The 115,343-nt window shown below is 61.3% G+C and carries 92 protein-coding genes and 5 pseudogenes (2 of these 97 cut by a window edge); 48 read left to right on the forward strand and 49 right to left on the reverse strand.

The window, feature by feature from the left end; translation table 11 throughout:
• Together KGB20_RS00180 and KGB20_RS00185 are read left to right on the forward strand one after the other, a co-directional pair.
• A protein-coding gene (locus KGB20_RS00180) for a non-ribosomal peptide synthetase (protein ID WP_223531638.1) crosses the window boundary here: on the forward strand, positions 1-5,132 show its 3' portion. Its footprint begins 6,673 nt before the window's first position; only the last 5,132 of its 11,805 coding nucleotides appear in the window; its start codon lies beyond the left edge, outside the window; the stop codon is at positions 5,130-5,132.
• A gap of 273 nt (positions 5,133-5,405) precedes the next feature.
• Positions 5,406-6,371: an alpha/beta hydrolase gene (locus KGB20_RS00185; RefSeq protein ID WP_223531640.1), complete on the forward strand. Its 966-nt coding sequence runs from the start codon at positions 5,406-5,408 to the stop codon at positions 6,369-6,371.
• A 148-nt stretch (positions 6,372-6,519) separates the two neighbouring features.
• Here KGB20_RS00185 and KGB20_RS00190 read toward each other — a convergent pair whose 3' ends face one another.
• Complete coding sequence (locus tag KGB20_RS00190; protein ID WP_223531642.1) at positions 6,520-6,840, reverse strand: DUF6124 family protein; 321 nt, start codon at positions 6,838-6,840, stop codon at positions 6,520-6,522.
• 536 nt (positions 6,841-7,376) lie between these two features.
• On the opposite strand from KGB20_RS00190, the pseudogene KGB20_RS00195 reads away from it, so the two are divergent.
• The 4 genes and pseudogenes from KGB20_RS00195 to KGB20_RS00210 form a co-directional block, all read left to right on the forward strand.
• Positions 7,377-7,565 (forward strand): annotated as a pseudogene (locus KGB20_RS00195) (antitoxin); the annotation flags it as partial.
• Between the two features lie 55 nt (positions 7,566-7,620).
• Complete coding sequence (locus tag KGB20_RS00200) at positions 7,621-8,070, forward strand: hypothetical protein (protein WP_223531643.1); 450 nt, start codon at positions 7,621-7,623, stop codon at positions 8,068-8,070.
• A gap of 206 nt (positions 8,071-8,276) precedes the next feature.
• On the forward strand, positions 8,277-8,813 hold the full coding sequence (locus tag KGB20_RS00205; protein ID WP_223531645.1) for a glyoxalase superfamily protein: 537 nt from the start codon (positions 8,277-8,279) through the stop codon (positions 8,811-8,813).
• Positions 8,814-8,879: 66 nt separating this feature from the next.
• Complete coding sequence (locus tag KGB20_RS00210) at positions 8,880-9,392, forward strand: PaaI family thioesterase (protein ID WP_102671086.1); 513 nt, start codon at positions 8,880-8,882, stop codon at positions 9,390-9,392.
• 427 nt (positions 9,393-9,819) lie between these two features.
• Here the strand turns inward: KGB20_RS00210 and KGB20_RS00215 are convergent, their stop codons facing one another.
• The 5 genes from KGB20_RS00215 to pvdM form a co-directional block, all read right to left on the reverse strand.
• Complete coding sequence (locus tag KGB20_RS00215) at positions 9,820-12,237, reverse strand: TonB-dependent siderophore receptor (protein WP_223531647.1); 2,418 nt, start codon at positions 12,235-12,237, stop codon at positions 9,820-9,822.
• Positions 12,238-12,363: 126 nt separating this feature from the next.
• Entirely contained in the window at positions 12,364-14,013 is a 1,650-nt protein-coding gene (locus tag KGB20_RS00220; RefSeq protein ID WP_223531649.1) for a cyclic peptide export ABC transporter, read from the reverse strand.
• Positions 14,014-14,223: 210 nt separating this feature from the next.
• On the reverse strand, positions 14,224-15,123 hold the full coding sequence (locus KGB20_RS00225) for a formylglycine-generating enzyme family protein (RefSeq protein ID WP_223531650.1): 900 nt from the start codon (positions 15,121-15,123) through the stop codon (positions 14,224-14,226).
• Positions 15,124-15,152: 29 nt separating this feature from the next.
• Positions 15,153-16,433, reverse strand: coding sequence for an aminotransferase class V-fold PLP-dependent enzyme (locus KGB20_RS00230; protein WP_223531652.1), 1,281 nt, complete (start codon positions 16,431-16,433; stop codon positions 15,153-15,155).
• A gap of 30 nt (positions 16,434-16,463) precedes the next feature.
• The gene (pvdM, locus tag KGB20_RS00235; RefSeq protein ID WP_223531654.1) at positions 16,464-17,813 is read right to left on the reverse strand and encodes a pyoverdine-tailoring dipeptidase-like protein PvdM; all 1,350 of its coding nucleotides are present in this window, start codon (positions 17,811-17,813) and stop codon (positions 16,464-16,466) included.
• Between the two features lie 243 nt (positions 17,814-18,056).
• On the opposite strand from pvdM, the gene KGB20_RS00240 reads away from it, so the two are divergent.
• Positions 18,057-19,676 (forward strand): PvdJ/PvdD/PvdP-like protein, encoded by a 1,620-nt coding sequence (locus tag KGB20_RS00240; RefSeq protein WP_223531656.1) that lies wholly within the window; start codon positions 18,057-18,059, stop codon positions 19,674-19,676.
• A 191-nt stretch (positions 19,677-19,867) separates the two neighbouring features.
• Here KGB20_RS00240 and KGB20_RS00245 read toward each other — a convergent pair whose 3' ends face one another.
• The 3 genes from KGB20_RS00245 to KGB20_RS00255 are packed head-to-tail and all read right to left on the reverse strand — an operon-like array spanning position 19,868 to position 24,416.
• Positions 19,868-21,262, reverse strand: a complete 1,395-nt coding sequence (locus KGB20_RS00245) for an efflux transporter outer membrane subunit (RefSeq protein ID WP_223531658.1) — start codon at positions 21,260-21,262, stop codon at positions 19,868-19,870.
• A 7-nt stretch (positions 21,263-21,269) separates the two neighbouring features.
• Complete coding sequence (locus KGB20_RS00250) at positions 21,270-23,243, reverse strand: MacB family efflux pump subunit (RefSeq protein ID WP_223531660.1); 1,974 nt, start codon at positions 23,241-23,243, stop codon at positions 21,270-21,272.
• Complete coding sequence (locus KGB20_RS00255) at positions 23,244-24,416, reverse strand: efflux RND transporter periplasmic adaptor subunit (protein WP_223531662.1); 1,173 nt, start codon at positions 24,414-24,416, stop codon at positions 23,244-23,246. It lies immediately after the preceding gene.
• Between the two features lie 406 nt (positions 24,417-24,822).
• Here KGB20_RS00255 and KGB20_RS00260 point away from each other — a divergent pair, with 406 nt between their 5' ends.
• The 7 genes from KGB20_RS00260 to KGB20_RS00290 all read left to right on the forward strand — a co-directional run bounded on the left by KGB20_RS00260 (position 24,823) and on the right by KGB20_RS00290 (position 35,453).
• Positions 24,823-25,305 (forward strand): sigma-70 family RNA polymerase sigma factor, encoded by a 483-nt coding sequence (locus KGB20_RS00260; RefSeq protein ID WP_317850877.1) that lies wholly within the window; start codon positions 24,823-24,825, stop codon positions 25,303-25,305.
• A gap of 133 nt (positions 25,306-25,438) precedes the next feature.
• Entirely contained in the window at positions 25,439-26,776 is a 1,338-nt protein-coding gene (locus KGB20_RS00265) for a lysine N(6)-hydroxylase/L-ornithine N(5)-oxygenase family protein (RefSeq protein WP_223531664.1), read from the forward strand.
• A gap of 560 nt (positions 26,777-27,336) precedes the next feature.
• Complete coding sequence (mgtA, locus tag KGB20_RS00270; protein ID WP_223531666.1) at positions 27,337-30,051, forward strand: magnesium-translocating P-type ATPase; 2,715 nt, start codon at positions 27,337-27,339, stop codon at positions 30,049-30,051.
• 194 nt (positions 30,052-30,245) lie between these two features.
• A complete protein-coding gene (locus KGB20_RS00275) occupies positions 30,246-30,962 on the forward strand; it encodes an MgtC/SapB family protein (protein ID WP_057713955.1) in 717 nt (238 codons plus the stop codon).
• Between the two features lie 126 nt (positions 30,963-31,088).
• Entirely contained in the window at positions 31,089-31,490 is a 402-nt protein-coding gene (locus KGB20_RS00280) for a chemotaxis protein CheY (protein WP_223531668.1), read from the forward strand.
• A gap of 108 nt (positions 31,491-31,598) precedes the next feature.
• On the forward strand, positions 31,599-32,225 hold the full coding sequence (locus KGB20_RS00285; RefSeq protein ID WP_154947200.1) for a response regulator transcription factor: 627 nt from the start codon (positions 31,599-31,601) through the stop codon (positions 32,223-32,225).
• Positions 32,226-35,453, forward strand: coding sequence for a transporter substrate-binding domain-containing protein (locus KGB20_RS00290; protein WP_223531670.1), 3,228 nt, complete (start codon positions 32,226-32,228; stop codon positions 35,451-35,453).
• A 3-nt stretch (positions 35,454-35,456) separates the two neighbouring features.
• On the opposite strand, the gene dkgB is transcribed toward KGB20_RS00290, so the two are convergent.
• Positions 35,457-36,260 (reverse strand): 2,5-didehydrogluconate reductase DkgB, encoded by an 804-nt coding sequence (gene dkgB, locus KGB20_RS00295; RefSeq protein ID WP_223531672.1) that lies wholly within the window; start codon positions 36,258-36,260, stop codon positions 35,457-35,459.
• 245 nt (positions 36,261-36,505) lie between these two features.
• A complete protein-coding gene (locus KGB20_RS00300) occupies positions 36,506-37,414 on the reverse strand; it encodes a LysR family transcriptional regulator (protein ID WP_223531675.1) in 909 nt (302 codons plus the stop codon).
• A 104-nt stretch (positions 37,415-37,518) separates the two neighbouring features.
• Between KGB20_RS00300 and KGB20_RS00305 the strand changes: the two genes are divergently transcribed.
• From KGB20_RS00305 to KGB20_RS00325, 5 genes are all read left to right on the forward strand, one after another.
• On the forward strand, positions 37,519-38,385 hold the full coding sequence (locus KGB20_RS00305) for a pirin family protein (RefSeq protein WP_223531676.1): 867 nt from the start codon (positions 37,519-37,521) through the stop codon (positions 38,383-38,385).
• A 93-nt stretch (positions 38,386-38,478) separates the two neighbouring features.
• Positions 38,479-39,162, forward strand: coding sequence for an isochorismatase family protein (locus KGB20_RS00310; protein ID WP_090456879.1), 684 nt, complete (start codon positions 38,479-38,481; stop codon positions 39,160-39,162).
• A gap of 56 nt (positions 39,163-39,218) precedes the next feature.
• Positions 39,219-39,845: an isochorismate family cysteine hydrolase YcaC gene (gene ycaC, locus KGB20_RS00315; protein ID WP_223531679.1), complete on the forward strand. Its 627-nt coding sequence runs from the start codon at positions 39,219-39,221 to the stop codon at positions 39,843-39,845.
• A gap of 212 nt (positions 39,846-40,057) precedes the next feature.
• Positions 40,058-41,500 (forward strand): mechanosensitive ion channel domain-containing protein, encoded by a 1,443-nt coding sequence (locus KGB20_RS00320; protein WP_223531681.1) that lies wholly within the window; start codon positions 40,058-40,060, stop codon positions 41,498-41,500.
• Positions 41,501-41,710: 210 nt separating this feature from the next.
• On the forward strand, positions 41,711-44,311 hold the full coding sequence (locus tag KGB20_RS00325; RefSeq protein ID WP_223531683.1) for a putative mucin/carbohydrate-binding domain-containing protein: 2,601 nt from the start codon (positions 41,711-41,713) through the stop codon (positions 44,309-44,311).
• 231 nt (positions 44,312-44,542) lie between these two features.
• Here the strand turns inward: KGB20_RS00325 and KGB20_RS00330 are convergent.
• A pseudogene (locus KGB20_RS00330) lies at positions 44,543-44,650 on the reverse strand (iron dicitrate transport regulator FecR); the annotation flags it as partial.
• Between the two features lie 277 nt (positions 44,651-44,927).
• Between KGB20_RS00330 and KGB20_RS00335 the strand changes: the two are divergent.
• Entirely contained in the window at positions 44,928-45,368 is a 441-nt protein-coding gene (locus tag KGB20_RS00335; protein ID WP_218498085.1) for a carboxymuconolactone decarboxylase family protein, read from the forward strand.
• 12 nt (positions 45,369-45,380) lie between these two features.
• Here KGB20_RS00335 and KGB20_RS00340 read toward each other — a convergent pair whose 3' ends face one another.
• The 4 genes from KGB20_RS00340 to KGB20_RS00355 all read right to left on the reverse strand — a co-directional run bounded on the left by KGB20_RS00340 (position 45,381) and on the right by KGB20_RS00355 (position 50,359).
• A complete protein-coding gene (locus KGB20_RS00340; RefSeq protein WP_223531685.1) occupies positions 45,381-46,973 on the reverse strand; it encodes a DHA2 family efflux MFS transporter permease subunit in 1,593 nt (530 codons plus the stop codon).
• On the reverse strand, positions 46,970-48,091 hold the full coding sequence (locus tag KGB20_RS00345) for an HlyD family secretion protein (RefSeq protein ID WP_223531687.1): 1,122 nt from the start codon (positions 48,089-48,091) through the stop codon (positions 46,970-46,972). Before KGB20_RS00345 ends, KGB20_RS00340 begins: the two co-directional genes overlap by 4 nt.
• Positions 48,092-48,398: 307 nt before the next feature.
• Positions 48,399-49,580, reverse strand: a complete 1,182-nt coding sequence (locus KGB20_RS00350) for an acetyl-CoA C-acyltransferase family protein (protein ID WP_223531689.1) — start codon at positions 49,578-49,580, stop codon at positions 48,399-48,401.
• Positions 49,577-50,359 (reverse strand): enoyl-CoA hydratase-related protein, encoded by a 783-nt coding sequence (locus tag KGB20_RS00355; protein WP_223503661.1) that lies wholly within the window; start codon positions 50,357-50,359, stop codon positions 49,577-49,579. The genes KGB20_RS00350 and KGB20_RS00355 overlap by 4 nt, the downstream gene beginning before the upstream one ends.
• Positions 50,360-50,577: 218 nt before the next feature.
• On the opposite strand from KGB20_RS00355, the gene KGB20_RS00360 reads away from it, so the two are divergent.
• The 3 genes from KGB20_RS00360 to KGB20_RS00370 are packed head-to-tail and all read left to right on the forward strand — an operon-like array spanning position 50,578 to position 54,047.
• Positions 50,578-51,684 carry a polyamine ABC transporter substrate-binding protein gene (locus KGB20_RS00360; protein ID WP_223531691.1) on the forward strand — a complete coding sequence of 369 codons (1,107 nt, stop codon included), beginning with the start codon at positions 50,578-50,580 and terminating at the stop codon, positions 51,682-51,684.
• 39 nt (positions 51,685-51,723) lie between these two features.
• Positions 51,724-53,142, forward strand: a complete 1,419-nt coding sequence (locus KGB20_RS00365; protein ID WP_223531693.1) for an aminotransferase — start codon at positions 51,724-51,726, stop codon at positions 53,140-53,142.
• Entirely contained in the window at positions 53,139-54,047 is a 909-nt protein-coding gene (locus tag KGB20_RS00370; RefSeq protein WP_057713971.1) for a LuxR C-terminal-related transcriptional regulator, read from the forward strand. Before KGB20_RS00365 ends, KGB20_RS00370 begins: the two co-directional genes overlap by 4 nt.
• 134 nt (positions 54,048-54,181) lie before the next feature.
• Here KGB20_RS00370 and KGB20_RS00375 read toward each other — a convergent pair whose 3' ends face one another.
• From KGB20_RS00375 to paaF, 16 genes are all read right to left on the reverse strand, one after another.
• A complete protein-coding gene (locus KGB20_RS00375; protein WP_223531695.1) occupies positions 54,182-54,496 on the reverse strand; it encodes a hypothetical protein in 315 nt (104 codons plus the stop codon).
• Between the two features lie 615 nt (positions 54,497-55,111).
• Entirely contained in the window at positions 55,112-57,181 is a 2,070-nt protein-coding gene (gene paaZ, locus KGB20_RS00380; protein ID WP_223531697.1) for a phenylacetic acid degradation bifunctional protein PaaZ, read from the reverse strand.
• Positions 57,182-57,238: 57 nt separating this feature from the next.
• Positions 57,239-58,492: an OprD family porin gene (locus tag KGB20_RS00385; RefSeq protein ID WP_223531699.1), complete on the reverse strand. Its 1,254-nt coding sequence runs from the start codon at positions 58,490-58,492 to the stop codon at positions 57,239-57,241.
• A gap of 34 nt (positions 58,493-58,526) precedes the next feature.
• A complete protein-coding gene (locus tag KGB20_RS00390; RefSeq protein WP_223531701.1) occupies positions 58,527-60,173 on the reverse strand; it encodes a cation acetate symporter in 1,647 nt (548 codons plus the stop codon).
• Positions 60,170-60,478, reverse strand: coding sequence for a DUF485 domain-containing protein (locus tag KGB20_RS00395; RefSeq protein WP_218498093.1), 309 nt, complete (start codon positions 60,476-60,478; stop codon positions 60,170-60,172). Before KGB20_RS00395 ends, KGB20_RS00390 begins: the two co-directional genes overlap by 4 nt.
• A 173-nt stretch (positions 60,479-60,651) precedes the next feature.
• The gene (gene paaE / locus KGB20_RS00400; RefSeq protein WP_223531702.1) at positions 60,652-61,728 is read right to left on the reverse strand and encodes a 1,2-phenylacetyl-CoA epoxidase subunit PaaE; all 1,077 of its coding nucleotides are present in this window, start codon (positions 61,726-61,728) and stop codon (positions 60,652-60,654) included.
• A 34-nt stretch (positions 61,729-61,762) separates the two neighbouring features.
• On the reverse strand, positions 61,763-62,296 hold the full coding sequence (gene paaD, locus KGB20_RS00405; RefSeq protein ID WP_057713978.1) for a 1,2-phenylacetyl-CoA epoxidase subunit PaaD: 534 nt from the start codon (positions 62,294-62,296) through the stop codon (positions 61,763-61,765).
• Entirely contained in the window at positions 62,283-63,044 is a 762-nt protein-coding gene (paaC, locus tag KGB20_RS00410) for a 1,2-phenylacetyl-CoA epoxidase subunit PaaC (protein ID WP_223531704.1), read from the reverse strand. Before paaC ends, paaD begins: the two co-directional genes overlap by 14 nt.
• Before the next feature lie 8 nt (positions 63,045-63,052).
• Positions 63,053-63,334 (reverse strand): 1,2-phenylacetyl-CoA epoxidase subunit PaaB, encoded by a 282-nt coding sequence (paaB, locus tag KGB20_RS00415; protein ID WP_007943393.1) that lies wholly within the window; start codon positions 63,332-63,334, stop codon positions 63,053-63,055.
• 28 nt (positions 63,335-63,362) lie between these two features.
• Positions 63,363-64,352: a 1,2-phenylacetyl-CoA epoxidase subunit PaaA gene (gene paaA / locus KGB20_RS00420; RefSeq protein WP_223531706.1), complete on the reverse strand. Its 990-nt coding sequence runs from the start codon at positions 64,350-64,352 to the stop codon at positions 63,363-63,365.
• Between the two features lie 750 nt (positions 64,353-65,102).
• Positions 65,103-66,428, reverse strand: a complete 1,326-nt coding sequence (gene paaK / locus KGB20_RS00425) for a phenylacetate--CoA ligase PaaK (RefSeq protein WP_057713982.1) — start codon at positions 66,426-66,428, stop codon at positions 65,103-65,105.
• 99 nt (positions 66,429-66,527) lie between these two features.
• A complete protein-coding gene (gene pcaF, locus KGB20_RS00430; protein WP_223531708.1) occupies positions 66,528-67,739 on the reverse strand; it encodes a 3-oxoadipyl-CoA thiolase in 1,212 nt (403 codons plus the stop codon).
• Positions 67,732-68,181, reverse strand: coding sequence for a hydroxyphenylacetyl-CoA thioesterase PaaI (gene paaI, locus KGB20_RS00435; protein ID WP_223531710.1), 450 nt, complete (start codon positions 68,179-68,181; stop codon positions 67,732-67,734). The genes pcaF and paaI overlap by 8 nt, the downstream gene beginning before the upstream one ends.
• The gene (paaH, locus tag KGB20_RS00440; RefSeq protein ID WP_223531712.1) at positions 68,174-69,691 is read right to left on the reverse strand and encodes a 3-hydroxyacyl-CoA dehydrogenase PaaH; all 1,518 of its coding nucleotides are present in this window, start codon (positions 69,689-69,691) and stop codon (positions 68,174-68,176) included. The genes paaI and paaH overlap by 8 nt, the downstream gene beginning before the upstream one ends.
• Before the next feature lie 3 nt (positions 69,692-69,694).
• Positions 69,695-70,486, reverse strand: a complete 792-nt coding sequence (paaG, locus tag KGB20_RS00445) for a 2-(1,2-epoxy-1,2-dihydrophenyl)acetyl-CoA isomerase PaaG (protein ID WP_223531714.1) — start codon at positions 70,484-70,486, stop codon at positions 69,695-69,697.
• A 51-nt stretch (positions 70,487-70,537) separates the two neighbouring features.
• The gene (gene paaF, locus KGB20_RS00450; protein ID WP_223531716.1) at positions 70,538-71,311 is read right to left on the reverse strand and encodes a 2,3-dehydroadipyl-CoA hydratase PaaF; all 774 of its coding nucleotides are present in this window, start codon (positions 71,309-71,311) and stop codon (positions 70,538-70,540) included.
• Positions 71,312-71,659: 348 nt separating this feature from the next.
• Here paaF and paaY point away from each other — a divergent pair, with 348 nt between their 5' ends.
• From paaY to feaR, 3 genes are all read left to right on the forward strand, one after another.
• On the forward strand, positions 71,660-72,256 hold the full coding sequence (gene paaY, locus KGB20_RS00455; protein WP_223531718.1) for a phenylacetic acid degradation protein PaaY: 597 nt from the start codon (positions 71,660-71,662) through the stop codon (positions 72,254-72,256).
• A gap of 218 nt (positions 72,257-72,474) precedes the next feature.
• Complete coding sequence (paaX, locus tag KGB20_RS00460; RefSeq protein WP_007972019.1) at positions 72,475-73,398, forward strand: phenylacetic acid degradation operon negative regulatory protein PaaX; 924 nt, start codon at positions 72,475-72,477, stop codon at positions 73,396-73,398.
• Positions 73,399-73,493: 95 nt separating this feature from the next.
• The gene (gene feaR / locus KGB20_RS00465; RefSeq protein ID WP_223531720.1) at positions 73,494-74,408 is read left to right on the forward strand and encodes a transcriptional regulator FeaR; all 915 of its coding nucleotides are present in this window, start codon (positions 73,494-73,496) and stop codon (positions 74,406-74,408) included.
• A gap of 141 nt (positions 74,409-74,549) precedes the next feature.
• On the opposite strand, the gene tynA is transcribed toward feaR, so the two are convergent.
• On the reverse strand, positions 74,550-76,838 hold the full coding sequence (tynA, locus tag KGB20_RS00470) for a primary-amine oxidase (RefSeq protein WP_223531722.1): 2,289 nt from the start codon (positions 76,836-76,838) through the stop codon (positions 74,550-74,552).
• A 233-nt stretch (positions 76,839-77,071) separates the two neighbouring features.
• On the opposite strand from tynA, the gene KGB20_RS00475 reads away from it, so the two are divergent.
• The 3 genes from KGB20_RS00475 to KGB20_RS00485 all read left to right on the forward strand — a co-directional run bounded on the left by KGB20_RS00475 (position 77,072) and on the right by KGB20_RS00485 (position 81,118).
• Positions 77,072-77,572 (forward strand): sigma-70 family RNA polymerase sigma factor, encoded by a 501-nt coding sequence (locus KGB20_RS00475; RefSeq protein WP_057713991.1) that lies wholly within the window; start codon positions 77,072-77,074, stop codon positions 77,570-77,572.
• Between the two features lie 40 nt (positions 77,573-77,612).
• Positions 77,613-78,596, forward strand: coding sequence for a FecR family protein (locus KGB20_RS00480; protein WP_223531724.1), 984 nt, complete (start codon positions 77,613-77,615; stop codon positions 78,594-78,596).
• A 98-nt stretch (positions 78,597-78,694) separates the two neighbouring features.
• Entirely contained in the window at positions 78,695-81,118 is a 2,424-nt protein-coding gene (locus KGB20_RS00485) for a TonB-dependent siderophore receptor (protein ID WP_223531725.1), read from the forward strand.
• 100 nt (positions 81,119-81,218) lie between these two features.
• Here KGB20_RS00485 and KGB20_RS00490 read toward each other — a convergent pair whose 3' ends face one another.
• Positions 81,219-82,370, reverse strand: coding sequence for an MFS transporter (locus KGB20_RS00490; RefSeq protein ID WP_223531727.1), 1,152 nt, complete (start codon positions 82,368-82,370; stop codon positions 81,219-81,221).
• Between the two features lie 165 nt (positions 82,371-82,535).
• On the opposite strand from KGB20_RS00490, the gene KGB20_RS00495 reads away from it, so the two are divergent.
• Positions 82,536-83,528: a diaminopimelate epimerase gene (locus tag KGB20_RS00495; RefSeq protein WP_223531729.1), complete on the forward strand. Its 993-nt coding sequence runs from the start codon at positions 82,536-82,538 to the stop codon at positions 83,526-83,528.
• A 111-nt stretch (positions 83,529-83,639) separates the two neighbouring features.
• Here the strand turns inward: KGB20_RS00495 and codA are convergent, their stop codons facing one another.
• The 4 genes from codA to KGB20_RS00515 form a co-directional block, all read right to left on the reverse strand.
• Positions 83,640-84,884 (reverse strand): cytosine deaminase, encoded by a 1,245-nt coding sequence (codA, locus tag KGB20_RS00500; protein ID WP_223531730.1) that lies wholly within the window; start codon positions 84,882-84,884, stop codon positions 83,640-83,642.
• Positions 84,885-85,066: 182 nt separating this feature from the next.
• Positions 85,067-85,897, reverse strand: coding sequence for an alpha/beta fold hydrolase (locus tag KGB20_RS00505; RefSeq protein ID WP_223531732.1), 831 nt, complete (start codon positions 85,895-85,897; stop codon positions 85,067-85,069).
• A gap of 194 nt (positions 85,898-86,091) precedes the next feature.
• The gene (gene queD / locus KGB20_RS00510; RefSeq protein ID WP_008021670.1) at positions 86,092-86,448 is read right to left on the reverse strand and encodes a 6-carboxytetrahydropterin synthase QueD; all 357 of its coding nucleotides are present in this window, start codon (positions 86,446-86,448) and stop codon (positions 86,092-86,094) included.
• 75 nt (positions 86,449-86,523) lie between these two features.
• Positions 86,524-87,603, reverse strand: coding sequence for a patatin-like phospholipase family protein (locus KGB20_RS00515; RefSeq protein ID WP_223531734.1), 1,080 nt, complete (start codon positions 87,601-87,603; stop codon positions 86,524-86,526).
• A gap of 234 nt (positions 87,604-87,837) precedes the next feature.
• Here KGB20_RS00515 and KGB20_RS00520 point away from each other — a divergent pair, with 234 nt between their 5' ends.
• The 4 genes from KGB20_RS00520 to KGB20_RS00535 are packed head-to-tail and all read left to right on the forward strand — an operon-like array spanning position 87,838 to position 90,451.
• The gene (locus tag KGB20_RS00520; RefSeq protein WP_090456824.1) at positions 87,838-88,146 is read left to right on the forward strand and encodes a PepSY domain-containing protein; all 309 of its coding nucleotides are present in this window, start codon (positions 87,838-87,840) and stop codon (positions 88,144-88,146) included.
• Complete coding sequence (locus KGB20_RS00525) at positions 88,146-88,466, forward strand: PepSY domain-containing protein (protein WP_090456822.1); 321 nt, start codon at positions 88,146-88,148, stop codon at positions 88,464-88,466. The genes KGB20_RS00520 and KGB20_RS00525 overlap by 1 nt, the downstream gene beginning before the upstream one ends.
• A gap of 3 nt (positions 88,467-88,469) precedes the next feature.
• The gene (locus KGB20_RS00530; protein WP_223531737.1) at positions 88,470-89,138 is read left to right on the forward strand and encodes a response regulator transcription factor; all 669 of its coding nucleotides are present in this window, start codon (positions 88,470-88,472) and stop codon (positions 89,136-89,138) included.
• Positions 89,135-90,451 carry a sensor histidine kinase gene (locus KGB20_RS00535; RefSeq protein WP_223531739.1) on the forward strand — a complete coding sequence of 439 codons (1,317 nt, stop codon included), beginning with the start codon at positions 89,135-89,137 and terminating at the stop codon, positions 90,449-90,451. Before KGB20_RS00530 ends, KGB20_RS00535 begins: the two co-directional genes overlap by 4 nt.
• 121 nt (positions 90,452-90,572) lie before the next feature.
• Here KGB20_RS00535 and KGB20_RS00540 read toward each other — a convergent pair whose 3' ends face one another.
• The 3 genes and pseudogenes from KGB20_RS00540 to KGB20_RS29175 all read right to left on the reverse strand — a co-directional run.
• Positions 90,573-92,249: an MFS transporter gene (locus tag KGB20_RS00540; RefSeq protein WP_223531741.1), complete on the reverse strand. Its 1,677-nt coding sequence runs from the start codon at positions 92,247-92,249 to the stop codon at positions 90,573-90,575.
• Positions 92,250-92,548: 299 nt separating this feature from the next.
• On the reverse strand, positions 92,549-93,304 hold the full coding sequence (locus KGB20_RS29170; protein WP_371319477.1) for a methyl-accepting chemotaxis protein: 756 nt from the start codon (positions 93,302-93,304) through the stop codon (positions 92,549-92,551).
• 102 nt (positions 93,305-93,406) lie between these two features.
• Positions 93,407-94,873: pseudogene (locus KGB20_RS29175) on the reverse strand (HAMP domain-containing protein); the annotation flags it as partial.
• 184 nt (positions 94,874-95,057) lie between these two features.
• Here KGB20_RS29175 and KGB20_RS00550 point away from each other — a divergent pair.
• The 4 genes and pseudogenes from KGB20_RS00550 (at position 95,058) to KGB20_RS00560 (ending at position 98,533) form a co-directional block, all read left to right on the forward strand.
• Entirely contained in the window at positions 95,058-96,374 is a 1,317-nt protein-coding gene (locus KGB20_RS00550; RefSeq protein WP_056722503.1) for a Na+/H+ antiporter family protein, read from the forward strand.
• 213 nt (positions 96,375-96,587) lie between these two features.
• Positions 96,588-97,358 (forward strand): annotated as a pseudogene (locus tag KGB20_RS29180) (cache domain-containing protein); the annotation flags it as partial.
• 315 nt (positions 97,359-97,673) lie between these two features.
• Positions 97,674-98,264, forward strand: a pseudogene (locus KGB20_RS29185) (methyl-accepting chemotaxis protein); the annotation flags it as partial.
• 107 nt (positions 98,265-98,371) lie between these two features.
• On the forward strand, positions 98,372-98,533 hold the full coding sequence (locus KGB20_RS00560; protein ID WP_081015030.1) for a metallothionein: 162 nt from the start codon (positions 98,372-98,374) through the stop codon (positions 98,531-98,533).
• 27 nt (positions 98,534-98,560) lie between these two features.
• Here KGB20_RS00560 and KGB20_RS00565 read toward each other — a convergent pair whose 3' ends face one another.
• A complete protein-coding gene (locus KGB20_RS00565; RefSeq protein ID WP_223531745.1) occupies positions 98,561-98,839 on the reverse strand; it encodes a hypothetical protein in 279 nt (92 codons plus the stop codon).
• A 33-nt stretch (positions 98,840-98,872) separates the two neighbouring features.
• Positions 98,873-99,100 (reverse strand): DUF6555 family protein, encoded by a 228-nt coding sequence (locus KGB20_RS00570; protein ID WP_057714008.1) that lies wholly within the window; start codon positions 99,098-99,100, stop codon positions 98,873-98,875.
• A 146-nt stretch (positions 99,101-99,246) separates the two neighbouring features.
• On the opposite strand from KGB20_RS00570, the gene KGB20_RS00575 reads away from it, so the two are divergent.
• The 5 genes from KGB20_RS00575 (at position 99,247) to mnmH (ending at position 103,602) form a co-directional block, all read left to right on the forward strand.
• Positions 99,247-100,026, forward strand: a complete 780-nt coding sequence (locus tag KGB20_RS00575) for an AraC family transcriptional regulator (RefSeq protein WP_223531747.1) — start codon at positions 99,247-99,249, stop codon at positions 100,024-100,026.
• Positions 100,027-100,131: 105 nt separating this feature from the next.
• Positions 100,132-100,305 (forward strand): DUF1427 family protein, encoded by a 174-nt coding sequence (locus tag KGB20_RS00580; protein ID WP_079246732.1) that lies wholly within the window; start codon positions 100,132-100,134, stop codon positions 100,303-100,305.
• A gap of 27 nt (positions 100,306-100,332) precedes the next feature.
• Positions 100,333-101,289 (forward strand): zinc-binding alcohol dehydrogenase family protein, encoded by a 957-nt coding sequence (locus KGB20_RS00585; protein ID WP_223531750.1) that lies wholly within the window; start codon positions 100,333-100,335, stop codon positions 101,287-101,289.
• A gap of 175 nt (positions 101,290-101,464) precedes the next feature.
• Positions 101,465-102,499 carry a selenide, water dikinase SelD gene (gene selD / locus KGB20_RS00590; protein WP_057714011.1) on the forward strand — a complete coding sequence of 345 codons (1,035 nt, stop codon included), beginning with the start codon at positions 101,465-101,467 and terminating at the stop codon, positions 102,497-102,499.
• On the forward strand, positions 102,499-103,602 hold the full coding sequence (mnmH, locus tag KGB20_RS00595; protein WP_223531752.1) for a tRNA 2-selenouridine(34) synthase MnmH: 1,104 nt from the start codon (positions 102,499-102,501) through the stop codon (positions 103,600-103,602). The genes selD and mnmH overlap by 1 nt, the downstream gene beginning before the upstream one ends.
• Positions 103,603-103,740: 138 nt before the next feature.
• Here mnmH and KGB20_RS00600 read toward each other — a convergent pair whose 3' ends face one another.
• Positions 103,741-104,412 carry a histidine phosphatase family protein gene (locus KGB20_RS00600; RefSeq protein WP_223531754.1) on the reverse strand — a complete coding sequence of 224 codons (672 nt, stop codon included), beginning with the start codon at positions 104,410-104,412 and terminating at the stop codon, positions 103,741-103,743.
• A gap of 367 nt (positions 104,413-104,779) precedes the next feature.
• Between KGB20_RS00600 and KGB20_RS00605 the strand changes: the two genes are divergently transcribed.
• Both KGB20_RS00605 and hemB read left to right on the forward strand, forming a co-directional pair.
• Entirely contained in the window at positions 104,780-105,490 is a 711-nt protein-coding gene (locus tag KGB20_RS00605) for a glutathione S-transferase family protein (protein ID WP_223531756.1), read from the forward strand.
• Positions 105,491-105,642: 152 nt separating this feature from the next.
• On the forward strand, positions 105,643-106,617 hold the full coding sequence (gene hemB / locus KGB20_RS00610) for a porphobilinogen synthase (RefSeq protein WP_090456805.1): 975 nt from the start codon (positions 105,643-105,645) through the stop codon (positions 106,615-106,617).
• A gap of 136 nt (positions 106,618-106,753) precedes the next feature.
• Here hemB and KGB20_RS00615 read toward each other — a convergent pair whose 3' ends face one another.
• Positions 106,754-108,289, reverse strand: a complete 1,536-nt coding sequence (locus KGB20_RS00615; protein ID WP_223531758.1) for an FAD-dependent oxidoreductase — start codon at positions 108,287-108,289, stop codon at positions 106,754-106,756.
• A gap of 137 nt (positions 108,290-108,426) precedes the next feature.
• On the opposite strand from KGB20_RS00615, the gene KGB20_RS00620 reads away from it, so the two are divergent.
• Positions 108,427-109,518 carry a DUF1615 domain-containing protein gene (locus tag KGB20_RS00620; RefSeq protein WP_223531760.1) on the forward strand — a complete coding sequence of 364 codons (1,092 nt, stop codon included), beginning with the start codon at positions 108,427-108,429 and terminating at the stop codon, positions 109,516-109,518.
• 77 nt (positions 109,519-109,595) lie between these two features.
• On the opposite strand, the gene KGB20_RS00625 is transcribed toward KGB20_RS00620, so the two are convergent.
• Entirely contained in the window at positions 109,596-109,997 is a 402-nt protein-coding gene (locus tag KGB20_RS00625; RefSeq protein ID WP_223531762.1) for a hypothetical protein, read from the reverse strand.
• A 261-nt stretch (positions 109,998-110,258) separates the two neighbouring features.
• On the opposite strand from KGB20_RS00625, the gene KGB20_RS00630 reads away from it, so the two are divergent.
• Positions 110,259-110,882, forward strand: coding sequence for a glutathione S-transferase family protein (locus KGB20_RS00630; RefSeq protein ID WP_057714019.1), 624 nt, complete (start codon positions 110,259-110,261; stop codon positions 110,880-110,882).
• Positions 110,883-111,056: 174 nt separating this feature from the next.
• On the opposite strand, the gene KGB20_RS00635 is transcribed toward KGB20_RS00630, so the two are convergent.
• Complete coding sequence (locus KGB20_RS00635) at positions 111,057-111,497, reverse strand: CBS domain-containing protein (RefSeq protein ID WP_007976812.1); 441 nt, start codon at positions 111,495-111,497, stop codon at positions 111,057-111,059.
• 328 nt (positions 111,498-111,825) lie between these two features.
• Here KGB20_RS00635 and KGB20_RS00640 point away from each other — a divergent pair, with 328 nt between their 5' ends.
• Positions 111,826-114,186, forward strand: a complete 2,361-nt coding sequence (locus KGB20_RS00640; RefSeq protein ID WP_223531764.1) for a DNA polymerase II — start codon at positions 111,826-111,828, stop codon at positions 114,184-114,186.
• Here KGB20_RS00640 and KGB20_RS00645 read toward each other — a convergent pair.
• Positions 114,151-114,621 (reverse strand): DUF1810 domain-containing protein, encoded by a 471-nt coding sequence (locus KGB20_RS00645; RefSeq protein WP_223531766.1) that lies wholly within the window; start codon positions 114,619-114,621, stop codon positions 114,151-114,153. The genes KGB20_RS00640 and KGB20_RS00645 overlap by 36 nt on opposite strands.
• Positions 114,622-114,650: 29 nt before the next feature.
• Positions 114,651-115,343, reverse strand: the 3' portion of a protein-coding gene (locus KGB20_RS00650) for an aldo/keto reductase (RefSeq protein ID WP_223531768.1). The gene runs 129 nt beyond the window's last position; 693 of the gene's 822 nt are visible here — the last part of the coding sequence; its start codon lies beyond the right edge, outside the window; its stop codon occupies positions 114,651-114,653.

Consider the following 115,343-nt stretch of genomic DNA (forward strand, 5'->3'; position numbering starts at 1 on the left):
CCGGCGCACGCCTGGCCGTGGCCGAGCCGGGTGCCCATCGCGATCCGGCGCAACTGGTCAGCTTGATCGAGCAGTACCAGGTCAGCACCCTGCATTTCGTGCCGTCGATGCTGCAGGCGTTCGTTCAGAGCGAAGGCTTCGAGCGTTGCGCCAGCCTGCGGCAGGTCATGTGCAGCGGCGAAGCCCTGTCGGCGGACTTGCAACACAGCCTGTTCCGCGTGCTGCCCAACGTTGGCCTGTACAACCTGTACGGCCCGACCGAAGCGGCCATCGACGTGACCCACTGGACTTGTGTCGACGACGGCGGCTTCAGCGTGCCGATCGGTCAGCCGATTGCCAACCTGGTGACCTACATCCTCGACGACAGCCTGCAACCGCAAGTGGCGGGCTGCGTTGGTGAGCTGTACCTGGGCGGCATCGGCCTGGCCCGTGGTTATCACAACCGCCCGGAGCTGACCGCCGAACGCTTTGTCACCAGCCCGTTCAGTGAGCAGGGCGAGCGCCTGTACCGCACCGGCGACCTGGCGCGTTACCGCGAGGACGGCGTGATCGAATACGTCGGGCGCATCGACCATCAAGTGAAGATCCGCGGCTTGCGCATCGAGCTGGGGGAAATCGAAGCCTGCCTGCTGGAGCATCTATCGGTGCGCGAGGCCGTGGTGATCGCCCTCGACGTTGGCAAATCCAAGCAACTGGTGGCTTACGTCACAGGTGATGCTGCCGTTGATCCACTCAAGCAACACCTGCGCAACGCGCTGCCCGAGCACATGCAGCCGAGCCACGTGCTGCTGCTCGATCAGTTGCCGGTGACGCCCAACGGCAAGCTCGACCGCCGCGCATTGCCGCAACCGGACCTGCAAGTGCGCGAATACGTTGCGCCGCGCAGTGCCGTGGAATCGACCTTGCAAGCGGTGTGGCAAGAATTGTTCGAAGTGCCGCAGGTGGGCATGCACGACAACTTCTTCGAACTGGGCGGCGACTCCATCGTCTCGATCCAGGTCGTCAGCCGGGCGCGCAAGGCCGGTTTGAGCATTTCACCCAAGGACGTGTTCAGCCATCCGACCCTGGCCGGGCTGGCGACGGTGGCCCAACCGGTCGTGGCGGATGAAGCCGTGCCGGCGCTGGTTGCACCGGCAGCGAAAATCGAGCTGAGTGACGTGCAGTATCAAGCGCTGGAATTGACGGCGGACGAAGTCGAGGACGTCTATCCGCTGTCGCCGATGCAGCAAGGCATGTTGTTCCACTCGGTGCAGGACGGCGATTCGGGGCTGTACGTCAACCAGATCGAAGTAGGCGTGCGCGGCGTTGACGGTACGCGTTTCCGCGAAGCCTGGGCCGATGCCGCCCGGCGTCACGCAATTCTGCGCACTGCATTCCTCTGGGAAGGCGACAAGGAGCCGCTGCAAGTGGTGCGGCGCGATGCGCCTTCGCTGTTGACCGAACTGGACTGGCGCGGGCTCGATGATCAGCCTGAGCGCGTCCGCCAACTGGCCCTCGAGGAGCGCGAACGCGGCTTCTCGTTGAACCGCGCACCGCTGTTGCGCCTGTTGCTGGTGCGCCTGGAAGACGACCGCTATCGCCTGATCTGGACCTACCACCACATCCTCATGGATGGCTGGAGCGTGTCGCGCCTGATCGGTGAAGTGCTGCGCCATTACAGCGGCGAGGAGCACGAGCCGGTGGCCGCCTATCGCGACTACATCGACTGGCTCGGCCAGCAAGTCGCCGAGGCCAGCGAAGCGTTCTGGAAAGAAAAACTCAGTAACCTCGAAGGCGCCACGCACCTGGCCCGCGCACTGCCGGTCAAGGCGCCGCAAACCGGTTATCACGCGATCTATACGCACCTGAGCGCCGGGCAGACCGCGGGTTTGCAGGCCTTTGCCCAGCAACAGCAAGTGACCCTCAACACCCTGGTGCAAGCCGCGTGGTTGCTGCTGTTGCAGCGCTACACCGGCCAGCGCACGGTGACCTTCGGCGCCACGGTGTCCGGGCGCCCGGAAACACTCAACGGCTCGGAGAACATGCTCGGGCTGTTCATCAACACCTTGCCGGTGGTCAACACGGTGCCGACCGAAGCCAGCGTCGGCGACTGGCTGCGGGAGATCCAGGCCTGCAACCTCGACATCCGCGACTTCCAGCAAACCCCGCTCAGTGATATTCAGCGCTGGGCTGGGCAGAGCGGGCAGTCGTTGTTCGACAGCATCATCGTGTTCGAAAACCAGCCGGTGGACCGTACCCTTCGCGAGTGGAACGGCGATTCCCTGCGCTTCGAGGACGTTTCCGATTTCGGCCTGACCAGCTTCGCCATGGACCTGATGGTCAGCCTCGACGAGGGGCTGCGCATCGAGTACATGCACCAGCGCGATCAGTTCGATCTGGCCACCGTGGAAATCCTGCGCAGCCACATGGAAAGCCTGATGCAGCGCTTGTGCGACGACGCCGGGCGCGCCGTCGGTGAGCTGGGCCTGCTGACCCTGGACGAAGGGCGGGCGCTGGACGGCGAACTGCCGGTGGTGGCCGAGGGGGACGAGACGCCCGTGCACGAACTGATCCGTCAGCGTGCGCGACTGCAACCGGATCACACGGCGCTGGTGCTCAGCTATGCCGATCGCGACGCCGAGCAGTTGAGTTATGCCGAGCTGGACCGTCGCTCCGATGCCCTGGCAGTGCATCTGCTGGAGCAAGGCGTGCAGGCCGAAGACGTGATCGGTGTGTTCATGGAGCGCTCGCTGGAGCTGGTGGTGTCGCTGCTGGCGGTGATGAAGTGCGGTGCGGCCTACGTGCCGCTGGACCCGCAATACCCGCAGGAACGCCTGCGCTACATGATGGCCGACAGCGACATGCGCTTGCTGCTGACCCAGGAGCGTCTGTGCGATAGCGCGCAACTCAATCCGGGCACGGCGATGGTCGCAGTGGATCGCTTGAACCTCGACGTCGATGTGGCGGTGCCATCGAGTTCCGTGCACGCCGAGCAACTGGCCTACCTGATCTACACCTCGGGCTCCACCGGCAAGCCGAAAAGCGTCGCCGTCGCCCACGGGCCTTTGAGCATGCACGTGCAAGCCATCGCCGAACTGTACGAGATGGACCCGGACAATCGCGAGCTGCATTTCATGTCGTTCGCCTTCGACGGCGCCCATGAACGCTGGATCACCGCGCTGATCAGCGGCTCGACCCTGGTGATCCGCGACAACAATCTGTGGACCGCCGAGCAGACCCTGGCGGTACTGCACCGCCAGCGCATCAGCGTCGCCTGCTTCCCGCCGGCCTATCTGCTGCAACTGGCCGAACACGCCGAATTGCAGGGCGGCAACCCGCCGCCGGTGCGCATCTATTGCTTCGGTGGCGACGCGGTGCCGGACGCCACGTTCGAGCGGGTCAAGCACACACTCAAGCCGCAGTTCCTGGTCAACGGCTATGGGCCGACGGAAACCGTGGTCACGCCGCTGCTGTGGAAAATCGCCGCCGACGGCCACTGCCAGGCGATGTATGCGCCGATTGGCCAACGCGTCGGCAGCCGCACCCTGCACGTGCTGGACATGGACCTCAACCCGCTGCCGGTGGGCATGGTCGGCGAGCTGTACATCGGCGGACGGGGTGTCGCGCGTGGCTACCATCGTCACCCGTGGCAGAGCGCCGAGCGCTTCGTTGCCGATCCGTTCAGCACCGAAGGCGGGCGCCTGTACCGCACCGGCGACCTGGTGCGCCGTCGCGAGGATGGCGTGTTCGATTACGTCGGGCGTATCGATCACCAGGTCAAGGTGCGCGGCTTCCGCATCGAACTGGGTGAAATCGAAGCCCGCCTGCGGGAGCAGGCCGGGGTCAACGATGCGCTGGTGGTGGTGCGTGACAACGGTCAGGGGCCGCAACTGGTGGGCTATGTGGTAGCGGCGCAAGATGATGGCCTCGGCCCGCGTTGCCAGGCGGCATTGCGCGAGAGCTTGCCCGACTATATGGTGCCGACCCAGGTCGTGGTGCTGCCGCGCTTCCCGTTGACCCCTAACGGCAAGCTCGATCGCAAGGCCTTGCCGGACCCGGCCTTCACCGGCCGTGACTACGTGGCGCCGCGCACGCCGCTGGAATGGGCACTGGCAGACATCTGGCAGCAGGTGCTGGGCATCGAGAAGGTCGGCATTACCGACAACTTCTTCGAGTTGGGTGGCGATTCGCTGCGTACCCTCAAGGTGATCTCGAAAGTGCGCGCGCTGAATGAGCCGGGCTTCCAGCTGAAACTGCGGGACATGATGGCCAAGCCGACGATTGCCGGGTTGTCCGGTGTCGATGAACAGCCGCTGCGACACAGTCCGCAACCGCTGTTGCTGCTTAATCAGGTGGTGAATGATCAGCCGCCGCTGTTCTGCCTGCACGCCGGTTTCGGCACGGTGTTCGACTACGAGCCGTTGGCCCGACGCCTGGATGGCGAGCGCACGGTGTACGGCGTGCAATGCCGGATGCTGCTCGACCGGCAGTGGCACGACAGCTCGCTTTCGCAGATGGCCCAAGATTACGTAGAGGCTATCCGCGCCCGGCAACCCCTGGGGCCGTACCACGTGCTGGGCTGGTCGCTGGGCGGGGCGTTGGCGTTGATGGTGAGTGACTTGTTCGAACAGCAGGGCCAGCGAGTGGCGTTTGTCGGCCTGGTGGACAGCTTTGTGCCAACCCGGGTCAATGCCGTCGCCAGCCCGGATGAGTGGCGCACGGATCTGGCCGAGTTCCTCGGTGCAACCTTGGGCATGGATGGCGAGGTGATTGCCCGGGTGTTGAGTACCGAGTCGACGGGGGACCACGAGGCAGTGGCGCGGATCATTCGTGCGGTGATCGACAGCGAAAGCGATCAGGCCAGCGGGTACGCGCTGCTCGGTGCTGATGAGTTGGCCCAGACGTTCATGGTCAGCACGCGGTTGAAGGCGCTGTCGCGGCAGGTCGAGACCTTGCCGATTCCGCAGGCCGAGCTGCATTGCTGGTGGGCCGATGGCAACCCGACGGCCGAACGCGCGACCCTGGAGCGTCAGCAACCACGGCTGCGCAAGGTGCAAACGGTAACGGCCGGCCACTTCGATATCCTGCAGCAGGAGGAGTGTCTGGACGCCGTGGTGGCGGCGCTTGGCCGGGAGGTGGTGCCGCTGGTCTAAACCGTTCATTCGTGGTCAGGCCCACTTACCAGTGGCGAGGGGGCTTGCCCCCGTTCGGCTGCGAAGCAGTCGCAAACCCGAACAACGCGGTATGTCTGACTAATCTCAAACGCTGGTTCTGGGGCCGCTTCGCGACCCAACGGGGGCAAGCCCCCTCGCCACAGGTTTCTTGTTCGGCCTGGGAGATTCTTCATTGAACAGGATGACGCCCTAATGAACGGTCCTCACGGTTCGTTTACTGGGCGAGCTTTTTATTTTTGGAGACTACCGCCCATGGCACTGCACCCGGACATCGAAGGGTTTCTAGAGCTGGCCGAGTTCGGCCGCCTCAGCGGCAAAAGCCAACCCATGCATGAGCTGAACCCTAGCGAAGCGCGGCAGCAATTCGAACAGACTTCGCAGTTGCTCGATGCGGCGCCAACGGGGGCGTTGACGGTGACGGAGGTCAGCATTGCTGCACGGGATGGGCATTTGCTCAATGCGCGGCTGTACGCCAAACCGCAATCGGACGGCGAGCCGCGCCCGGTGTTGCTGTACTTCCATGGCGGCGGTTACGTGGTGGGCAGCCTCGATTCCCACGACACCCTGTGCCGGCGCCTGGCGCTGGCGGGGGAGTTTGCCGTGTTGTCGGCGGACTATCGCCTGGCGCCGGAACACCGTTTCCCCGCCGCTTACAACGATGCCGAAGACATCACGCGTTGGCTGGCCATCACCGGAGCCAAGGCGCTGGGGCTGGACGCCAGGCGCATTGCGCTGGCGGGGGACAGCGTCGGCGGCAGCCTGGTGGCCTCGCTGTGCATCGCCATCGCCCAGGACCCGTTGGGATGGCCGCTTGTGCCTCGTCTGCAAGTGCTGCTGTACCCGGTGATCGACGCGGTAAAAAAACGCCCGTCCCTCGAGCGATTCGCCGAAGGCTATCTGCTGGAAGCCACCACGCTGGAATGGTTCTACCAGCAATACCAACGCAGTGAAGCGGATCGTGCCGACTGGCGTTTTTCACCGTTGTACGCCGAGTGCGTGCAACGGCTGACGCCGACGGTGTTGTGGTTGGCCGAATACGACCCGTTGCTCGATGAAGGCTTGGCCTGGGCCGAGAAACTGCGTACTGCGGGGCAACCCCTGGTGCTGGAGGTCAAGGCCGGCATGACCCACGACTTTGCGCGCATGGGCGAGATGGTCCAGGAAGTGCCGGGGATGCTGGGGCAACTGGCGGCGCAGATCAGCGAGAGTTTGGCCTGACGCATGGCGTAGTGATCAGCGACGCAATCCCCCCTGTAGGAGCGAGCCTGCTCGCGATAGCGGCAGCACATTCAACATCGATGTGTCTGACACACCGCCATCGCGAGCAGGCTCGCTCCTACAGTTTGTTTTGCGCTGACTCAGATAACTAAGGCGGATCAAGCCGATCCAGCGCCCGATTCACCGCCAGTTCCCCCAACATGATCACCTGCGCAATCCCCAACAGCGCATTGCGGCTTGTCCCTTCCAGATGATCCACCAGATCGTTGGCCATGACATTGGCCGACGCCAGCGACTCACAGGCATGCACCAGCAGGGTTTCGGTACTGAGTTCGGGATTGACGATGAACATCGTGCTGGGTGTGCGCGGGGTGGCCATGATGTTGGGGCCCGGGTTGAGGTGGTGATCGAGGCTTTCGTGCGGGGAGGCCGGGTCGGAGTCCGGCGGATTCGGAGTTACTTTGAACATAGGTGGATTTCCTAATGGGGCCACGACCATTTCGCTACTAAACGAAAGGGTGGCGGCTGTGCGCAAGTTAGTAGACCGGAGAACCCACCAAATCCGGCGCGTCCGAGGACGCCATGCGCACAGCCACCATTGAGTGCAGGCGAGCCTGACTAAATGACGCTTATGCAACCGAGAGTGGGGAGTGCGGGCTACTAAACCCGATCACTGACAATCAGTGACCCGAATCAAGTTACCGATGACCCCCAAGGCGCACAAGCCGGCGGATTCTGGCGTACCTGTAGGCAACGACGCAAGGCGTTGTGGCTTTCACGAAGTAACCTGTAGGCCGATTAAACAAACACTGTCGAGTGGCATTTAACCCGCTGTTTTGCCTTGTCAGAGAGCGTTGAAAACTTCGGAATCGGCCGGAAGAATCCTACGAAAGTTTGCGGTTGGCCGTCGGAAGTCTGGTGTTTACGATCTATCGCGCAATGAACAGCTGGACCGGCAAATGACAGACCACCTTGCCAGCGACGACAGCGATCCCGGAGGTCAATGTGAGCACCGAGCTTTCCACCACCACCCCAAAGTTCGAAACTGACGAACATGCCGCCAGCTATGACTGCTGGTTCCGCTCCAAGGTGCAGGCTTCGCTTAAAAGCCCGTACCCGAACGTCCCGCATGATCAGGTAATGGTTGATATGCGAGCTCTTCTCGAATCAAAGTCTAATGGACGCGGTAGCGGACCACGCAGAATCAAGCCCATCGGCCTTCTGAAAAAAAACCAAGGACGACTCATTGATGGAACTTAAAAAAAACCTCATCAGTTGCCTGATATTCCCTATCGCCCCTGTGGCCGTCATTTTCCTGACCTCCGCCCTGTGCAGGGAAATCTGGACAGAAAACTTCTACACACCCGGTGAGGACGGTGGAGAAGTCGAGCCCACGCTGGCGCTCTTTATCATTCCACTCCTGCTGGTGATTGCCGCGCCGTTGCTGGCTGGGCTGACAACGTTGACTCGATGGGTGGCGCGGCGTTTTGAACCCGGGGCCTGGTGGCGGTGGTTGATGGCGATTCCACGCGTCGTCCTGGCAGCCATTGCGTTGTTTCTGTTTCTGCTTTCGACCGGTTTCCTGATGGGAGATGTGCTCGGTCCTTTCAGATATTGGCAGGTGGCTTGCGCATGGGCAGCCAGCGCGGTGACCGTCGGGGCATTTGTGGTTCAGCAACTTTCACGTCTAAAGGAGTAGTCCTCAGGCCTCGGACAGGGTTCTGCCGAGCCATCTTCCGCATTCCGTATCGGCTATGTATTATCGACCTCGGCCCGATGCTGCCCGCCGCTCGCTCCCGTTGGGAAAGGTGAAAGCGTCTCCTCCTTCTACAAACCCTGTCGCCTCTCTTGACGGTCGAGGTTTGGCAACGCGAGCACCAAAGCATCTCGGCTACAGGAGCAGTCATGTTTTCAATCGAGCAAGCCAAGCAAATGGCCAGGCAGTTGCGCGCCTCGCTGGAGGAACGCAATCAAGTGGTGACCCATTCCACTGCACTGGAACTGGTCGCCCAGCAACTGGGCTACAAGGACTGGAACACCGCGTCAGCGATGCTTGCCCAGGCAAGCACCCCGTCCACGCCTGCTGCAACGTTCGACAAACCCATTCCAATCTTGCGGATGTTCGACGAAGCCAAGGCGCGTGAGTTCTATCTGGATTTCCTGGGCTTTAGCGTCGAGTTCGAGCATCGTTTCGAGGCGGATTTGCCGCTGTACCTGGGCATCAGTCGCGACGGGCTGCAACTGCATCTTTCCGAGCACCACGGCGATGCCAGCCCGGGCTCGACGGTGTTCGTGCCCATGCACAACATCGAACTGCTCAGGGACGAATTGCAGGGCAAGCGCTACGGATACGGACGCCCGGATATTGTTCAGCAGGGCTGGGGCAAGGAGCTGCAAGTCTACGACCCGTTCGGCAACCGGATTCGCTTCTGCCAGTATTGATCAGACGGTGCGGACCAGGGCGACCCGGTCCGTTTTGAACCACCCGGTATTAAGGATGGACACGGTATGACCACGCAGGACATTTCGCTTCAAGACATCGCCGCGCCTGAAGGCGTTTGTTATGGCTGCGGCAGCCAAAACCCGCACGGGCTGCACATCAAGAGCTTCTGGCATGAAGACGGGGTGCATGTCATGGCGCAGCACATGCCGGATGACAAGTACTGCGGCTGGCCGGGTCTGGTTTACGGCGGTTTGATCGCGATGCTGGTCGATTGCCACTCCAACTGGGCAGCGATGGCATATCACTACCGGGCAGAACAGCGCGAGGTGGGCAGCTTGCCCCACATCACCTGCGTCACCGGTAACCTGGGCATCAAGTACATCAAGCCCACCCCGATGGGTGTCCCCCTGACACTGCGTGCAAAAGTCGAAGGCGAGGTCGGGCGCAAAAGTCGGGTTATTTGCGAGGTCTTCGCCGGGGATGTCCTGACCGCTGTCGGGGACTCCACGTTTGTCCGCGTCGATACCGAGCAACTCAGGGCCGCTGCGCAAGCAGAAAACGGAACCGGGCCACTGTAGGAGCGAGCTTGCTCGCGATGGACTCATAGGCGCAGCGTTTAACCAGTAAACACGCGTAATCGTTAACGACCATCGCGAGCAAGCTCGCTCCTACAAGTGGTCGCAGTCAGCCATCAGGACCGCCGCGCAAGCAGCAAACAAAACCGGGTCACTGTAGGAGCGAGCTCGCTCGCGATGGACTCAAGAGCGCAGCGTTTAGCCAGTAAACACGCGTTATTGTTAACGACCATCGCGAGCAAGCTCGCTCCTACAGGTGGAAGCAGTCAGCCATCAGGGGCGCCGCGCAAGCAGAAAACGGAACTGGGCCACTGTAGGAGCGAGCTTGCTCGCGATGGACTCACAGGCGCAGCGTTCAACCAGTAAACACGCGCTATCGTTAACGACCATCGCGAGCGAGCTCGCTCCTACAAGTGAGAGCACTCAGCCATCAGTACTGCGCGCGCAGGCTCAGGGTCACGGTGCGCGGGTCGCCGTAGAAGTTGGTGCCCCAGGAGGCATCGACGCGGTCGTAGTACTTGCGGTCGAACAGGTTGTTGGCGGTCAGTGTCGACGACAGGTGTTCGTTGAACTTGTAGCCGACTTGCGCCGAGGTAACGGCATAGCCGCCTTGTTGGAACTTCACGTCACGCTGGTAGTAGGTGTCGCTGACCACACGCACGCCACCGCCGACGCTGAAGTCCTTGAGCGGGCCGTCGGTGAACTCGTACTTGGTCCACAGGTTGAAGTTGTGCTTGGGCGTGATGGTGCTGAAGGTCTTGCCTTTGTTGGCTTGGTCGCCGTCCAGGAACTTGGTGGAGGTGTAGGCGTAACCGGTGACGATGCTCCAGTTGTCGGTCAGGTTGCCGCTCAACTCGGTTTCCCAACCCTGGCTGCGTGCCTTGCCTTCGGTCATGTAGGCACCGGAGGTGTTGTCGTATTCGGCGCGGTTTTCATCGTAGATGCGAAAGGCGGCGATGCTGGCGTTCAGGCGACCGTCGTAGAATTCGCGCTTGAGGCCGATTTCGTATTGCTTGCCTTCGCGCGGGCCGACCGGCTCGCCGTTTGTGCCGATTTCGCTTTGCGGTTTGAACACGCCGGTGTAGCTGAAGTAGGTCGACAGTTCAGGGGTGATCTTGCCGATGATGGCGCCGTACGGCACGACCTTGCGGTTGATGCTGGTGTGGGCTTCGCCGAAGTTGTTGAAGAAGGCGTTGGCGTTCTTCGCATCGCTTTCGTACCAGGTGACGCGGCTGCCGCCGATGACATCGAGCCAGTCGGTGACGTTGAACTTGGCGCGGGTGTAGACGCCGTACTGATCGGACTTGGACCAGTTGCCGTTGACGTGCGCATAGTCATTGCGGGGAATGTCGATGCTGCCCGGATTCCACACGTTGATCGGGAAGTACTCGCCGCCGCCGTAGGTGAAATCCTTGTCCAGGTGCTGGTACTCGGCCCCCACGGTGAACTCGTGTCGGCGATCGGCGAACTCGAACGGCGTGGTGACAAAGCTGTCGACGCCGACGGTCTTGATGTGGGTGTAGTAGTCGTAGGCCACGGCCCAGCTGTCACCGGTGGCCGGGTCGACCGCGCCGTCGGCCCAGGTGAAGTTACGCTCCGGGGTTTCGGCATCGCGGTAGGTCAGGGTGGTCTTGAACTGACCGCCGTTGTCCAGTTCGTGGTCGAGCTCGGCGAAGGATTCCCAGACTTTTTCGTTGAGGGTGTTCCACTTGGCATCGACGAAGGTCGAGCGCGGCACGTCGAGCAATGAGCCGTCGGCGTAGGCCGGCAGGCCGAAGGCCGGGGTGGAGTTGTTCTTCTGGTAAGCGCCGCCGACCGACAGGGTGGTGGCCGGGTCGAGGTCGAATTCCAGGCGACCGTAGACCATCGGGCGTTCGTTCTGCGCGTAGTCGACGAAAGACTGGTTGTTCTCGTAGGCGGTGATGAAACGACCGCGCACGGTGCCCTGTTCGTTCAACGGGCCGGTGACATCCACCGAAGAACGGTAGCGATCGTAAGAGCCGGCGGCCAGTTCGCCACCGAGGGCGAATTTGCTCAGGGCGCGCTTGCGCACCACGTTGATCGTACCGCCGGGTTCGCCCGCGCCCTGGTACAGGCCCGACGGGCCGCGCAGCACTTCGATGCGGTCGTACATCGCCAGGTCGAAACTGGTGGCCATGTCGCCCTGGCCGGTGGGCTGCGAGACGCCGTCGACCTGCACCTGGTCGACGAGGAAGCCACGCATGTAGACGTCATTGAGGCTGGAGCCGGAGTTGTAGGTCTTGATGGTCACGCCGGTGACCTGACGCATGGCGTCCTGCAGGCTGTTCAGGTTCTGGTCGTCCATGCGCTGGCGCGTGACGACGGACACCGACTGCGGGATGTCCTTGAGCTTGATGTTGCCTTTGCCGATGGTGACTTCATTGGTGGTGTAGGAGTGCGAGCCTTCGGTGGTTGGCCCCAGCGCCACGTCGGTGATGGACGTCGCACCCAGTTGCAATGCACTGGAGTCACCGGCCGATGGCACCAGCGACACGGTGTTGCCATTCAACTGAAAATTGATGCCGCTCCCCAGCAGCAAGGTTTTCAGTGCCTGTTCCGGTTCCATGTTGCCGGACACCGCCGTGGACTTGATGCCGTTGACCATGTCCTGGCTGTAGAGAATCTGCAGGTTGGTCTGCTGGCCCAGTTGGCGCAATGCGCTGGCCAGCGACTGAGCCGGTACATTGACGTTCACCGGGGCTGCCTCGACCTGGGACGTACCCAGCAGCAACAGGGTCAGCAGCGCGCCCGGCACGACCGTTCGGAATTTCTTTTGCCGTTCGATGGCTAACGCCAAGGGTGCGCGGGACAGAGTAAGGCTTTGCATTGCTCGAATCGCTCCAGAATGGTGTGTGCAGTTTTTTAGTTAATGATAATTATTATTAGACGGGCCACTTTGGCTAAACCGGAAAACAAACTTCAAAAAACAATGATTTGCGTGCGGCCACGGCGCTCAGGCGGTTGCGCGCTCGGTGACGACCCGGCCCGATTCCATGCGCACCAGTTGATCGGCCATATCGAAATAACGGTCGTCGTGGGAGATGACGATGATGGTTTTGCCCAGGCGTTTGAGGTCCGGCAGCAGCTCGGTGTAGAAGATGCGGCGGAAGGTCGGGTCCTGGTCGGCGGCCCATTCGTCGAACACCAGCACCGGGCGTTCTTCCAGCCAGGCATTGACCAGCGCCAGGCGCTTGCGCTGGCCGGTGGACAGGTCGGTGGTGGTGAAGCTGCCGTCCCTGACGCTGACCTTGTGCGCGATCTCCAGCCGTTGCAGGTAGGCGTTGGCATCTTCGGGGATGTGCTGGTCGCCCTGGACCACGTCATCGAACAGGTAGTAATCGGCAAAAATCGTAGTGAACAATTGGCGATAGTCGTCGCGATTGTGCGCATCGATGCCTTGGCCGTTGAGCTGGATCGAACCCTGTTGCGGCGCGTAGAGGCCCAGCAGCAACTTGATCAGGGTGGTCTTGCCGCAGCCGTTTTCGCCGACGATGAAAATGATGTCGCCTTGCTCGATGGTCAGGTTCACCGGGCCCAGGCGAAACGCGTCACTGCCCGGTGCGGCGGGGAAGGCGTAGCTGACGTTGTCCAGTTGCAGGCGGTCGAGCACGGTTGGCCGGATGCCGTTGTCGTTGAGCAGCAGGTGCGGCTCGGGCGAGGAAAACTGGCTCGCCAGCTCGGCGATACGGCGGAAGGCAATCCGCGCCCGGCTCACGATAGGCAAGGTGCTGACCAGATGCTCGATCGGGCCTTTCATGTACAGCAGCACCAGCACGAAACCGCTCATCACCGCTTGGTCGGCGCTCGGCCAGAACGATTGCAGGGCCAGTGCCAGGCCGATGACCACGAAGAACAGCATCGAGCCCAAGGTCTTGGCGATCACGAAGGTGTTGATCGAACGCACCTGGGTGTTACAGATGAAATCGGCGGTGCCCTGGATGCCCTTGACGAACATGCGCTGGCGGCGCGGGCGGTGGATGCGCAATTCCTTGGCACCGCCGGCAATGGCGTTGTAGTGCTTTTGCAAATCGTCTTCGGCATCGCGGGCGGCCATGAAACCCTGGATGCCCTTGCCCTGCGCATAGAACTGGATGGCGGTACCGATGGCAATTGCCAGCACCATCATCAGGAACATCGGCCACGACAACATTGCCAGGTAACCCATGCAGCCAAGGGTCACGGTCAGGGAAATCGCCAGCGGCGCGAAGGCGAAGGCGAAGTCGCTGATGGTGTCGACGTCGTGGGTCAGCACTGGGATCAGCCGGTGGCTGCGATAGCGCTCGATCTGCTCGATGGGCGCCGAAAGGACTTTCTCCCCCAGTGTTTTGCGCAGCCTGGCAATGATGTGCTGGCCAACATAGTTGGTGCCGATGTCGGAGCAGATCGAACTGCCCAGAGCCAGCAGGCACAGGCCGCCGAACAGCGCGACCACGCCTTGGGTCAGGCCGTGCGGCGAATGCAGCGCGTTATTGATGGTGGCCAGCAACACCGTCACGCTCAGGCCACCCACCATGCCCAGGAAAATGGACGCGGCGACGATCAGTCGAAACGGTTTCAACAGGGCCAGTAATTCGCCGATGGCGCCTCGGGTAGGCTGGGTCATGGCAGACAGTTCCTTGGGTCGTAAGGCAGATACCCAGTAGAACGTCTGATGGAGGGCTTAATTTAAACGGTGGGAGACAGGTGGCGGGGCTCGGTTCGCTGACAGGTAGGAGCGAGCCTGCTCGCGATGGCGGACTATCAATCAACTTCTATTGCGACAGGCAGACCGCTTTCGCGAGCAGGCTCGCTCCTACAAGGGGTGCGGGGGATGTCAGAGATTAGGCGTCAAGTCGCGTACGACGCGAAAACCGATCCAGTCGCCACGGGTTTGCGGGTCGATGTCATTGCGGTTGCCCGAGCGGGAAAACACCGGTGCTTCGCCCCAGTCGTTGCCACGGATGCGCAGGGTGTCGCAGTTCGGTTCGGTCCAGGCGCTGCCATCGGTGGGAGCGCCGACGTAGTCCGGGTGGTAGCAGTCGGCGATCCACTCGTAGACGTTACCGTGCATGTCGTACATGCCGAAGGCGTTGGGCGGGTAGCTGCCGACCGGCGAACTGTAGCTGTAGCCATCGGTGGGGCCGTAGGTGTTGGCGTGGGTGGCGATGCTGTACTCGGTGCCGGGGTCGAACGGGAAGGGGAAGGGACCCGTTGACCCTGCGCGGGCGGCGTATTCGCGCTGGGCCTCGCTGACGATGTGGTAGTGCTGGCCGGTCTTCATCGACAGCCAGGCGACGTAGGCACTGACCTCGGCGAAGTTCATGCACACCGCCGGCTGACGCGGGCTCTGTGGATAACGCGGCTTGCTGTTGATGCACTCGCGGCCGGGGCGGGTGTCGCCATCGGGCAGGGTGATTCCGGTTTCCTTGAGGTACTGGTCCCATTCGCCAGCGGTGATCTGGTAGCGGCTCATGGCGAACGGCTTGTCGAACGTCACCTCATGCATCGGGCCTTCATCAGGCTCACGGCCGACTTCGTCTTCCGGGGTGCCCATGGTGAACGTGCCGGCGGGCAGCACGACCATTTCCGGGCAGTTACGGCAATCCTTGAAGACCTTGCCCGGCAGCGGCGCCGTATACGCCTGGGCGAGGCCGGGCATGGCACTGCCGAGCAACGCCAGCAGTATCAGGGCGCCCAGGCCTTTGGAACGCCCCCTGTTCAGGATGTTTTTCATAAGGGTTCTCGCTAAAGGGAATCGGCGGTTCAGAGCTTGCTGGCCATCAGTTCCATCAACTTGTCGATGTGCGCATGGGTATTGAGCAGCCCCGGCGACACACGAATGATCGGCCCGACATCACGGTCCACGGCGTCACACACCACGCGCTGATCCATCAGGAAGTTGGCGACTTCGTCGCAGTCCTGGTTCTTGATGCGGAAGAAGGTGAAGCCGGCGGAATACTCCGGCGACAGCGGCGTGACCAGCTCCACCGACGGGTGTGCCTGCAAACGTTTCTTCAGGTAGCTGTTGATGTCGTGAATGCGCGTCGCGACCTCGGCCTTGCCCAGCTCCAGGTGCAATTTGAAAGCTTCGGTCAGTGCCCAGCGGTGTTCGAACGAGTGGTAGCCGCCGTAGGTCATCACGGTGGAAAACCGGGTGGCTTCAGAGAAGGTCGGGATGGTCGGGGTCACGTCCTTGAGCTCGTCGGAGCGGGCGCAGATGATCCCGGTGCCCCGTGGGCCGAACATCCATTTGTGGGTGCCGGCAATGAAGAAATCGCAGTGCATGTCCGGGAAGTCGACGTTCTCCACGCCGAAGCCGTGTACGCCATCGATCACGTAGAGGATGCGGTCCTTGTCGGCGCGGCCACGGTTTTTCTCCTCCACCAGTTTGCCGATCTCGCCGATGGGCAGCTTCACGCCGCTGCCGGAATGCACCCAGGTCATGCCCAGTACACGGGTTTCGGGGCGAATGTTGCGTTCAATCGCGGCCAGCACTTCGGCGGTCGAGACCTTGTACGGGTCTTCGAACAATTTGATTTTGCGAACCTGGGTGCCGTCCTTTTGGGTGCGGTATTCGAACACGCTGTTGGCGGCGTAGTGCTCGTGTTCGCTGGTGAGGATCTCCTGGTCCGGGCGCACGTGGATACCGGCGTAGATCATCGCCAGGCCTTCGGTGGTGCTGCCGGTCAGGGCGATCTGCGACGGCTTGGCCTTCAAGTAGCGACCGGCCCACACGCGCACCTCTTCTTCGCGGCGTTCGGTTTCGCCGCGATGCCAGTCCATGGCCAGGCCCGGGTTGCGATCGAGATTGGCGCGATGCATCTCGATGGCTTCACGCACGGGAAGCGGGTGCGAGGTCACCAGGAAGTTGGCGAAGTGCAGGTAGTTCGGGTCCTGCGTGAACAGTTGGCGTAACTGGTCCCATTTGTCCTTGGGCAACGGCGCGGGGCTGGCGGCCCGTGCTGGCAGGCTCACGGCGGAGGCCAGAGGGATGCCGGCCGCCAGGATGCCGGCCTGCTTGAGGAATGAACGACGGTTGGTCATGGATTCGGTTCGCTTTGGCAAAAGGAAAAATCAGTTTTTTACGACAGGCCGGGAAGACTTCTGCACCTGGTCCCAGACCCGCAGGAAGTTGCCGCCCCAGAGCTTGGCGATGTCGGCGTCGCTGTAGCCGCGGCTGATCAGTTCGGCGGTCACGTTGCGGGCCTCGCTGACGTCTTTCCAACCGTCCAGGCCGCCGCCGTCGTTGAAGTCGGAACTGATGCCGACGTGGTCGATGCCGATTTTTTTCACTGTGTAGTCGATTGCATCGCCGTAATCCTTGAGGGTGGCCTTGGGTTCTTCATCGAGGATCGAATAGAGCTGGCTGGCGTACTCGCCGAAACGCTGCTCGGGCCAGACGGTGATCACCGGGTCGCCGGGCATCAATGCCATCTCCAGACCTTGCAGCGGTTGCAGGTCGAAACGGGCGCGCAGGGCGTTGAGTTTTTCCTGGGTGGCCTGGCTCAGCGGGCGGATATAGGTGGGGAAGCCGACGATCTGCACCACGCCGCCGCTGTGCTTGATCAATTGCATTTCCGTGTCGCTGAGATTGCGCGGAATGTCCACCAGGGCGCGCGGTGCCGAGTGGGAGGCGACCATCGGCGTGCGGCTCAGTTGCGCCACTTGCTCCAGGGCCTTGGTCGACATCTGCGACACATCGATGATCACGCCCAGGTCGTTGAGGCGATGCACCGCTTGCTTGCCGATGTCCGACAGCCCGCCCAAGGCATCCCGGGAGTCGTTGAAGAACGGCAGCGGCCGCGACGAATCGGCCCAGGCGTTGTTGCCCACGTAGCTGAAGCCGAACATGCGCATGCCGCGCGCAGCCCACTTGTCCAGGGCATTGAGGTCATTGCCCAGCGGGTAGGCGTTGAGCATGCTGATGAACACCGCGAACTTGCCTTCGCCGTGCAGGCGGCGCAAGTCGTCGGGGGTGTAGGCGATGGCCACTTGATTGGGGAAGTCACGCACCATCGCGCTGATGATCTTGTAGCGGGTTTCCTGCTCAAAGCGGGCTTCGTCGACGAAGCCGGCGGTAGGGCGATGGGGCGCGTTGGGACCGTTCCAGATTTCCGGCCAGCCGAAAATCGTCAGCGCCGCCCCGGACAGACGTCCGCGACCGGTCTTGACCAGGTCGAACTGGCCTTCACCGTCTTTGTCGACTTCGTTGCCGGCGGTGCCGAAATCCATGGGCACGGTGATGTGGCTGTCGAACGAGAGGATGCGTTCCTGCAGTTGCTCGGCCTGTTTCATCACCTTGACCGGGTAGCCGGGGTTGTCCCTGAACCAGTGATCCCAGGCCGCGAAGCCTGCACCCGCGCTGATCGCCAGGGCCAGCGGCAGGCCGATGAAAAGAGCCTTTTTCGAACGTGGTTTTGTCATTGCCGTCTCAGTCAGGTTCGCCGCCCCGGATCAGGCGCAGGGGCCTTTGCTATCTGGGGGGAACGAGTGGCTGATCCAATAATTTAGGTGTTTTTGCCGGCCTCATCGCGAGCAGGCTCGCTCCTACATTGGAATGGGTTCTCCTGTAGGAGTGAGCCCTGCTCGCGATGCTTTTAAATTTATGCGGGTAACAAACGTTCTAGCTTGGATAAAGCCTGCTCCATGGCTGACACAGGTAGGGCAATGACGATTTCTCGACGATGGTTCCTCGCGGGTCTGGCGCTGACCGGTGCCGCCGTGCCGGCGGTGTATTACGGGCATCGCGAACTGACCAGGCCGGACCCGACGATCACCCCCGGCGAAGCCTCGTTCGAGGTGGCGGATGTTGCCGGCCAACGCTTGGCGGATACCTTGCGCGGGGTCTGGCAGATTCGTTTCGAAGGTCGTGACGCCGGTATCGAAGGCTTGCCCCTCGAAGGCCTGGAAGTGTTCCTCGACATCGGCCACAAGGGGCGCGGTGTCTGTGGTTATCTGGACACCGCCGAGCGTTTGCGCTCCACCGAAGCGCCCCGTTACCGGGTGCTCGGCGATCTGTCCGGGACCAACCCGAAGCAACTGGGTTGGCGTCTGCTGGGCGCCAGCGGCTGTTGCGATTACGAGTTCGACATGACCCTGGACGAGGTCTGGGCCGGTTTCGGTAATGCTGGCAGCGGCAGTCTCAGTGGACGTGTGCTGGACCTGAATCGGCCACTGATGCTGACCGCCCAGGACAATCGCTTCATCGCCGTCAAACGGGTATTCCCTGAAGCTCGCGAGCGCGCCGGCCTCAATCCGACCCTGCTCGCCTGGCTGGTATCGCCGGAGCACCGGTTGTTCCACCAGCTCTGGCATGCCTCCCGGGACAAGTGGCACAAGCTGTCCGAAGACCAACGCGGCGCCTTGCGCGGGCTCGGCTGGCAACCCGGACCGCGGGACCAGGAGCGCGATGCCCGCGGTGTGCGCAAGGATCGCAACGGTTCTGGCGTGGACTTTTTCTTCATGCACCGGCACATGCTCGGCACCGCGCGTTCGATGCAGGACCTGCCGTCCTGGACGCACTTCCCGTTGCCGCAACCGGAGCTGGCGCGGGACCGGCTCGGCTTTGCGCGTTACTTCGACAATCACGACGGCACCGCGCTGCCGCCGACCTGGCTGGCCGAGGACGATGACGAGTACACGCAATGGGTCAGCGACATCAAGACCGGCGAGACGTATCACAGCAATTTCCAGGTCTGGGAATCCCGCTACCGCGATCCGCGTTACCTGTCGACGCTGACCCTCGGCCAGTTCGGCTCGGAGGTCGAACTGGGCCTGCACGACTGGCTGCACATGCGCTGGGCTTCGGTGCCGCGTGATCCGTCCAACGGTCAGCCGGTGCCGTTCGCCCGTGATCCGGCGGACTTTTCCGCACGCTGGTTTGCACCGGAAAACGATTTTCTCGGCGACCCGTTTTCTTCCCATGTGAGCCCGGTGTTCTGGCATTTCCATGGCTGGATCGACGATCGCCTGGAAGACTGGTTTCGCGCCCACGAGCGTTTTCATCCGGGGCAGGTCAGTCGGCTGCAGGTCAACGGCGTGCAATGGTTCGCGCCGGGACGCTGGGTCGAGATCGACGACCCGTGGCTCGGCCCGAGCACCCACGGTTGCAGCACCACACCGGGGTTGCAGGCCGGCAAGTCAGTGGAAATGGACCCGGAAACCATGAAGCTGGCGTTGCGCATTACCTTTGGCGAGGACGAGACGAAACTGAAGGATTTGTTCCGCAAAGTGCCGCAGCGGCCGTGGTATGCGCGCAATCTGAAGGCTAAGCAAAGCCAGGCTTGATACCCGCGAGGGGGCATTGATGTTGAGTGTTCCTGCCCCTTCGCGAGCAGGCAATGTTGATGTTGGATGTGCCGGCCCCTTCGCGGGCAAGCCCGCTCCCACAGGGTTTTGTGTTTGCCGCATGATCCGGGCACGACACATAACCTGTGGGAGCGAGCCTGCTCGCGAAGGCGTCCTGACAGGCCCAGCAACTACAAGACTTGCCACCCACCCCCAAGCGCCTTGTACAGGGCAATACTCGCCTGCATCCGCGACAACCGCAGCTGCACGTTCAAATCCTGTGCCGCGTACAAGGTGCGCTGGGTCTCCAGCACCGTCAGCAAATCCTCGGCCCCGGCCTGATAACGGCTTTGCGCGATGTTGAACGCGGTTTGCGCCTGGCTCAGTTCTTCACTCTGCCACCCGCGCTGTTCATCCAGTCCGCGAATGCTGTTGAGGGTTTTTTCGACGTCGGCGAAGCCGTTGATGATCGCGCCGCGGTAGGTTTCCAGCAGTTCTTGCTGACGCGCCGTGGCCTTGTCGCGCTGGGCGCCGAGGCGGCCGTTGTTGAACACCGGCGCAAGCAACCCGGCGGTGAGGTTGTAGAAGGGGCTGCGCAGGATGTCGTCGGCCCGGTCGGCACCGGAGCCGATTTCGGCGGTGAGGGTCACGGTCGGCAGCATCGCGGCCCGGGCGACGGTGACGTCGGCCTGGGCCGCGGCCAGTTGCGCCTCGGCCCGGGCAATGTCCGGACGGCGGCTGAGCAACTGGCTGGGTACCCCGGCGTCAATCGCAGGCCAGGTCAGTTGATCGAAGCGTTCCTGACCCAGCGACAGCGCCTGAACCGGGCGGCCGAGCAGGGCGGCGAGGCTGATCCGTGCATCCTCGGCCTGTTGCTGCACCAGCGGCAGCTGGCGTTGCTGCGCCGCCACCAGGCTTTTTTGCTGTGCCAGTTCCAGGGCTGTGGCCGAACCCGAATCGAAACGGGTCTGCACCAGTTTCAACACGCTTTGGGCATTGGCCAGATTCAACTCGGCAATGCGGCTCTGCTCCTGCAACGACAAGGCTTGCGCGTAACCGTTGGCCACACCGCTGAGCAACGTCAGTTCCACGGTGGCCTGATCGAACTCGCTGGCTTTGAGACTGAATTGCGCGCTGTCGCGGCTGGCCTGCTGGCCACCCCAGAAATCGATTTCGTAGCTGGCAACCAGGTTCGCCGTGAAGTAGTCGACGGCGTCGTTATCGCTGTCGGCATCGAGCTGGCTGTAGCCGCTGCCGCGCAGCAATTTCTGGCGGTTGGCGTTGACCCCGGCCTTGACTTCGGGCAGTTGCGAGCCGCCGGCAATCACCGTGTCGGCCTGGGCCTGGCGCACTCTGGCGATGGCCGCGGCCAGGTCGTAACTGCCGAGCCGCGCCTGTTCGATCAGGCGACCCAGTTGCGGGCTGCCGAAGCGGTTCCACCATTGCTGGTTGTCATGGACAGCGCCTGCGGTGTGCCGGGATTGCCAGGTAGCCGGCGGCTGGACGCCGCTGTCGGGGCGCTGTGGCGGGGTGCCGCAGGCGCCGAGCAACAGGCACAGGGTTAACACACTGAGTGGCGGCTTCATCAATCGATCATTCACTGGTAAGGGCCGTGACCGGGTCGAGTCGGGCAGCCTTGCGGGCCGGCATGTAGCCGAAAACGACACCGGTGACCAGGGCGCAGCCGAAGGCACCCAGCACCGCTGTCAGGGAGAACGCGACAGCGACTTCGCTGAAAATCAGCACGCCACCGACGATCAGCGCCAGGGCAATCCCGGTGAGGCCGCCCACCACCGAGAGCATCACCGCTTCGGTGAGGAACTGGCGCAGGATGTCGCGCTGGCGGGCACCGGTGGCCATGCGGATACCGATCTCGCGAGTCCGCTCGCGCACCGTCATGAGCATGATGTTCATCACGCCGATCCCGCCCACCAGCAGCGAAATCGCCGCAATCGAGCCGAGCATCAGCGACAGGGTGTTTTGCGTGCGCGCCTCGGCCTGGATCATCGCCGCGTTGTTGGTCAGTTCGAAGTCGTGCTTGCCGTCGTGCAGGCGCAGCATCAGTTGCTCGATGGCTTTTTCGGTTTCCTTGACCTTGCGCGCGTCGGCGGCGGCGATGGCGATGTACTCGGGATTGTGGGTGCCGAACAGGCGCACGCTCGCGGCGGAGTAGGGGATGGCGATACGGTCGTCGCTGTCGGAGTCGCCGGAGCTGGCGCCTTTTTCCGCGAGCACGCCGACCACCTGGAAGGGTACGTTTTCGATCAGGATGTACTGGCCGATCGGGTTGGCCACGTCCTTGAGCAATTTGGTCCGCACCTTGTGCCCGATCACCGCGACCGCCGCGGCGTTCTGTTCATCGGCGTGGGTGAAGTAGCTGCCTTCGACCACCGGCCAGTTGAAAATCGCCGGGAAGTTGGTGTCGTTGCCGCCGACGTAGCTCATGTGATCGAGGTTGCCAAAGCGCACCCCGGCCTCCTGGCCGTTGACCGGCATGATCCGCATCACCTGGGGCAAGCTGGCAATCGCGGCGACCTCATCGAGGGTGACGATGCCCATGGGCGTGCGCGGGTTGGGTGCCGAGCCGCTGAGGTAAATGATGTTGGAACCGAACGCGCCCATCTGCGCCATCACCTGGCGCTTGCTGCCTTCGCCCACGGCCAGCATCACCACCACCGAGGCGACGCCTATGATGATGCCGAGTAAGGTCAGCGCGGTGCGGAACTTGTTGATCCACATCACTCGCCACGCCGCATGCACGGCATCGACCAATTCGCCTTTCCAGGCGCCGGTGGCTTCGGCGCCTTCGCGCAGGCGCTTGCGCAAATCGACGGCCTGCAGGGCGCCGGGGTTGGCAGAGTTTTGCGCGGTGGGATTGTCCCGGGCGCTGTCGCTGATGATCTCGCCGTCGCGAATTTCAATGATGCGTTTGGCCCGGGCCGCCACTTCGCGGTCGTGGGTGATGAGGATCACCACGTGGCCCTGGCTGGCCAGTTCGTCGAGCAGGGCCATGACCTCGGCGCCGCTGTGGCTGTCGAGGGCACCGGTGGGTTCGTCAGCCAGGATGATGTGGCCGCCATTCATCAATGCGCGGGCAATCGACACCCGTTGCTGCTGCCCGCCGGAGAGTTGATGGGGGCGGTTGCCGGTGCGCGAAGCCAGGCCGAGACGGTCGAGCAGGGCGGCGGCGCGGGCGTGGCGTTCAGCGGCTGGGGTGCCTGCGTAGATGGCCGGCATCTCGACGTTTTCCTGGGCCGAACCGGAGGGAATCAGGTGGTAGCCCTGGAACACAAAACCGAAGGCTTCACGACGCAGCCAGGCCAGTTCGTCACTGTCCAGCGCCGCGACGTTTTCCCCGGCGAAGCGGTATTCGCCCGAGGTCGGGCGGTCGAGGCAGCCGAGGATGTTCATCAGCGTCGACTTGCCGGAGCCGGAAGCGCCGACGATTGCCACGAACTCCCCGGCATGGATCGACAGGTCGATGCCGCGCAGCACATGGACTTCAGGCGCGTCGCCACCGCCGTAGGCTTTGCGGATGTCCGAAAGGTCGATCAGGGGCGTGTGCATTCAGCCGCCACTCCCGTCGATCGGGCCGATCAACAGGTGATCGCCCTCCTGAAGGCCATCGAGGATCTGCACCCGCAGGCGGTCGCTGATGCCGGTGCGCACGTTGCGCTGCTCGATGCTGCCGTTGCTGGCGACCACTTGCGCGGTCTGCTGGTCTGTCTGCGGGCCTGCCTGCAGGGCGGCGATGGGCGCGGTGAGAACGTTCTGCGCCTGACTGGCGACGAAAAATACCTGGGTGGTCATTTCCGCCATCAAGGCGTTGTCGGCGTTGTCGACGTCCAACAATACGGTGTACAGCACCACGCGGGCACTCCCGCTTTTGCTGGTGCTGGCGGGGCTGCCGCCGCCCTGGCCGGTCTGGTCCAGCGGCTTGGGCGGAACGGGGAGGATTTGCCGCACGGTGCTGGTCCAGCGCCGGGTGCCGCCGCTCAGGGTGGTGAACCAGGCGTGCATGCCGGGTTTGACGTGGCCGATGTCGGCCTCCGAGACCTCGGCCCACACGGTCATCGGCGACAGCTTGGCGATGCGCAGGATCAGCGGCGTTTGCTGCTGGGCGTTGAGGGTCTGGCCGACCCGGGCATCCAGCGCCACCACGGTGCCGGCCATCGGCGCATAAATCCGCGTGTAGCCGAGCTCCGCCTGATCGCTGCGCAGGCTGGCTTCGGCCTGGCGGATCTGCGCCTGGAACATCTCGACCCGTGCCTGGGTGGCGCGCAGTTCGGCCTGGGCGGTCTGCACGTCTTCTTCACGGGTGGCGCCGCCGGCGGCGAGGTTCTGTTGACGCTGGTATTTCTGCCGGGCCAGGTCGTGCTGCGCTCGCTGCTCCTGCAGCTGCGCCTTGAGGTTTTCGATGGAGAAGCGCCCGGCATCGAGTTTGGCCTGTTGCGTGGACGGGTCGATTTCCACCAGCAACTGGCCTTCCTTGACCACGTCGCCGACTTCCACGTGAATCTTGTGGATCTGCCCGGAGGCCTGGGCGCCGACGTCGACATAGCGCCGCGGTTGCAGGGTGCCCAATGCCGTGACGCTGCTTTCAATGCCGGTGCGGCTGACCTGAACGGTGACGAGCCCGTCGCGGCCCGGCGGGATGAACTGCCAGGCGGCGACGGCTACCACGGGGATCAGACAAAGTGCTGCAAGCAGGGCGCGTCGGGTCTGTCGGGGACGTTTCATGCAGGGTTCCGGCCTAGGGAAATCGGCCCGTCGTTCAGCAGCGGGTCGATGGCTGAACGCTGCCGGCAGGGCCGGACAGGGACGGGGAGCTGTCCTGTAAACGTAGAAAGCGCCGGGGAATTTAGGTGCTGACACAAACTAATGTAGGAGCGAGCTTGCTCGCGATGGACGTCAACGATAACGCGTGCCGTCTGGGTCAACACGTTGTCCTTGATGCCTTCGCGAGCAAGCTCGCTCCTACGGGGTTTGTGACTAAATACCAGGCAAGTTGAAGCAGTACTTTAAATCTATATGAGAATTACTATAAATTACGCGACTCGAACTGCCATTATCGTGCCACTGTTTATTTCAACGGTCACGCAAAGGGCTCAAGGACAGAAACCGCACCCCCGTGCGGACGGGAGTCATGTTGGAAAACTACTATCGTGAACTGGTGTGTTTCCTGAACGCCAGGCTGGGCAACCGTCAGGTGGCCGAAGATGTGGTGCATGACGCTTATCTGCGGGTCCTGGAGCGTTCCAGTGATACGCCGATCGAGCAGCCCCGGGCGTTCCTTTATCGCACCGCCCTCAACCTGGTTATCGACGACCATCGGCGCAACACCTTGCGTCAGGCCGAACCTCTTGACGTGCTCGACAATGAAGAGCGCTATTTCACCCCTTCGCCGCATAACGTGCTCGATCATGGCCAGCGTCTGGAAATGCTCCAGTGTGCCCTGGCGGAGTTGCCGAGGTTGTGCCGCGAGAGTTTCCTGCTGCGCAAGATCGAAGGCCTGTCCCATCCGCAAATTGCCGAGCAACTGGGCATTTCCCGGGCAATGGTCGAGAAGCACATTGTCAATGCCATGAAGCATTGCCGTATACGGATGCGACAGTGGGACACCCAGTGAGTTTGCGCGGTTAAATTTTTTTTCACGGTCCTCGTTCCTACTCAACAGACGACCTGTTGTGCGGCCCTTAGTGGGTCAGGTCACTTAGGTTCAATGCCCCGCCTTTGAGGGGAACATCCAGAGGACACTGGAAATGACACAGGCAATTGCATCGCCCCTCGTTCACGACCTGATCGGCGTCGGTTTCGGCCCGTCGAACCTGGCACTGGCCATCGCGCTGCAGGAACGCAGGGCGAGCCAGGGCGAACTGGATGTACTGTTTCTCGACAAACAGGCCGACTACCGCTGGCACGGCAACACCCTGGTGACCCAGAGCGAGTTGCAGATTTCCTTCCTCAAGGACCTGGTGACCCTGCGCAATCCGACCAGCCCTTACTCGTTCGTCAATTACCTCAAGGCCCACGGGCGCCTGGTGGACTTCATCAACCTGGGCACCTTCTATCCGTGCCGCATGGAGTACAACGACTATCTGCGGTGGGTCGCCGGGCAGTTCACCGCGCAAAGCCGCTACGGCGAAGAAGTGCTGACCATCGAGCCGGTGCTGCACAACCATCAGGTCGAGGCGTTGCGGGTGATTTCCCGCGATGCGACCGGGCATCAGCAGGTGCGCACCACCCGGTCGGTGGTGGTCAGCGCCGGTGGCACGCCACGTATTCCCGAGGTATTCAAGGCACTCAGGGATGACGGCCGGGTGTTCCATCACTCCCAGTACCTGGCGCAGATGGCCAAGCAGCCGTGCGTGGACAACCGGCCGATGAGCATCGCGATCATCGGAGGCGGGCAGAGTGCGGCAGAGGCCTTCATCGATTTGAACGACAGCTTCCCGTCGGTGCAGGTGGACATGATCCTGCGCGGCTCGGCACTCAAGCCGGCCGACGACAGCCCCTTCGTCAACGAAGTGTTTTCCCCGGAGTTCACCGACCTGGTGTTCCAGCAGCCAGGCAGCGAGCGCGAGCGCCTGGTGAACGAGTACCACAACACCAACTACTCGGTGGTGGACATTGATCTGATCGAGCGAATCTACGGCATCTTCTATCGGCAGAAGGTCTCGGGCATCGCCCGTCATGCGTTCCACACCCTGACCACCATCGAAAAGGCCACCGCCAACGAACGGGGCATCGAACTGGTGTTGCGCAACAACGCCACCGGCGAAGTCTCGGTGCGTCACTACGACGCTGTGGTGCTGGCCACCGGTTACGAGCGGCAGATGCACCGCAAGCTGCTGGCGCCGCTGGAAGAGTACCTGGGTGATTTCGAGGTCGATCGCAACTACAAACTGATCACCGATGAACGCTGCAAGGCCGGCCTCTACATGCAGGGCTTTTGCCAGGCCAGCCATGGGCTGAGCGACACCTTGCTGTCGATCCTGCCGATTCGTGCCGATGAGATTGCCGGCTCGCTGTATGAACACGGCAAGCATCGCGGGCATGGCCGGTCGGTGGTGGATTTGTTGTTGGCCACGGCCAGCTGAGTCAGTAAAGCCGCCTTCGCGAGCAGGCTCGCTCCCACATGGGTTTTGTGAACACAGGTCCATTGTGGGAGCGAGCCTGCTCGCGAAGAGGCCAGAAAGAACACCGCAAATGTTGAATCCTGAACCCTTCCTGAAGAACCCCGCGATTCCCCCCGGCAAGCTTTTATAACGGGTTTACTCTCCAAACTTCGGGGCGTAAGCTTCGCGCGTTTTCATCCATTACGGAGACCCACAGTGGGTACTTGTTCGAGTGACAGTTGTCGGCCGGTCTCGGTAACCGGCATTTTCTCGGCAAGATAACGCGCAGTCTCCTGTGCCGTTGTCTCGCCGACAAGCGAGCAGCGGCATCCTGATCATGGCCCGTCCTGGCCGTGTCCCGACGTCCCTCTCATCGACGCTGAACAGTGCGTGGTTTCGACTTGTTGTCGTGGCCGCCGCTCTATCGACACGCCTGTCATTCGTGACCGGCGTGCCAGGCCTTGCTTTGCCGGTTGTTCCGGCGCAAGAGGCGTGGACCCGCCTGCTCGACGGTTTCCCGGCTGACCAAAGGGGCACCAGCCATGAAACTTAACCTCAAGGAATTCTTCGCAGGCTTCCTGCGTAACCGCCACATCGCCCGGCACTTCCGTAGCCTGGCGTTGCTGGAAACCTTCACCGACACCACGGTCAGCCGTGAAGTCCCGCCCAGCCTGGCGCAAACCCTGGTGGCCGCTGCCGGCAGCGACACGGGTCAATTGCTCAACACCCTGGGCAGTCACACCGACGGCTTGAGCGAGCTTGAAGCCGAGGTCTTGCGCGAGCAGTTCGGCCTCAATGAAGTCGAGCACGAACAACCACTGCCTTGGTGGACGCACCTGTGGCACTGCTACAAGAATCCGTTCAACCTGCTGCTGACGTTGCTGGCGGTCATCTCCTGGCTGACCGAAGACATGAAAGCCGCCATCGTGATTTTCTCCATGGTGGTGCTCTCGACCTTCCTGCGTTTCTGGCAGGAAACCAAATCCAACCAGGCCGCCGATGCCCTCAAGGCGATGGTCAGCAACACCGCCACGGTGATGCGCCGGGACCTTGAGGACCGCGGCGCGCAGCGTATCGAATTGCCGATCAGGCACCTGGTGCCGGGCGATCTGATCGTGTTGTCTGCCGGCGACATGATTCCCGCCGATTGCCGGGTGCTCAGCGCCAAGGACCTGTTCGTCAGCCAGGCTGCCATGACCGGTGAATCGATGCCGGTGGAAAAGTTTCCCCGCCAGCAGGACCGTGACACGCTCAATCCCCTGGACCTGGACAACATCCTGTTCATGGGCACCAACGTGGTGTCCGGCACGGCCATGGCGGTGATTCTCACCACCGGAAACAGCACCTATTTCGGTGCCCTGGCCCAGCGAGTCGGCGCCACCGACCGGGCACCGACTTCGTTCCAGACCGGGGTCAACAAAGTCAGCTGGCTGCTGATCCGCTTCATGTTCGTGATGGCGCCTCTGGTGTTGTTCATCAACGGTTTCACCAAGGGCGACTGGACCGAAGCGCTGCTGTTCGCGCTGTCGATCGCCGTGGGCCTGACCCCGGAAATGCTGCCGATGATCGTCACCTCGACCCTGGCCAAGGGCGCGGTGTTCCTGTCGCGCAAGAAAGTCATCGTCAAACGCCTCGACGCCATCCAGAACTTCGGCGCCATGGACGTGCTGTGCACCGACAAGACCGGCACCCTGACCCAGGACAAGATCTTCCTGGCGCGCAACGTCGATGTCTGGGGCCATGACTCCGATGACGTGCTGGAAATGGCCTACCTCAACAGCTACTACCAGACCGGCCTGAAAAACCTGCTGGATGTGGCGGTGCTCGAACACGTCGAGATCCACCGTGAACTGAAGGTCGGCACGGCGTTTCGCAAGGTCGACGAGATCCCGTTCGACTTCACCCGCCGGCGCATGTCGGTGGTGGTCGCCGAGCGCGATCAACCGCACTTGCTGATCTGCAAGGGCGCGGTGGAAGAGGTGCTGGCGGTGTGCTCGCGGGTGCGTCATGGCGAAGTCGATGAGGCCTTGACCGAAGAACTGCTGGCGCGCATCCGTCAGGTCACGGCCACGTTCAACGCCGAGGGCCTGCGGGTGGTTGCGGTAGCGGCACGGCCAATGGTCGAAGGCCGCGATACCTACAGCCTGGCCGACGAACAGGCACTGACGCTGATCGGTTACGTGGCATTTCTCGATCCGCCGAAAGAAAGCACCGCACCGGCCATCAAGGCCCTGGCCGCCCATGGCGTGGCGGTGAAAGTGCTGACCGGCGATAACGAACTGGTGACGGCGAAAATCTGCCGCGAAGTCGGCCTGGAGCAGCAGGGCCTGCTGATGGGCAATGACATCGAACGCATGAGCGACGCCGAACTGGCGAAAGCCGTGGAGACCACCAACGTCTTCGCCAAACTGACGCCCTCGCACAAGGAGCGCATTGTCCGTCTGCTCAAGGGCAACGGCCATGTGGTCGGTTTCATGGGCGACGGCATCAACGACGCCCCGGCCCTGCGTACTGCCGACATCGGTATTTCGGTGGACAGCGCCGTAGACATCGCCAAAGAAGCGGCCGATATCATCCTGCTGGAAAAGAGCCTGATGGTGCTGGAGGAGGGTGTGCTGGAAGGGCGCCGGACCTTCGCCAACATGCTCAAGTACATCAAGATGACCGCCAGTTCGAACTTCGGCAACGTGTTCTCGGTGCTGGTGGCCAGTGCGTTCATCCCGTTCCTGCCGATGCTGCCGATGCACCTGCTGGTGCAGAACCTGCTCTATGACATTTCGCAGATCGCCATTCCGTTCGATAACGTCGATGACGAAATGCTCAAGCAACCGCAGCGCTGGCAGCCGGCGGATGTCGGGCGCTTCATGCTGTTTTTCGGGCCGATCAGTTCGATCTTCGACATCACCACGTTCGCCTTGATGTGGTACGTGTTCGATGCCAACACCCCGGATCACCAGACCCTGTTCCAGTCCGGCTGGTTCGTGGTCGGGCTGCTGACCCAGACGCTGATCGTGCACATGATCCGCACGCCGAAGATCCCGTTCCTGCAAAGCCGCGCGGCCATGCCCTTGCTGGTGATGACCGGGCTGATCATGGCCGTGGGGATTTTCCTGCCGATGGGACCGTTGGCCCATTACTTCAAATTGCAGGCGTTGCCGTCGCTGTATTTCGTGTTCCTGCCGGTGATCCTGCTGGCGTACATGGCGCTGACCCAGGCGGTGAAGGGGTTCTACATTCGCCGGTTTGGCTGGCAATAACAGTGGCTGTCACTGCGACCGCATATAACTCTGTGGCGAGGGGGCTTGCCCCCGTTGGGCTGCGAAGCAGTCCCAAAACAAAGCGACGCGAACGATCAGATAGATTGAGTTGGCAGGCTTTGCGACTGCTGCGCAGTCGTACGGGGGCAAGCCCCCTCGCCACAGGGGATCGTGTGTTTTTCAAAGGATTCATCATGCAAGCACTGAACAACCTCAACCTGACCTCCCTGCTCGACACCCTGGTCAGCCTCAGCGCGGCCTTCATCCTCGGTGGCCTGATCGGTTTCGAGCGCCAGTACCGGCAGCGCACCGCCGGCCTGCGCACCAACGTGCTGGTGGCGGTGGGCGCGGCGATTTTCGTCGACATGGCCAACCGTCTCGCCGGTGCCGAAGGTGCCGTGCGGGTCGTAGCTTATGTAGTTTCCGGCATCGGCTTTCTCGGTGCCGGGGTGATCATGCGCGAAGAGGGCAACGTACGCGGTCTCAACACGGCCGCCACGCTCTGGACCTCGGCGGCAGTCGGTGCCTGCGCCGGTGCCGACCTGCTGGCCGAGGCGTTGCTTGGCACCTTGTTTGTGCTCGCGGCCAACACCTTGCTGCGGCCGATCGTCAACAACATCAACCGTCAGCCGCTGGATGTGATTTCGGCGGAGGTCACCAACATCGTTTATGTCATTGCCCGACGCACGCAGCAGAAAGCCGTGCTGGCCTTGCTCGAAGCCGAGCTGGAACGCAGCAACTACCCGGCCAGCGATGTCGATGTGCACGCCTTCGGCACGGATGAAATTGAAATCGAAGCCACCCTGGCCACCACTTCGGTCGATGGTGATGAGCTGGATGCGCTGGTGGCACGGATTTCGACCTCGACCCTGGTGGTGCAGGCGTTCTGGAGTCCGAGTACCACGGAGTAAAGTCCAAGAATTCCCTGGCAGCGTCAGACTAACCGGCATTTATTTAGGAAAATTCCTACATAAACCCAGGAAGGTCTTCCGTAGGCTTTGCGACCTCTTGAAATCGACATCCTTTTGGAGGTCACCATGCCGAACAAATCCTTGCGCATCCTGATCGCCGATGCGCAGCACTTCAACCGCCTGCGGATCGAGCGGCTGTTCAATCAGCTCGGCTACTTTCGCGTAGCACCGGTGCAGAGCCTTGACGAGCTCCTACCACTGGTGGAGTACGGTTGCGAGCCTTTGGACCTGGTGCTTATCAACGGTGCGATGGCCAGTGAAGGGCTGGACCTGTTGAGTTTCTTTGCCGACAACCCGCAGGTTCATCACGCATTTATCTTCAATGAACAGCAGACGCCGTTGCCGCCAGTCGCGGGCAACGTCCAGGTCAGCCGGACTGCCCTGCCTGACCTGGCGTGCATTACGCAGCTGATGAGAGCTGTCGATCGTCGGCTACCGTTCGTCGGAACTGTCATTTCTGTCAGGTAGTTCTTTCCAGCCTTCCATGCAAAAGTCTATGCGCAGCGTTGTGTCCAACCGCTGCGGTGCCTGGAGGGCATTTTTTGCCCGATCGTGTTGGTTTGCACGGGAGATGTCATGAAGTCAGCACTGATTGTGGAAGATCATCCGGTGGTTCGCTCCATGATCAAACTTGTACTCAATGGCGAAGGGTTCAAGCGGATTTACGAGGCCTGCCGTGGCGATGAGGTCTTGTCGTTGATCCGGGGGCATAAACCGGATGTCGTGCTGCTTGATCTGGGCCTTCCCGGTGTGGCGGGGCTTGAGGTGATGGACCGTATCAAGACCGAAAAGATGCGATGTCGCGTGGTGGTGTTCACCTCGCTGGAGGCCCAGTTCTATCAGGACCGCTGCATGCGTGCCGGGGCTGTGGCCTATGTTTGCAAGAGCAAGGACCTGGATGACTTGAAGGCGGCGGTGAATTGCGTGATGGCCGGCTACACCTACTTCGCTCAGATTCCCTCGAGCTCCGTGTCGATGGGGGAGTTGCAACGCAGCGAAAAGCAGTTGATCGACAGGCTGTCCAATCGTGAGTTGACCATTCTGCAGTACCTGGCCCGGGGGTCGAAAAACCTGGAAATCGCCGAGATCATGCACCTGAGCTACAAGACCGTCAGTACCTACAAGACCCGACTCACCCTCAAGCTCAACGTGAGCTCGTCGGTGCACTTGAGGGATTTCGCCCTGCGCAATCATCTGATCTGAATGAACGCACTCCGACGACTGGCAGGTGGGGTGCTGATCGGCCTTCTTCTCTGGGCATCGACGGTCTGTGCGCAACAGTCGTTGACCCTGTTGGGACGCTCGAGTGTCGAAGGCCTGAGCGTCAGGTTGTCGGAAACCGAGTCGCGCTGGCTACAGCAAAAGGGCCGGTTGGTGCTGGCTGTCTCGGCGCCGGACTATCCCCCCTTCGAGTTCAACACGGCGGGCAAGGTGTTCGAAGGCCTGACAGCCGATTACGCCGGCTTGCTCGAACAATTGCTGAACGTCGTCATTGAGGTCCAACGTTATCCGTCGCGGGCCGACGCGGTGCAGGCCATCAAGGAAGGGCAGGCAGACCTGCTGGGAACGGCCAATCGATTTGAAGCCGAAGATCCACAGTTACAGATGTCCAGCGCGTACGCGGTCGATCAACCGGTGCTGGTCACGCGCACCGATTTCCCTCCGGTGCTCGACCCGACACTGGCCGGCAAGCGGCTGGTGATGCTGTATCACTACCTGCCCGAATACAGCGTGCAACAGTTCTATTCCAGGGCGCAGGTCCAGCTGTTTCCTTCGACATTGGCGGCGATGGGCGCCGTGGCTTTCGGCCAGGCCGATGTCTACCTGGGCGATGCGATCAATGCCCATTACCTGATCAGCAGAAATTACCTGAACAACGTGCACCTGACGGACTTCTCGCCCATGGAGTCCGGGCGTTTTGCCTTTGCGATGGCCCGCGATAACGATTCGCTGTTGCGCATCGTCAACAAGGCGCTGGCGGCCATCACCACCAATGAACAAATGAACATCCTGCGTCGTTGGGGGGCAAACGGGGTGTCTATCCCCGGCACCCAGTCATTGCAATTGAGCGTGGCCGAACAACGCTGGCTCGAACGCCACCCACGGGTGAGGGTCGCGATCAACGAAAACATTCCGCCGATTTCATTTGTCGACAGCGAAGGCAAGTTCCGCGGTATTGGCGTCGATGTGCTGACGAAAATCAGTTTGCGCACCGGCTTGCAGTTCGACATCCGGGGCATGAAATCGGTGGCCGAGATGATGAACGGCATCAGGAGCGGGCAGATCGATGTGCTGGCCGGTATCGGCCTCAGTTCCCAGCGTGAAGATCAATTGCTGTTCACCCGGGCGTTCCTGAGCAGCCCTTCGGTGCTGGTGACCCGCGTGGCCGCGGACAGCCCCAGGACGCTGGATGACATGGCAGGGCGAACCCTGGCACTGACCCGGGGCAACATTGTCGGCGAGTACCTTCGCCAGCATTACCCGCTGATCCAGCTGGTGGATGCACCATTGTCGACGGACGCCATGGAAATGGTCGCCCAAGGCAAGACCCACGGCGGCATCAACTCCTTGATCAGCGCCCGTTACCTGATTTCCCGGCAGTATCGCGATCGCCTGCAAGTGACCAGCACCGTGGGCACCGACCCTGCACGAAGCACCCTGGCGACCAGTCGCGAGGCCACCGAGCTGCATTCGATCCTGGACAAGGCGCTGTTGAGCATCCCTCCCGAAGAAATTGACGAGCTGACCCAGCCCTGGCGCTATGACTCGATGGTCGAGCAGAGTTACTGGTTGCGACACCGGCAGGCGATCGTGAAGGCGTTTGCAGTGGCGGGTGTCTTGCTGTTGCTCGCGTTGGCCGGGATCGTCTGGCAGCGGCGCCAGATTCGCCAGCGTCAGCAATTGCTCGGACAACTGCAGGAAGCCAAGGACGCGGCGGACGACGCCAACCGGGCCAAGACCACGTTCCTGGCCACCATGAGCCATGAAATCCGCACGCCGATGAACGCCTTGATCGGCATGCTCGAACTGGCGCTGAAACGGGCCGATGAAGGGGAGACCGACCGCGCCGCCATCGAGGTGGCGTCCAACGCCGGGCAGCAGTTGCTGGATTTGATCGGCGACATTCTGGACGTCGCGCGGATCGAATCCGGGCATTTGTCGCTGGCGCCGGAGCGGGTCAATCTGCGGGCGCTGGTGACGTCGGTCTGCCGGGTTTTCGAAGGGCTGGCGGTGCAGAAGAATCTGCAGTGGCGGGTCGAATTCGACGAACACAGTGACTGTGACGTGATGCTCGACCCCACGCGCTTCAAACAGGTGCTGTCCAATCTGCTGAGCAATGCGATCAAGTTCACCCGGGAAGGCCAGGTGAAGCTGACGCTGGGAGTGCGACCTCAAGCCCCGGCGCACCTCGCCGTCAGCGTACAGATAGAGGACAGCGGCATCGGTATCAGCGCTTTCGACCAGCAACGCCTGTTCAGCCCTTTCGTGCAGGCGGGCAACAGCCAGCAGAGTGCCCGGCAAGGATCCGGCCTGGGCCTGGTGATCAGTCGTACCTTGTGCGAAATGATGGGCGGCCGGTTGCAACTCGACAGTCAGCCTGAGCATGGGACGCGGGTGGACATCAGCCTGGTGCTGCCCGCCCTGCAAGCGTTACCCGCGGGGGGCAAGCCCCTGGATCCGGCGCAGCTCACGACCCGGGCGTTGTCGATACTGGTGGTCGACGATTATCCGGCCAATCGCCTGTTGCTCTCGCGGCAGCTGAGCTACCTGGGCCATCGCGTGGTGCTGGCTGAAGACGGGGCGCAGGGGCTTGAACAGTGGCGCGGGCAAGGGTTCGATCTGGTCATCACCGACTGCAACATGCCGGTGCTCAGTGGTTACGAATTGGCGGGTGCAATACGTGAGCAAGAGCGGGTGCAGGGGCTGTCGGCGACGCTGATACTGGGCTTTACCGCCAATGCACAGGCCGAGGAGAAGGTCCGATGCCAGGCGGCGGGCATGAACGATTGCCTGTTCAAACCCATTCGCCTGGTGGATTTGCAGGCGTGGCTGGCCCAGCGGTTTGCCAGCGCACCCTCCGCGCCAACTGACGACCATGGCGTCGCCGAATTCGATTTGAGCGGGCTGGAGCGCTTTGCGGATGCGGACCGTGAGCTGATCGATCAACTGTTGCACGATCTGGCGCTGAGCAACCGCGAGGATCGCGTGCATTTACTGGCCTTGCATGCCGGCGGTAATCGCCCAGGCTTGCAGGAACTGGCACACCGGATCAAGGGCGGGGCGCTGATGGTGCGAGCGCTTGCCCTGGTCGAGTGTTGCGAACAGCTGGAGCAGGCGTGCAATGACGGCCGCGGGGCAATGATCGACGACGCCGTCGACCAGTTGCAACAAGCCATGGCCCGCCTGGACCGGCATCTGGAGCAGGATTGAGGCTCAATCCCAGTTCGGTGCGATGCCTTTCGGGCTGGTCAAGCGGTGGCCGCGATCCAGCGTTGCGATCAACGCCATGTCGGCTTCGCTCAAGGTCAGTTCGCGAGCCTTCAAGTTGCTTTCAAGGTTGGCCCGGCGAGTGGAAGACGGGATCACGGCGTAACCCGATTGCATGGCCCAGGCCAGGGTGACCTGCGCCGGTGTCGCGTGCAGACGTTCGGCGATCTGCTGGATGAGCGGATCCTTGAGGACTTCACCGTAAGCCAGGGTCATGTACGAGGTTATGCCGATGCCCTGGCTGCGTGCGAACTCGACGACCTCGCGGTTTTGCAGGTAAGGGTGCAGTTCGATCTGGTGGGTGGCGATGTGCTCGGCACCCGTGGCGGCGATCGCCTGTTTCATCAGGTCGATGGTGAAGTTGGACACGCCGATCTGCCGGGTCAGGCCCAAGTGTTTGGCTTCGAGCAGGGCGCCCATGAATTCTTCGACCGGCACCTGATCGTCCGGCGACGGCCAGTGGATCAGGGTCAGGTCCAGGTAGTCGGTCTGCAGTTTGCGCAGGCTTTCTTTCAAGCTGTCGATCAGACGATCACCGGCCAGGTTGGCGACCCAGATCTTGCTGGTGATGAACAACTCTTCCCGGGCGATGCCGCTGGCGGCGATAGCCTCGCCGACGTCGGCTTCGTTCTCGTAGATTTGTGCGGTATCGATCACCCGATAGCCGAGCGCCAGGGCGGTGCTCACCGAATCGATGACCACCTGGCCTTGCAGGCGAAAGGTACCCAGGCCGAAAGCGGGAATAGACATTGAAGACTCCAGAGGTTGCAGTGGGAATGGGCGGCAGTATCCGCGCCTGCATCCGTGAGAAAAACCGCTGGATTGGCAAAGCAATGTTTACCGAAAGTCATGAATCATCGGCAGATTGCGGCATTGATGGTGTTTGTACCGGCCTCATCGCGAGCAGGCTCGCTCCCACATTTGGAATGCATTCCCCCTGTGGGAGCGAGCCTGCTCGCGATAGCCATCACTCGGTCCAAAGCCTTACCCCGCCCTTAAGCAATATCACTGCGGCTGAATTCTTCCCCGAGAAAATCGATCAACGTGCGCACCGAAGGCAGCAGGCCCCGACGCGAAGGGAAGATCGCATGGATGACACCGCTTTTCGGTGTCCAGCCCGGCACCAGTTCCACCAGTTGCCCGGCAGCGATTTCATCGCGCACCACCACGCTGGGCAGGTGCACGATGCCGATCCCGGCGACCGCCGCATGGCGCAAGGCCAACAGGTCATCGGTGACCATGCGCGGTGCATGCCGGATCATCGCGGTGCTGCCATCGGCGCCAAACAGTTCCCACTGATATTCACGCTGCGCCGCGCCCCAGTGCAGGCTCGGCAAGCCGCTGAGGTCGGCCGGGGAGGCCGGTGTCGACAGGCGCGATAAAAAGGCCGGGCTGCCGACCACGCTCTGGGTGCTGTTGCCCAGCACCTTCATCACCATGTCGGTGTTTTCCAGCGGGGGGAAACGTACCCGCAGGGCAATGTCGAAGCCCTCATGGATCAAATCGACCCGGCGGTTGGTGCTCTCGATGAACAACTCCACCAGCGGGTACTTGAGCATGTAGCGGGTCAGCATCGGCCCGACCCAGGAATTGAGCAGCGCCGTCGGGCAACTGACACGCACCAGGCCCTGAGGCTCGGAGCGATTGCGCTCGATCAGTTCGGCGGCGCTTTCCGCTTCCACCCGCATGGCCAGACAGCGCTGGTAATAGGCCTGGCCGATTTCCGTCAATGAGCAATGCCGGCTGGTGCGGTGCAGCAGGCGCACGCCGAGGCGTTCTTCAAGCTCGGCAATGCGTCGGCTGAGCTTGGACTTGGGCATGTCCAGTGCCCGGCCGGCCGCGGCGAAACCGTGATGCTCCACCACTTGGGTGAAGTAGTAGAGGGTGTTGAGGTCTTCCACCATCGTTCTCCAAATAGAACGCTAAAGCTGATTTTTGCAGTCTAGCGCAGCAAAGATCACGGTTTTAAGCTTTGTCCATGGCTTCACTCACCTCATCAGGAGACACCATGAAAAACATCATCGGTATCTACACCAGTCCACGAACCCATTGGGTTGGCGACGGTTTTCCGGTTCGCACGCTGTTTTCCTACGACAGCCTGGGCAAGCACATCAGCCCGTTCCTGTTGCTGGATCACGCCGGCCCCGCTGAATTCACCCCGACCAGCGAGAGACGTGGCGTTGGTCGGCATCCTCATCGTGGCTTCGAAACCGTGACTATCGTTTACAAGGGCGAACTGGAGCACCGGGACTCCACCGGCAGTGGCGGCAAGATCGGCCCTGGCGATGTGCAATGGATGACCGCAGCCTCGGGGATCCTGCATGAAGAGTTTCACTCCGAAGGTTTCGCCAAGAGCGGCGGCACCCTGGAGATGGTGCAACTGTGGGTCAACCTGCCGGCCAGGGACAAAATGGCCGACCCCGGCTACCAGACGATTCTCGACCGTGACATCCCGGCCATCCCCTTGAAGGACAACGCCGGCAGCCTGCGCCTGATCGCCGGAGAGTTCGATGGCCACAAGGGCCCGGCGCGCACCTTCACCCCAGTCGACGTGTGGGACATTCGTTTGAATGCCGGCAAGTTGCTCACCCTTGACCTGCATGAAGGGCGCAATACCGCGCTGGTGGTTCTGCGTGGCACGGTTCAGGTCAACGGCCTGGAATCGGTGCGCCAGGGGCAACTGGCCCTGTTCGACCGCAAGGGCGATCAGGTGAGCCTCGAAGCCAGCGAAGACGCGGTGGTGCTGTTGCTCAGCGGCGAACCGATAGACGAGCCGATCGTCGGTCACGGTCCGTTCGTGATGAACACCGAGCAAGAAATCCACCAGGCCTTCGCCGACTTCCAGTCCGGTCGCTTCGGCCGGATGCACGCTTAGTTCGCAACGCTTTTACACCCGACTCTACACAGGATGAGTAGGCCGGTTTTCAGGCCAGGGATGGCTGTTGCCCAAAAGAAAGAGGAAACGCACATGAACACTGCCTACGCGGCCAACTTCAACGGCCAGAAACCGACCATCGACCCCAACGACAGCGCAATGCTGTTGATCGATCACCAGAGCGGACTGTTCCAGATCGTCAAGGACATGGACGTGCCCCAATTGCGCGCCAACGCCATTGCCCTGGCCAAGGCCGCAACCCTGCTCAAGATGCCTGTGATCACCACCGCTTCCGTTCCCCAGGGGCCGAACGGGCCGTTGATCCCGGAAATCCACGAGGCCGCGCCCCATGCGCAGTACGTGGCGCGTAAAGGTGAAATCAACGCCTGGGACAACCCGGAGTTTCACGCGGCGGTCAAAGCCACCGGCAAGAAAACCCTGGTGATCGCCGGCACCTTGACCAGCGTGTGCCTGGCGTTCCCGTCCATCGCCGCCGTGCATGAGGGCTACAAGGTGTTTGCCGTGGTCGACGCCTCCGGCAACCACTCGAAACTGGCCACTGATCTGACCGTTGCCCGTCTGGCCCAGGCCGGGGTGGTGCCGATCGACATCATGGCTACGCTCTCTGAGCTGCAAGGTTCGTGGAACCGCCCGGACGCCGAGCAGTGGGCCGCTGTCTACGCCCAGGCCATGCCGCATTATCAATTGCTGATCGAGAGCTACCTCAAGGCCCAGCAAGTGGCGAACGAACACGAAGCGCTGGACTCCCAGCGCTAACCGGTTACCCCACGCCGATTTCCAATCGGCATCGATAACATGCGAGGACTACTGCAATGACTACTTCCTACAAGCGTCTGGACAAGGACAACGCCGCGGTTTTGATGGTTGATCATCAGGCGGGTCTGTTGTCTCTGGTGCGCGACATCGATCCGGATCGATTCAAGAACAACGTGCTGGCGCTGGCTGACCTGGCCAAGTACTTCAAGCTGCCGACCATCCTCACCACCAGTTTCGAAACCGGTCCCAACGGACCGCTGGTGCCCGAACTCAAGGCACTCTTTCCGGACGCGCCGTACATCGCTCGCCCGGGCCAGATCAACGCCTGGGACAACGAAGATTTCGTCAAGGCGATCAAGGCCACGGGCAAGAAACAACTGATCATCGCCGGTGTGGTGACGGAGGTGTGCGTGGCGTTCCCGGCGCTTTCGGCGCTGGCCGAAGGTTTTGACGTGTTCGTGGTCACCGACGCGTCCGGCACCTTCAACGAACTGACCCGCGAATCGGCGTGGAACCGTATGACCGCTCAGGGCGCGCAACTGATGACCTGGTTCGGCCTGGCCTGTGAACTGCACCGCGACTGGCGCAACGACATCGAAGGGTTGGGCACGCTGTTCTCCAACCATATTCCGGATTACCGCAACCTGATGACCAGCTACAGCACACTGGCCAATAGCAAGTAAACCAGCCAACACGCCTTCCCCTGTAGGAGCGAGCCTGCTCGCGATGACGGTAGAACAGACACTGTTGCAGTGACTGTCAGTCCGCCTTCGCGAGCAGGCTCGCTCCTACATTTGTTTTTGTGTTGATTGCAGAATCCAGCTAAATCAATTCCACCTACACTGAGGCCAATCCATGCGATCTTCGCGTTATTGGCCCTGGCTGGAGTTGCTTGATGCTGTCATTGCTCACCGAACACCCGCTGATTTGCGCGATGGCGCTGATCCTGATCGATCTTGGGTTGTGGTACTTGCTCAGTGCACTTGGCAGCGCCTGGCGGCTATTGGTACGGGTGGTGATTTTTTCGTTGTTCAGCCTGCTGTTGTTCAACGAAGGCCTGAACCCGATGGAGCCGCCGCCCTGGGCTGACAACGTACCCTTGCATCTGGCGGCCACCGGCTTGCAGATCGGCTGGTGGTTGTTCGGCGCGCGGACCCTGACCGTGCTGATCGGCGCGGTGATGATGCAACGGGTCGGGCACACCGGGCGATTGCTTCAGGATCTGCTCGGAGCGGTGATTTTCCTGATCGCGGTCATTGCCGCCCTGGCCTATGTGCTCGATCTGCCGGTCAAGGGCGTGCTGGCGACGTCGGGTGCGTTGGCGATCATCGTCGGGCTGGCCTTGCAAAGTACCCTCAGTGACGTGTTTTCCGGGATCGTCCTGAACACCACCAAGCCCTATCAACTCGATGACTACATCTCCATCGATGGCATGGAGGGCCGGGTCACCGACATCGACTGGCGTGCCACGCGCCTGCAGACCTCCCAGGGTTGCATGGCGGTGATTCCCAACTCCCTGGCAGCCAAGGCCAAGATCATCAATTTCAGTCGGCCGAGCGATATGTTCGGCATCTCCGTTTCGTTGGAAGTGAGCCCCCACACGCGGCCGAACACGGTGATCGAAGCCCTGGAGCGGGCCATTCAAGGTTGTCGTGCGTTGCTCGATACACCGTCGCCAAGCGTCGGCCTGAAAACCGCCAGCAACACCGGAGTGGTCTACGAAATCAGCGGCTTTGTCGCGTCGATGGACGAGAAACGTTCAGTGCGCAACCAGCTGTACGATCTGGCCTATCGGCACTTGCAGGCATCCGGGGTCAGTTTGTTGTCGAGCGTGGAGCCCAGTCCACCGGTCAACTCGACTCGCAAACGCGCGTTGCTCGACAGCTCGCCGATTTTCTCCACCTTGCGCCAGGAAGAGAAAGACACCTTCAGCCAGAACATGACCCTGCAAACCTTTCGCGCCGGGGAGGTGATCCTGGAAGCGGGGCAGGTCAGCGATCACTTGTTCATTATCGAATCCGGCGTGATCTCGGTGACGTTGATGCGCCATGGAGCGCCATTTGAATCCGGCCGCATGGGGCCGGGCGAAGTGATCGGCGAGGCTGGCATCCTGGAAGACAGTTCGGTGCCCGCCGCGTTTGCGGCGAAAACTCCGTGCGCGCTTTACCGCATTGAAAAGGAATACCTCAAACCGTGCCTGGCTGCCCGTCACGACATCAACGATGCCATGAAGACCTTGCTGGATTTCCGTTTGCACAAGGCGCAGACACTGACGCAGGAGGTGCCGGTGGTCGTACAGAAGAAAGGGTTTTTGCGCTGGTTGCTCAAGCGGGCGTGAGGGAGTGTGACGAGTCGATACGAGGATTGCGAGCAAGCACATTTCGGTTCAGTGTAGTGTGATAGTACGATATTTCCTTTATAACCGCGTATGTAGTGTTTTGCGATGCATTTAAATTATTGATCTAAGAAACTGTCATTTCTGTCAGTATGCTGTGCTGCTGATCGTGTGTAGATTCATTTCAGATATTTTTCTGACAGGGTGAATGCTATGTATGATCAAAGTGTTTTCTCGGTTGTATTGCCATACTTCAGTCTAGAGCGTCCTGACTGGTTCATTAATGCAGGTCTGGATAAGGGGTGTCGTCACGATCGGAAAACATTGAGTATTATAATTGCGCCCGGGGCGACGATTCGATTTCGACAGAAAGCTCCAGGCTCCAGTGTCGGCCATGTGTTGAGTTTGCTCAATGATGACAGCAGAACTGAACTGCAAGCAGAAATAAATAACGAATGGCGCGAGTTGGTTTCAAGTGTACCTTCGGTACCATTTGTGAGTACACGGTATACGGATAGCGCAGGTGAATTGGCTGAGGTTGAGGTTGAAGTAAAAGGAGGGTGGAGTTTTCTTCCGATCTATACGCAGGGAGTGGCGGATTCAGAGTTTATTGGGTTGTGGGATTCGTTAGATGCTGAATATGCATTGTTTAACTGCAAGTATGCGAATATTTTAATTCCAAAAAAAGACAAAGAGGTTGTAAGAAATTTGCAAGTGGAGCGTGGCTTGCAGAGCGTGACCGATTACTATGAGACTGTGTTCGAATATTTTAATGGTCTCGTAGGTATTTCATTTGACTCGGCAACGCCAGAGAATAAAAATATCCCCAATCGCTATTTTATGAAGGCTGATAAAACTGGTGCGGGTGCTGCTTATTATGGCGAAAGCTGGACCGCCGAATCCTCGGACTCCGTGGCTGCATTCTGGCTTGACCCTGAGGCTACAAACTGGGGTTGTTTGCATGAGATAACTCATGGTTATGAAGGTGGATTCTTCGGGTATAGCTCGGTAAATATGGGTGAAATCTGGAACAATGTTATGTCTCATTTGTTTCAGGAGAAATTTATGGGGGACGCTGTTTATCGCGATGGGTGGCTGTTTAGTCCGGGGGTGGTTAAGGAGGAAAAAGTCTACGAAGATGCCCGGCGCGTATTTGCTCAAGGACTTGATACAGTTGGAGGTGATGGGCATTTAATAATGTTTTTTTATCTGCTAATCGTCTGGAGAATGGGCGAGCGTGGTGTTGCCGAATTTTATAAGCGCTATCGTCGACTCAGTAACGAGGCTGGGTTTAACCCTCAAGACTACCCGACTATGGATTTGTTGAGCAGTGTGGTGGTCGATATCGGAAACTCGGATATTTCTGCGTTTATGGAATACGTTAAGGCACCTCTTTCCAGGCGGCAATTTTTCGAGAACGCATTTAGTGGTTCAATACCCGTTTATCCGCTCTATTTGATTGCTCCATATTTAGTGAAGCCACTTCAGGAAATGCTCGGGGTCAGGAGTCCGTTGCATTTGATAAGTACAAGTCAGTTGTTGATTGCGGGGATGAAAGGGGGAGTTATATTTAATTTCAATGCGGATATTTTTGATAAGGTTTTCGGAAAGACTTTTGTTTTAAGTTCGGGTAGCGATAAGGTCAGGGTTGTAAGAATTGATGCAAGACAGATTTATTTGCGAGATTTGCCGGTGGGGATTTACAGGTTGCATCTACCGTTTGGCGGAGAGGGAACATATCAAGGGGCAATATCATATGTGGTGGTCTCACCAGTAACTAAAGTAGTTGATTGTATTTATGATGAAAAGATGGGTAGCGGCCTTGTTGATCAGAGCTTGTATTTAAGGGGGGTGGGTTCTACAGTTTTTTGTAGTGTTCAGGTAAATCTATCTGCAGGTCGTCTGATAATTGACGTAGTGCAAAAAAAACCACATGCCTATTTTGTCGGCGTTGTTTATGCTGCGCTGACGGTTAAAAATGCGCAAGGTAATGTTGTTTTTAATTTGCAAATGGTGGGCGATAATACCGAGTTGCTTCATCGTGAGTTGGCGATTTCTCCGGGTTTTACTATCGAAATAATGCACAAGGAAATGGGGGTTGATGTGTCATATAGTTCGGCCTCTGCGGTGTTTGATGTTAGTGCTGTGAATAATGTTCTTAAAATTACTGAGCGCGGTCTTGTCAATGCGGTTATAGCCACCGACGCCGGTGAGAACTTGAAGGTAGAGATGGAGCGAGTGGCTGCAATTTTTGAACGCTCTCCTCATCTTGTTCTTCGTGACGATTTTCCATTGAAAGAGGATTTTAAAAGGGCGATAAATTTGTTTGCGGGGCCAGTGCGGGAGGAACTACTAGAGCGCTATAAGAAAATTGAATTTATTCGTCCCGCAGTTAATGATGGTGTCGGTGGGTCGAGAGTTAGCTGGTCACTAAATGGCATTTCAGATCAATCAATCGGCTACGTAAAATTTGATTTCAATGATCGCACAGTTAAATTTGAAGTCTTTCAGATCATCCCTCACCCATATTTTGCTTCTGTGTATTTGTCTGTTGTGTTGACCTCGGCCAGTGGTGAAATCCGTTATCTTCGCGAGCTCCGTGGCGATGTTTTGGCGGAATCGGAGTCGATAGTGTTGCCGTTGAATTTTGGCGATACCGTCAGTGTCATGCATAGGGAGCCTTCGCGTAGCAATATCGAGGCGGACGGCAACGGTCGATGGATTCAAACGGGACTTGTACAGCATGCGATCCACAATGAGCCGCGTAGATTGAGTCTGGCCAGCTACTGGCCGAAGGTTGCGGCGGAGTCCTGAGCCAGATGATGCCAAAGATTGTGGGCAGTCGCAGTTTCTCCTGACGTAGTGTTTCTGGTCCGACAATCGATGGTCCCTCCGCGGATTACGAGCGGGCTCGCACAACGAACGCGTGAACAATGCAGAGTTGATGTGTGCGAGCCTGCTCGCGAAAGCGATATAGGCGATGCTGCAAATACAGGCTCCATCAGAACCCACAGTTACCGAAACCACATCAATCTGACCGCCCAAGATCCTCGGCTCGACCGACAACCAATACCGCGTCATGCGGCTGATGTTCAACGGCAGAGTGTCGCTGAGCAGGCGCAGGCTGGCGTCAGTATCACGCAAAGCTGCAGCCAGTCGTGGTGTTCGCTGTAAAGGTTATGGATTTGCTGGTTTAAAGGTTGGTCGGCGGACGACATGGCGAGCAGATACTCAAATCGGGCATCCTTGGCCTGAGTGCAATTAAGAAATGATCGCAATCCAGTGGTCGTGACCTAGTGCCGGAAATTCTCATTTCACACTTTTTCACGCCTGCCGTCAGTGGCCTCCTCGACTTTTGGAATATTGGCTATTTGTGTAGAACGGTCGGGGGACTAACGTAGTGACACACCCACCTGCCCTGGAGCATGCCATGCAACCCCGTATCGATTTCTACACTGCCTCCCCTGATGCCCTCAAAGCGATGATCGCCCTGGAAACAGCGGTGTCGAAGCTGCCGCTGGAAAAAAACCTGATTGAACTGGTCAAGCTGCGCACCTCGCAAATCAACGGCTGCGCCTTCTGCCTGGATATGCACAGCGCCGATGCACGCAAGGGCGGTGAGTCCGAGCGTCGCCTGGCGACACTGTCGGCCTGGCGCGAAACGCCGTTCTTCACCGAGCGTGAACGCGCCGCACTGGCCTGGACCGAATCCCTGACCCTGATCAGCCAGACCCATGCCCCGGACGAAGACTATGAACTGGCTACCGCGCAGTTCGATGCCAAGGAATTGGTCGACCTGACCGTCGCCATCACCACCATCAACGCCTGGAACCGTCTGGCCATCGGCTTTCGCAAAATGCCTCAGGCCTGACCCGCACAAGCATCAATGAGCGTCGGCACTCGGCGCGGTCGGTGGTTGTACCTTGCGCATCAAAGGCACCATCGCCGTGGCGATAATGAAGCAGACCATGATCATCAAGAACGCGTCGCCATAGGTTTGCGTCTGGGCTTCGCGGTAGGTCAGCAACCATAGTTGATGCAGGCTGGCGGTGACCCCGGCGTCACCGCTCTGGCCGAGGGCGGCGAAGTTGTTGCCGACCTGGGACAGCCATTGGTTGAGCGCCTCGTTGGTGCTGTTGAGGTTCTCCGCCAACCGGGTGAAATGCAGGTTGGTGCGGTCGTTGAGGATGGTCGCGCACGCTGCAATGCCGATGGCCCCGCCCAGGTTGCGCATCAGGTTGAACAACCCCGACGCATGCTTGAGCCGTGCCGGCGCCAAGCCGCCGAGGGTCAAGGTCACCGCCGGCGGCACCGCCAATTGCTGGGCAATCCCGCGCAAGGCTTGCGGCAGCATCAACTCCTTGGCCCCCCAGTCATGGGTGATCGGGCTGAAATCCCACATCGACAAGGCGAACAGCCCAAGACCGAACATCATGATCCAGCGCAGGTCGACGCGATTGGCCAGAAAGGCATACAGCGGAATCGCCATGATCTGGAACACTCCGGTGGAGAAAACCGCCAGACCAATGTCCAGCGCTCCGTAGCCACGCACTCGGCCGAGGAACAGCGGTGTCAGGTAAATGGTGGCGAACAGGCCGATGCCGGTGACGAACGAGAAGAAACAACCGAGGGCGAAATTGCGGTCCTTCAAGGCGCGCAGATCGACAATCGGGTTGGCCACATGCAAGGTCCGGCCGATGAACGCCAGCCCGGCCAGGCCACTGATCCACGCGGTGGTCAGGATCGTGCGGTCGCTGAACCAGTTCCAGCGCGGGCCTTCTTCGAGGGTGTATTCCAGGCTGCCAAGGAACAGCGCCAGAAACACCATGCTCAAGTAATCCGCGCCTTTGAGCAGCGACAGTTCCGGCTGGTCGATTTTTACCAGCATCGGCACGGCCACGGCGACGAAGATGCCGGGAACCAGGTTGATGTAGAACAGCCAGTGCCAGGACGATATGTCGGTGATCCAGCCACCGATCACCGGCCCCAGGGTCGGTGCCAGGGACGCCACTGCGCCGATGGTCGCGGCGGCGATCACCCGTTGTTTGCCGGTGAAGAACACGAAGGCCGTGGTGAACACCAGCGGGATCATCGAGCCGCCCAGAAACCCTTGCAGGGCGCGGAAGGCGATCATGCTCTGGATGTTCCAGGCTATGCCGCACAGCAGGCTGGCCAGGGTGAAACCCACCGCCGATGCGCAAAACAGCCAGCGCGTCGAGAACACCCGCGACAGCCAACCGGACAGCGGGATCACGATGATTTCGGCGATCAGGTAGCTGGTTTGTACCCACGCGGTTTCGTCGGTGCCGGCGGAAAGCCCGCCGCCGATGTCACGCAACGAAGCCGAGACAATCTGGATGTCCAGCAGGGCAATGAACATGCCGATGCACATGCTGGCGAAGGCGAAAACCTTGGTCGCCGTCGCCATGTTCGCGGCATTGAACGGTTGCGCCGGGGCGGCGAGGGCACGGCTCATGGCGCGCTGGCCACGGCTGGCGCTTGAGGCGCCTTGCGGGTGTCCACTTCAGCGGTGACCGACAACCCCGGACGCAAGTGGCCGAGCACACTGTCGGCCGGGTCGAGGTGAATCCGCACCGGCACCCGCTGCACGATCTTGGTGAAGTTGCCGGTGGCGTTTTCCGGCGGCAATACGCTGAATTGCGAACCGCTGGCGGGGGCGAGGCTGTCCAGGTGACCGTGGAATTCCTGCCCCGACAGCACGTCGGCACGGATCACCACCCGTTGCCCCGGCACCATGTGCGCCAGTTGGTCTTCCTTGAAGTTGGCATCGACCCACAGACCGCTGGTCGGCACTACCGAGAGCAATTGCGAGCCGGCCTGGGCATAGGCGCCGACCCGTGCCCGGCGATTGCCGATCACACCGTCAACCGGTGCCTTCAGTTCGGTGTAGTCGACATTCAATTGCGCCAGGTCGCGCTCAGCCTTCGCCTGGATCAAGGCGGCGCGGGCTTGTTGTTTCTGGGTGTCGATCACATTCAACTGGCGTTGCGCGGCCAGCAATTCAGCCTGGGCGCGGTTGCTTTGGGCCTGGGCCGTCTTGAACGTGGTATTGGCCCGCTGGGCACTTTCAACCGAGACGGCGTTGGTGATCACCAGTTTTTTGTAGCGGGCATCGTCATCCCGCGAACGGGCGGTTTCGGCGCCGGCGGCGTCGATGCCGGCACGGGCCTGGCCGATGACGGCCTGTTGCAGTTGCTCGGTGGCGTCAAGGTTGGCGAGCAGGGCCTGCTGGGCGGCCACTGCGCCTTCGGCCTTGGCCAGGTGGGCGCGGTAGTCGCGGGAATCGAGACGGATCAGTACGTCGCCGGCCTTGACCTTCTGATTATCGGTCACCAGTACTTCGTCGATGTAGCCCGCCACTTTCGGCCCGATCACCGTCACATCGCCGCCGATGTAGGCGTCGTCGGTTTCCTCGATGAAACGTCCGGCAGTCCACCAATGCGTGCCATACACACCGGCCAGCACCAGTGCCGCGATGCCCAGTGTTGGCAACAACAGGCGTTTGAGCAGGGGAGGTTTGGCGGCAGTCACCGGGGCAGCCAGGTCGGGTTCAACGGTGGGCATGCTGGTCATGGAGGATTACCTGTGGGGGCGGCGGTTAATTATGATGATCATAATATGACGAATGTAATATTTTGTGGCAAATAGTTTTTGCTGCCGGTCGTCAGGTGATAAATGAGAGGAGGTCAGATGTTGAATTCGAAGAATAACGACTGTAGGAGCGAGCCTGCTCGCGATAGCAGTGTGTCAGGCAACATCTTTGCCGACTGAACGGCCGCCATCGCGAGCAGGCTCGCTCCCACAGGGATTCGCTACTGGTCTGCTGGAATGAAAAAGGCCGGTGATCTGGATGATCACCGGCCTTTTTTACAGCTATTGCTTACACGCGCTCGAAAATCGCCGCAATCCCCTGGCCACCACCGATGCACATGGTCACCAGCGCGTAACGGCCGCCGGTGCGGTGCAGTTCGTGGATGGCCTTGGTGGCGATGATTGCGCCGGTCGCGCCCACCGGGTGGCCCAGGGCGATACCCGAACCGTTCGGGTTGACCTTGGCCGGGTCGAGGTCCAGTTCCTGGCTGACGGCGCAGGCCTGGGCCGCGAAGGCGATGTTGGCTTCGATCACGTCCAGGTCGGCGACGGTCAGGCCGGCGCGTTTGAGCGCCAGGCGGGTGGCCGGGATCGGGCCCAGGCCCATGAGTTCCGGTTCAACGCCGGCGTGGGCGTAGCTGACCAGGCGGGCGAGGGGTTTCAGGTTATTGGCCTGGACCGCGTTGCCGCTGGCCATGACCAGTGCGGCGGCGCCGTCGTTCAGGCCCGAGGCGTTGCCGGCGGTGACCGAACCGTCCTTCTTGAACGCCGGCTTCATTGCTGCCAGCTGTTCCAGGGACGTGGCGCGCGGATGTTCGTCGACGCTGAACAGTTTGACGCCTTTGCGATCCTGGATCTCCACAGTCGCGATCTGCTCGCTGAAGTAGCCGTTGGCAATCGCGTGGGCCGCGCGTTGCTGGTCTTCGAAAGCCAGGGCGTCCTGCATTTCGCGGGTGATGCCGTTGCGCGCGGCGACGTTCTCGGCGGTGATGCCCATGTGGATGCCATGGAAGGGGTCATGCAGGATGCCGAGCATGTAGTCGATGACCTGGGCGTTGCCCATGCGCGAACCCCAACGGGCGGCCGGCATCAGGTACGGGCCACGGCTCATGGATTCGGCACCGGCACCGACGACGATGTCGGCATCGCCGAGCATCAGGGTCTGGGCGGCGTTGATGATCGCTTGCAGGCCCGAACCGCAGAGGCGGTTGACGTTGTAGGCCGGGGTTTCCTTCGGGATGCCGGCGTTCATCGCCGCGACGCGGGAGATGTAGGCATCGCGGGTTTCGGTCGGGATCACGTTGCCCATCACCAGATGGCCAACGAGCGCCGGGTCCACGGCGGCTCGCTCCAGGGCGGCTTTCACGGCCGTGGTCGCGAGGTCGGCCAGTGGCACATCCTTGAGCGAGCCACCGAACGTACCGATGGCGGTACGGGCGGCGCTGACGACGTAGATTTCTGGAGTGTTCATGGCTGGTTTCCTTTCGGTGGATTCTTATCTGTACTGCGATTGAGCAGGGCGTTCAAGGCGGTTTTCGCCTCGTCGGTATTCAGGCGCTGAATGAACAGCGTGTTTTCTTCGCGCAGGGTGGTTTCCAGTTCGGCCAGGCAAGCCTGTTTCATCAGCAGCCGGGACTGGCGCAAGGCTTGCTGGGGCATGGCCAGAAAGCGCTGGGCGATTTTTGTCGCCGCCGCCAGGCATTGTTCGCCGTCATCGAAGGCTTCGTTGGCCAAGCCCCAGGCCACCGCTTCGTTGCCGTCCAGGCCGTTGCCCAACAGGAGCAGGCTCGCGGCACGGGCATGGCCGAGCCGGCGTGGCAGCAACAGGCTGGCGCCAAATTCGGGGCACAGGCCGATGTTGACGAACGGCATGCGCAGCTTGGCGTTGCGGGTGACCAGTACTTGATCGCAATGCAGCAGCAATGTGGTGCCAATACCGATGGCCGCACCGCAGACTGCCGCGATCAGCGGTTTTTGCAGGCGCGTGACGACCTTCATCAGGTGGAACGCCGGGGCGTCCAGATGAGTCGGCGGGTGCTGGAGGAAATCCACCAGGTCATTGCCGCTGGTAAAGCACGCCGGGCCACCGGTGATGATGATCACGCCGGTCTGCGGGTCTTCGTCGGCGGCCAGCAACAGCTCGGCCAGTTGCGTGTACATGGCGTTGTTCAGCGCATTGAGCTTGTCCGGGCGGTCGATGGTCAGCGTCAACACGCCGTCGCGTTGCTCGTGTTTGATCAGGTCGGTCATCGCAGGCTCTGCAGGGTCGGTTCAGGGCTGCCACTTTAAGCGCCGGACAAACCCCGGATCTATGGCAAAACGGGTCAACTGCACTGCCGCTTTTTGCCATGCCGGTGTGCCCAAAAAGCGACACACACCCATTCGGGGTATGGCCGCGCCCAGCGAATCCACCAATAGTGGCGGCATCCGCTCATCCAGAGCCGAACTCGCTATAAGGTGCATTTGCTATGGGCAAGACGCTGCTTAAGGTGATTTCCAGTCTGTTTGTTGTATCGCTGACATTGAATGCCTACGCCGCTCAAGTGGACGACAGCCATACGCTGCGGTTGTACAACTGGGCGGATTACATCGGTGAAAAAACCGTGGCCGACTTCGAAAAGGCCACCGGCATCAAAGTCATCTACGACACCTTCGATGCCTACGAAACGGTGCAGGCCAAATTGCTCACCGGCCACTCCGGTTATGACCTGATCGTGTTGAACGCGTCCCTGGCGCCACCGCTGATCAAGGCCAAGGTGTTCCAGCCGCTGGACAAGAAACAGCTGCCGGGCTGGACCAACCTGGACCCGAAAGTCCTGGAGGATCTGCAAGGGTACGATCCGGGCACCACGTACTCGGCGCCTTATACCTGGGGTAGCAACGGTGTCACCTACAACGTCGACAAGATCAAGGAACGCATGCCGGACGCGCCGATCGGCTCGCTGGCGATGATCTTCGATCCGAAGATCGTCTCGCGCTTCGCCGACTGCGGCGTGACCCTGCTCGATGCCCCGACCGAAGTCATTCCCATGGCCCTGAAGTACCTGGGACGTGATCCGAGAAGCGCCGCACCGGAAGATCTGAAAGCCGCCCAGGACTTGCTGTTGTCCGTGCGGCCGTACATCCGCAAGTTCGACTCGGTCAATTACCTGACCAGCCTGCCCAACGGCGACGTGTGCATGGCCATGACCTGGTCCGGCGACTACGCCACCGCCATGGCCCGCGCCGCAGAAGCCAAAAAGAAGATCGACCTGGCCTACTTCATCCCCAAGGAAGGCTCGCTGATCTGGTTCGACAACCTGTACATCCCGGCCGACGCACCCCACGTCGCCAATGCCCACAAGTTTCTCGAGTACCTGATGCAGCCGCAGGTGATGGCGGACGTGAGCGACTTCATCAATTACGCCAACAGCAACGCCGCGGCCACGCCGTTGTTGAGCGCCGATGTGCGCAACAACCCGGCGATTTACCCCGACGCGCAAACTCGCGAGCGGCTGTTTCCGCAGAAGACCCAGAACGCCAAGGACATGCGGGCGATTACCCGGGTCTGGAGCACCGTGAAAAGCGGCATCTGATTTGTTCGAACGTTAGTCAATTCGGTTAGAGGTTTATTTATGGCGACGCCAACACGCACCGTTTTTTCCCCAGCGGACGAGTCCCGGCTGGTCAAGGCCGACAAGGCTCACCATATGCACGGCTATCACGTGTTCGACGAACACGCCGAACAGGGTTCGCTGAACATCGTCGCAGGCAACGGCGCCTATATCTACGACACCCAGGGCAACCGCTTTCTCGATGCGGTGGGCGGCATGTGGTGCACCAACATCGGCCTGGGTCGTGAGGAAATGGCCGAGGCCATCGCCGACCAGGTGCGTCAGCTGGCCTATTCGAACCCGTTTTCCGACATGTCGAACAACGTCGCCATCGAGCTGTGCGAAAAACTCGCCAGCCTGGCCCCCGGCGACCTCGACCATGTGTTCCTGACCACCGGCGGCTCCACCGCCGTGGACACCGCGTACCGGCTGATCCAGTACTACCAGAACTGCCGAGGCAAACCGGAGAAGAAGCACGTCATCGCCCGGTTCAACGCCTATCACGGCTCCACCACCCTGACCATGTCGATCGGCAACAAGGCCGCCGACCGGGTGCCGGAGTTCGACTACGCCAACCCGCTGATCCACCACGTCTCCAACCCGAATCCGTACCGCGCACCCGATGGCATGGACGAGGCGCAGTTCCTCGAGTTCCTGGTCAAGGAATTCGAAGACAAGATCCTCTCGATTGGCGCGGACAAGGTTGCCGGTTTTTTCGCCGAGCCGATCATGGGCTCCGGCGGGGTGATCATTCCGCCCCGGGGCTATCTCAAACGCATGTGGGACGTCTGCCAGCGCTACGACATCCTGTTCGTCGCCGACGAGGTGGTCACTTCGTTCGGTCGCCTGGGCAAGTTCTTTGCCTCTTATGAGGTGTTCGACGTGCAGCCCGACATCATCACCACCGCCAAGGGCCTGACCTCGGCCTACCTGCCGCTGGGCGCGTGCATCTTTTCCGAGCGCATCTGGAAAGTCATCGCCGAGCCGGGCAAGGGCCGCTGTTTCACCCACGGCTTCACCTACAGCGGGCATCCGGTGTGCTGCACGGCGGCGCTGAAGAACATCGAAATCATCGAGCGGGAAAACCTGCTGGCCCATGTCGACACGGTGGGGGCTTATCTGGAGGAGCGCCTGGCCACCCTGCGGGACTTGCCGTTGGTGGGGGATGTGCGCTGCCAGAAACTCATGGCCTGCGTGGAGTTCGTCGCCGATAAACGCACCAAGGCGCTGTTCCCCGACGAGATCAACATCGGCGAGAAAATCCACGTGCGGGCCCAGGCCCGGGGCTTGCTGGTGCGGCCGATCATGCACCTCAATGTCATGTCGCCACCGTTGATCCTGACGTCTGTCCAGGTCGATGAAATCGTCGAGACCTTGCGCACATGCATTCTGGAAGTGGCCGCCGAGCTTGAAGCGAGCGGACAGTACGCGGGCCAATGATTTCGTCAGTCAGGCTGTTACCAAGGGCGTGTCCAGCCGCTAGACTGCGGGGCATGAGCAAACCAGACGACGATACGCTGATCGCGGTGCCCTTCGGGGCATTGCACAAATGGCATGGGGGAATGCGCGAGGCATTCGCCCATATCGATGAGCCTGACGCTTTGCAACACCTGGCGTCGGCGTTGGCGCAACTGGTGTCCGTCGAGTCGATGATGATCAGCCTGGAGCGTAAGGACCGCGCGCCCCAGTTGCTGCATCAGCGCGGGATTGCGCAGGAGTATCAGGTCTCGATTCTGGAGCGCTATTTTGCCGGGGGTTATTTGCTCGACCCGTTCTGCCTGGCGGTGGAGCAGGGGTTGGCGCAAGGCTTCTATCACCTGGAGGAGATTGCCCCGGACAACTTCTTCGACAGTGACTACTACAAATCCTATTACCTGAAGGCGGGCTGCTCGGAAGACAGCTACTACATTGTCGATATCGGCAATGACACGAAGATTTCCGTCAGCCTCTATCAGGGTTTCGGCGGTGAATGCCTGAGCGCCGAACAGCTGAATCTGCTGCGCGCCGTGGAACCGCTGGTGCGCGAATTCATCAGCGAATTCAGTCAACGGGGCATGCTGCGCAGTCGCGAGATCCAGTGCGATAAAGACCAGGGCATGCGCGATGATCTCAAGCACCGGGTGCAGTCGGCGTTCGAGCATTTCGGCAGCGACTTGCTCACTGAGCGTGAGCGGCAAGTGGCGCATATGGTGTTGCGCGGGCATTCGGTGAAATCCACGGCCAGCCAGATGAACATTTCACCGGAAACCGTGCGCATGCACCGCAAGAACCTGTACCTGAAACTGGAGGTGGGTTCGCAGTCGGAGTTGTTTGCGCTGTTTATCGAGTGGTTGCGCAGGCACTAACCAGAATTTTTGGCCTACCGATACCCCTGTAGGAGCGAGCCTGCTCGCGAAGAACGTCCAGATGACGCGTTCTGTCAGACCGCCCGCGTTATCGTTGGCCTCCATCGCGAGCAGGCTCGCTCCTACAGGGTTGGTCAGAGTGCCCGCAACCGTCGCCCGACCACATCCAGCACATCACAGCCATCGCGCAACGGGATGGCGCAGAGCAATGAAAAGTCGCTGAGGATGAAGGAATCGCACTCGATCGAACCGCGCATGGACAGGTTTTCCAGCAATTGGGTGACGGCGCGGATTCGGTAGTTGGCGGCGTCCATCAGGACGTCGAGCGGTGCGTGGGTGTCGACGAAGAGGGTGGGCATTTCACTGCAATTGCTGGTGAGTGCCATGAAGCGATTGTCGGGGTGTGGGGTTGGTTTTTCGTAGGGTGGATCGGGATGAATGGTTTTCATGGTTTCTAACTCTAGGAAAGGAAAATCGAAGCTACCGAAAGCCTTCCTACGGGCTAGGGTGGCAGCCATGTACGGGGTAGGAATATCGAGTCCCTAGCACCTCGACCACGCCGAAGCGTGCCCGTACATAGCCGCCGCAGCTGATCTTACGGACGCATTACAACGGCCGCAAACCAGGTAATTGGCGCCAACGTGGTACTAGGGAAACTGGAGGTTCCTACACCCCGCCACTGAAATTCAGTGACCACCAAAGACTATCGATTGAGCACCTTTCAAACCAGTTCATGCGGATCGCCGCAATTCGAAGGAAATCTCCGAAGACCTTGCCCGGAAATGTCCTAGGACCTGCGCAATGAATATCTGCAAAACGGGGACGGTGGGTTGTGGATGAGGGACAACGGGCATGTCCGAAGCCTAGGAAAAACAGAAATGTCCTACGCCAATTGACACCTGGATCACCTCAACCCCTGTAGGAGCGAGCCTGCTCGCGAAGAACGTCCAGACAGCGCGTTCAGTCAGACTGCCCGCGTTATCGTTGACCTCCATCGCGAGCAGGCTCGCTCCTACAGGGGTTGCTGGTTGATCACGAGATTTGTGGCCAACCAGAAAACCTGATCAATCTTCGCGTTTGACCACCAGGGTCAGAATGTCATAACTGGCCACCAGTTCACCCAACTGGTTGATCACTTCCACATCCCACGCCACCACCCCTTGCGGGATGCCCTGCGGGCTCTTCTTGCCCTGGTCGATCTTTCGTTTGCAGGTCAGGCGCGCCTGGATGGTGTCGCCGATGCCTACCGGGTTGATGAAGCGCAAGGTGTCCAGGCCATAGTTGGCCAGTACCGGCCCCGGAGCGGGGGAGACAAACAGCCCGGCCGCCGCCGAAAGCACGAAGTAACCGTGGGCGATGCGCTTGCCGAATTGCGATTCCTTGGCTGCGATCTCGTCGAAGTGCATGTAGAAGTGGTCGCCCGACAGGCAGCCGAAGTTCACCAGATCTGCTTCGGTGACGGTGCGGCGGTGGGTCAGCAGCGACTCGCCGATCTGCAGGTCCTGGAAATGGCGACGGAACGGATGCACGTCGGTTTCGATGACCTTGGCCCCGCGCACGTACTCGCCGGTGACCGCCGCCAGCATGGTCGGCGAACCTTGTACCGCCGCGCGTTGCAGGTAGTGTTTCACCGCGCGCAGGCCGCCGAGTTCTTCGCCGCCACCGGCACGCCCCGGGCCGCCGTGCTTGAGTTGTGGCAGCGGCGAGCCGTGACCGGTGGATTCGCCGGCAGAGTGGCGATCCAGTACCAGCAAGCGGCCGTGCCAGGCAGCCGCGACCGGGATGGCCTTGGCGGCGATTTGCGGATCCTTGGTCACCAGGCTGGCGACAAGACTGCCTTTGCCGCGTGCAGCCAGGGCCAATGCTTCGTCGAGATCGTCGTAGGCCATCAGCGTGCTGACCGGGCCGAACGCTTCGATATCGTGGGCGCCGCCCTCGGCATGGGGGTCACGGGCCTGCAACAGGGTCGGGGCAAAGAACGCGCCTTTGTCGACGTTTTCACCACGGGGTTCGAAACCGTCGCGGGCACCAAACAGCATATCGCTGCTCTGCAACAGGCTTTCCAGACGCTCAGCCACGTCTTTCTGCTGATCGTGAGACGCCAGTGCGCCCATGCGTACGCCTTCCACCGACGGGTCGCCGACCACCACTTTGGGCAGGCGATCACGCAGGCGGGTAGCCACGGCATCTATGTGTTTGGCCGGGACGATGGCGCGGCGGATGGCGGTGCATTTCTGCCCGGCCTTGGTGGTCATTTCCCGGGCGACTTCCTTGATGAACAGCTCGAACTCTTCGTCATCCGGGGTCACGTCCGGGGCGAGAATGGCGCAGTTCAGGGAGTCGGCTTCGGCGTTGAACGGCACCGAATTGCGGATCAGGTTCGGGTTGACCCGCAGCTTGGCCGCGGTGTCGGCGGAACCGGTGAAGGTCACCACGTCCTGGCCTTGCAGGCGGTCGAGCAGGTCGCCGGTGCTGCCGATGATCAGTTGCAGGCTGCCCGCCGGCAGCAGGCCGGATTCGTCCATCAGGCGCACCACGGCTTCGGTCAGGTAGCTGGTGGCGCTGGCGGGTTTAACGATGCACGGCATGCCGGCGAGGAAGCTCGGGGCGAACTTTTCCAGCATGCCCCAGATCGGGAAGTTGAAGGCGTTGATGTGCACCGCCAGGCCGCCGCGAGGCACCAGAATGTGCGTACCGGCGAAGGTGCCCATTTTGCTCAGCTGCATCGCCGGGCCTTCGTGGACGATGTTGCCCGACGGCAGCTCGCGGGAGCCGAGGCTGGCGTAGGTGAACAGCGTGCTGTTGCCGCCTTCGATGTCGATCCAGCTGTCGGCGCGGGTCGCGCCGCTGTGGTGGGAAATCGCGTAGAGCTGTTCCTTGCGCTCGCTCAGGTACAGGGCCAGGGCCTTGAGACGCTGGGCGCGCTGCTGGAAGTCCAGCGCCATCAAGCCGCTGATGCCCTGGCGACGGCCGTGCTCGATGGCTTCGGCGAAGTCCGGACGCTCTTCGTGGGTGCGGGCGATTTCATGGCCGTCGATGGCGCTGCGCAGGACCTGCGCGCCGTGTTGGCCGATCCAGCGACCGGCGATGAAGCTTTGCAGGGTGGGGGCATGCAGTGCAGGTGAAGAGGACATCACGATTGCTCCTGGTTATGAAGGGTTGTGGCGCGGTGGCGACCGCGCCTTTCGGAATTACCAAAGCGCCAGGGTGTAACCGACGATCAGCCGGTTCTCATCGAGGGCGGTAGTCAAGCCATTGCCGGAACGGAAGGTCACGTTGCGCCAGCGCAGGCTGACGTTCTTGAACACACCGCTCTGGACGACGTAGCTGATATCGGTGTCGCGCTCCCATTCGCGACCGTTGTCGACGGTGCCAGCCTTGACGTGGCGACCGTCGGTGTAGCGGGTCATGAAGGTCAGGCCGGGAATACCTTGCGCCGCGAAGTCATAGTCGTAACGCAGTTGCCAGGAATCCTCGTCGGCGCGGGTGAAGGTGTTGAAAGTCACCAGGTTGACCACGTACGGATCGCCGCCGTTGAGGAACGGAAAGGCGCTGTCGCCAGACAATTGCTGGTAGGCGGCACTGACCTTGTGGGCACCGTGGGACACCGTGAACATGCTGTTGAAGTTGCGGTTGTCGATGCGCCCGGCCCGTTCGGCGCCGTCGCCCCGGCTGTCGAAATAACGCAGGTCGCTGCGCAGGTTGAAGCCGTTGCCCAACGGTTGCGTATGCACCAGTCCGGCGAATTGCTGGCGATAGATCTGTTCGAGCTTGCCGTAGTAGTAGCTCACATTCAGTTGCGGGCTGAACGCGTAGGTGCCGCCGCCGAAGTCGAAGTGATCGCTGGTGGCGGCGGCGTAGCCGATGTCATCGTTGCTGGAGGAGTCACGCAGGTTGGCCTTGGTCAGGCGTCCGGCATTCACCGTCAGGCCGTCGATTTCCTGGCTGGTCAGCAAGCCACCTTCAAATGTCGAACCCAGCAGGCGTGTGTCGTTGTAGGTGGCCACTGGCAACAAGGGTTGCAGGGTGCCGAGTTTCAACACGCTTTTGGATACTTTCAATTTGCCGGTCAGGCCCAGTTCGCTGTACTCGTCGTCGGGCTCATGGCTCTGTGGGCCAAACGGCAGCAGCCCGGTGCCACGACGGTCGGGACTGGAGTCGAGCTTGATCCCCAGTTCGCCCAGTGCGTCGAGACCGAAACCGAAGGTGCCGTCGGTGAACCCGGACTCGATGCGCGCAGTGAATCCCTGGGCCCATTCTTCGGCCTTGGATTGCGGCGCGTTGTCCTGACGGAAGTCGCGGTTGATGTAGTGGTTGCGCATATCAATGCGGGCCTTGCTGTCGCCGATGAAGTCGGCCATGGCGCTGGGGGCGATCATGGGCAGACTCAATGCGGCGGCCAGCGAAAACAGTGATTCACAAGACGTGGTACGTGCGGGTTTCATTATTTTTATTCCCTGCCAACTGATCGATCGTCGTTTAGTGTTTGCTGGCACCAGTGGCACCGATGCCGGTCATCGAGCGGATGAACTGCGCCAGATAACGGCCACGCTCAATGGCTGCCCGGGGCGAGGTGTCGGTGACGGAAAACAGCCATGCACTAAAGAACGCCAGGCTCATGGAAAACAGCGCCGGGTTGGAGTACGGGAACAGCGCCTTGTCGTGATGCATCACGTTGACCCACACCGCCGGGCTCAACACCAGCAGGACAATCGCCGAGACCAGTCCGGACAGACTGCCGAGGACGGCGCCGCGGGTGGTCAGGCCTTTCCAGTACATCGAAAGGAACAGCACCGGGAAATTCACCGACGCGGCGATGGCCAGCACCAGGCCCGAGAGGAAGGCGATGTTCTGCGACTCGAACAGCAGGCCGAGGACGATCGCCAGCACACCGATGCACAGGGTGGCGATTCGCGACACGCGCATTTCCTGCTGCTCGCTGGCCTGGCCTTTGCGCATCACGCAGGCATACAGGTCATGGGACACCGCCGAGGCGCCGGACAGTGCCAGCCCGGCAACCACCGCCAGGATGGTGGCGAAGGCGACCGCCGAGATGAAGCCGAGGAACAGGTTGCCGCCTACCGCGTGGGCCAGGTGCACCGCGACCATGTTGCCGCCGCCGATGATCGCGCCGCTGGCGTCACGGAACGCCGGATCGGTGCCGACCATGACGATGGCGCCGAAGCCGACGATGATCAGCAGCAAGTAGAAGTAGCCGATGAAACCGGTGGCGTAGAACACGCTTTTACGCGCTTCCTTGGCATCGCTGACGGTGAAGAAACGCATCAGGATGTGCGGCAGGCCGGCGGTGCCGAACATCATGCCCAGCCCCAGGGAAATTGCATCGATCGGGTTGGACAGCAAGCCGCCGGGGGCCATGATTGCGTTGCCCTTGGCATGCACGGCGGTGGCACCGGCAAACATCGCCTCAGTGCTGAAGCCGAAGTGCTTGAGCACCATGAACGCCATGAAGCTGGTGCCGAACAGCAGCATCACCGCCTTGATGATCTGCACCCAGGTGGTGGCGAGCATGCCGCCGAAGGTCACGTAGAACACCATCAACACGCCGACCAGCATCACTGCATAGAGGTAGTCGATGCCGAACAACAGTTCGATCAGCTTGCCGGCGCCGACCATCTGCGCCACCAGGTACATCAGGGCCACGGTCAGGGTGCCGAAGGCCGAGGTCAGGCGCACCGGGGTCTGTTCCAGGCGATAGGACACCACGTCGGCAAAGGTGTATTTGCCCAGGTTGCGCAGGCGCTCGGCAATCAGGAACAGGATGATCGGCCAGCCGGCCAGCACGCCCAGGGCGTAGAGCAAGCCGTCGTAGCCATTGAGGAACATCATCGCGGAGATGCCGAGGAACGAGGCTGCCGAGATCATGTCGCCGGCAATCGCCAGACCGTTCTGGAAACCGGTCATGCCGCCGCCAGCGGTGTAAAAATCGCTGGTGGAGCGGGTACGCAGTGCCGCCCAGCGTGTCACGCCAAGGGTGAACAACACGAACACCAGGAACATGCCGATGGCGTTCCAGTTCAACGGTCGGGATGCGCCGTCGGCGGCCATCGCAACATCAGTGACAGCCGCCAGCGGCAGCAGGAACAGTGCAAGAAGGCGGTTCATCGGGCGCACTCCTGCTTGAGTTTTTCATTCAGCGGATCGATCACGTTGTTGGCGCGATAGACATAGAAACCGGTCAGCGCAAAGGCCAGCCCGACGATGACGACACCCACCAGCATGCCCACGGTGGTCACGCCGCCGCTCAGGGATTGGCCGAGGGTAGAAGGGGAGAAAGCCACCAGCAGCACGAAGCCGTAATAGATCACCAGCATGGCCAGGCTCAGTGACCAGTACAGCTTCTGTTTGCGACGAACCAGCTGGATGAAATCCGGGTGCTGGCCGATGAGTTCTATGTCTTGGGGGGTCATGGAAGCGCTCTCCGTTGTTGTTTTTGTTGTTGTGTAAAGCAGGTACGGCCCGAGCCCTGTAGGAGCGAGCCTGCTCGCGATGAACCTGAAATCACCGCGGGGTATCAGGCATCCAGCGTTATCGTTGACGACCATCGCGAGCAGGCTCGCTCCTACAGGGTTTTGCGGCGGTTTCAGAGCTGATCGAAATCCAGCACCACCTTGTCGCTGATCGGGAAGGCCTGGCACGACAGCACGTAGCCGGCGGCCACTTCGTAGTCTTCCAGGGCGTGGTTGCTGTCCATTTCCACTTCGCCCTCGATGACCTTGCACTTGCAGGTCGAGCACACGCCGGCCTTGCACGAGTAGGGCAGTTCCGCACCTTGCTCGTTACCCGCATCGAGGATGCTCTGGCTGTTGCGTTGCAGGTCGAACGCCAGGGCGCGGCCATCGCTGATGACGGTGATCTGGCTGACCGCTGAATCCACTTGGCGCGCCGCCTCACGGGCTTCGCGTTTTTGCTGGCTGCCGGCGGCGGCGAACAGTTCGAAGTGAATGCGCTCGGGCGCCATGCCCTTGGCCTTGAGGCTGTCGCGCACGGTCTCGGTCATTTCCTGCGGACCGCAAATGAAGGCAGCGTCGAGGGCTTTGACGTCGAGCCAGCGGCTGAACAGTTGTTCGCATTTCTCGGCGTTGATCCGGCCGTTGTACAGGTCGACATCCTGCTGCTCGCGGCTGAACACGAAGATCAGGTTCAGGCGTTGCAGGTAGCGGTTTTTCAGGTCTTCGAGCTGTTCGCGGAACAGCGCGCCGGAGCTGGAGCGGTTGCCGTACAGCAGGGTGACGCGGCTGTGGGGCTCGGTTTCCAGGGTGGTCTTGATGATCGACAGGATCGGCGTGATGCCGCTGCCTGCCGCCACGGCCAGGTAGTTGCCATGGCGCGCCGGGTCGAGTTCGACGCAGAAATGCCCGGCGGGCGGCATCACTTCCAGGGTGTGCCCGGCTTTCAGCTGTTCGTTGGCAAATGCTGAGAAGCGTCCGCCGGTAACACGCTTGACGGCGATGCGCAGCTCACCGTCGTTGACCCCGGTGCAGATCGAGTACGAGCGGCGTACTTCTTCGCCGTCCAGTTGGGTGCGCATCACCAGGTGCTGGCCCTGGGTGAAGTGGAAGCTGTCCTGCAAGTGCTGCGGAATCTCGAAGGCGATGGACACCGCGTCACGGGTCTCGGCGCGCACGTCCTTGATGGTCAGGCTGTGAAATTTGCTCATTGTTGTTCTCCAGCTGGGACGGCCGATTCGCCGCTCAGATGCACTTGAAATAGTCGAACGGTTCCCGGCAATCGACGCAGCGGTACAGGGCCTTGCAGGCGGTGGAGCCGAACTCGCTGAGCACCTCGGTGTGGGCGCTGCCGCATTGCGGGCACACAACCTGCGGGTTCTCGCCGAGCAGGCTGCGCTTGCTGGTGCTGCCCTCGGGCGGCGCGATGCCGTAAGCGCGCAGGCGTTCGCGGCCGCTGTCGCTGATCCAGTCGGTGGTCCAGGCCGGGGTCAACTTGCGCTCCAATTGCGGCGCCTTGAATCCGGCGAGTTCCAGGGCTTCGCGGATGTCGCTTTCGATCACTTCGGTGGCCGGGCAACCGGAGTAGGTCGGCGTGACCACCACGTGAAGGTGACCGGCCTGCCAGTCGAGATCGCGGACGATGCCCAGGTCGACCACGCTGACCACTGGCACTTCCGGGTCCATGACCTCTGCCAGAATCGCCCACGCGGCAGCCAGGTCGGTCGGTTGAGCCGGCCGGGCGCCGAGGTCGCTGGCGATCAGCTCACCAGGTTGCATCGGGGTACGCTCGTGGCAGGCACTGCATTTCGGCCAGCAGAATCCCTAAGTGTTCGGTGTGCAGGCCCTTGCGTGCATTCAGGTAGAAATAGCTCGGCGCCGCTGGAACGGGCAGGGTGGCGCTGCTGAAGATCTGCTCGATCTTTGTCTGCCACTGGGTGGCGACGCTGGCGATGTCCGGGGTGATGCCGGCGGCGCACAGACGCTGTTCGCTGTCATCGGCGGCGATCAGTTCCACGGTGAAGCGCCAGACTTCGGGAATCGCTGCGAGCATGCGCCGATTGCTTTCCTCGGTGCCGTCACCCAGGCGTTCGATCCATTCGCCGGAGCGACGCAGGTGATAGGTCACTTCCTTCACCGCTTTGGCGGCGATCCCGGCGATGCGTTCATCGCTGGACTGGCTCAGGCCCTGCAGCACCGGCAAATGCCAGGCGTCATAGAGGAACTGCTTGAGCATGGTCACCGCGAAGTCGCCGTTGGGTTGTTCCACCAGCAGCAGGTTGCGATAGGCGCGCTCGTCGCGACGAAACGCCAGGTGATCGGCATCGCGGCCGTCGTCCAGCAGTTCGGCGGCGTACTCCAACCAGTTGCGCGCCTGGCCCACCAGGTCGAGGCCGACGTTCATCAGCGCCAGTTCTTCCTCCAGCGCCGGGGCCTTGCCGCACCATTGGCACAGGCGCTGGCCCTGGATCAGGGCGCTGTCGCCGAGGCGCAGCAGGTATTCGATCAGATCAGTCTTGTTATCCATGGTCGACCTCACATGTGCCCGACTTCGGCCGGCAGCTCGTAGAAGCTGGCGTGGCGGTAGACCTTGTCGTCCGATGGGTCGAACAGCGGGTCTTTTTCATCCGGCGACGAGGCGGTGATCAACGCCGAAGGCACGACCCACAGGCTCACGCCTTCGCTGCGACGGGTGTAGAGCTCGCGCGCGTTCTCGATGGCCATGGTGGTGTCGGCGGCGTGCACGCTGCCGACGTGCTTGTGGTTGAGGCCGTGCTTGCTGCGCACGAAGACTTCGAAGAGGGTCCACTCGGACATTTCAGTTACTCCACATCAGGTGGCCGGATCAGGCGGCGTTCTTGTTTTGTTTTTTGCGGGCGTGGGCGACGGCGGCTTCACGGACCCAGGCGCCGTCTTCAATCGCCTTGCGGCGGGTGGCGACGCGTTCCTGGTTGCACGGGCCGTTGCCCTTGAGCACTTCGTAGAATTCGTTCCACTGGATTTCGCCGAAGTCGTAGTGGCCGCGTTCGGCGTTCCACTTCAGGTCCGGGTCGGGGCAGGTGCAGCCCAATAGCTCAAGCTGCGGGATGGTCTGGTCGATGAAGCGCTGGCGCAGTTCGTCGTTGCTCTGGCGCTTGATTTTCCAGGCCATGGACTGGGCACTGTTCGGCGAGTGTTCATCGCTCGGGCCGAACATCATCAGCGACGGCCACCACAGGCGGTTGATCGCGTCCTGGACCATGTCTTTTTGCGCCTGGGTACCGTGACGCATCATGGTCAGGAGGATTTCGTAGCCCTGGCGCTGGTGGAAACTCTCTTCCTTGCAGATGCGGATCATCGCCCGGGAATACGGGCCGTAGGAGGTGCGCTGCAGCACCACCTGGTTGACGATCGCCGCGCCATCCACCAGCCAGCCCACCGCGCCCATGTCGGCCCAGTTCAGCGTCGGGTAATTGAAGATGCTCGAGTACTTGGCCTTGCCGCTGTGCAGCTTGGCGATTTCTTCATCGCGGTCGGCGCCCAGGGTTTCCATGGCGCTGTACAGGTACAGACCGTGACCGGCCTCGTCCTGGATCTTGGCCATCAGTTGCAGTTTGCGTTTGAGGCTTGGCGCGCGGGTGACCCAGTTGCCTTCGGGCAGCATGCCGACGATTTCGGAGTGGGCGTGCTGGGAAATCTGCCGGATCAGGGTCTGGCGGTAGGCATCTGGCATCCAGTTCTTGGCTTCGATCTTGATTTCTGAATCGATTTTTTCCTGGAAGGCGCGTTCCTGTTCGGACATTTCCGAGAGGTCCTTGATGCGCTTTACGCCGGTTTCTACGAGCTGTGCGTACATTTTTGAGTTCCCGCCTTGAATCTGTTCTGGGGCATGGAGAACTTTATAAGCGATACAGAAATTAATATCAAACACAAAATGACGTGTCGTAATTGTTTTTTGTATCGCTTTGGGATGAATGGGGGGAGGGAGGTCGGCGTACATATCCATTTCTTCGGTAACGGCCACTGGCGGTTTCGCCCTTACGGCGACTCACTTTTTTTTCAAGCGCCAAAAAAAAGTAAGCAAAAAAGGCTCGCCCCGAGCGTCCGGCCCCTCGCTAAGGCTCGGCGTTCCTTCGCTCCGGCATTCATCCGGGGGCATTGCCCTCCGGTTTGCTTCGCTGCACCTACATGCAATGTGTTCGACTGCGTCGAACGGCGCTGCGCGCCAATCCCCGGATGAACGCCTCCACTCAGCCTTCCGAGGGGGCGGGTGGATCAAGAGCTGCAGGCGAGCTAACGCTCGGCCTGATGAGTGGTGAAGAGCGTTTGTGTACGCCGATCTGCCTTTGCTCTTCTGTGGGAGCGAGCCTGCTCGCGATGGCGGCCTTACAGCCGGCCATTTTCTTTCAGATGCCCGTAGTCCAGCTGTAGGAGCGAGCTTGCTCGCGAAGAACGTCCAGGCAACGTGGGCGTCCAGGCAGCACGCGTTATCGTTGACGTCCATCGCGAGCAAGCTCGCTCCTACAGGGTCGTTGCCGCAGCGATGGATATGAAAAAAAACCAAAAAAAAGCCCCGCAAAAAGCGGGGCCATAAAGGGTGCAGCAGTCATGCTTTAGGACGTTTATCCACCACGTGGCAAGCCTTGCCCTCGGATCGCTTGATCGAATGGAACGGCTGCAAAACGATCCGCGAACTGATCCCGATGTACGTCTTGATATGCCGGCTCAATTCTCCGCAAACAGCCTTCTGCTGTTCATCGCCCAGGTGTTGGTGCTCAGCCTTGAGCTCGACATGCACATCAACGCTGTCCAGGTTGCCATTGCGATACAGATGAATCTCATAACACTCGGCAAGTTGTTTGACTTTCAGAACCTGCTCCTCGATCTGCGTCGGAAACACGTTAACGCCACGGATGATCAGCATGTCATCGCTGCGCCCGGTGATCTTGTCGATGCGCCGCATGGGACGCGCGGTGCCCGGCAGCAGGCGCGTCAGGTCGCGGGTGCGATAGCGGATCATCGGCAGGGCTTCTTTGCTCAGGGAGGTGAACACCAGTTCGCCCATCTGCCCGTCCGGCAGCACTTCGCCGGTGACCGGGTCGATGATTTCCGGGTAGAAGTGGTCTTCCCAGATGGTCGGGCCGTCCTTGGTTTCGGCGCATTCCATGGCCACGCCCGGGCCCATGATTTCCGAGAGGCCGTAGATGTCCAGGGCGGTGATGCCCATGCGTGCCTCGATGGCGCTGCGCAGTTCGGCGGTCCACGGCTCGGCGCCGAAGATGCCCAGGCGCAGGGCCAGTTTGTGCGGGTCGATGCCCTGGCGCTCGATTTCATCGGCGATGTTGAGCATGTAGGACGGCGTGACCATGATGATGTCCGGCTGGAAATCCTTGATCAGCTGCACCTGTTTTTCGGTCTGGCCACCGGACATCGGGATCACCGTACAGCCCAGGCGTTCGGCGCCGTAGTGCGCGCCGAGGCCGCCGGTGAACAGGCCGTAGCCATAGGAAATGTGCACCTTGTCGCCACGATGGCCACCGGCGGCGCGGATCGAGCGCGCAACCACGTTGGCCCAGGTGTCGATGTCGTTCTGGGTGTAGCCGACCACGGTCGGTTTGCCGGTGGTGCCGCTGGACGCGTGCAGGCGCACGATGTCGTGCATCGGCACGGCAAACATGCCGTAGGGGTAGTTGTCCCGCAGGTCGGACTTGGTGGTGAAAGGGAATTTCGCCAGGTCGTCCAGGGACTTGATGTCGTCGGGGTGTACGCCCAGCGCATCGAAACGCTGACGGTACAGCGGCACGTTGTTGTAGGCGTGGTTCAGGCTCCAGCGCAGGCGCTCCAGCTGATGCTGGCGCAGCTCGTCGATGCTGGCGGTTTCCAGCGGGTCCAGCACAGGGTTCAGCACGGCTTGGGCAATTGGCATGTTCATGTGTTCACTCGAATTGTTTTTGTGTTCCAGCCCTTTTGCACAAGGGCTTTGAGTGCATGCCCCAAGGATACCTCTCGGCTCCTTGGGAATCGCGATTCTTTAGTGGGATAGACGCTCGATGATCAGCGCGATCCCCTGGCCGACACCGATGCACATGGTGCACAGGGCGTAGCGGCCGTTCCGTTCCTCAAGCTCATGCAGGGCGGTGGTGACCAGGCGTGCGCCGCTCATGCCCAGCGGGTGGCCCAGGGCGATGGCGCCGCCGTTGGGGTTGACCCGCGGATCGGTGTCGCTCAGGCCCAGTTCGCGCAGCACCGCCAGGCCCTGTGCGGCGAAGGCTTCGTTGAGCTCGATCACGTCCATGTCCGCCAGGCTCAGGTTGGCCACCTCCAGCACCTTGCGGGTGGCTGGCACGGGGCCGATGCCCATGATCCGCGGTTCAACGCCAGCCGTGGCCATGGCCACGACCCGGCCACGGGCGGTCAGGCCGTGGCGTTTGGCGATTTCCGGGCTGGCCAGCAGCAGCGCACAGGCCCCGTCGTTGACCCCGGAGGCGTTACCGGCGGTGATGCTGCCGCCTTCGCGGAACGGCGTGCCCAGTTTGGCGAGCTGCTCAAGGGTAGTGTCGCCGCGTGGGTGTTCGTCGTGCTCGACCACCTTGGTCGGGCCTTTGCGCTGGGGGATTTCCACCGCGACGATCTCTTTGGCCAGGCGCCCGCTGGCCTGGGCGGCAGCAGCGCGTTGCTGGCTGCGCAAGGCGAAGGCGTCCTGGTCGGCCCGGGAGATGTTGAACTGTTCGGCGACATTTTCTGCCGTTTCCGGCATGGAATCGATGCCGTAGGTCTTTTTCATCAGCGGATTGACGAAGCGCCAGCCGATGGTGGTGTCGAAGACCTCGGCTGCACGTGAAAACGCCTGCTCGGCCTTGCCCATTACCAGTGGCGCGCGGGACATGGATTCAACGCCACCGACCAGCATCAGCCCGGTTTCGCCACTGCGAATGGCGCGGGCGGCGGTGCCGATGGCATCGAGCCCGGAACCGCACAGGCGATTGAGGGTGGTGCCCGGCACGCTGACCGGCAATCCGGCCAGCAGTGCGGACATGCGCGCGACGTTGCGGTTGTCTTCGCCGGCCTGGTTGGCGCAGCCGTAGATCACGTCGTCAACCGTGTTCCAGTCCACTTGCGGGTGGCGGCGCAGCAGCTCGCGCAGCGGTACCGCGCCGAGGTCGTCGGCGCGCACGCTGCTCAGGACACCGGCGTAACGGCCAATCGGGGTCCGGACTGCGTCGATGATCAGGGCGTCATTCATTCGGGTTCTCCTGCGTCAGCACCGGGCCGCGCACTTTGTAGGATTTGCCATGGAACAGGGCGATCAACTGACCCTGCTGGTTTTCGATGCGCACGTCGTAGTTGCCGGTGCGACCCGAACGGCTCTGCTCGATGCAGTCGGCGTTCAGCGTGTCACCCAGGCGCGCCGGGGCGATGTAGTCGATGCTGCAACCGATGGCCACGGTGGCTTCGTTGTAACTGTTGCAGGCAAAGGCGAATGCCGAATCGGCGAGGGCGAACAGGTAGCCGCCGTGGCAGGTGCCGTGACCCTGGATCATGTCGGCCCGCACCGCCATGCCCACTCGCGCGCAACCGGAGCCGGCCGAGAGCAGGCGCATGCCCATGGCCTGGCTGGCGGCGTCGCGCTGGAACAGCGATTGCGCGCATTCACTGGCCAGGGTCATGGCTTCATGGTTAGTCATGGAATGTTCTCCCTTCGGTGGCGCGACGGCGCAGCAGCAGCGACGGCCGGTAGCGTTCTTCGCCATAACTGGCTTGCAGGTTTTCCAGCGTTTCAAGAATGTGCGAAAGGCCAATGGCATCGGCCCAGGCCAGTGGCCCCTGTGGATAATTGACCCCGGCGCGCATGGCCAGATCGATGTCGGCGGCCGAGGCCACGCCTTGCAGCAGGGCGTCGGCGGCTTCGTTGGCGAGCATGGCCACAGTGCGCAGGACGGCGAGGGCCGGGCTGTCGCTGAGCAGGCTGACCATGAGGCCGGCCCGTTGCAGCAGGGCAACGCCTTGTTCGAGGGCCAGCGGATCAATGCCTGCCGCATGGCTGATAGCGATGCGTTTGGCATTGCCGTAATCGAACGCCAGATCGAGCAGGATCAGGTTGCGCAGCCCGTCTTCCCGGGCACGCTGGCAGGCCATGCGGCCATCGCTCAGGGCCAGCACCGCGTCACCCACTCGCAGCAATCCGCGGCCGTCGCGCCGGATGACTTCGACACCTTGCTCGCTCAAGCGCGCCAGCAAACCCTGGGCGATGCCAAGGTCACCTTCGGCGATACAAGTCTCGACGCTTGCGTTGCTGCTGATTTCACCTGCTTGCGGGCGTTCGGTGCCTTGGGCGTAGCTGTAGAAACCCTGTCCGCTTTTACGTCCCAGACGCCCGCCATCCACCAGTTCTTTCTGGATCAGCGACGGCAGGAAGCGTGTGTCCTGGTAATAAGCGTCGAACACCGAGCAGGTCACGGCGTAGTTGACGTCATGGCCGATCAAGTCGGTCAGTTCGAACGCGCCCATGGCAAAACCACCGGCCTCGCGCATCAACGCATCCAGGGTTGGGCAGTCGGCCGCGCCTTCCTGCAGCATCCGTAGGCTTTCGGCATAGAACGGCCGGGCCACGCGGTTGACGATGAAGCCCGGTGTGGAGCGGGTGTGCACCGGTTTTTTGCCCCAGGCCCTGGCCGTGTCGTACAGGCACTCGGCGAGTGCCGGATCGCTGGCCAGGCCGCAGACGACTTCCACCAGCGCCATCACCGGTGCCGGGTTGAAGAAGTGCAGGCCGAGCAAGCGTTGTGGATGATCAAGCTGCGCGGCGATGCTGGTGATCGACAGCGACGAGGTGTTGCTGGCGAGGATGCAATGCTCGCCGCAGATGCCTTCGAGCTGGCGGAACAGTGCGCGTTTGACCTCAAGGTTCTCGACGATGGCTTCGATGATCAGATCGCAGGCGGCCAGGGTTTCGATGGCTTCCACCGCTTGCAGGCGTGCAATCGTCGCGCTGCGCGATTCGGCCGACAGCTTGCCGTTCTCGACTCGCTTGCCCAGTTGTCGGTCGATGCCTTCAATCGCCTGGGCGGCTGCGCCGGGACGATTGTCCAGCAGCAAGACCGGATGGCCGGCCTGGGCCGCCACCTGGGCGATACCGGCACCCATGGCCCCGGCGCCGATCACGGCGATGCGTGCAGATGTGTTCAATGCGGTCATGGCTCAGCGTCCCTTGAAGCTTGGGGTGCGTTTTTCCATGAAGGCGCCGACGCCTTCGCGGTAGTCCTCGCTACGCCCGGCCAGACGCTGCAGGTCTTTCTCCAGCTCGAGCTGTTCGTCAAAACTGTTGCTCATGCTGGCGTTCAGGCTGCGTTTGATCAGCGCCAGACCGTAGGTCGGTTGTGTGGCGAGGTGGCGAGCCAGCTTCAGGGCTTCATCGCGCAGTTCGGCGTCTTCCACACACTGGTAAATCAAGCCCCATTGCTCGGCTTGTTCGGCGCTAAGGCGGTTGCCCAGTAGTGCCAAAGCCTTGGCCCGGGCCATGCCCACAAGACGCGGCAAGGTCCAGGTGCCGCCTGAATCAGGGATCAGGCCAATCTTGCAGAACGCCTGGATGAAACTGGCCGAACGCGCCGCCAGTACCAGGTCGCAGGCCAGCGGAATGTTGGCGCCGGCGCCGGCGGCCACGCCGTTGACCGCGCAGATCACCGGCAGCGGCAGGTCGCGCAACTGGCGGATCAGCGGGTTGTAGAACTTCTCGATGGACTCGCCCAGATCCGGCACGGCGCTGCCTGGCGCGACATTGCGGTCGCTCAGATCCTGCCCGGCGCAGAAGCCGCGACCTTCACCGGTCAGCAGCAATACGCGCACGTCAGGGTTCTGCCGCACTTGCTTGAGTGCTTCTTTCACTTCGCCATGCATCTGGGTGTTGAAGCTGTTGAGCTGGTCGGGCCGATTGAGGCTGAGCAGGGCGACGCCGGCGTCGATGGAAAACAGGATGTGTTCGAAGTTCATGGTCTTGGCGTTCTCTTGGCAGTCGTTCGAATTCGGATGTCGGTGGCCGCTTTATTGCCCGGTGAAAGTCGGGCTGCGCTTTTCCTGGAAGGCCGCAATGCCCTCGTCGCGGTCGCGGGTGCCGGCCAGCACGGTGAAGGCGTGACGCTCGAAACGCAGGCCGCTGGCCAGGTCCGTGTCCATGGCCTTGAGCAGCGCTTCCTTGGCCAGGCGCACCGCCAGTGGTGCCTTGGCCGCAATGCTGCGAGCGATGTGCAGCGCGCGCTCGACGGTAAATTCCGGCTGGGTCACTTCGCTGACCAGACCGACGCGCTGGGCCTGACGGGCGTCGATCGGCTCGCCCGTCAGCACCATTTGCATGGCCATGGATTTGCCGACGGCGCGCAGCAGACGTTGGGTGCCACCGGCGCCGGGCATGATCCCGAGGTTGATTTCCGGCTGGCCGAAGCGGGCATCAATGCCTGCAATGATGATGTCGGCGTGCATCGCCAGTTCGCAGCCACCGCCGAGGGCGAAGCCGTTGACCGCAGCGATCAGTGGCTTGCTGAAACGAGTGATGGCTTGCCACGAGGCCTGGCGCGGGTCGTCGAGGATGCCGACCAGATCGCGCTCGGCCATTTCCTTGATGTCGGCACCGGCGGCGAAGGCTTTGCGGCTGCCGGTGAGCACCACGGCGCGGGTGTCGGGGTCGGCTTGCGCGATGTTCAGTTCAGCGGCCAGTTCGCCCAGCAACTCGGTGGTCAGGGCGTTCAGGGCTTGCGGGCGCTGCAGGGTAATCAGGCGGACGCCAGGCTCGATCAATTCGACGGCAAGGGTCAGAGGCATGGCGGATGCTCTCGCGGTGCACGCTCGGCGGGGTGCCGGCTTGTTATTGGATCGGCCGCAGGGGCCGGTTTTGCCCAAGTATAGCTATAACGTGATACGTAAATGCAATACGAAAATTGATTTAATGTGTCTTATTGGTGTGCGTTTAGATTTTTCATCCTCCCGCTGAAGGGGTGCTGATAGCGGGTTTTTCCTAGAAAACATTGGGTTCTATGGTGATTTTGGAGGCGTGCTGGCATTCGTCGGAAAGGTGTATTTCAAGTGATACGGTTTTTAGTCTTTGTGCTGTTAAAAGTGATGTGATACAAAATGAGTCACTAATTGCATCGCTTTGTGAAGGAAGCTTCCATGACCTGCTACAGCCTTGATGGCCTGACTCCGGTGGTTGATCCGAGCGCTTATGTGCATCCGTCCGCCGTATTGATCGGTGACGTGATCATCGGCCCCCATTGCTATGTCGGCCCGCTGGCCAGCCTGCGCGGGGATTTCGGGCGGATCGTGCTGGAGGAGGGCGCCAACCTGCAGGACACCTGCGTGATGCACGGTTTCCCCGACAGCGACACCGTGGTCGAGCGCAATGGCCACATCGGCCACGGTGCGGTGCTGCACGGTTGCCGGATTGGCGCCGATGCGCTGGTGGGCATGAATGCGGTGGTGATGGACAACGCCCGGATCGGTTCGCGTTCATTCGTTTCGGCGGCGGCATTCGTCAAGGCCGGCTTCGAATGCCCGGAACAGTCGCTGGTCATGGGCGCACCGGCCAGCATCAAGCGCAGCCTCAGTGATCAGGAAGTGGCGTGGAAGCAGGCGGGCACCCGGGAGTATCAGGAATTGGCCAAGCGTTGCCTGGAACAGATGCAGGTCTGCGAACCGCTGGCCGAGCCGGAAGCTGATCGCCCGCGCATCAGCGACAGGGGGGTGCGGCCCAAGGGCAGCGCCTTGTGAACACTGAGATCATGGGGGTAAATCTGTGGCGAGGGGGCTTGCCCCCGTTGGGGTGCGAAGCGCCCCTTAAATCGGCCGACGCGATTTTGAACACGTTGACGACTGCTGCGCAGCCGAACGGGGGCAAGCCCCCTCGCCACAAACTCGCTCCTACAAGGGGATGCGATTAACAGGCAGAGTTTCGGTATATTCCTTTTCTTTTTTTACACGGAACGCCCATGTCGTCCCTGACTCCCTTGAACCATCTGATTACCCGCTTCCAGGAGCAGACGCCGATCCGCGCCAGTTCCTTGATCATCACGTTGTACGGGGATGCCATCGAACCCCATGGCGGCACCGTCTGGCTGGGCAGCCTGATTCAATTGCTCGAGCCCATCGGCATCAACGAGCGGCTGATTCGTACGTCGATTTTTCGCCTGACCAAGGAAGGCTGGCTGACCGCCGAGAAGGTCGGTCGCCGCAGTTACTACAGCCTGACCGGCACTGGTCGCCGGCGTTTCGACAAGGCCTTCAAGCGGGTCTACAGCACCACGATGCCGGCCTGGGATGGTTCCTGGTGCCTGGTGATGCTCTCGCAACTGACCCAGGACAAACGCAAACAGGTGCGTGAAGAACTGGAGTGGCAGGGTTTCGGTGCGATTTCGCCGGTGGTGCTGGCCTGTCCGCGCAGCGACCGTTCCGACGTCAACGCGACCCTGCTCGACCTCGGCGCGCAGGAAGACACCATTGTCTTCGAAACCACCGCCCAGGATGTACTGGCCTCCAAGGCCCTGCGCCTGCAGGTGCGCGAGAGCTGGAACATCGAGGAGCTGGCCGCGCACTACAGCGAGTTCATCCAGCTGTTCCGGCCGCTGTGGCAAGCCCTGCGCGAGCAGGAAAACCTGCAACCGGCCGACTGCTTCCTGGCGCGGGTGCTGCTGATTCACGAGTACCGCAAGCTGCTGCTGCGCGACCCGCAACTGCCGGACGAGTTGCTGCCCGGCGATTGGGAAGGCCGCGCCGCCCGCCAGTTGTGCCGCAACATTTACCGTTTGATTTACGCCAAGGCCGAAGAATGGCTGAACGCCGCACTGGAAACGGCCGACGGCCCGTTGCCGGATGTGGGTGAAAGCTTCTATCGGCGTTTTGGCGGACTGAAATAGCACGTCATTGTTCAGGGAGTGGTGCGGTTCAGGAGAGCATCCGATGTCGTGTGGATTGACGTAGACAATAAAAATAAGCCTGCGTGAGGCCTGACATGATTTCTACAACAGCACAGCGCCATGATGGGTTCGACCAGTGGATCCATCAGATCAACCAGATCTGTGGCGCCTTCAACGCACAACCCCTGGGCAGCGAGTTTGCCGGACGTATCCGCGAATACCAGAGCGATGCGCTCAAACTCAGTTTCGTCGACGTGTGCCAGGCGCGTTTGTACCGTACGCCCCAGGAAGTCGCGGCGGGCGAGGGCGGCAAGTATTTTGCGGTGTTCCAACTCGACGGCACGGCGGGCATGGCCCAAGGCGACGACAAGGTCTTGCTGTCCCCCGGCGACATCACGCTGATCGATGCTTCGCGGCCCAGCGACTTCACCTACGGCGAAAACTCCCGGCAGTTGTCGCTGATCCTGCCGTATCAACTGGTCGAGCAAACCCTGCGCTTCAATCAGGTCAAGTGCGGCCACCGGATTGCCGCAACCTCGCCCATCGCGATGCTGTCGCACCGGCTGATCCTCGATGCCACCCGCCAGCAGCACCTGACCCGGCAGGAAAGCGAAGCGACCCTGGAGGCGATTGTCAGTCTGCTGCGCCCGGCGATCAGCCAGGCCGACGATTGCACCGATGCCCATGAGCGGATCTTTCGCAAGACGCTCACCTGCATCGACGAAAACATTCGCTCCGAAGACCTGTGCCCGGAATGGCTGGCGCGGGAAGTCGGCATATCGACCCGAGGCCTGTACCGGATGTTTGCCAAGAAAGGCCTGGTGGTGGCGCGCTACATCAAGAACCGCCGCCTGGACCTGTGCGCCGAATCCCTGCGCCAATCGGGCAAGGAGGAAAAGTTGTCGGTGCTGGGGTATTCGTGGGGGTTTTCCGATTCGAGTTACTTCTCGACAGCGTTCAAGTCGCGCTTCGGCATTGCGCCGGGGGAGTATCGCAAGCGGCATGCTTGATGGTTTGAACACCGGTCAACCCTGTAGGAGCGAGCCTGCTCGCGATGGTCGTCAACGATAACGCGCGAATTCTGGAGAAACGCGGTGTCCTTGAGATCTTCGCGAGCAGGCTCGCTCCTACAGGTATGGCGTTCGACCCGATTACTTCGGTGAGCTGAGGTTCAGGGTCGGCGTTTCATCGAAGAAGTTCCACGGCTTCAACAGCACATGCACCCACTCGGTCGGCATGATCGGCCACTCTTCGGCGCGGGCGATGTGGGTGGTGCCGGTGGTCAGCCAGACCACGTCGTCGGTGTTCTCGATGGAGTGGTTGTCCTGGGTGAACTGCCCCAGGCCCGAGTCCTTGTCCGAGCGGTTCGGGTATTTGCCTTCCGGGTACTTTTCCTCCGGGTTGTATTGCGTCACCCACAGCTGCTTGTCCATGAAACTCAGGCGGTGGTAGAGCCATTCGTCCTTGCCGAAGTTGGCGCCCTTGGCCACCGGGTGCGTGCCGCCGGCATAAGGGATCAGCTGATAGGAAACCGGGTTGCCGACCTTGTTCTCCTTGCTGAAGTTGGTCAGCAGGCGCACGGTCGACGGGTCGAACTTCTGCGCCGCTTGCTGTTCGGTACCGATCACTTTGGTCTCGGTCTGCATGGTGCTGGTGCGCGGCCCGCCACGGTCGTTGGGCAACACCACCGGGTTCACTTCCACCAGCGAGTTTTGCTCGCCGTCCACGTCCATATCGAGACGGAAGTTGTAGATGTGCTGGTGTGTGGTGCCGACGATGTTGTGGTCCAGCAGGGTGCCGTAGCGCGTGTCTTCCCTGGCGGTGTCTTCGTGCATGGTTTTCGATTTCACGCCCTTGACCGCTTCGATACCGGTGGCGCCGGCGTCGATGCCGATGGTGCCGTTCTGCTGGAAGACCCAGTCGAAGATGTAGTCGTAGTTGCCCACGGTGCTGATCCAGCGCACCACCAGTTCACGGCGCTCGGTGCTGAGGTTGGGCTGGCCCATTTCCTGGTGTTTGTATTCGGGGCCGGCGTAGCGTTCGAACACCGCCATGGCGCGCGGGATTGCGGTCGGTGCGCCGGTGTAGTCGGCGATGGTGGCGTCCAGCAGCACGGCGTTTTGCGGGGCGTCTTTGCCACGGGCAATCGGCGAGGTCAGGGTGCCCATGCCGTAGTCGCCGGAGTCGAGGTAGGCCTTGAAGTACCAACCGACGTCCGGGTCGCCGTAAGGCACGATCATGCCGCCCAGCGAGCCTTCGTACATGATCTTGCGTTTCTTGCCTTTGTCGTCGTAGGTGACGGTGGACAGGATCGGCCCGACCCGCGAATCGAGGCGAACATGGAAGTCCCAGTTCTGCCAGTGAATGCTGTTGCCGCTGATGGTGTAGTTCTTGCCCTCGGGCTCGATGATTTCCAGCGGTTTGACTGCGACGCCCTGGCGTCCGCGACCGTCATACGGCGTCGGATTCATCGGCACCGGAATGAGCGCGTCGTCTTCGATCTTGATCAGCTTCTTCTGTTCCAGGTCGACAATCGCCACCAGGCCTTCAATCGGGTGCGCCCAGTAGTTGCCGTCACCGGTGTTGAGGTAGCTGACGATTTTCAGCAGGCGCTTGTCCTGCGCCAGGCCGTCCTTGCCGTCGAAGAAACCGACAGTCAGCGGCGTGGCCACAACCTTTTTCACATCGTTGATGCCGCGCTTGGCCAGGGCCTGGGCGTATTCCGGGCTGGTTTCCACAGCCGTCTGCACCGTTGCGAAGTCGTCCAGCAACACCATGCCGTGGGCGCCTTCGATCGGCTTCCAGGACTTGAGTTCTTTCGTGTCGAGGTCGACCAGGGCTTCGATCACGTGCTTGCCGTCGAGCACCACGATTGAGGCCTCACGCGGCTGGGCGACGTTTTGCCCGGTGAAGACGAAGTTCCACACTTGATCCTTCGGCGGTTCCTTGACCGAGACTTCGGTGAAGCGGAAGCCAGGCTTGTAGTTTTCCGATTTCTTGACGATGTCCACGGCCGTGGTGATTTCGGCTGCGCTCAGGGGGTTGAGCGGGTTAGGGCGGGTCTCGACGACGAAGGTCTTGTCCAGCCCGGACTGGAACACCTGGTTGATAAAGTCCTTGGACATGAACGCCGTATGGTCCTTGAACACCACCGGCACCGTCAGCTCGATACGCTTGCCGTTGAGCATCGCCACTTTGCTGTCGGGCTTGACCTTGAGGTAGACCCCGTCCTTGGCGATGGTGAACAGATTGGCGTAGTCGTCCCATTTCACCGTGGCGCCAAATTCCTCAAGACCCGCTTGCAGCGGCACCATTTCGGCGTGACCGCCGTGGGCCTGGGCATTACCCGCCCAGAACGGCAGACCGAGGGTGCTCAGGGTGATGGCCAGGGCGAGGCGGGCCAGCGGTGTTCTCTTGGGCGATGCTTTGGGGCTGAACATGTGTGAATTCCTGGGTGAAAGCCGGGTACGGGCATTTCTGCACTTTGTTACAACCAGTCAATGGCTGCATTTGAATGCCTGCCAGATTTCTTTGGTTCCGTGCCGCAATTGAGCTTTCCTGACGAAATGCACAATGGCAAGGGGATAAAGTGCCCTGTGTGGCGGACGCAAACCATTGCTTCAAGTTAATAGGAAGCATTACTATTCACGCTCCGTCTCCACAGCACACCGCAATGACCCTCAAGCTGCCCCGCAGACACGGCTTTTTCGAGCATTACGAAGAGTTGGTTGGCACCTGGACCCGTCGCCTGAGAAACCGTCAGCAGGCCGAGGACCTGGCCCACGATACCTTCGTGCGGGTGCTTGAGTCCGATTCGGCGGTGGTGCAGCAGCCCCGGGCGTATTTGCACCAGACCGCGCGCAACATTGCCGTGGATGGTTATCGGCGTGAGGACCGGCGGGGCGCCATGGAGTCAGAGGCGATCGATCTCAGTGAGTCGCCGACCGGCGACCCGGAGCATTTCATGCACGCGATCCAGCTGGCTGATTCCATCGAACGGGCGCTCACCGAGCTGCCGGTCAACTGCCGCAAGGTGTTTGTCTGGCAGAAAATCGAGGGCCTGACCCAGGCCGAAATCGCCGAACGCCTGGGGTTGTCCAAGAACATGGTGGAAAAGTATATGATCCGCACGCTTCGGCATCTGCGCGATCGCCTGGACGGGTTGCAGTCATGACCGGCCGCGCCTTCTCCTCCCCAGCCAAACAGGAACTTCCATGATGGATACTCGTGATTGTGCGTGCGGGCAAACAGCGGTTCGCGATGACGCGGCGCAGTGGTTTGTGCGTTTGCAGGAGCCTGTTGCCGATGTCGAAGTTCGGCGTCAGTTTCAACTCTGGCTGGAGCAGCACCCCCAGCACCGAAGCGAATTCGAAGTGCTCCAGGGCTTGTGGAGCGCCGCCGACCTGGTGCCGACGGCGCGCTTGCGGGCCCTGTGTGAAACCCCGCCAGCCCTGAAAAAACGTCGTCCCGTGCTGCGTTACGCGGTGGCTGCCAGCGTGTTGGCGGTAGCGCTCGGCCTGGGTTTGTTCAGCGGCCTGAATCATCCGGCGCCTTACACCGCCGAGTTTTCAACGGCCCTGAATGAGCGACGCCAAGTGGCGTTACCCGATGGCTCGGTGGTCGATCTGGACAGCCGCAGCCGGATTCAGGTGCGCTTTGAAAAGGATCGCCGCAACGTTGAGCTGACCGAAGGTGAAGCGATGTTCAGCGTCGAGCATGACACTGGCCGGCCTTTCGTGGTCGCGGCGGGCAGCGGCAAGGTCACGGTTACCGGCACCCGATTCGACGTACGTCATGGCGCCAGCGAAACCCGGGTGGTGGTGGAGCAGGGCAGCGTCAAGGTTCAAGGTCGCGACGCCGCCGATAACGATTTCATCAATCTGTCGGCAGGTCTTGGCTCCCACGTCGATACCCAGGGCAAAGTTGCCGCCGCCTATGCCGTCAACCCGGCGGAAATGACCGCCTGGCGCAACGGCAAACTGGTGTTCAACAATGCCAGCCTGGCCGATGTCGCCGAGCAGGTCTCGCGCTATCGCGAGAAGCCACTCAAGGTCGCCAGTGCAGCGGTGGGCGATCTGCGCCTGACCAGCGTGTTCAAATCCGACAACACCGACGCGCTGCTCAAGGCCTTGCCGAGCATCCTCCCCGTGGCCGTGCGCACCCTTGGCGATGGCAGTCAGGAAATAATTTCAAAATAAAATTCAGGTTTTTTTCGAGTTCATCGTCTTCCTGTTCAACTGCAACTGGTTTGCATTAACAAACGCACACTCTTGCGATCCACAGGATTACGTTCGACGTGAAAAACTCCACCGCTAAAAACAACAAACTCCCCTGGTTACCGCTGGCCCTCGCGTTGGCGGTCAACGTTGCGCTGCCCCAGGCCTTTGCCGCCGATGCCATCCGCATCCCGGCGCAACCCTTGGGACAGGCCCTGAGTCAGTTGGGCCAGCAAACCTCGCTTCAGGTGTTCTTCAGCCCTGAACTGGTCGCCGGCAAGCAGGCTCCGGCGGTGGATGGCAACCTTTCCCCGGAAGATGCGCTGCGCCAGTTGCTGCAAGGCAGCGGCCTGCAATACCAGATCGATGAAGGTTCGGTGACGCTGATGCCGGCACCAGCATCGGCGGCCAGCGGTCCACTGGAACTGGGCGTGACTGACATCAAGGTTGTCGGTAACTGGCTCGGCGACGCCGATGCCGCCGTGGTGCAGAACCACCCCGGGGCACGAACCGTGATCCGCCGCGAAGCCATGGTCGAGCAGGGCGCGATGAACGTCGGTGACGTACTCAAACGTGTCCCGGGTGTGCAGGTGCAGGACGCCAACGGTACCGGTGGCAGCGACATTTCCCTCAACGTCGGTGTGCGCGGCCTGACTTCGCGCCTGTCGCCTCGCTCCACCGTGCTGATCGACGGCATCCCGGCGGCGTTCGCGCCTTACGGTCAGCCGCAACTGTCCATGGCGCCGATTTCCTCGGGCAACCTCGACAGCATCGACGTGGTGCGCGGTGCCGGTTCCGTACGCTACGGACCACAAAACGTGGGCGGCGTGATCAACTTCGTGACCCGCGCGATCCCGGAACAGGCCTCCGCGGAAATCGGCACCACCCTGGAAACCTCGCAGCACGGTGGCTGGAAGCACATCGACACGGCATTCATGGGCGGCACCGCCGACAACGGCATGGGCGTGGCGCTGTTGTATTCCGGCGTGAACGGCAACGGTTACCGTGAAAGCAACAACGGCAACGACATCGACGACGTGATCCTCAAGACCCATTGGGCGCCGACCGATGTCGACGATTTCAGCCTCAACTTTCACTACTACGATGCCAAGGCCGACATGCCCGGCGGCCTGACCCTGGCGCAGTACGACGCCGACCCGTTCCAGTCCGTGCGCGACCACGACAACTTCAGCGGTCGCCGCAAGGATGTGTCGTTCAAGTGGGTGCGGCAGATCGACGATCGCACCCAGGCTGAAGTGCTGACCTACTACACCGACAGTTTCCGTGGCAGCACCATCGCCTCCCGCGACCTGAAGACACTCAACTCCTACCCGCGCACCTACTACACCTTCGGTATCGAACCACGGGTGTCCCATGTTTTTGATGTCGGCCCGACCACCCAGGAAGTCAGCGTCGGTTATCGCTACCTGAAAGAGGCCATGCACGAAGAGGCCAGCCGTGTGGCGCTGGTCAACAATGAGCCGGTCGTGCGTCCGGGGGCGGACGGCCATGTCTATCAGGATCGTACCGGTGGAACCGAGGCCAATTCGGTCTACGTCGACAACAAGATTGACGTTGGCAACTGGACTGTCACGCCAGGCATTCGCTTCGAGCACATCAGCACCGATTGGCACGACCGCCCGGTGCTTGATAACGCCGGTAAACGGGTGCCGGAGAAAAACCGCAGCATCGAGAGCAATGAGCCGCTGCCGGCCCTGAGCGTGATGTATCACGTGTCCGATGCCTGGAAACTGTTTGCCAACTACGAAACCTCGTTCGGCGCGCTGCAGTACTTCCAGCTGGGTCAGGGCGGTATCGGTGACGAGCCCGCCAACGGCCTGGAGCCGGAAAAGGCCAAGACCTACGAAATCGGTACGCGCTACAACGATGACGTGTGGGGCGGCGAAGTGACGCTGTTCTACATCGACTTCGACGACGAACTGCAATACATCAGCAATGACGTGGGCTGGACCAACCTCGGCGCGACCAAGCACCAGGGTATCGAAGCCTCGGTGCACTACGACATGGCCGCGCTGAACCCGATGCTGGACGGCCTGACCGCCAACGCCGGTTTCACCTACACCCGCGCCACCTACGAAGGTGAGATCCCGGGCTTCAAGGGCCGTGACCTGCCGTTCTACTCCCGCCAGGTGGCCACCGCCGGCCTGCGTTACGACGTCAACCGCTGGACTTACAACCTCGATGCGTTCGCCCAGTCCAAGCAGCGTTCGCCGGGCACCGGCGTGAACGCCGATGGCAGCTTCAACGGCGACTACATCACTGAAGGCACCGCTGATGGCCAGTTCGGTGACATTCCGGGTTACGTGCTCTGGAACGCACGTGCCGGCTATGACTTCGGTCCGCAGGTGTCGAACCTGAAACTGGGGGCGGGGGTGAAGAACATCTTCGACAAGCAGTACTTCACCCGTTCCAGCGACAACAACTCGGGCATGTACGTCGGTGCGCCGCGCACGTTCTTTGTGCAGGCCAGTGTCGGGTTCTGACCGACCTGTGGCGAGGGGGCTTGCCCCCGTTGGACTGCGTAGCAGGCCTTCTTTCAGGGCTGCTGCGCAACCCAACGGGGGCAAGCCCCCTCGCCACAATTCAGACCTTCAACACTCTCCCGCCAACGGCCACCGCCACCAGCAACACCGCCATCAGGGCAAAGGCGAAACTCAAGCTGCTGCCATGGGCGACGAAGCCGATGACGGCGGGGCCTGCCAGGATGCCCGCATAACCCAGGGTGGTAATGGCCGGCACGGCGATGCTTTCGGGCATGACCGTCTGCTTGCCGACTGCGGTGTACAGCACCGGCACAATGTTCGAGCAACCGGCACCCAGCAACGCATAACCCACCAGCGCCGCCTCCCAGCTCGGTGCGAACGTCGCCAGAAACAAACCTGCGGCGGCGGTCAGCCCGCCGGACACAATCACCCGCGTCGCGCCCAACCGCCGTACGATTTTGTCACCGGTCAAACGCCCGGCCGTCATGGTCAAGGCAAACGCCGCATAACCGAGCCCCGCATACGCTGTGTCGATGCCACGTTCCTGTGTCAGGAACACCGCGCTCCAGTCCAGCGCAGCGCCTTCGGCGAGGAACACGATGAAGCACATGCCGCCAATGAACAGGACGATGCCATGGGGCACCGCAAACGCCGGCCCCGAACTCTCGCTGCCGTAGGGCAACAGATGCGGCACGGCCTTGGCCAGCGCGATCAGCAGCAACACGATCACCACCAGCGTGGCCCCCAGGGGGGAGATCCCCAGGCCAAGCAATCCGCTGACGCCTGCCGCGCCGACAATCCCTCCCAGGCTGAACAGGCCGTGGAACCCCGACATCATGTTTTTGCCGCTGGCGCGCTCGACGATCACCGCTTGCAGGTTGACCGTCGAATCCACGGTGCCGAGCCCCGCGCCGAACATGAACAATGCGGCGATCAGCGCCGGAATCGACGACACCGTCGCCAGCAGCGGCAGGGCGGCACAGATCAGCAGGGTCCCGCCGGCCGTCACCCGCCGGCAGCCGAAACGTGTGGACAGGATCCCGGCCAGCGGCATCGCCAGGATCGAACCTACCCCCAGGCACAGCAGCAACAATCCCAGGGTGCCTTCATCCAGTCCGGCCCGGGCCTTGGCATAGGGCACCAGAGGTGCCCACGCGGCGATGCCGACCCCGGCGATGAAAAAGGCGATGCGCGTGGACATCTGTTCCAGGCGCCCGGGTACGAAGGTGGTTTGGCTGTTGAGGCTGGTCATGACAATCCTTGCCAAAAAGCGTCGCGTCCTCAACGGACAGTGATCGGCCTATGAGGGTTCGATCAGTGCCCGGAAAGTTTTACGGTCAAACAGGGCGATATGGTTGCACAGCGCCAGTGTTTTTCGCGATATGTTGAGCCATTCCAATGACACACGGAGGGCGCCATGGCGCAGAGGTACGATGCACGGGGCAACATTTACATCGTGGTAACACCCGAAGAACTGCGCCGTCAGGGCATCGACCTGCCCGACCAGGCCAGCCAGGCAGCGCAAACCCTTGAAGCCTGGGCGCCAGCCGCGATCGAGGCTTGCTGCAGTTGGGCTCCAGGCACTCAACCGTCCGGCAGCAAGGATCATCGCAGCGACGGTTTGCTGGTCGGACCGTTTCAGTCGTCGCCTCCCTTTGACCTGTTGATCGTCAACACCGACGGTACCCTGGCCGAGCGCAGTGGCAACGGGCTGACGATTTTTTCCCAGGCCCTCAGTGATCAAGGGCTGTTGCCGCAGAACGAAGCCTGTCTGCTCAGGGTTCACCACGACAAGGCTGATTCGCCTTCGCCGGGGCAGACTTCAGTGAAAGCCGCAGAGGTCGAGGGCGTGAAGGGTTTTTGGCTCGATCTGGGCCAGCCGGGATTCGGGCCGTCGGCGGTCAGTGCTCACGGGGTTGAAGCGGCGATGTTCAATGGTCGCGAACTCAGCCACGTTGAACAATTGTCGGCACTCAATAGTGCATGGTCGCACAGCCAGTTCGCGCGGGTCGGCAATCCCCATTGCGTGACGCTGGTGGAAAGTGCCGAGGACCTGCCGAGCAACGAGCAGATGCGCGAGCCGGCGCTGGGTGAGGGGCTGACGCGAATCGCCTACGCCATGCCGGTCGGCGCAGGCAAGCCTTGTCCGGCGGGAATCAACCTGCAATGGGCAATGCGCGTGTCCGAAGGACACATCGCCGCGCGGGTATTCGAGCGGGGCGAGGGGCCGACGGCGTCGTCGGGGACCAGCGCCAGCGCGGTGGCCTGTGCGGCCTGGCGGGCAGGTTGGGTCAGCGCCGGGGAGGTGAAGGTGACGATGCCGGGTGGCACGGCGCCGATCTTGCTGGCGGAAGAGTTGGGGGAGTTGAGTCAGGTCAGTCTGTTTGGTACGGCTCGAATGATCGATTGATTGTTAGATTGCCATCGCGAGCAAGCTCGCTCCCACAGTGGTTTTATGTCGTTCACAAAACCTGTAGGAGCGAGCCTGCTCGCGATGGGGCCAGTCCAGTCAGCGCAAGTTTCAGCCCAGCCCACTGAACTCCACCACCGGCATCGTCCGCTTCATCAAGACCTTGCCATCGCGCACCGAGTACAGCGGCAACCCCTGGCTGCGGATCATCTCGTAATCACTCTCCGCCGACAGAATCAGCAGGTTCGCCGGCCGCCCGCGCTCCAGGCCATAGCGATCGCCGAGGTTCATGGCTTTGGCGCTATTGTCCGTCACCAGGTCCAGCGCACTTTGCAGGTTGCGATAACCGAGCATGTGGCAGATGTGCAGGCCGGCTTCGAGCACCCGCAGAATGTTGCCGTTGCCCAGGGGGTACCACGGATCGACGATGGAGTCCTGGCCGAAGCACACGTTCATGCCTGCTTCCAGCAACTCGTTGACCCGGGTCACGCCCCGGCGTTTCGGGAAACTGTCGAAGCGACCTTGCAGGTGGATGCTTTCGGTGGGGCAGGAGACAAAGCTGATCCCCGAATGCCCGAGCAAGCGAAACAGTTTGGCGCAGTAGGCGTTGTCGTAGGAGCCCATGGCCGTGGTGTGGCTGGCCGTGACCCGCGAACCCATGTCGCGGCTGCGGGCCTCTTCGGCGAGCACTTCGAGAAAGCGTGAATGCGGGTCGTCGGTTTCGTCGCAATGCACATCCACCAGGCAACCGCTGCGTTCGGCCAGGTCCATGAGAAACTTCACCGAGCTGACGCCCTGATCGCGGGTGTACTCGAAATGCGGAATGCCACCTACCACGTCGGCGCCCATGCGGATCGCTTCTTCCATCAATTCGCGACCATTGCGGTAGGACTCGATGCCTTCTTGAGGGAATGCGACGATTTGCAGGTCGACCAGGTGCCGGCTTTCCTCGCGTACTTCGAGCATCGCCTTGAGCGCGGTCAGTTGCGGGTCGGTGACGTCGACGTGGGTGCGCACATGCTGGATGCCGTGGGCGGCGAGGGTCTGGATGGTTTTCTTTGCCCGGGCCTTGGTGTCTTCCTGGGTGATGGTCGCCTTGCGTTCGCCCCAGCACTCGATGCCTTCGAACAGCGTGCCGCTCATGTTCCAGCGCGGCTCGCCGGCGGTCAGGGTTGCGTCGAGGTGGATGTGCGGCTCGACAAAAGGCGGCACTACCAGGTTGCCGCCGGCATCCAGATCGTCAGGGCCCAGGGTCGGGGCTTCGATCTGGCGGCCGATGCTGCTGATCAGGCCGTTTTCCAGGTTCAACTCATGCAGGCCTTCCTGGTTGCGCAGACGGGCATTGATTATGTGCATCGGGCAGATCCTTTTGGCGAATCGTTCAGGCAATGCTCTTACGTTAGCTCGCCAGCGGCGATTCCCGCCAGTTCAATATGTGGGAGCGAGCCTGCTCGCGATGGCGCAGTGTCAGTCACCTTGGTGCTGAATGTGCCACAGTCATCGCGAGCAGGCTGGCTCCTACAGGGGGATGGGTATGTTCAGGTAGATAGTTGCAGGGGTAAAAATCGCATAAGAGCGGCGACTACCGCTTCGGGCGCGTCTTCCTGAACCAGATGACCGGCGTTGGGAATCGGATAAAACTGCGATCCGGGAATCATCTGCTGCAAGGCCCGCCCGCGTTCGATGGGAATCCACTGGTCATCTTCACCCCAGAGAATCTGCACCGGGCAGCGAATCGTCGAGTACAGGCCCTCGGCCTCGCAGGTATAACGCTCGTTCATCTGCGCGATCTGCCGGTAGAACGCCGCTTGCCCCGGCTCTCCCAGCCACGGCTGAACATAGGGGGCGAGTTCGTGGTCCGGGATTTTCCGCTTGATCGCCCCGCGGATGTAAGCCGGCACAATCGCTTGCTGGATGTAATCGGGCAGTCCGCTGAAGGCGGCTTCATGCTGGCGCACATGCTGCACGAACGGCGAGCCCCAGGGCGTGAGCGCCACCGGGTCGATCAGTGTCAGGCTGCGGTAATCCTTGCCGTTGAGCAGGTGCGCGCGTAGGGCCGTGGCACCGCCAAAGTCATGGGCCACCACGTCGGGGCGATCCAGGCCCCAATGATCCAGCAACTGCGTCAGCAATTCGTTCTGCACACCCAGGGACACGTCGCCATCAACTTTCTCGGATTGCCCGTAGCCCAGCAAATCGAAATAGTGCACCCGGTGCGTGGTGATGAAGTGCGGGGCAATCCGGTGCCAGACATAAGAGGAGAAGGGCGTGCCATGCACGAACACCAGCGGCGGGCCGTCGCCGCGCACGGCGTAGCGCACGGAGTGCCCTTTGAAGCGATAGGTCTGGGGCAGTGGCCAGTCAGTCATAGGTGTGTCCTCTTGGCGGGTGCGAGGCAAAAAGCATAGGCAAAAAAAACAGCCGATAAAGGCTGTTTTCCATGTCAGTGACAAACTGTAGGAGCGAGCTGCGATGGGCGTCAACGATAACGCGCGGCATCTGGCAGCCCGTGGGGCTCTGGCGTCCATCGCGAGCGAGCTCGCTCCTACAGGGGGCTGTGTTTTTATTCGCCGCGATAGATGCAACCGCTGGTGCAGGTCTCGTGGATGCGGATCGCGCTGAGTTCCGGCAGCAGCGGCTTCAACTCCTGCCAGATAAACTTGGCCAGCACTTCGCTGGTCGGGTTTTCCAGGCCAGGAATGTCGTTCAGGTAGTTGTGGTCCAGACGCTCGTACAGCGGCTTGAAGATCTCTTTGATTTCCGAAAAATCGCGGATCCAGCCGGTGTGCGGGTCGAGGTCGCCGCTCAGGTGGATTGCCACTTTGAACGAGTGACCGTGCAGGCGCCCGCACTTGTGGCCGTCCGGTACGTGGGGCAGGCGGTGGGCGGATTCGAAGGTAAACTCTTTGAAAATTTCCACAGTATCTTCAGCTCTGTTCAGGTGGCGTTCGCCGCAGCGATTCGGGCAGGTGGCGAGTTTACCAGTTTGTCCTGACTAAAGGGTCAGCAAGCGCTCGCCCAGGCGACCGTTGGCGGCCAGTTCGAGGAATTCGTCGCCCAGGCGACGGCTTTCGTCCATGGTCGTGCGCCAGTATTTCTGCCGGCTCGGGGCGTCTCCCATGAAACGCTTGAAGTCGTTACGGTCCGGCAGTTTGCCGTAGGGCAGGCGCGCCAGGTATTCCTTCGACGGCGCCAGCAACAGCACGTTCTGCAAGCGAACCGGGCAGGCGCGGCGCCATGGCAGGGTCTTGTCGAACCAGCCGGGAATCACCCGGTCGGTGAAATGCGGGTAAAGCACGATGTCGTTGCCGCTGTAGGGCAGGTCCAGGTGGTAATCCAGCAGACCGCCGTCGCGGAAGGTCCCGGCGCCGGCGCCCGGCAGGTCGCGCACGCCTTGCATCACCATCGGGATCGAGCCCGAGGCCAGCAGGGCCTGGCGCAAGTTGCCGGCATTGAGGGCGACGAAGCGCGACGGGAAGTCATTCAAGGCATTGACTGGCGGCGCCAGGCGCGGGTCGTGGATGATCAGGCGTTCGAAGTGTCGTGCCAGCCGCGCCCGGCCGCGCAGGTTGTCGGCGATGACCGATGACAGGCCCAGCCCGAGGCGGCAGCGATGATCGTCGGCCAGCAGGCCGTGGCTTTTGACCACCATGATGTTCAGGCGGTAATGGTTGTTGTCGAGGATCGAGGCATCGCGACCGTCGAGCAGGTCATTGAGCATGCGCTGTGAGCTCTGGCTGATCTGCGCCATGGTCACGCCCTTGGCAAAGTGTTGCTCGGTGTAGAGCTGCCCGAGACGCCGGATGCCCTCGGCGGCGTCCGGCAGGCAGGCGCTGGCGAAGCGCCAGGAACCCACCGATGCGCCAATCAGCGAGCGTTCCCGCGGTGCCGCCGGCAGCCACTCGCCGAACAGCGCCAGGTCCAGACCCTGAATCCCCAGCGCCTTCGGACCGCCAGCCGCGCCAGGCAAGGTGCCGACGTCGGCGGCGTTCAAGCCGCTGTCACGAATGCGCGCAAAGGCACGTGGACCGGCCTTGAGGGTCAGGGAGGGGAACTTGATGTGGATGGCGGTCATTGCGGTCTCGATTTCGGGCCAGCAGAAATTATAAACACGATCACTGTAGGAGCGAGCCTGCTCGCGATAGCGGTGTTTCAGTCAAATCATTGTTGGATGTGCCGCCGCCATCGCGAGCAGGCTCGCTCCCACAAAGGAGGGCGGTGTTGCCAATGATGGCAATTCAGTTTCAATTAAGTTCATCCGGTTAAGGTGGCGCCCACAGGCAGCACCTGAAGAAATACGGAGACACCCATGAAAACCCTGACCGCCCTGTTTACCGCGTCGATCCTCGGCATGACCGCAAGCCTCGCCCACGCCCGGGAACTTGGCCCGGATGAAGCGCTGAGATTGCGCGACGCTGGTACCATTGTGTCGTTCGAGACACTCAATGCCAACGCGGTGGCCAGGCATCCGGGTTCCACCGTCAGTGAAACCGAGCTGGAACAGCGTTATGGCAAATACCTGTACAAGGTCGAGCTGCGCGATCCTCAGGGCATCGACTGGGATGTGGAATTAGACGCTGTCAGCGGGCAGGTTCTCAAGGATCATCAGGATTCGTAATGAAGGTGTTTTTATTCAAGCGATGCACCGGTAGCCGGATGGCGCTGTTGCTTCTGGCATTTTGCTCGGCAGTGTTGGCCCGCGACCTGGATCAGGATGAGGCCCTGAGCCTGCGTCAACAGGGCGTGATCCTGCCGCTGGAGCAACTGCTGCAGCAGGCGATGGATCACTATCCCGGTGCGAAGCTGCTGGAAGCCGAGCTCGAAGAAAAACACGACGTCTACATTTATGAAGTCGAGCTGCTGACCCCTGAGGGCGTGGTCCGCGAACTGGGCATCGACGCCACCACCGGCCGTTTACTCAAAGACAAGGAAGACTGATCCATGCGTTTGCTCCTGGTGGAAGACCATGTGCCCCTGGCCGACGAACTGCTGGCCGGCCTCAATCGCCAGGGGTATGCGGTGGACTGGCTGGCCGATGGTCGCGATGCGGTACATCAGGGCAGCATCGAGCCTTACGACCTGATTATCCTCGACCTCGGTTTGCCCGGCGTGCCGGGGCTTGAGGTGCTGGCGCAATGGCGCACGGCGGGGCTGGCCACGCCGGTGCTGATCCTGACGGCCCGAGACTCCTGGGCCGAACGTATCGAAGGCCTCAAGGCCGGCGCCGACGATTACCTGACCAAGCCATTCCATCCCGAAGAGTTGTTTTTGCGCATCCAGGCGTTGTTGCGCCGCTCCCATGGCCAGGTCAACCAGCCAACGCTCAAGGCTGCCGGGTTGCATCTGGACGAAGGTCGCCAGTGCGTTGTGCGCGACGGAGCGGACATTCAACTGACCGCCGCGGAGTTTCGCCTGTTGCGTTATTTCATGCTGCACCCCGAGCAGATCCTCTCCAAAAGCCACCTCGCCGAACACCTCTACGACGGTGAAACCGAGCGCGATTCCAATGTGCTGGAAGTCCACGTCAACCACTTGCGCCGCAAGCTCGGCAAAAGTGTGATTGAAACCCGTCGCGGCCAGGGTTATCTGTTCGGCGGGCAAGCCCGGTGAGATCGATCCAGCGCCGCTTGAGCCTGGGCCTGATCAGCGTGATGGTGGTCGTTGGCCTGGTGCTGGCGCAAACCAGCCTGTGGCTGTTCGAATTGGGGTTGCAGCGCTACCTCGAAGCCGGGTTGCGCAATGACAGCGAGAACCTGCTGGCGGCACTGGTGCGCGGGCCGCAAGGCTTGCAACTGGATGAGCGACGCCTGTCACCGGCTTATCAACGGCCGTTCTCCGGGCATTATTTCCGCATCGATTTCGCCGACGGCCATTGGCGTTCCCGTTCTTTATGGGATCAGGAACTGCCGGTGCTCGATCACCCCGGCCTGCATGGCAACTTGCAACTGGGTCCGGAAGGGCAACAGTTACTGGTGCTGCGTACGGACTATCGACGTTCGGGGTTGCCGATCTCCATCAGCGTCGCCGAGGACTACACGCCAATTCGCGAAAGCTTCCGGCGCATGCAACAGCTCGGGTTTGGCCTCGGTTTGACGGCGCTGCTGCTGATTCTGCTGCTGCAACGGATTACCGTGCGCCGGGCCTTGCGTCCGCTGGAGCAGGCCCGCGAGCAGATTGCGCAGCTTCAACAGGGTCAGCGTTCGCAACTCGATGATCAGGTGCCGGTGGAACTGGAACCACTGGTGGCGCAGATCAACCATTTGCTGGCCCACACCGAGGACAGCCTCAAGCGCTCACGCAATGCCCTGGGCAACCTCGGCCACGCCTTGAAAACTCCGCTGGCGGTGCTGTTGAGCCTGGCTTCAAGCGAGCAACTCGACGCGCACCCGCAATTGCGCAAGGTCCTCAAGGAGCAACTGGAGCAAGTCCAGCAACGGCTCAATCGGGAACTCAATCGTGCGCGGTTGTCCGGCGATGCGTTGCCGGGCGCACTGTTTGATTGCGATGCGGAACTCCCCGGGTTGCTGGCCACCCTGAACATGATCCATGGCGAACACCTGGCGCTGAGCTACCGCGCACCCACCGGCCTGCAATTGCCCTGGGATCGCGAAGACCTGCTGGAACTGTTGGGCAATCTGCTGGATAACGCCTGCAAGTGGGCGGATGCCGAGGTTCGCCTGAGTGTGGCCGAGACTGCAGGGGGCTTTGAACTCAGCGTGGAAGATGACGGCCCGGGCATTCCCGAAGAGCGTCGCGATCAGGTGTTCGGCCGAGGAACGCGGCTGGATGAGCAAACCCATGGGCATGGTTTGGGGCTGGGCATCGTGCGCGACATCGTCGATAGCTGGGGCGGCAAACTGTCGTTGCTGGAAAGCGAATGGGGCGGGTTGAAGGTCGTCATCGAGTTGCCTAAACATACTTGATGTCACACCAGGAACCCTGTGGGAGCGAGCCTGCTCGCGATGAGGCCGTGTCAGTCGACATTAACTGTGGCTGACACACCGCTATCGCGAGCAGGCTCGCTCCCACAGGACCGGGCGCCGGTCAGGTGTGATGAATCTCCCGATCCTTGGTTTCCGGCATGAAGAAAATACCCAGCACCGCCGTCATCACCGCGATGACAATCGGATACCACAGCCCGTAGTAGATATCCCCCGTGGCCGCCACCATGGCGAACGCCACCGTCGGCAGGAAGCCACCAAACCAGCCATTGCCGATGTGGTAGGGAAGCGACATCGAGGTGTAGCGGATGCGTGCCGGGAACAGTTCCACCAGCCAGGCGGCAATCGGCCCGTAGACCATGGTCACGTAGATCACCAGGATCGTCAGCAGTAGCAACACCATCGGGTAGTTGGTCTTGGCCGGGTCGGCCTTTTCGGGGTAGCCGGCGTCCTTGAGGGCGGTGGCGAGGGTGGCGGCAAAGGCGTCGTTCTTGGCCTTGAAGTCGGCGGCCGGCATGCCGGTGCCCTCGAAGCTCTCGATCACTTTATCGCCAATGCGCACCTGCGCAACGGCGCCCGGCTCGGCGTCCGCGTTCTTGTAGGGGATGGCCCTTTTGGCCAGCACGGTCTTGGCCAAGTCACAGGAACTGGTGAATTTGGCCTTGCCCACCGGGTCGAACTGGAACGAACACTGGGCGGGATTGGCGACGACCGTGACCGGATTCTTCTCCTGCGCGATGAACACGTCGGGGTTACCGTATTGGGTCAGCGCGTGGAAGATCGGGAAGTAAGTCAGTGCCGCGATGATACAGCCCGCCATGATGATGCCCTTGCGCCCGATACGGTCGGACAGGCTGCCGAAAATGACGAAGAACGGCGTGCCGATCAATAGGGAGCCGGCAATCAGCAGGTTCGCGGTTTGCGGTTCGATCTTCAGCGTCTGCAACAGGAAGAACAGCGCATAGAATTGCCCGGTGTACCAGACCACGGCCTGGCCGGCGGTGCCGCCGAGCAGGGCCATGATCACGATCTTCAGGTTCTCCCAACGGGCGAAAGATTCAGTCAGCGGCGCCTTGGAAGACTTGCCTTCGGCCTTCATTTTCACAAACACCGGCGACTCGTTGAGCTGCAAGCGGATGTACACCGAGATAATCAGCAGCAGGATCGACAGCAGGAACGGAATCCGCCAGCCCCAGGCTTCGAAGGCTTCAGTGCCCAGCGCGGTACGGCAGGCGAGGATCACCAGCAGTGACAGAAACAGGCCGAGGGTGGCTGTCGTCTGAATCCACGAGGTGAAGTAGCCGCGTTTGCCCTTGGGGGCATGTTCGGCCACGTAGGTCGCGGCGCCGCCGTACTCACCGCCCAGCGCCAGGCCTTGCAGCAGGCGCAGGCTGATCAGGATGATCGGCGCGGCTACGCCGATGGTCGCGTAGCCGGGCAGAAAACCCACCACGGCCGTGGAAATACCCATGATCACGATGGTGATGAGGAACGTGTGCTTGCGCCCGATCATGTCGCCCAGTCGACCGAACACAATCGCCCCGAAGGGCCGCACGGCAAAGCCTGCGGCAAAGGCGAGCAGGGCGAAGATGAAGGAAGTCGTTTCGTTGACACCGGCGAAGAAGTGCTTGGCGATGATCGCCGCGAGGGAGCCGTACAGGTAGAAGTCATACCATTCGAACACGGTGCCCAGGGACGAGGCAAAAATGACCTTGCGTTCCTCCTTGGTGAGCCCGTGATGGGGCGCGCTGCCCGTGGTTGCATTGTCGATTGCTGCCATGAGTATTCTCCGTCTTGCTCTTGTTGTAGGCCGGAGTTCCCACCAACACTTACCGTACCCAGGCCCTGGGGCTGAAGTCATTGGATTACGTGGTTTGCATTCAGGTTGACGCTAGAAGGCGCTGCAAGGTTCCATGAAGCATAATCGGCTTGCGGCAGATATCCACTTGCCATCATTTGATTGGGCAGCACGAAAACTGTAGGAGCGAGCCTGCTCGCGAAGGAGTGTCAGCTACCTTGGTGTCGACTGACACACCATCGCGAGCAGGCTCGCTCCTACAGAGGGGATGTTTACCGGGTTTAAACGCGGAACTGGTCCATCAGGCTCTGCTGCTGGTTCGCCAGGCTATTGAGCGACTGGCTGACCCGCGCCGATTCATTGGCCTGGCCCGACAGCGACTCGGTCACGTCGCGGATGGTCGCCACGTTGTTGTTGATCTCCTCGGCCACCGCGCTTTGCTCTTCGGCGGCACTGGCGATCTGCATATTCATGTCGTTGATCACGGTCACCGCGTCACCGATCTGGCGCAGCGCCGTCACGGCCTGGCCAACCTGCTCGACACTGCCCTGGGCCTGACGATGGCTGTTGTTCATCGAACCCACCACCTCCTGGGTGCCGTTTTGCAGTTGTTCGATCACCAGACGGGTTTCTTCCACGGACTCCTGGGTACGCCGGGCCAGGTTGCGCACTTCATCGGCCACCACGGCAAACCCGCGCCCGGCCTCACCGGCACGGGCCGCTTCGATCGCGGCGTTGAGGGCCAGCAGGTTGGTCTGCTCGGCAATCGCACGGATCACTTCCAGTACGGTGCCGATCTTCTCGCTGTTGGCCGCCAGACCTTCGACCTGAACCATGGCCGCGCTCATGTCGGCGGCGAGGTTGTCGATGCTGGCGGTGGTGCGGTCGATCACGGTCAGGCCCTGACGGGTCGCCTGATCGGCATCGCGGGCGGCGTGGGCCGCTTGCGCGGCGCTGCGGGCGACGTCCTGGGCGGTGGCGCTCATTTCGTGGGAGGCGGTCGCCACCTGGTCCACCTGGCGGTACTGCTGCTCCATGCCGGCGCTGGTCTGTGCGGCGATGGCGGACGACTGATCAGCGGTGCTGCGGGCGTCCTGCACCGAGCGCTTCACTTCGGCAATGATCGGTTGCAGCTTGTCGAGGAAACGGTTGAACCAGCCGGCCAACTGGCCCAGTTCATCCTGCTTGTCGTAGGTCAGGCGGCGGGTCAGGTCACCTTCGCCGCTGGCGATGTCTTCGAGCATGTGCGCCACGCCGAGGATCGGTCGGGTGACGCTGCGGGCCATCAGCCACACCAGCAGCAGGCCGAGCAGCGCGGCGAGCACCCCCAGGCCGAGCTCGACCAGGGTACCGGCGGTGTTGCTGTCATCGAGTTGCTTTTTCAGGGCTTCGGCGGGGCCGACCAGGACTTTCTCCGGCACGTCGAGCAGCACGCCCCAGGATTTACCGCCGGGAATCGGCTGGAAGGGTGCCAGCACTTTCAGTTGCTGATGGCTGTGCAGGCTGGCGGTTTTGCTGCTGGCGGCGAGCATGCGCAGCAGTTCGGCGCCATTGGCCTTATCCACGGCGTCCAGGCGCTGGCTGAGTTTGCCGGCGTCCGGGCTGTAGCCGGCGAGCAGGCCGGCCGGGCTGATGATGCTGACGCTGGTCTGGCCGTCATAGAGCTTCTTGCTCGCGCCCAGGCTGACCGCTTGCAGGCTGTTGAGGTTGATGTCCACGGACAGCGAGGCGATCACCTTGCCGTTGACCATCAGTGGGAAAACGATGCTGGTCATCAGCACGTTCTGACCGTCGATCTCATAAAAGTAAGGTTCGATCACGCACGGCTTGAGCGTGGTGCGCGGACAGGTGAACCAGGCGTTGGCCGCTTCGCCGCTGGGGCCGGTGCTGGTGTCGGCCATGTCCTTTTCCGGCAGCGCCATGGACGTTACCTTGCCCGGCGTCGGCTGCGACCAGTAGAGGGCGAAACGACCCTTGTCGTTGCTGCCAAGCTCGGCTTGCCCGGCGAACAGTTCGTCCTTGCCGTCCAGCCCATTGGGTTCGAACACCAGGGACAGGCCGAGCAGGTCCGGGTTGGCTTGCAGGGCTGACTTGACCTGGCGGGTCAGGTCTTCGCGCAGGTCGAAGGCATCGAGAAAGCGCTTCTCGGCCTGGTCACGCAGGAACAGCACCTGCCGGGAGAAGCCGTGGCCGTACTGATAGGCGTCCATGAACTGCTGGCGTATCCCCAGCGCCTGGTTTTCGCCCTGGGACTCGATCCGGGCCTGGGCCGCCTCTGTCAGCATCTCCATGCTCGAGGCTTTCACCAGCTCGGAGCTGTGCTCCATGCGGTACAGCGAAAGACCCACCAGCAGGGTCACGATGCCCGCCAGGCACAGCCCGGCCAGCAGGGTGATTTTCCATTGAATGGAAAGTTGTCTGAGCGACATGGAGACGTCCTTATTCGATAAATATCTGAGACTTTGCACTGTAACGGCCGGGATTTTGGTTTCTTTATCCCGTCTATCGGCTATCAAACACTTCCCCCTTGTAGGAGCGAGCATGCTCGCGATGGTCGTCAACGATGACGATGGAAACCTGATACCCCCCGGTGCTCTCAGGTGCATCGCGAGCTAGCTCGCTCCTACAGGTCATCACATGTCGTTACATATCGACAGCGCCGAGGTGCTTTGACAAGGAGGTGACGCTGCGGCACAGTGCGCGCCCTCTAATAAAACCCATTCCTTAATCCGCTGGTGGCTCTTCGCAGACTGCCGGACGGAGTCTTTTCGTTTGTATCGAGGTAATGAAATGAATGCAGTAATTGCCGCGGTCGGCATCATGCTGATCCTCAGCCTGTCCCGCGTGCATGTGGTGATCGCCCTGATCGTCGGTGCGCTGGTCGGTGGCTTGACCGGTGGCCTGGGAATCGAGGCGACGCTCAAGGCTTTCAACAGCGGCCTCGGTGGCGGGGCGACGGTGGCGTTGTCCTACGCCTTGCTCGGCGCTTTCGCCGTGGCCATTGCCAAGTCCGGCATGGCCCATGCGCTGGCCGACAAGGCCCTGGCCATGGTCGACCGCCAGCACGCCAGCGGCGGTGGCCAGGTCAAATGGCTACTGATTGGCCTGCTCTGGGTCGTGGCCATCGCCTCGCAGAACATCTTGCCGATACATATCGCGTTTATTCCGTTGCTGGTGCCGCCGCTTCTTTATGTGCTGACCAAGCTGCAACTGGACCGTCGACTGATCGCCTGCGTCATGACCTTCGGCCTGATCACGCCCTACATGTTCCTGCCGGTGGGCTTCGGCAACATCTTCCTCAATGAGATCCTGCTGGCCAACGTCGCCCGCAGCGGCGTGGACATCAGCGGCATCAACGTGACCCACGCCATGGGCATTCCGGCCCTGGGCATGGTGGCGGGCCTGCTGATCGCGTTTGTCAGCTACCGCAAGAAGCGTGTCTACGACCTGGCGAAGATCGAACAGGTCGAGCAAGTGGCGGTGCAATACAACCCGCTGAGCCTGATGGTGGCCGGCGTGGCCATCGCGGCGGCGTTCATCATTCAGTTGTTGCTCGATTCGATGATCATCGGTGCGCTGGTCGGCTTCCTGATCTTCTCGGTGTCGGGCATTGTCAAATGGCGTGACACCGACGACCTGTTCACCGAAGGCATGAAAATGATGGCGATGATCGGCTTCATCATGATCGCCGCCTCGGGTTTTGCCGAAGTGATGAAGGCCACCGGTGAGGTGCAGACGCTGGTCGAGTCGTCGGCGTCGTACATCGATCACAGCAAAGGCATTGGCGCCTTGCTGATGTTGCTGGTGGGGTTGCTGGTGACCATGGGCATCGGCTCGTCGTTCTCCACCGTGCCGATCCTGGCGGCGATCTTCGTGCCGCTGTGCGTGCAACTGGGCTTCAGCCCGTTGGCGATCGTGTGCATCGTCGGCACGGCCGGTGCCCTGGGCGACGCCGGTTCACCGGCTTCCGACTCGACCCTGGGCCCGACTTCCGGCCTGAACATCGACGGCCAGCACCATCACATCTGGGACACCGTGGTCCCGACCTTCCTGCATTACAACCTGCCGTTGCTGGCGTTTGGCTGGGTGGCGGCGATGGTCCTCTAACCCCGATACCCCTGTAGGAGCGAGCCTGCTCGCTATGGACCCAAGAGCGCTGCGTTTAGTCAGTAAACACGCGGCATCGTTAACGACCATCGCGAGCAGGCTCGCTCCTACAGGGGCTCGCAAGTTAATTTCACCGCGTTCAACTTTTGACCCGGCGTGCCGTTAAAGCTTTTAACCACGCCAACAAAAATCAAAAGAGTGAACGTCATGCGCATGAGCCTCAAGGCAAAAGTCCTGTCCCTTGCCGTCCTCCCGGTGTTGCTGTTTGCGCTGGTCATCAGCCTGACCACGCTGTTCATTCTTCAGGATCAGGCGCGCAAGGAAGTCGAGCAGACCCGCGAGCGCCTGCTCAGCGATGCCAAGGCAACCTTGCAAAGCTACGTGGCCGTGGCCATGACCACGATCAAACCGCTCTACGACGCCGCCGCCCCCGGCGATGAGGCGGCGCGGGCCCAAGTGATCAAGCTGCTGTCGAGCATCACCTACGGCAAGGACGGTTACTTCTTCGGCTACGACTCCAACACCGTGCGCCTGTTCAAGGCCAATAGCCCCGAGGGCGTGGGCCAGAGCTTCAAGGACAACCGCGACCCGAACGGTGTCTACGTCAACCGCGACCTGGTGAAAGTCGCCAAGGACGGTACGCACTACCTGCAATACAGCTCGCCATTGCCTGGCAACACCCAGGTGCTGGTGCCCAAGCTCGGCTACACAGAATACCTGCCGAAGTGGGACATGGCGGTCGGCACCGCGGTCAACCTCGACGGCATCGAAGCACAAGTGGCCGTGGTCGAAGCCAAGGTCCAGGAGCGCATGCAAGGCATGGTGCTGAGTATCGTTGGCGTAGCAGTCGTGGTGCTGTTGGTGATCGCTGCTGCCGGGATGTTGCTGGCCAACACCATTCTGCGTCCGCTGCATCTGATGAAAGCCAACCTCGACGACATCGCGGCGGGCGAGGGCGATCTGACCCGCCGCCTGACCATCACCAGTCAGGACGAGCTCGGTGAACTGGCCGGTTCGTTCAACCGTTTCGTCGACAAGATCCACGGCCTGGTACGGCAGATCACCGAAATGACCTCGCAACTGACCGGGCTGGTGAACCAGGTGTCCGACCAGGCCAACCGTTCGGACCAGGCCATGGAACGCCAGCGTCACGAAACCGATCAGGTGGCCACAGCGATCAACGAAATGTCGGCGGCGGCCCAGGAAGTGGCCAAGAGCGCGCAGAACGCCGCGGTAGCAGCCCAGCAGACCGACGAAGAAGGGCAGGCGGCCAAGCGTGTTGTGGCCGGCAGCATCGAGAAGATCCATGCCCTGGTGGACGACATCCGCAGCAGCGGCGTGTCCCTGGACAGCCTGCAAAAAGACGTGTCGTCGATTGTCAGCGTGCTCGGGGTGATCCGCTCGATTGCCGAGCAGACCAACCTGCTGGCGCTCAACGCGGCCATCGAAGCCGCCCGCGCCGGCGAGGCCGGGCGCGGCTTTGCGGTGGTGGCCGATGAAGTGCGGGCGCTGGCCAGCCGTACACAAATCAGCACCCAGGAAATCCAGGGCATGATCGACCGTTTGCAGGCCGGCACCCAGTCGGCGGTGGAGGCGATGCGTCGCTCCAGCGAGGCCGGCGACGGCACCTCGGCCCAGGCCAACGAGGCGGGGGCTTCGCTGGACACCATGGCTCAGCTGATCGCGACCATCAACTCGATGAACGCACAGATCGCCAGTGCCGCCGAAGAGCAGACCGCCGTGGCCGAAGAGATCAATCGCAGCGTGCATCAGATTGCCGTGGCGGTGGACAGCGTCGCCGACGAAACCCAACTCGGCGCGCAAACCTCTCGCAGCCTGGCCGACCTCGGTCAGCGCCTGGGCAGCCTGGTCGGGCAGTTCCGTATCTGACGGAGCAGAGACAAGACCTGTGGGATTTTTGATAGGCAGGAGCGACAGCCACTACACTTATTCTGTGCATCCGAGCACTGGACGACCTTGCTAGAGGAGTCAGCTCCATGATTGACCGTGAAAGTATCTGCGATTGTGCGAAATGTACCTGCAAACTCGGTGAACATCCGATTGCCCGTCACGGCAAGCATTACTGCTGTGAAGCCTGCGCCAAACACCATGAGCATGGCGAGGAGTGCGCTCATAAAGACTGCAAGTGTGCCCACTGAAAACCACGGCATAAGCAAAAGTGGAGCCTAGTCCGGCTCCACTTCCAGCCTGAGGCTGTCATCTTCCAGGCGTTCGCTGTGGCGGACGGTGCCTTGCAAGCGCCGCCCTTCGACCCGCAGCACCAGGGTCTTGGCTTGCTCCAGATCTTCCGGCAGTGGCGCCGGGACGCGTATGGCGAAGCAGAATGGGTCATTTTCGACCTGTTCCAGTCCGATCCGGCACTCGGTGCTAATGGTGACGCGGCCGCTCGGCGTGTCCAGACCGTAGTCCAGTTGCGCAGGGCTGTTGACGGGTGCTGCGCTCATATCCCTTCCCCCGAACCTGATGGTTACCGGATATTAGTTCGCCGGCCGCCACTTGACGTTTTCCACGCCGAACTTTTCAGCCATCGGCTTGCTGGTCTTTTGCACCTTTTCGCGTCCGAATCGGGGGATTCGCCCCACCCCCGCGTCACAACTCGCCCAATGCCAGGCTTCTGCGTTATCCATTTTTTCCAGTCGGATGATGAATGATTTCGGAGCACCATGGAGGGTGTACTCGATGACGAATAATTTTGCACTGTTCATAAAGCCCCCGGTTCCTCCCTGTTGTACATAAAAGGATCGCGCGCCATCAGAAAAATTCACTCGGATTGTCGGATACCGGCGGTTGCTGGCGACACGTTCGGCGCCTCGTTACCATGGAGCCTTCCCGTACCCAATGAACATAGACCATGGCCCTCGCCGCACCACCTGACCTGAGTGACACCGATGTGCCTGTGCAACCGCTGGCCCGCACCTATCCGCGCGGGTTGTATATCGAGCCCCATGAGCACGTCTGGGGCCAGTTGCTGTATGCGATGAGCGGGGTGATGTGGGTCGAGACGCCGCATGAGGCGCTGGTGGTGCCTCCGCAACGGGCGGTGTGGTTGCCGCCCGGCGTGCCGCATGGCATCCGTGTGGTATCGGACCTGCAAATGCGCAATATCTACCTGCGGCCGTCCCTGGCGGCGACCCTGGATGACAGCGTTCAGGTGATCGAGGTCGGCGGTTTGTTGCGCGAGCTGATCGTCGGGCTGGTGGAGCAGGGTAACGACGGGGCGCCCGAGTATTACGACGCGCTGGTGGGCCTGGCGCTGCTGGAACTCAAGCGGGCCAGGCGTTCGCTGCTGAAAATTCCGCTGCCGGACGATTCCGACCGACGGCTGATGAACCTGTGTCAGGCGGTCATGGCCGCGCCTTCACTGGGCATTCCTTTCGAACAACATGCGGATAGCGCCGGAGCCAGCGTGCGCACCCTGGCGCGGCTGTTCAAGGACGGTTTGGGCATGGGCTTCGCCGAGTGGCGGCGTCAGGTGCAATTGGCGACGGCGGTGGCCGAGCTGATCCAGGGCGTACCGGTCAGCGCGATTGCCCGGGAGCTGGGATATTCGCCGAGCAGCTTCAGCGACATGTTTCGTCGTGAGCTGGGCGTTGCCCCTTCGCAGTTTCCTGCGGCGCAACGCCAGGACTGATTTCGTCGAAGCCAGGCTTTGGCCGAAATTCAGAAGCACTTGACCGATGATCAAAGGCGTCGCCCCCTAGACTTGGCGCATACCTCAATTGCCCCAGAGTCTGCCATGAACTACCTCGTGTCATTGGCCATCGGTCTGGGCGTCGGTCTGCTCTACGGCGCCCTGGATTTTCGTTCCCCCGCACCCCCGGCCATCGCCCTGGTGGGCCTGCTCGGCATGCTCGCCGGCGAAAAACTCTGGCCGATGGGGCGGGGGCTGGTGGCTGGCTGGATCTCCTGAACCCTTTTCGACTCGATGGATACGCCCATGAAAGCTCTGCAATTCGATAAAACCGGTGATCTCTCGGCCCTACGCTACGTTGAGGTGCCTACCCCCGTCCCCGGCGCCGATGAAGTGCTGGTCGAGATCAAGGCCGCTGGCCTCAACCCCAGCGATGTGAAGAACGTGCTGGGACGTTTTCCCTACACCACCTTGCCGCGGATTCCCGGTCGTGACTTTGCCGGTGTTGTCGTGGCCGGCCCGCAGGCGATGATCGGTCGGGAAGTCTGGGGCACGGGCAAGGAACTGGGCTTTTTCGCCGACGGTTCCCACGCGCAGTTCGTCAAGCTGCCGGCCAACGGCGTGGCGCTCAAACCTACGCATCTGAGCTTTGCCCAGGCTGCCAGCCTCGGCGTGCCGTACACCACGGCGTGGGATGCGCTGGAGCGCAGCCTGGTGACGGCCGAAACCCGATTGCTGGTCATCGGTGGCGGGGCAGTCGGCAGTGCCGCGCTGGCCTTGGCCAAGGTGCGCGGTGCCCGGGTGTTGGCGGCCGCGCGGCGTCCGGAGCAGGTCAAGGATTTGCAGGACCAGGGCTACCAGACCCTGCAACTGGATAAACCCGAAGACCTGGGCGCACAGGTCAACGCGGTGTATGCCGGCGGCGCCGACGTGATTTTCGACACCACCGGTTTCTGGTTGCCGGCCTCGGTAGCGGCCCTGGCCGCGTTCGGCCGCATTGCGATCATCGCGGCGCCCGTGGACGGTCACGTGCAGTTGCCGGCCCTGGCGTTGTATCGCAAGGGTGGCTCGGTTGTGGGGATCAACTCGTTGCTGTACGGGGTGCAGGCGTGTGCGGCGATGCTCGAACAGTTCGGCCGGTTCTTCGATCAAGACCTGTTGCCGTTGCCCCAGGGCTTGTTCGAGTCGCCATTGGCCGAAGGCCTGGAGCGTTATGCCGAGGTGAATCAGGGCAGTGGTGACAAAGTGATTCTGTTGCCATAACCGCGATCAATGTGGGAGCGAGCCTGCTCGCGAAGGCGATGGCACATCCAGCATGGATGTGCCTGACACACCGCTTTCGCGAGCAGGCTCGCTCCCACAAGGTCCATGGCCGCGCAACGCCTTGCGCATGCCTCGCTCTGCTAGAATCGGCCCATTGACCCAATGAGGTACCCCTATGAGCGAGCCGATTCGCCTGACTCAATACAGCCACGGCGCTGGATGCGGTTGCAAGATTTCTCCCCAGGTGCTGGAAGTGATCCTGGCCGGCAGTGGGGCGCAGAACCTCGACCCGAAACTTTGGGTCGGCAATGCCTCGCGCGATGATGCGGCGGTGTATGCAATCGATGATGAACGCGGCGTGGTCTCGACCACCGACTTTTTCATGCCGATCGTCGACGATCCCTTCGATTTCGGTCGAATTGCCGCCACCAATGCCATCAGCGACATCTATGCGATGGGCGGCGATCCGTTGATGGCGATTGCGATTCTGGGCTGGCCGGTGAACGTGCTGGCTCCGGAAGTTGCCCGGGAAGTGATACGCGGCGGTCGTTCGGTGTGTGACGCGGCGGGCATCCCGTTGGCAGGTGGGCACTCCATCGACGCGCCAGAACCGATCTTTGGCCTGGCCGTCACCGGTCTGGTGGAAAAGCGCCACATGAAGCGCAACGACACCGCCACGGCCGGTTGCCTGCTCTACCTCACCAAGCCCCTGGGGATCGGCATCCTTACCACGGCCGAGAAAAAGGGCAAATTGCGCAACGCCGACATCGGCCTGGCCCGGGACTGGATGTGCACCCTGAACAAACCCGGCAGCCGTTTCGGCAAGCTCGACGGTGTGACCGCGATGACTGACGTCACCGGTTTCGGCCTGCTCGGGCACCTGGTGGAAATGGCCGACGGCAGCCAGCTCACGGCGCGCATTGAATATGACCGCGTACCGCGCCTGCCGGGGGTGGAGTACTACCTGGAACAAGGCTGCGTACCGGGCGGGACTCTGCGCAATTTCGACAGCTACGCCAGCAAGCTCGGACGCCTTCAGGAGCTGCACAAACGTGTGCTTTGCGACCCGCAGACCAGCGGTGGCCTGCTGATTGCGGTGACGCCTCAAGGCAACGAGCAATTCCTCTCGGTGGCCGCCGAACTGGGCCTGAGCCTGGAACCGATCGGTGAACTGGTCGAGCGACAGAGCAACGCAGTCGAGGTGTTTTGATGTTCGTCGACTGCACTGATTACCGCGACATCTTCCTCAACGACCGGCCAATGATGGACGCCCGCGCGCCCGTTGAATTCAACAAGGGTGCGTTTCCCGGCGTGATCAACCTGCCGTTGATGAATGACCATGAACGCCAGCGGGTCGGCACCTGCTACAAGCAGCACGGCCAGCAAGCGGCCATCGTGCTGGGGCATCAACTGGTATCGGGCGCGGTCAAGGCCGAACGCATCCAGGCCTGGGCCGATTTTGCCCGGGCGCATCCGGATGGCTTGCTGTATTGCTTTCGCGGCGGCCTGCGCTCGCAGATTGTCCAGCAATGGCTCAAGGACGAGGCCGGCATCGACTATCCACGGGTGGGCGGTGGCTACAAGGCCATGCGCACCTTCCTGCTGGACACCCTCGATCAAGCCGTGACCCAGTGCAATTTCGTCTTGCTGGGCGGGATGACCGGCACCGGCAAAACCGAGGTGCTCACGCAACTCGACAACGCCGTGGACCTTGAAGGTCATGCCAACCATCGCGGCTCCAGTTTCGGCAAGCGCGCCACGGGCCAACCCTCGAATATCGACTTCGAAAACCGCTTGGCCGTAGACGTACTGAAAAAACGCGCCCGGGGCATCGAGCAGTTCGTACTGGAAGACGAAAGCCGTGCGGTGGGCAGTTGTGCCTTGCCGTTACCGCTTTACCAGGGCATGCAGCAGTTTCCGATGGTGTGGCTTGAAGACAGCCTGGAAGGGCGGGTCGAGCGGATCCTGCGCGATTACGTGGTGGATCTGTGTGCCGAATTCATCGACGTGCATGGCGAGGAGGGCTTTGCGCTGTTTTCCGAACGCTTGCTGGCAAGCCTGAACAATGTGCAGAAGCGCCTGGGTGGCGAACGTCATCGGCGCATGCTGGTTTTGATGGAGGATGCGTTGGCCGAGCAGGCCCGCAGTGGCGCGGTGGATCTGCACCGGGGCTGGATCGAAGGCCTGCTGTGCGAGTATTACGATCCGATGTATGCGTTTCAGCGGGAGAAGAAAGACGCGCGGATCGAGTTTGCCGGGGAGCGGGGGGCGGTTCTCGAGTATCTGCGTGAGCGGGTGAATCAACGAAAGTGATGTCGGTTTTACTGGCCCTATCGCGAGCAGGCTCGCTCCCACAGTAGATCTTCGGTGATCACATTTTTTGTGTGCTGCGCAGATCCAGTGTGGGAGCGAGCCTGCTCGCGATGAGGCCCTATCAAACGATGCGCAACGTCAGGTCGGGCAAGTTTCGGCACCATTATCCAGGCCTTGCTTGTACACCTGGCTCTGCAAGCTGGCCTTGCCGTTGTGCCAGGTCAGGGTGAGTACATACAGCGAGTCGTAGTCGCTGGACTCCCAGTCATCCGTGATGGTCATTTTCTTGCCGGTGGCGTCGCCGGCTACCTTGTTGATCAGCTCCGGCAGATAGCCGTGGGACCAGGCCGTGTAGATGACCGCATTGTGGTACTTGTCGTGGAGCAGTTCATCGGCCAGGTCACTGGTGTCATTGGCGGAAAAGTTGATGTTCACTGGCAGGCCAAGCTTGATGGCGCTAGGGCTGATGGTCATCAGTGGGCGGATGTAGCTGTAGGAATTGTCGAGCTCGCCTTCCTCGACGTTCCGCGTCGGGTTCGCCGCAAACACATAGTTGGCCTTGCCGAACTTTTCCGGCAGCAGCGTGGCCAGGTCGATGGCGCGGTTCAGTCCCTGGCAATTGAGCTGGCCCAGGCCTCCGGCGGGTTTTTCCCCGTGGCGCAGGAAGACCAGCGTCTGGGTGCCATCCATCGGTTGGGCGCGACTCAGGCCGGACTCCAGCGTCAGGCACACCGCGCTGACCACCAATAAGGCGGGCAACAAAAGGTAAGCGCGATGTTTGAAGCGTTTGGCAAAATTGAACAGGTTCATGTGTAAAGGGTCTTCAGCGTAATTCGGTTAAGGCTGACAAACCTCTACACCACGATTGTCCTGCGTCGGGTGTTTTCCATGTCATTGAAGCCGGTCCGTCATCAAAGGGGTGGTTCTCAGAGTCCCCTGAGCCCGTTTGGTTCGATTCCGGCCGAGTGGGCGGCAATGTACCGGTAACCTTCACGGGTTTGCAGCGAAGGTTATCGACAGGATGTTGCACAATTGTGGACACGCTACACCGGAGGGCGTTGAAACAGTCGTGATTTCTTTTGATCTCGCCTATCAGCGAGATCGATGGCTTCAAGGGATCGCTGAGCCGATATCTACATTATGATCGTCACTCTCAATGTCTTCGTGGATCGTGCCCATGACCGATTTGTCCGCATTCCCCATCACCCGCAAATGGCCTGCCCAGTATCCGGAGTGGATTCAGCTGTACTCCTTGCCGACCCCCAACGGCGTCAAGGTCTCGATCATGCTCGAAGAGATCGGCCTGCCGTATGAACCTCACCGGGTAGGCTTCGACACCAACGACCAGATGTCCCCGGAATTTCTTTCCCTGAATCCCAACAACAAGATTCCGGCGATCCTCGACCCCCACGGTCCGGACGACCGGCCGCTGGCGCTGTTCGAGTCGGGCGCGATTCTGATCTACCTGGCCGATAAGAGCGGGCAACTGCTGGCCCAGGAGTCGGCACCGCGCTACGAAACGATTCAGTGGCTGATGTTCCAGATGGGCGGTATTGGTCCGATGTTCGGCCAGCTCGGGTTTTTCAACAAATTCGCCGGTAAGGACTATGAAGACAAGCGTCCCCGTGACCGCTACGTCGAGGAAAGCAGGCGCCTGCTCAAGGTGCTGGACGATCGTCTGCAAGGGCGCGACTGGATCATGGGCGAGCGCTACACCATCGCGGACATTGCCATTTTCCCGTGGGTGCGCAACCTGATCGGCTTCTATGAAGCCGGCGATCTGGTGGGCATCCAGAACTTCCCTAACGTCACGCGGGTGCTGGAACGCTTCCTGGCGCGACCGGCGGTGGTGCGCGGGCTGGAAATCCCGAAACCAATCTCGAATTAAACCTCTTGCCTGTAGGAGCGAGCGTGCTCGCGAAAAACGTAAGGGCAACGCGAACATTCAGACAATGCGCGTTATCGTTTACGACCATCGTCGGAACGCCGCCCGGAGCAAGCTCGCTCCTACATCTCGTCCTCTGAAATTCAGGAAAACCCATGTCCAGTCAGTTCCCCGAAGCACGCCCACGCCGTCTGCGCCGCAATGCGAGCCTGCGCAGCCTGTTCCAGGAGACCGAGTTCAGCCTGAACGACCTGGTACTACCGATTTTCGTCGAAGAAGAAATCGACGACTTCGTGCCGATCAACAGCATGCCCGGCGTGATGCGCATTCCCGAGTCGAAGCTGGCCGGCGAAATCGAGCGCTACGCCCGTGCCGGGATCAAGTCAGTGATGACCTTCGGCGTCTCCCACCACCTGGACAGCAGCGGCAGCGACACCTGGCGCGAGGACGGCCTGGTTTCGCGCATGTCGCGCATCGCCAAGGACGCGGTGCCGGAAATGATCGTAATGTCAGACACCTGCTTTTGCGAGTACACCGACCACGGCCATTGCGGCGTGCTGCACAACCATGAAGTCGACAACGACCAGACCCTGATCAACCTCGGCAGGCAAGCCGTCGCGGCGGCCCGGGCCGGTGCCGACGTGATCGCACCCTCGGCGGCCATGGACGGGCAAGTCCAGGCGATTCGCCGGGCGCTCGATGACGCCGGGTTTACCCAGACGGCGATCATGGCCTATTCGACCAAATTTGCTTCGGCGCTCTATGGCCCGTTCCGCGAGGCCGGCGGCAGTGCGCTCAAGGGCGACCGTAAAAGCTACCAGATGAACCCGATGAACCGCCGCGAAGCGATACGCGAATCGTTGCTCGACGAACAGGAAGGCGCCGATGCGCTGATGGTCAAACCGGCCGGTGCATACCTGGACATCATCCGCGACATCCGCGAAGCCTCGCGCCTGCCGCTGTCGGCCTATCAGGTGAGCGGTGAGTACGCGATGATCAAGTTTGCCGCCCAGGCCGGGGCCATCGATGAAGACCGTGTGGTGCGCGAGAGCCTGGGGGCGATCAAACGTGCCGGGGCAGACCTGATCTTTACGTACTTTGCGATGGACCTGGCGCTGGCGGGGATCTAGGCACCAGCGCATATCCCCCTTGTAGGAGCGAGCTTGCTCGCGATGGTCGTTAACGATGACGCGTGTTTACTGACTAAACGCGGCGCCCTTGAGTCCATCGCGAGCAGGCTCGCTCCTACAGGGAGATGTGGTGTTCTCAGGGAGCGCCAAAAAACGGCCGGATCCCGTGATCACGGAAATACCGTTCGATCACTTTCGGGTCCGCACAAGTTTCGGCAATCGCCACATAGGTATCGGGCCGCAACAGATAAAAACCGTTGCGCCCCAGGCCCGCGGCTTCGAACGCCGGTCGCCAGTCGAACACATGCAGTGGCAAATGGTGCTCGTGGCACCAGGCGATCATCTCGTCGCTGGTGTCGCCATAGACATGCACCTGCCAGGTCAGGCACTTGAGCGACTCAAAATTATCCCCCTCACCGTCATGGGCCCAGGGCAGGCGATCGCCACCATGCACGTGCCCGGCAACGCCCGTGCTCAGCGGCATTCCACGATAATTGAGGGTGATCTGCGACACCGTGCGAAACATGAATTCGCGAGAGGTTTCGAACGAGGTTATTTTCGGTATCAAGAACGGGGCCAGGCGTGTACGCAGCAAGTCGGCAATTCGCCCATCGGCGGTGACGAAGTTAAATACCCGGTCGGTGGTGGCCACCAGTTTGCGGGCAAACGCGATGCGCTCGGTTTCATAGGTGTCGAGCAGTCTGGCCTCTGCGCCGCCGCTCAACACGGCCGCCAGTTTCCAGGCCAGGTTGATCGCATCACCAATCCCGGTGTTCATGCCCTGGCCGCCCGCCGGGCTGTGCACGTGGGCGGCATCCCCCAGTAAAAACGCCCGGTCTTTGCGGAAGTGATCCGCCACCCGATGATGTACGCGATAGGTCGAAAACCAGTTCAGTTGCTCGATCTTCACCTTCATGTGCTCGATGGCCCTGCTGCTGACGTCCTCGAAGCGCAGGGTCTCGGCGTGTTCGGCGCGTTCGTCGCGTACCGTGCCGATCAAGCGCGCGCGACCACTGCCGGCCAGCGGGAACACGGCGAGGAAGTCTGCCTCGTCGAGGTCCACATGCAGTTCGCCGTTGAATGTCGGGCCGCTGCCCTGTACGTCGGCGACGTAGAAAATCTGCTGGTAAGTCCCGCCGGGAAAGCCGGTATCCAGGGTTTTGCGCACAATCGACCGGGCACCATCGCATCCAGCCAGGTAACAGGCCTGGCAGATTTCCTGCTGACCGTCGGGCAAGTGCAGCGTGGCCGTGATGCCGTCTGCGGTTTGCTCGAAGCCCGCCAGTTCGGTGTTGCGTTCCACCGTGATACCGAAAGCGTTCAGGCGCTCGATCAGTAGCCGTTCGTGTTCGTCCTGGGGGAAAATCTCGAGAAACGAGTAGGGCGTCAGGCCTTCACCGATCTGAGACAGGGGCAGGCGCGCCACGGGCTCACCCTTTACCCAGAAGTTGCCGGCCGTTACTTGATGGCCGTTTTGCACCACGGCGTCGTCCAGTCCGAGCTGGCGATACAACTCCAGCGTCCGTGCCTGGACGGCCAGCGCCCGGGACGTGGTGCCGGGGGCGGAGGTTTTGTCGACGATCCGCACGCGCACGCCGAGTTTGCTCAGCCACAACGCCAGGACCAGCCCGGTGGGGCCGGCGCCGATGATCAACACGTCGCTGCGGTGCATGAACCTGTCCTCCTCGCTGCGTGAATCAAGTATGGTCCAGTCGGGGAGGGCGGCAACCGTCGGACTGCCACGGACGTAGCCGCTGACCTGCCATTGGTCGTATGGTTGGCCCGGACCAACGGATTAGATGGAACGACATGCAAATCAGATTGATCACAAGCGTCGCCGTGTTGCTGGTATTGGCCGGTTGCGGCAGCCAACGGACCCAGGAACCGGTGGCGCGCAGCCCGGCCGAAGTGAAGGCCGAGATTGTGCGTTTGCTGCCGGCCAAGGCTGCCGATCGCCAGGGTTGGGCCACGGATATCCAGGTGGCGTTTACCGCGCAAGACATCTCGCCGACCACGCAAAACCTGTGCTCGGTGCTGGCGGTGACTGAACAGGAGTCGACCTTTCAGGTCGATCCGAGCGTACCGGGCCTGGGCAAGATCGCCCGCGACGAGATCGACCGCCGTGCCGCCAAGGCACATATTCCCGGCCTGTTGGTGAGCGGTGCGTTAATGCTCGATTCGCCCAACGGCAAAAGCTACAGCAGCCGCCTGAATGCCGCGCGCAGTGAAAAGGAGCTGAGCGCTGTTTTCGATGACTTCATCGGCATGGTGCCGATGGGCAAGACCCTGTTCGGCGGCTTCAACCCGGTGCATACCGGCGGGCCGATGCAGGTCAGCATTGATTTTGCCGAGCAGCAGGCCAAGGGCTATCCGTACCCGGTGAAGGGCTCGATTCGTCGTGAAGTGTTCACCCGGCGCGGCGGCATGTATTTCGGCATTGCGCATCTGCTCGGGTATCCGGTGAGCTACCCACAGCCGTTGTACCGCTTTGCGGACTTCAACGCGGGTTGGTACGCCAGCCGTAACGCCGCGTTCCAGAACGCGGTGAGCCGGGCTTCCGGTATCCCGTTGGCGCTGGATGGCGACCTGGTGCGCTACGGTTCGATCATGCCCGGCACCACGGAACTGGCCGTGCGTACCCTCGGCAAGCAACTGGACATGCGCAATCCGACGATCCGGGAACAACTGGAAGAGGGGAACACCCTGGCGTTCGAAGACAGCAAACTCTATCGGCGGGTTTTCGAACTGGCCGAACGGGCCGAGGGCCGGCCGTTACCCCGTCAAGTGTTGCCCGGGATCGTGCTGCAAAGCCCGAAAATCACCCGCAAACTCACCACCGCGTGGTTCGCCAAGCGAGTCGATGAACGCTACCAGCGCTGCATGGCGCGGGCAGGGCAGTAATCGCGGCGCAAAAAAAGCATAAAAAACCCGGCGGGTGAGGCCGGGTTTTCATTGAGTCCTGCGGTCAGGCACTGCATTCAGACAGCGCGGCTTTCGATCAAACGATCCGAACCACCTTCAGCGACGCGGTTTTGCAGGAGCTTGTCGGAGCCACCTTCAGCGACGCGGTTTTGCAGGAGCTTGTCGGAGCCACCTTCAGCGACACGGTTTTGCAAGAGCTTGTCGGAGCCACCTTCAGCGACGCGGTTTTGCAACAGCTTGTCGGAACCACCTTCGGCGACGCGGTTTTGCAGCAGTTTGTCGGAACCGCCTTCGGCGACGCGGTTTTCGATCAGGCGATCCGAACCACCCTCGGCCACACGGCTTTCAATCAGACGATCCGAGCCGCCTTCAGCGACTACAGGTTGAGCAGAGTTTGCGGCGAAAGCGTTAACTGCGAAAACCGAGAAAGCGATGCTGAGGAGGGTTTGGCGTTTCATGATGGTGTGCTCCGGGGTGCTTATGGGTGGGTATGGAGCAGATGTTACGCCGGGGATTTTTTAAGAGAACTTCATTGAGGTGATGGTGAACATCGACGGCAATGATAGGACCGATGCCACACCCCAAGTGAACGTGATGGTGCGATCGTCGGATGGTCGTGGTGTGGCGGGTGGTGGCTTCTACACTGGTTAGCTGGCGCGTTCCTCTGCCGCGACGCTTGATGCGGCACTGCAGAGGTTACGGTATGCAAGGAGACGTTTATGTACCAGCTCTACGGCCATCAGAACTCCGGGGCGGCGGCCATCGAAGCCGCCCTTGAGCTCTGTGATGTTCCTTATCGCTTCATCGATGTCGAGACGTCCGCGGAGGCGGCCCAGGCGCTGGAGAAGCTCAATCCGCTCAAACAGATTCCGACCTTGCAGCTACCCGATGGCGCTGTCCTGACCGAGAGCGCGGCGATCCTGATCCACCTCGGGCTCACCTTTCCCGCATCGGGATTGTTGCCGCAGGATCCGGCCGAGCGGGACCAGGCCATTCGCGGCATGGCGTACATCGTCAGCAATTGCTATGCGGCCATCGGCATCATTGATTACCCCGAACGCTGGCTGGCCGAGGCGGATGAGTTGTCCAGGCAGAACCTCATGGAGGGCGCCCGCCGGCGCCTGCACTGGAGTTGGGAGGTATTTGCCGATCAGTTTTCGGGTGAGTTGTACCTGGGCAGCGAAAAACCAGGGGGCCTGGATGTGTTGGCGGCGGTGATCTCGCGATGGGCGGGCAGCCGGGAACATTTGCGCAACGCCCGGCCGGGGTTTTTCGCCTGGCTGGAACGCATCGACCGCCACCCGGCACTGGCACCGGTGTTCGCCCGGCATTGGCCGGCTTGAAGACACTGAGAACCAAATGTGGGAGCGGGCTGTGGCGAGGGGGCTTGCCCCCGTTGGGCTGCGAAGCAGCCCCAAAATTTCCGATGTATCGAAGATCTTGTGAGTGCTGCGCACTCAAACGGGGGCAAGCCCCCTCGCCACAGCTCCCACAGGTGGAATGCAACGTGTCCGCACTTATTCCCCGCGAATGTACTGTTCCAGCTGGCGAATCAGTTCAGCCTGTTCGGCAATGGCTTCCTTGACCAGGTCACCGATCGACAGCAGGCCGATCAATTTGCCGCCTTCGACAACCGGCAAGTGACGCAGGCGTCTATCGGACATGATGCCCAGGCAGGTATCCACGGTTTGATGGGTGTCGACGGTAATCACCGGTGACACCATGATGTCGCGCACCGGCGTGCCCACCGAAGAGCGGCCGTGCAACACCAGTTTGCGCGCGTAGTCCCGTTCGCTGATGATGCCCAGCACTTCATCATTTTCCACCACCAGCAAGGCGCCGACGTTTTTCTCGGCCATCTTCATCAGCGCTTCGAGCACCATGTGGTCGGGTTTGATCTGGTGCACTTCCTGATTCTTCTGATCTTTGAGCTTGAGCAGTTGGGCGACGGTTTTCATGGTGGTTACTCGGGTGTTGTCGTTGTTCTTGAAGAATCGTAGACGCAAGCGTTCAGGGCAAGGGCGAAAGCGGCAGATAACACGCAAAAAACGTCATTTGGCGGTTTTTCTTTGGCAAACCCTCATTTCAGGCCTGCAAGCTAACTGTGGGAGCGAGCCTGCTCGCGAAAGCGGTTCAACATTCAACGACGATGTTGGCAGTAAGACCGCCTTCGCGAGCAGGCTCGCTCCCACAGGATTTATGTTCATCCTGAATCCCGGGGCCACGCGCTATCGCGACTGATGACGGGTAGAATCCCCCTCTGAATCAGTTTCGAGGTTTGCAGTGGTGGATCTACAGCAGGGCTTCGTCCTGACCCGGCATTGGCGCGATACCCCGGCCGGTACGGAAGTCGAATTCTGGCTGGCGACCGACAGCGGTCCCCGGCGTATCCGCCTGCCTCATCAACCGTCGGTGGCGTTCATCCCGGCTGTGCAGCGTCAGCCCGCCGAAAGTGTTTTGCATGACGAGAAAAACGTCGAGCTCAAGCCCCTGGCCCTGCAGGATTTCGAACATCGCCCGGTCCTCGGTCTCTATTGCCAGCAACATGGCCAGTTGATGCGCCTGGAAACCGCGTTGCGCCGGGCCGGTGTCGAGGTGTTCGAAGCCGACGTGCGCCCGCCGGAACGCTACATGATGGAGCGCTTCATCACCGCGCCGGTGCGCTTCAGTGGCACACCGGATGTCGAGGGCCTGCTGCTCGACGCGCAGATGAAACCCGACCCCGATTACCGGCCGAGCCTGAAACTGGTGTCCCTGGACATCGAGACCACGGCCCAGGGCGAGTTGTACTCCATCGCCCTGGAAGGCTGCGGCGAGCGCCAGGTGTACATGCTCGGTCCGCCCAATGGCGACGATAGCCAGGTGGATTTCCAGCTCGAATACTGCGATTCGCGCACCCTGTTGCTGAAAAAACTCAACGACTGGTTTGCCCGGTTCGACCCCGACGCGATCATCGGCTGGAACGTCGTGCAGTTCGACTTGCGGGTGCTCCACGAACACGCCCGGCGCCTGGCGGTGCCGTTGAAACTGGGGCGTGGCGGCGAGGAAATGCAGTGGCGCGAACACGGCAGCGGTAATCACTACTTCGCTTCAGCCGCTGGTCGCTTGATCATCGACGGTATCGAGGCCCTGCGTTCGGCGACCTGGAGTTTCCCCTCGTTCAGCCTGGAAAACGTCGCGCAAACCTTGCTCGGAGAGGGCAAGTCCATCGACAACCCGTACCAGCGCATGGACGAAATCAATCGCATGTTCGCCGAGGACAAACCGGCGCTGGCCAAATACAACCTCAAGGACTGCGAACTGGTCACGCGGATTTTTGCCAAGACCGAGTTGCTCACCTTCCTGCTGGAGCGAGCCAGCGTCACCGGTTTGCCGGCCGATCGCATGGGCGGTTCGGTGGCGGCGTTCACGCACCTGTACATGCCGCTGATGCACCGTCAGGGTTTCGTGGCGCCGAACCTCGGCGGCAAGCCACCCGAAGCCAGCCCCGGCGGTTTTGTCATGGATTCGCAGCCGGGACTGTACGAATCGGTGCTGGTGCTCGACTACAAGAGCCTCTACCCGTCGATCATCCGCACCTTCCTGATTGACCCCGTGGGACTGATTGAAGGGCTCAAGCACCCGGACGACAGCGAGTCGGTGCCGGGTTTTCGTGGCGCGCGCTTTTCCCGCACCCGGCATTGCCTGCCATCCATCGTCGCTCGGGTGGCCGAAGGCCGGGAAACCGCCAAGCGCGAACACAACGCGCCGTTGTCCCAGGCGCTGAAAATCATCATGAACGCGTTCTACGGAGTGCTCGGCTCCAGCGGTTGTCGTTTCTTCGACACGCGCCTGGCGTCGTCCATCACTTTGCGCGGGCACGAGATCATGCTGCGCACTCGCCAGTTGATCGAAGCCCAGGGGCATGCGGTGATTTACGGCGACACCGACTCGACCTTCGTCTGGCTGCGTCGCGCCCATGGCCAGCAGGAGGCGGCGCAGATCGGCCAGGCGCTGGTGGCGCACGTCAATCAGTGGTGGCGCGAACACGTGCAGCAGGAGTACGGCCTGCAAAGCGTTCTCGAATTGCAGTTCGAAACCCACTACAAGCGCTTTTTGATGCCGACCATTCGCGGCGCCGAGGAAGGCAGTAAAAAGCGCTATGCCGGGCTGGTCACCCGGGAGGACGGCAGCGACGAAATGGTCTACAAAGGCCTGGAAACCGTGCGCACCGACTGGTCGCTGCTGGCCCGGCAGTTCCAGCAGGAGCTGTATTCGCGGATCTTCCTGCGCAAGCCCTACCAGGATTATGTGCGTGACTACGTGCGCAAGACCCTGGCCGGTGAATTCGATGACCGGCTGATCTACCGCAAACGCCTGCGCCGCACCCTCGATGACTATCAGCGCAATGTACCGCCCCATGTGCGCGCGGCGCGTCTGGCTGACGAGTACAACGACCGGCAGGGTCGCCCGCGGCAGTACCAGAATGGCGGCTGGATCAGCTACGTGATCACCGTCGCCGGCCCTGAACCGCTGGAAGTGCGCAGCGCGCCCATCGATTACGACCACTACATCACCCGGCAGCTGCAACCGGTGGCGGACGCGATACTGCCGTTTGTCGACGACGACTTCTCAACCCTGATTGGGGGGCAACTGGGCCTGTTTTGAGTCCATCAGCGACAGGGTCCAGTCATCCAGGATGCCGTGGAAGTACTGGTTCAAGGCTTGCTGGAAAAGGTTGTCGGCATCGGCGACCTGGGCAAACAGGGTCATCGAGGAATGAAACTTCAGGTCGTCGGGATGACCGAAAATCCCCGCTACCGAGCGCTCCCGGATGTTCAGCACTTCCTGGGTGCAGGTACGCAGCCGGGCGCCCAGCAACGGATGCTCAAGGTAGGCCAGGGCTTCCTCCCGCGAGCGGATGGCAAAGCGGCGCGACATCTCGCTGTCGCCGAGCCCGGTAAACTGCGGAAAAATGAACCACATCCAGTGACTGCGCTTGTGACCGTTGTTCAGCTCGTTTTGAACCCGGTCGAATACCGGGTCCTGAGCCTGGAGAAAACGTTGCAGATTGAACGGGTCCAGGTGGTCGGTGCTTCTCATGGCGAAGCTCTCTGACAGGCTGCGGTGGTTCAGACCATGGCCAGCCGCTGTTTGCGTTGTGGCGCGTGAAACGCTTGGTCCAGCGCCTCCAGATCCCCGGGCTCAAGCTGCAACGTGGCGGCCTGGGCGTTGAGGCGTACATGTTCGAGTCGGACCGCCTTGGGGATGGCGATCACTCCTTCCTGACGCAGTATCCATGCCAGCGCCACCTGTGCCGGTGCGACACCATGACGGGCGGCCACCCGCTTGAGCGCGACGTCCAAAAGCATTTTACCGCCTTGGCCAATCGGGCAGTAAGCCATGACCGGCAACCGCCGTTGTTGGCTCCAGGGCAGCAAATCAAATTCTATGCCCCGTTGTTCCAGGTTGTAGAGCACCTGATTGGTGGCACAGGCCGGGGCGTCCAGTTCCTGCAGGTCGTCGAGGTCGAAGTTGGACACGCCCCAACGGCCAATCTTGCCGGCTTCACGCAAGCGCTCGAAGGCGTCGACGGTTTCTTCCAGGGGATACTGACCGCGCCAATGCAGCAGATACAGGTCGATGTAATCGGTGCCAAGCCTGCGCAGGCTTCGCTCGCAAGCCTGGGGAATGCCCTGGCGACTGGCGTTGTGCGGGTACACCTTGCTGACCAGAAAGACGTTGTCGCGCTGGCCGGCAATGGCATCGCGCACCACTTCCTCGGCACCGCCTTCGGCGTACATTTCCGCAGTGTCGATCAGGGT

It is taken from the genome of Pseudomonas sp. BF-R-30 (genome assembly GCF_019956175.1).
In the GTDB taxonomy this organism is placed as follows: Bacteria; Pseudomonadota; Gammaproteobacteria; order Pseudomonadales; family Pseudomonadaceae; genus Aquipseudomonas; species Aquipseudomonas jessenii.

What these genes read in the sequence shown, in the direction of transcription:
- feaR (WP_223531720.1), top strand. Translation starts at nt 73,494, where the DNA reads ATGATTTCTACAACAGCACAGCGCCATGATGGGTTCGACCAGTGGATC.
- KGB20_RS00550 (WP_056722503.1), top strand. Translation starts at nt 95,058, where the DNA reads ATGAATGCAGTAATTGCCGCGGTCGGCATCATGCTGATCCTCAGCCTG.
- dkgB (WP_223531672.1), bottom strand. Translation starts at nt 36,260, where the DNA reads ATGTCTATTCCCGCTTTCGGCCTGGGTACCTTTCGCCTGCAAGGCCAG.
- hemB (WP_090456805.1), top strand. Translation starts at nt 105,643, where the DNA reads ATGTCCAGTCAGTTCCCCGAAGCACGCCCACGCCGTCTGCGCCGCAAT.
- KGB20_RS00515 (WP_223531734.1), bottom strand. Translation starts at nt 87,603, where the DNA reads ATGACCGCCATCCACATCAAGTTCCCCTCCCTGACCCTCAAGGCCGGT.
- KGB20_RS00300 (WP_223531675.1), bottom strand. Translation starts at nt 37,414, where the DNA reads ATGGTGGAAGACCTCAACACCCTCTACTACTTCACCCAAGTGGTGGAG.
- KGB20_RS00320 (WP_223531681.1), top strand. Translation starts at nt 40,058, where the DNA reads ATGCTGTCATTGCTCACCGAACACCCGCTGATTTGCGCGATGGCGCTG.
- KGB20_RS00225 (WP_223531650.1), bottom strand. Translation starts at nt 15,123, where the DNA reads ATGAAAAACATCCTGAACAGGGGGCGTTCCAAAGGCCTGGGCGCCCTG.
- KGB20_RS00210 (WP_102671086.1), top strand. Translation starts at nt 8,880, where the DNA reads ATGACCACGCAGGACATTTCGCTTCAAGACATCGCCGCGCCTGAAGGC.
- KGB20_RS00335 (WP_218498085.1), top strand. Translation starts at nt 44,928, where the DNA reads ATGCAACCCCGTATCGATTTCTACACTGCCTCCCCTGATGCCCTCAAA.
- KGB20_RS00390 (WP_223531701.1), bottom strand. Translation starts at nt 60,173, where the DNA reads ATGAACCGCCTTCTTGCACTGTTCCTGCTGCCGCTGGCGGCTGTCACT.
- KGB20_RS00250 (WP_223531660.1), bottom strand. Translation starts at nt 23,243, where the DNA reads ATGCACACGCCCCTGATCGACCTTTCGGACATCCGCAAAGCCTACGGC.
- paaC (WP_223531704.1), bottom strand. Translation starts at nt 63,044, where the DNA reads ATGGATAACAAGACTGATCTGATCGAATACCTGCTGCGCCTCGGCGAC.
- paaA (WP_223531706.1), bottom strand. Translation starts at nt 64,352, where the DNA reads ATGTACGCACAGCTCGTAGAAACCGGCGTAAAGCGCATCAAGGACCTC.
- KGB20_RS00575 (WP_223531747.1), top strand. Translation starts at nt 99,247, where the DNA reads ATGGCCCTCGCCGCACCACCTGACCTGAGTGACACCGATGTGCCTGTG.
- KGB20_RS00230 (WP_223531652.1), bottom strand. Translation starts at nt 16,433, where the DNA reads ATGACCAACCGTCGTTCATTCCTCAAGCAGGCCGGCATCCTGGCGGCC.
- KGB20_RS00245 (WP_223531658.1), bottom strand. Translation starts at nt 21,262, where the DNA reads ATGAAGCCGCCACTCAGTGTGTTAACCCTGTGCCTGTTGCTCGGCGCC.
- paaG (WP_223531714.1), bottom strand. Translation starts at nt 70,486, where the DNA reads ATGAACTTCGAACACATCCTGTTTTCCATCGACGCCGGCGTCGCCCTG.
- KGB20_RS00285 (WP_154947200.1), top strand. Translation starts at nt 31,599, where the DNA reads ATGAAGTCAGCACTGATTGTGGAAGATCATCCGGTGGTTCGCTCCATG.
- paaD (WP_057713978.1), bottom strand. Translation starts at nt 62,296, where the DNA reads ATGCAACCTGGTGAGCTGATCGCCAGCGACCTCGGCGCCCGGCCGGCT.
- KGB20_RS00220 (WP_223531649.1), bottom strand. Translation starts at nt 14,013, where the DNA reads ATGACCCAGCCTACCCGAGGCGCCATCGGCGAATTACTGGCCCTGTTG.
- tynA (WP_223531722.1), bottom strand. Translation starts at nt 76,838, where the DNA reads ATGTTCAGCCCCAAAGCATCGCCCAAGAGAACACCGCTGGCCCGCCTC.
- KGB20_RS00215 (WP_223531647.1), bottom strand. Translation starts at nt 12,237, where the DNA reads ATGCAAAGCCTTACTCTGTCCCGCGCACCCTTGGCGTTAGCCATCGAA.
- KGB20_RS00585 (WP_223531750.1), top strand. Translation starts at nt 100,333, where the DNA reads ATGAAAGCTCTGCAATTCGATAAAACCGGTGATCTCTCGGCCCTACGC.
- KGB20_RS00305 (WP_223531676.1), top strand. Translation starts at nt 37,519, where the DNA reads ATGAAAAACATCATCGGTATCTACACCAGTCCACGAACCCATTGGGTT.
- KGB20_RS00570 (WP_057714008.1), bottom strand. Translation starts at nt 99,100, where the DNA reads ATGAACAGTGCAAAATTATTCGTCATCGAGTACACCCTCCATGGTGCT.
- KGB20_RS00505 (WP_223531732.1), bottom strand. Translation starts at nt 85,897, where the DNA reads ATGACTGACTGGCCACTGCCCCAGACCTATCGCTTCAAAGGGCACTCC.
- KGB20_RS00625 (WP_223531762.1), bottom strand. Translation starts at nt 109,997, where the DNA reads ATGAAACGCCAAACCCTCCTCAGCATCGCTTTCTCGGTTTTCGCAGTT.
- ycaC (WP_223531679.1), top strand. Translation starts at nt 39,219, where the DNA reads ATGACTACTTCCTACAAGCGTCTGGACAAGGACAACGCCGCGGTTTTG.
- KGB20_RS00275 (WP_057713955.1), top strand. Translation starts at nt 30,246, where the DNA reads ATGCAAGCACTGAACAACCTCAACCTGACCTCCCTGCTCGACACCCTG.
- KGB20_RS00395 (WP_218498093.1), bottom strand. Translation starts at nt 60,478, where the DNA reads ATGACCCCCCAAGACATAGAACTCATCGGCCAGCACCCGGATTTCATC.
- pcaF (WP_223531708.1), bottom strand. Translation starts at nt 67,739, where the DNA reads ATGAATGACGCCCTGATCATCGACGCAGTCCGGACCCCGATTGGCCGT.
- KGB20_RS00290 (WP_223531670.1), top strand. Translation starts at nt 32,226, where the DNA reads ATGAACGCACTCCGACGACTGGCAGGTGGGGTGCTGATCGGCCTTCTT.
- pvdM (WP_223531654.1), bottom strand. Translation starts at nt 17,813, where the DNA reads ATGACAAAACCACGTTCGAAAAAGGCTCTTTTCATCGGCCTGCCGCTG.
- KGB20_RS00580 (WP_079246732.1), top strand. Translation starts at nt 100,132, where the DNA reads ATGAACTACCTCGTGTCATTGGCCATCGGTCTGGGCGTCGGTCTGCTC.
- KGB20_RS00185 (WP_223531640.1), top strand. Translation starts at nt 5,406, where the DNA reads ATGGCACTGCACCCGGACATCGAAGGGTTTCTAGAGCTGGCCGAGTTC.
- KGB20_RS00265 (WP_223531664.1), top strand. Translation starts at nt 25,439, where the DNA reads ATGACACAGGCAATTGCATCGCCCCTCGTTCACGACCTGATCGGCGTC.
- KGB20_RS00200 (WP_223531643.1), top strand. Translation starts at nt 7,621, where the DNA reads ATGGAACTTAAAAAAAACCTCATCAGTTGCCTGATATTCCCTATCGCC.
- KGB20_RS00260 (WP_317850877.1), top strand. Translation starts at nt 24,823, where the DNA reads ATGTTGGAAAACTACTATCGTGAACTGGTGTGTTTCCTGAACGCCAGG.
- KGB20_RS00340 (WP_223531685.1), bottom strand. Translation starts at nt 46,973, where the DNA reads ATGAGCCGTGCCCTCGCCGCCCCGGCGCAACCGTTCAATGCCGCGAAC.
- paaF (WP_223531716.1), bottom strand. Translation starts at nt 71,311, where the DNA reads ATGCCTCTGACCCTTGCCGTCGAATTGATCGAGCCTGGCGTCCGCCTG.
- KGB20_RS00345 (WP_223531687.1), bottom strand. Translation starts at nt 48,091, where the DNA reads ATGACCAGCATGCCCACCGTTGAACCCGACCTGGCTGCCCCGGTGACT.
- KGB20_RS00565 (WP_223531745.1), bottom strand. Translation starts at nt 98,839, where the DNA reads ATGAGCGCAGCACCCGTCAACAGCCCTGCGCAACTGGACTACGGTCTG.
- KGB20_RS00530 (WP_223531737.1), top strand. Translation starts at nt 88,470, where the DNA reads ATGCGTTTGCTCCTGGTGGAAGACCATGTGCCCCTGGCCGACGAACTG.
- paaE (WP_223531702.1), bottom strand. Translation starts at nt 61,728, where the DNA reads ATGAGCAAATTTCACAGCCTGACCATCAAGGACGTGCGCGCCGAGACC.
- KGB20_RS00645 (WP_223531766.1), bottom strand. Translation starts at nt 114,621, where the DNA reads ATGAGAAGCACCGACCACCTGGACCCGTTCAATCTGCAACGTTTTCTC.
- KGB20_RS00385 (WP_223531699.1), bottom strand. Translation starts at nt 58,492, where the DNA reads ATGAAACCCGCACGTACCACGTCTTGTGAATCACTGTTTTCGCTGGCC.
- KGB20_RS00600 (WP_223531754.1), bottom strand. Translation starts at nt 104,412, where the DNA reads ATGAACCTGTTCAATTTTGCCAAACGCTTCAAACATCGCGCTTACCTT.
- selD (WP_057714011.1), top strand. Translation starts at nt 101,465, where the DNA reads ATGAGCGAGCCGATTCGCCTGACTCAATACAGCCACGGCGCTGGATGC.
- KGB20_RS00190 (WP_223531642.1), bottom strand. Translation starts at nt 6,840, where the DNA reads ATGTTCAAAGTAACTCCGAATCCGCCGGACTCCGACCCGGCCTCCCCG.
- KGB20_RS00365 (WP_223531693.1), top strand. Translation starts at nt 51,724, where the DNA reads ATGGCGACGCCAACACGCACCGTTTTTTCCCCAGCGGACGAGTCCCGG.
- KGB20_RS00240 (WP_223531656.1), top strand. Translation starts at nt 18,057, where the DNA reads ATGACGATTTCTCGACGATGGTTCCTCGCGGGTCTGGCGCTGACCGGT.
- codA (WP_223531730.1), bottom strand. Translation starts at nt 84,884, where the DNA reads ATGCACATAATCAATGCCCGTCTGCGCAACCAGGAAGGCCTGCATGAG.
- paaK (WP_057713982.1), bottom strand. Translation starts at nt 66,428, where the DNA reads ATGAACATGCCAATTGCCCAAGCCGTGCTGAACCCTGTGCTGGACCCG.
- paaB (WP_007943393.1), bottom strand. Translation starts at nt 63,334, where the DNA reads ATGTCCGAGTGGACCCTCTTCGAAGTCTTCGTGCGCAGCAAGCACGGC.
- KGB20_RS00620 (WP_223531760.1), top strand. Translation starts at nt 108,427, where the DNA reads ATGCAAATCAGATTGATCACAAGCGTCGCCGTGTTGCTGGTATTGGCC.
- paaX (WP_007972019.1), top strand. Translation starts at nt 72,475, where the DNA reads ATGTCGTCCCTGACTCCCTTGAACCATCTGATTACCCGCTTCCAGGAG.
- KGB20_RS00355 (WP_223503661.1), bottom strand. Translation starts at nt 50,359, where the DNA reads ATGACCGACCTGATCAAACACGAGCAACGCGACGGCGTGTTGACGCTG.
- KGB20_RS00280 (WP_223531668.1), top strand. Translation starts at nt 31,089, where the DNA reads ATGCCGAACAAATCCTTGCGCATCCTGATCGCCGATGCGCAGCACTTC.
- KGB20_RS00375 (WP_223531695.1), bottom strand. Translation starts at nt 54,496, where the DNA reads ATGAAAACCATTCATCCCGATCCACCCTACGAAAAACCAACCCCACAC.
- KGB20_RS29170 (WP_371319477.1), bottom strand. Translation starts at nt 93,304, where the DNA reads ATGGAGCAGCAGTACCGCCAGGTGGACCAGGTGGCGACCGCCTCCCAC.
- KGB20_RS00520 (WP_090456824.1), top strand. Translation starts at nt 87,838, where the DNA reads ATGAAAACCCTGACCGCCCTGTTTACCGCGTCGATCCTCGGCATGACC.
- KGB20_RS00540 (WP_223531741.1), bottom strand. Translation starts at nt 92,249, where the DNA reads ATGGCAGCAATCGACAATGCAACCACGGGCAGCGCGCCCCATCACGGG.
- mnmH (WP_223531752.1), top strand. Translation starts at nt 102,499, where the DNA reads ATGTTCGTCGACTGCACTGATTACCGCGACATCTTCCTCAACGACCGG.
- KGB20_RS00525 (WP_090456822.1), top strand. Translation starts at nt 88,146, where the DNA reads ATGAAGGTGTTTTTATTCAAGCGATGCACCGGTAGCCGGATGGCGCTG.
- paaY (WP_223531718.1), top strand. Translation starts at nt 71,660, where the DNA reads ATGACCTGCTACAGCCTTGATGGCCTGACTCCGGTGGTTGATCCGAGC.
- paaZ (WP_223531697.1), bottom strand. Translation starts at nt 57,181, where the DNA reads ATGTCCTCTTCACCTGCACTGCATGCCCCCACCCTGCAAAGCTTCATC.
- KGB20_RS00205 (WP_223531645.1), top strand. Translation starts at nt 8,277, where the DNA reads ATGTTTTCAATCGAGCAAGCCAAGCAAATGGCCAGGCAGTTGCGCGCC.
- KGB20_RS00615 (WP_223531758.1), bottom strand. Translation starts at nt 108,289, where the DNA reads ATGCACCGCAGCGACGTGTTGATCATCGGCGCCGGCCCCACCGGGCTG.
- KGB20_RS00255 (WP_223531662.1), bottom strand. Translation starts at nt 24,416, where the DNA reads ATGAAACGTCCCCGACAGACCCGACGCGCCCTGCTTGCAGCACTTTGT.
- KGB20_RS00560 (WP_081015030.1), top strand. Translation starts at nt 98,372, where the DNA reads ATGATTGACCGTGAAAGTATCTGCGATTGTGCGAAATGTACCTGCAAA.
- paaH (WP_223531712.1), bottom strand. Translation starts at nt 69,691, where the DNA reads ATGACCGCATTGAACACATCTGCACGCATCGCCGTGATCGGCGCCGGG.
- KGB20_RS00490 (WP_223531727.1), bottom strand. Translation starts at nt 82,370, where the DNA reads ATGACCAGCCTCAACAGCCAAACCACCTTCGTACCCGGGCGCCTGGAA.
- KGB20_RS00350 (WP_223531689.1), bottom strand. Translation starts at nt 49,580, where the DNA reads ATGAACACTCCAGAAATCTACGTCGTCAGCGCCGCCCGTACCGCCATC.
- KGB20_RS00635 (WP_007976812.1), bottom strand. Translation starts at nt 111,497, where the DNA reads ATGAAAACCGTCGCCCAACTGCTCAAGCTCAAAGATCAGAAGAATCAG.
- KGB20_RS00310 (WP_090456879.1), top strand. Translation starts at nt 38,479, where the DNA reads ATGAACACTGCCTACGCGGCCAACTTCAACGGCCAGAAACCGACCATC.
- KGB20_RS00360 (WP_223531691.1), top strand. Translation starts at nt 50,578, where the DNA reads ATGGGCAAGACGCTGCTTAAGGTGATTTCCAGTCTGTTTGTTGTATCG.
- KGB20_RS00475 (WP_057713991.1), top strand. Translation starts at nt 77,072, where the DNA reads ATGACCCTCAAGCTGCCCCGCAGACACGGCTTTTTCGAGCATTACGAA.
- KGB20_RS00370 (WP_057713971.1), top strand. Translation starts at nt 53,139, where the DNA reads ATGATTTCGTCAGTCAGGCTGTTACCAAGGGCGTGTCCAGCCGCTAGA.
- paaI (WP_223531710.1), bottom strand. Translation starts at nt 68,181, where the DNA reads ATGACTAACCATGAAGCCATGACCCTGGCCAGTGAATGCGCGCAATCG.
- mgtA (WP_223531666.1), top strand. Translation starts at nt 27,337, where the DNA reads ATGAAACTTAACCTCAAGGAATTCTTCGCAGGCTTCCTGCGTAACCGC.
- KGB20_RS00495 (WP_223531729.1), top strand. Translation starts at nt 82,536, where the DNA reads ATGGCGCAGAGGTACGATGCACGGGGCAACATTTACATCGTGGTAACA.
- KGB20_RS00630 (WP_057714019.1), top strand. Translation starts at nt 110,259, where the DNA reads ATGTACCAGCTCTACGGCCATCAGAACTCCGGGGCGGCGGCCATCGAA.
- KGB20_RS00605 (WP_223531756.1), top strand. Translation starts at nt 104,780, where the DNA reads ATGACCGATTTGTCCGCATTCCCCATCACCCGCAAATGGCCTGCCCAG.
- KGB20_RS00480 (WP_223531724.1), top strand. Translation starts at nt 77,613, where the DNA reads ATGATGGATACTCGTGATTGTGCGTGCGGGCAAACAGCGGTTCGCGAT.
- KGB20_RS00325 (WP_223531683.1), top strand. Translation starts at nt 41,711, where the DNA reads ATGTATGATCAAAGTGTTTTCTCGGTTGTATTGCCATACTTCAGTCTA.